Source organism: Microcoleus sp. PH2017_35_SFW_U_B, from assembly GCF_020737865.1.
GTDB lineage: Bacteria > Cyanobacteriota > Cyanobacteriia > Cyanobacteriales > Microcoleaceae > Microcoleus.
Window position 1 is genome coordinate 1 of sequence record NZ_JAEQDE010000070.1, and the last position, 83,520, is coordinate 83,520.

The 83,520-nt window shown below is 45.6% G+C and carries 83 protein-coding genes and 1 tRNA gene; 35 read left to right on the forward strand and 49 right to left on the reverse strand.

Annotated features, from left to right (window positions below; all coding sequences use genetic code 11):
• Positions 1–370: 370 nt before the first annotated feature.
• From JGK36_RS19805 to JGK36_RS19815, 3 genes are all read left to right on the forward strand, one after another.
• A complete protein-coding gene (locus tag JGK36_RS19805; protein WP_293177549.1) occupies positions 371–3,292 on the forward strand; it encodes an AAA family ATPase in 2,922 nt (973 codons plus the stop codon).
• 81 nt (positions 3,293–3,373) lie between these two features.
• Complete coding sequence (locus JGK36_RS19810) at positions 3,374–3,604, forward strand: DUF433 domain-containing protein (protein ID WP_293177552.1); 231 nt, start codon at positions 3,374–3,376, stop codon at positions 3,602–3,604.
• Complete coding sequence (locus JGK36_RS19815) at positions 3,601–3,972, forward strand: DUF5615 family PIN-like protein (protein WP_293177555.1); 372 nt, start codon at positions 3,601–3,603, stop codon at positions 3,970–3,972. The genes JGK36_RS19810 and JGK36_RS19815 overlap by 4 nt, the downstream gene beginning before the upstream one ends.
• A gap of 51 nt (positions 3,973–4,023) precedes the next feature.
• Here the strand turns inward: JGK36_RS19815 and JGK36_RS19820 are convergent, their stop codons facing one another.
• The gene (locus JGK36_RS19820) at positions 4,024–4,251 is read right to left on the reverse strand and encodes a hypothetical protein (RefSeq protein ID WP_293177558.1); all 228 of its coding nucleotides are present in this window, start codon (positions 4,249–4,251) and stop codon (positions 4,024–4,026) included.
• A gap of 471 nt (positions 4,252–4,722) precedes the next feature.
• On the opposite strand from JGK36_RS19820, the gene treS reads away from it, so the two are divergent.
• Entirely contained in the window at positions 4,723–8,100 is a 3,378-nt protein-coding gene (treS, locus tag JGK36_RS19825; RefSeq protein ID WP_363319173.1) for a maltose alpha-D-glucosyltransferase, read from the forward strand.
• Between the two features lie 250 nt (positions 8,101–8,350).
• Here the strand turns inward: treS and JGK36_RS19830 are convergent, their stop codons facing one another.
• Entirely contained in the window at positions 8,351–8,671 is a 321-nt protein-coding gene (locus JGK36_RS19830) for a 2Fe-2S iron-sulfur cluster-binding protein (protein ID WP_293157012.1), read from the reverse strand.
• Between the two features lie 233 nt (positions 8,672–8,904).
• Complete coding sequence (locus JGK36_RS19835; RefSeq protein WP_293177564.1) at positions 8,905–9,552, reverse strand: sigma-70 family RNA polymerase sigma factor; 648 nt, start codon at positions 9,550–9,552, stop codon at positions 8,905–8,907.
• Between the two features lie 223 nt (positions 9,553–9,775).
• On the opposite strand from JGK36_RS19835, the gene JGK36_RS19840 reads away from it, so the two are divergent.
• The 3 genes from JGK36_RS19840 (at position 9,776) to JGK36_RS19850 (ending at position 12,160) form a co-directional block, all read left to right on the forward strand.
• Complete coding sequence (locus JGK36_RS19840) at positions 9,776–10,498, forward strand: DUF5131 family protein (protein WP_293177567.1); 723 nt, start codon at positions 9,776–9,778, stop codon at positions 10,496–10,498.
• 122 nt (positions 10,499–10,620) lie between these two features.
• Positions 10,621–11,565 carry a 30S ribosomal protein S8 gene (gene rpsH / locus JGK36_RS19845; RefSeq protein WP_293177570.1) on the forward strand — a complete coding sequence of 315 codons (945 nt, stop codon included), beginning with the start codon at positions 10,621–10,623 and terminating at the stop codon, positions 11,563–11,565.
• The gene (locus JGK36_RS19850; protein WP_293177573.1) at positions 11,549–12,160 is read left to right on the forward strand and encodes a HEAT repeat domain-containing protein; all 612 of its coding nucleotides are present in this window, start codon (positions 11,549–11,551) and stop codon (positions 12,158–12,160) included. Before rpsH ends, JGK36_RS19850 begins: the two co-directional genes overlap by 17 nt.
• A 155-nt stretch (positions 12,161–12,315) precedes the next feature.
• Here JGK36_RS19850 and JGK36_RS19855 read toward each other — a convergent pair whose 3' ends face one another.
• Together JGK36_RS19855 and JGK36_RS19860 are read right to left on the reverse strand one after the other, a co-directional pair.
• A complete protein-coding gene (locus JGK36_RS19855; RefSeq protein ID WP_293197579.1) occupies positions 12,316–16,263 on the reverse strand; it encodes a hydantoinase B/oxoprolinase family protein in 3,948 nt (1,315 codons plus the stop codon).
• 70 nt (positions 16,264–16,333) lie between these two features.
• Positions 16,334–17,194, reverse strand: a complete 861-nt coding sequence (locus tag JGK36_RS19860; RefSeq protein ID WP_293177576.1) for a M20/M25/M40 family metallo-hydrolase — start codon at positions 17,192–17,194, stop codon at positions 16,334–16,336.
• A gap of 47 nt (positions 17,195–17,241) precedes the next feature.
• Here JGK36_RS19860 and JGK36_RS19865 point away from each other — a divergent pair, with 47 nt between their 5' ends.
• The 3 genes from JGK36_RS19865 (at position 17,242) to JGK36_RS19875 (ending at position 19,196) form a co-directional block, all read left to right on the forward strand.
• Positions 17,242–18,408 carry an AAA family ATPase gene (locus JGK36_RS19865; protein ID WP_293190037.1) on the forward strand — a complete coding sequence of 389 codons (1,167 nt, stop codon included), beginning with the start codon at positions 17,242–17,244 and terminating at the stop codon, positions 18,406–18,408.
• 81 nt (positions 18,409–18,489) lie between these two features.
• Positions 18,490–18,780: a hypothetical protein gene (locus tag JGK36_RS19870; protein WP_293177582.1), complete on the forward strand. Its 291-nt coding sequence runs from the start codon at positions 18,490–18,492 to the stop codon at positions 18,778–18,780.
• Entirely contained in the window at positions 18,747–19,196 is a 450-nt protein-coding gene (locus tag JGK36_RS19875) for a PIN domain-containing protein (RefSeq protein WP_293201069.1), read from the forward strand. Before JGK36_RS19870 ends, JGK36_RS19875 begins: the two co-directional genes overlap by 34 nt.
• Here JGK36_RS19875 and JGK36_RS19880 read toward each other — a convergent pair.
• Together JGK36_RS19880 and JGK36_RS19885 are read right to left on the reverse strand one after the other, a co-directional pair.
• The gene (locus tag JGK36_RS19880; RefSeq protein WP_293190051.1) at positions 19,193–20,263 is read right to left on the reverse strand and encodes a DMT family transporter; all 1,071 of its coding nucleotides are present in this window, start codon (positions 20,261–20,263) and stop codon (positions 19,193–19,195) included. The genes JGK36_RS19875 and JGK36_RS19880 overlap by 4 nt on opposite strands.
• 91 nt (positions 20,264–20,354) lie before the next feature.
• Positions 20,355–20,717 (reverse strand): hypothetical protein, encoded by a 363-nt coding sequence (locus tag JGK36_RS19885; RefSeq protein ID WP_293197552.1) that lies wholly within the window; start codon positions 20,715–20,717, stop codon positions 20,355–20,357.
• Positions 20,718–20,860: 143 nt separating this feature from the next.
• On the opposite strand from JGK36_RS19885, the gene sppA (JGK36_RS19890) reads away from it, so the two are divergent.
• Positions 20,861–21,679: a signal peptide peptidase SppA gene (gene sppA, locus JGK36_RS19890; RefSeq protein WP_293177588.1), complete on the forward strand. Its 819-nt coding sequence runs from the start codon at positions 20,861–20,863 to the stop codon at positions 21,677–21,679.
• Positions 21,680–21,906: 227 nt separating this feature from the next.
• A complete protein-coding gene (gene aroH, locus JGK36_RS19895) occupies positions 21,907–22,314 on the forward strand; it encodes a chorismate mutase (RefSeq protein WP_293177591.1) in 408 nt (135 codons plus the stop codon).
• Positions 22,315–22,782: 468 nt separating this feature from the next.
• Here the strand turns inward: aroH and JGK36_RS19900 are convergent, their stop codons facing one another.
• Positions 22,783–23,358, reverse strand: coding sequence for a Uma2 family endonuclease (locus JGK36_RS19900; protein ID WP_293197554.1), 576 nt, complete (start codon positions 23,356–23,358; stop codon positions 22,783–22,785).
• A 133-nt stretch (positions 23,359–23,491) separates the two neighbouring features.
• Positions 23,492–24,382 carry a beta-carotene hydroxylase gene (gene crtR / locus JGK36_RS19905; protein ID WP_293177805.1) on the reverse strand — a complete coding sequence of 297 codons (891 nt, stop codon included), beginning with the start codon at positions 24,380–24,382 and terminating at the stop codon, positions 23,492–23,494.
• 428 nt (positions 24,383–24,810) lie between these two features.
• Here crtR and pyk point away from each other — a divergent pair, with 428 nt between their 5' ends.
• From pyk to JGK36_RS19920, 3 genes are all read left to right on the forward strand, one after another.
• The gene (pyk, locus tag JGK36_RS19910) at positions 24,811–26,598 is read left to right on the forward strand and encodes a pyruvate kinase (RefSeq protein WP_293177597.1); all 1,788 of its coding nucleotides are present in this window, start codon (positions 24,811–24,813) and stop codon (positions 26,596–26,598) included.
• Between the two features lie 92 nt (positions 26,599–26,690).
• Positions 26,691–26,762 (forward strand) — tRNA-Thr (locus JGK36_RS19915).
• Between the two features lie 101 nt (positions 26,763–26,863).
• On the forward strand, positions 26,864–27,016 hold the full coding sequence (locus JGK36_RS19920; RefSeq protein ID WP_293177600.1) for a hypothetical protein: 153 nt from the start codon (positions 26,864–26,866) through the stop codon (positions 27,014–27,016).
• Between the two features lie 259 nt (positions 27,017–27,275).
• Here JGK36_RS19920 and JGK36_RS19925 read toward each other — a convergent pair whose 3' ends face one another.
• From JGK36_RS19925 to JGK36_RS19955, 7 genes are all read right to left on the reverse strand, one after another.
• Positions 27,276–28,241, reverse strand: a complete 966-nt coding sequence (locus JGK36_RS19925) for a hypothetical protein (protein ID WP_293177603.1) — start codon at positions 28,239–28,241, stop codon at positions 27,276–27,278.
• Positions 28,242–28,334: 93 nt separating this feature from the next.
• Positions 28,335–28,475: a tyrosine-type recombinase/integrase gene (locus JGK36_RS19930; RefSeq protein WP_293177606.1), complete on the reverse strand. Its 141-nt coding sequence runs from the start codon at positions 28,473–28,475 to the stop codon at positions 28,335–28,337.
• Positions 28,476–28,588: 113 nt separating this feature from the next.
• Positions 28,589–29,122, reverse strand: a complete 534-nt coding sequence (locus tag JGK36_RS19935) for a hypothetical protein (RefSeq protein ID WP_293177609.1) — start codon at positions 29,120–29,122, stop codon at positions 28,589–28,591.
• A 43-nt stretch (positions 29,123–29,165) separates the two neighbouring features.
• Positions 29,166–31,670 (reverse strand): phage/plasmid primase, P4 family, encoded by a 2,505-nt coding sequence (locus tag JGK36_RS19940; protein WP_293177612.1) that lies wholly within the window; start codon positions 31,668–31,670, stop codon positions 29,166–29,168.
• A 39-nt stretch (positions 31,671–31,709) separates the two neighbouring features.
• Positions 31,710–32,393 carry a hypothetical protein gene (locus JGK36_RS19945; protein ID WP_293197556.1) on the reverse strand — a complete coding sequence of 228 codons (684 nt, stop codon included), beginning with the start codon at positions 32,391–32,393 and terminating at the stop codon, positions 31,710–31,712.
• A 375-nt stretch (positions 32,394–32,768) separates the two neighbouring features.
• Positions 32,769–33,185, reverse strand: a complete 417-nt coding sequence (locus tag JGK36_RS19950; RefSeq protein ID WP_293197558.1) for a hypothetical protein — start codon at positions 33,183–33,185, stop codon at positions 32,769–32,771.
• A 167-nt stretch (positions 33,186–33,352) separates the two neighbouring features.
• Positions 33,353–33,475: a hypothetical protein gene (locus tag JGK36_RS19955; RefSeq protein ID WP_293177620.1), complete on the reverse strand. Its 123-nt coding sequence runs from the start codon at positions 33,473–33,475 to the stop codon at positions 33,353–33,355.
• Positions 33,476–33,644: 169 nt separating this feature from the next.
• Between JGK36_RS19955 and JGK36_RS19960 the strand changes: the two genes are divergently transcribed.
• The 5 genes from JGK36_RS19960 (at position 33,645) to xerC (ending at position 37,438) form a co-directional block, all read left to right on the forward strand.
• Entirely contained in the window at positions 33,645–33,926 is a 282-nt protein-coding gene (locus tag JGK36_RS19960) for a helix-turn-helix transcriptional regulator (protein WP_293177626.1), read from the forward strand.
• 470 nt (positions 33,927–34,396) lie between these two features.
• Positions 34,397–34,615, forward strand: coding sequence for a hypothetical protein (locus tag JGK36_RS19965; RefSeq protein WP_293177629.1), 219 nt, complete (start codon positions 34,397–34,399; stop codon positions 34,613–34,615).
• Between the two features lie 29 nt (positions 34,616–34,644).
• Positions 34,645–35,418: a hypothetical protein gene (locus JGK36_RS19970; RefSeq protein WP_293197560.1), complete on the forward strand. Its 774-nt coding sequence runs from the start codon at positions 34,645–34,647 to the stop codon at positions 35,416–35,418.
• Positions 35,419–35,719: 301 nt separating this feature from the next.
• Positions 35,720–36,280 (forward strand): hypothetical protein, encoded by a 561-nt coding sequence (locus JGK36_RS19975; protein WP_293197562.1) that lies wholly within the window; start codon positions 35,720–35,722, stop codon positions 36,278–36,280.
• A gap of 15 nt (positions 36,281–36,295) precedes the next feature.
• Entirely contained in the window at positions 36,296–37,438 is a 1,143-nt protein-coding gene (xerC, locus tag JGK36_RS19980) for a tyrosine-type recombinase/integrase (protein ID WP_293197564.1), read from the forward strand.
• 194 nt (positions 37,439–37,632) lie between these two features.
• Here xerC and JGK36_RS19985 read toward each other — a convergent pair whose 3' ends face one another.
• Both JGK36_RS19985 and JGK36_RS19990 read right to left on the reverse strand, forming a co-directional pair.
• Complete coding sequence (locus tag JGK36_RS19985) at positions 37,633–38,064, reverse strand: hypothetical protein (protein WP_293177663.1); 432 nt, start codon at positions 38,062–38,064, stop codon at positions 37,633–37,635.
• A 12-nt stretch (positions 38,065–38,076) separates the two neighbouring features.
• On the reverse strand, positions 38,077–38,280 hold the full coding sequence (locus JGK36_RS19990; protein WP_293177808.1) for a helix-turn-helix transcriptional regulator: 204 nt from the start codon (positions 38,278–38,280) through the stop codon (positions 38,077–38,079).
• A 194-nt stretch (positions 38,281–38,474) separates the two neighbouring features.
• On the opposite strand from JGK36_RS19990, the gene JGK36_RS19995 reads away from it, so the two are divergent.
• Complete coding sequence (locus tag JGK36_RS19995; protein WP_293177666.1) at positions 38,475–38,606, forward strand: hypothetical protein; 132 nt, start codon at positions 38,475–38,477, stop codon at positions 38,604–38,606.
• A gap of 66 nt (positions 38,607–38,672) precedes the next feature.
• Here the strand turns inward: JGK36_RS19995 and JGK36_RS20000 are convergent, their stop codons facing one another.
• From JGK36_RS20000 to JGK36_RS20030, 7 genes are all read right to left on the reverse strand, one after another.
• Complete coding sequence (locus JGK36_RS20000) at positions 38,673–39,437, reverse strand: C39 family peptidase (RefSeq protein ID WP_293177669.1); 765 nt, start codon at positions 39,435–39,437, stop codon at positions 38,673–38,675.
• A 4-nt stretch (positions 39,438–39,441) separates the two neighbouring features.
• On the reverse strand, positions 39,442–39,792 hold the full coding sequence (locus tag JGK36_RS20005) for a Calx-beta domain-containing protein (RefSeq protein WP_293177672.1): 351 nt from the start codon (positions 39,790–39,792) through the stop codon (positions 39,442–39,444).
• A 169-nt stretch (positions 39,793–39,961) separates the two neighbouring features.
• Positions 39,962–40,240, reverse strand: coding sequence for a hypothetical protein (locus tag JGK36_RS20010; protein ID WP_293177675.1), 279 nt, complete (start codon positions 40,238–40,240; stop codon positions 39,962–39,964).
• Positions 40,241–40,286: 46 nt separating this feature from the next.
• Positions 40,287–40,613 carry a hypothetical protein gene (locus JGK36_RS20015; RefSeq protein WP_293177678.1) on the reverse strand — a complete coding sequence of 109 codons (327 nt, stop codon included), beginning with the start codon at positions 40,611–40,613 and terminating at the stop codon, positions 40,287–40,289.
• A 44-nt stretch (positions 40,614–40,657) separates the two neighbouring features.
• Positions 40,658–41,131 (reverse strand): hypothetical protein, encoded by a 474-nt coding sequence (locus JGK36_RS20020; protein WP_293177681.1) that lies wholly within the window; start codon positions 41,129–41,131, stop codon positions 40,658–40,660.
• Positions 41,132–41,139: 8 nt separating this feature from the next.
• Positions 41,140–41,484: a hypothetical protein gene (locus JGK36_RS20025; protein ID WP_293177684.1), complete on the reverse strand. Its 345-nt coding sequence runs from the start codon at positions 41,482–41,484 to the stop codon at positions 41,140–41,142.
• An 87-nt stretch (positions 41,485–41,571) separates the two neighbouring features.
• On the reverse strand, positions 41,572–42,216 hold the full coding sequence (locus tag JGK36_RS20030) for a hypothetical protein (RefSeq protein WP_293177687.1): 645 nt from the start codon (positions 42,214–42,216) through the stop codon (positions 41,572–41,574).
• Positions 42,217–42,571: 355 nt separating this feature from the next.
• Between JGK36_RS20030 and JGK36_RS20035 the strand changes: the two genes are divergently transcribed.
• On the forward strand, positions 42,572–43,279 hold the full coding sequence (locus JGK36_RS20035) for a tetratricopeptide repeat protein (RefSeq protein ID WP_293177690.1): 708 nt from the start codon (positions 42,572–42,574) through the stop codon (positions 43,277–43,279).
• Between the two features lie 245 nt (positions 43,280–43,524).
• Here JGK36_RS20035 and JGK36_RS20040 read toward each other — a convergent pair whose 3' ends face one another.
• From JGK36_RS20040 to JGK36_RS20065, 6 genes are read right to left on the reverse strand one after another with little or no spacing between them, the layout of a single operon-like run.
• The gene (locus tag JGK36_RS20040; RefSeq protein ID WP_293177693.1) at positions 43,525–44,757 is read right to left on the reverse strand and encodes a hypothetical protein; all 1,233 of its coding nucleotides are present in this window, start codon (positions 44,755–44,757) and stop codon (positions 43,525–43,527) included.
• The gene (locus JGK36_RS20045) at positions 44,758–45,129 is read right to left on the reverse strand and encodes a hypothetical protein (RefSeq protein WP_293177696.1); all 372 of its coding nucleotides are present in this window, start codon (positions 45,127–45,129) and stop codon (positions 44,758–44,760) included.
• 10 nt (positions 45,130–45,139) lie between these two features.
• The gene (locus tag JGK36_RS20050; protein ID WP_293177699.1) at positions 45,140–46,144 is read right to left on the reverse strand and encodes a hypothetical protein; all 1,005 of its coding nucleotides are present in this window, start codon (positions 46,142–46,144) and stop codon (positions 45,140–45,142) included.
• An 11-nt stretch (positions 46,145–46,155) separates the two neighbouring features.
• On the reverse strand, positions 46,156–47,760 hold the full coding sequence (locus JGK36_RS20055) for a hypothetical protein (RefSeq protein ID WP_293177702.1): 1,605 nt from the start codon (positions 47,758–47,760) through the stop codon (positions 46,156–46,158).
• Entirely contained in the window at positions 47,760–48,641 is an 882-nt protein-coding gene (locus JGK36_RS20060) for a hypothetical protein (RefSeq protein ID WP_293177705.1), read from the reverse strand. Before JGK36_RS20060 ends, JGK36_RS20055 begins: the two co-directional genes overlap by 1 nt.
• A complete protein-coding gene (locus JGK36_RS20065; RefSeq protein ID WP_293201071.1) occupies positions 48,641–49,222 on the reverse strand; it encodes a hypothetical protein in 582 nt (193 codons plus the stop codon). Before JGK36_RS20065 ends, JGK36_RS20060 begins: the two co-directional genes overlap by 1 nt.
• Before the next feature lie 417 nt (positions 49,223–49,639).
• Between JGK36_RS20065 and JGK36_RS20070 the strand changes: the two genes are divergently transcribed.
• On the forward strand, positions 49,640–50,104 hold the full coding sequence (locus tag JGK36_RS20070) for a hypothetical protein (RefSeq protein WP_293201073.1): 465 nt from the start codon (positions 49,640–49,642) through the stop codon (positions 50,102–50,104).
• A gap of 546 nt (positions 50,105–50,650) precedes the next feature.
• On the opposite strand, the gene JGK36_RS20075 is transcribed toward JGK36_RS20070, so the two are convergent.
• The 5 genes from JGK36_RS20075 to JGK36_RS20095 form a co-directional block, all read right to left on the reverse strand.
• Positions 50,651–53,452 (reverse strand): site-specific DNA-methyltransferase, encoded by a 2,802-nt coding sequence (locus JGK36_RS20075; protein WP_293197570.1) that lies wholly within the window; start codon positions 53,450–53,452, stop codon positions 50,651–50,653.
• Positions 53,445–53,852, reverse strand: coding sequence for a DUF5615 family PIN-like protein (locus JGK36_RS20080; RefSeq protein ID WP_293197572.1), 408 nt, complete (start codon positions 53,850–53,852; stop codon positions 53,445–53,447). The genes JGK36_RS20075 and JGK36_RS20080 overlap by 8 nt, the downstream gene beginning before the upstream one ends.
• Positions 53,836–57,120 carry a BPTD_3080 family restriction endonuclease gene (locus JGK36_RS20085; RefSeq protein WP_293197574.1) on the reverse strand — a complete coding sequence of 1,095 codons (3,285 nt, stop codon included), beginning with the start codon at positions 57,118–57,120 and terminating at the stop codon, positions 53,836–53,838. The genes JGK36_RS20080 and JGK36_RS20085 overlap by 17 nt, the downstream gene beginning before the upstream one ends.
• A gap of 450 nt (positions 57,121–57,570) precedes the next feature.
• Entirely contained in the window at positions 57,571–58,629 is a 1,059-nt protein-coding gene (locus JGK36_RS20090; protein ID WP_293190027.1) for a TrkA family potassium uptake protein, read from the reverse strand.
• A gap of 336 nt (positions 58,630–58,965) precedes the next feature.
• Positions 58,966–59,526, reverse strand: a complete 561-nt coding sequence (locus JGK36_RS20095) for a Uma2 family endonuclease (protein ID WP_293190025.1) — start codon at positions 59,524–59,526, stop codon at positions 58,966–58,968.
• Between the two features lie 309 nt (positions 59,527–59,835).
• Between JGK36_RS20095 and JGK36_RS20100 the strand changes: the two genes are divergently transcribed.
• On the forward strand, positions 59,836–60,936 hold the full coding sequence (locus tag JGK36_RS20100) for an iron-containing redox enzyme family protein (RefSeq protein WP_293190021.1): 1,101 nt from the start codon (positions 59,836–59,838) through the stop codon (positions 60,934–60,936).
• A gap of 123 nt (positions 60,937–61,059) precedes the next feature.
• Here the strand turns inward: JGK36_RS20100 and JGK36_RS20105 are convergent, their stop codons facing one another.
• Complete coding sequence (locus tag JGK36_RS20105) at positions 61,060–61,779, reverse strand: methyltransferase (RefSeq protein WP_293177730.1); 720 nt, start codon at positions 61,777–61,779, stop codon at positions 61,060–61,062.
• Positions 61,780–62,099: 320 nt separating this feature from the next.
• Here JGK36_RS20105 and JGK36_RS20110 point away from each other — a divergent pair, with 320 nt between their 5' ends.
• On the forward strand, positions 62,100–62,267 hold the full coding sequence (locus JGK36_RS20110) for a hypothetical protein (RefSeq protein WP_293190019.1): 168 nt from the start codon (positions 62,100–62,102) through the stop codon (positions 62,265–62,267).
• A 21-nt stretch (positions 62,268–62,288) separates the two neighbouring features.
• Here JGK36_RS20110 and JGK36_RS20115 read toward each other — a convergent pair whose 3' ends face one another.
• A complete protein-coding gene (locus JGK36_RS20115) occupies positions 62,289–62,531 on the reverse strand; it encodes a ChaB family protein (RefSeq protein ID WP_293190017.1) in 243 nt (80 codons plus the stop codon).
• Positions 62,532–62,729: 198 nt separating this feature from the next.
• Entirely contained in the window at positions 62,730–63,194 is a 465-nt protein-coding gene (locus JGK36_RS20120) for a YqhA family protein (protein WP_293177736.1), read from the reverse strand.
• 144 nt (positions 63,195–63,338) lie between these two features.
• Between JGK36_RS20120 and JGK36_RS20125 the strand changes: the two genes are divergently transcribed.
• A complete protein-coding gene (locus JGK36_RS20125; protein ID WP_293177739.1) occupies positions 63,339–63,641 on the forward strand; it encodes a hypothetical protein in 303 nt (100 codons plus the stop codon).
• Positions 63,642–63,719: 78 nt separating this feature from the next.
• Positions 63,720–64,136: a hypothetical protein gene (locus JGK36_RS20130; protein WP_293190015.1), complete on the forward strand. Its 417-nt coding sequence runs from the start codon at positions 63,720–63,722 to the stop codon at positions 64,134–64,136.
• 228 nt (positions 64,137–64,364) lie between these two features.
• Here the strand turns inward: JGK36_RS20130 and JGK36_RS20135 are convergent, their stop codons facing one another.
• Positions 64,365–64,733 (reverse strand): Lin0512 family protein, encoded by a 369-nt coding sequence (locus JGK36_RS20135; RefSeq protein ID WP_293177745.1) that lies wholly within the window; start codon positions 64,731–64,733, stop codon positions 64,365–64,367.
• 308 nt (positions 64,734–65,041) lie between these two features.
• Here JGK36_RS20135 and JGK36_RS20140 point away from each other — a divergent pair, with 308 nt between their 5' ends.
• Positions 65,042–65,956 carry a branched-chain amino acid transaminase gene (locus JGK36_RS20140; RefSeq protein ID WP_293190013.1) on the forward strand — a complete coding sequence of 305 codons (915 nt, stop codon included), beginning with the start codon at positions 65,042–65,044 and terminating at the stop codon, positions 65,954–65,956.
• A gap of 139 nt (positions 65,957–66,095) precedes the next feature.
• On the opposite strand, the gene fghA is transcribed toward JGK36_RS20140, so the two are convergent.
• Both fghA and JGK36_RS20150 read right to left on the reverse strand, forming a co-directional pair.
• The gene (gene fghA / locus JGK36_RS20145; protein WP_293190011.1) at positions 66,096–66,950 is read right to left on the reverse strand and encodes an S-formylglutathione hydrolase; all 855 of its coding nucleotides are present in this window, start codon (positions 66,948–66,950) and stop codon (positions 66,096–66,098) included.
• A gap of 90 nt (positions 66,951–67,040) precedes the next feature.
• The gene (locus tag JGK36_RS20150; protein WP_293190009.1) at positions 67,041–68,150 is read right to left on the reverse strand and encodes an S-(hydroxymethyl)glutathione dehydrogenase/class III alcohol dehydrogenase; all 1,110 of its coding nucleotides are present in this window, start codon (positions 68,148–68,150) and stop codon (positions 67,041–67,043) included.
• A gap of 78 nt (positions 68,151–68,228) precedes the next feature.
• On the opposite strand from JGK36_RS20150, the gene JGK36_RS20155 reads away from it, so the two are divergent.
• The 3 genes from JGK36_RS20155 (at position 68,229) to sppA (JGK36_RS20165) (ending at position 72,452) form a co-directional block, all read left to right on the forward strand.
• Complete coding sequence (locus JGK36_RS20155) at positions 68,229–68,912, forward strand: SDR family oxidoreductase (protein WP_293197575.1); 684 nt, start codon at positions 68,229–68,231, stop codon at positions 68,910–68,912.
• Positions 68,913–69,188: 276 nt separating this feature from the next.
• The gene (fni, locus tag JGK36_RS20160; protein WP_293190005.1) at positions 69,189–70,238 is read left to right on the forward strand and encodes a type 2 isopentenyl-diphosphate Delta-isomerase; all 1,050 of its coding nucleotides are present in this window, start codon (positions 69,189–69,191) and stop codon (positions 70,236–70,238) included.
• A 393-nt stretch (positions 70,239–70,631) separates the two neighbouring features.
• Entirely contained in the window at positions 70,632–72,452 is a 1,821-nt protein-coding gene (gene sppA / locus JGK36_RS20165) for a signal peptide peptidase SppA (RefSeq protein WP_293197577.1), read from the forward strand.
• A 300-nt stretch (positions 72,453–72,752) separates the two neighbouring features.
• Here the strand turns inward: sppA (JGK36_RS20165) and JGK36_RS20170 are convergent, their stop codons facing one another.
• A complete protein-coding gene (locus JGK36_RS20170; protein ID WP_293177765.1) occupies positions 72,753–73,022 on the reverse strand; it encodes a GlsB/YeaQ/YmgE family stress response membrane protein in 270 nt (89 codons plus the stop codon).
• A 462-nt stretch (positions 73,023–73,484) separates the two neighbouring features.
• Between JGK36_RS20170 and JGK36_RS20175 the strand changes: the two genes are divergently transcribed.
• On the forward strand, positions 73,485–74,672 hold the full coding sequence (locus JGK36_RS20175; RefSeq protein WP_293177768.1) for a glycosyltransferase family 2 protein: 1,188 nt from the start codon (positions 73,485–73,487) through the stop codon (positions 74,670–74,672).
• A 127-nt stretch (positions 74,673–74,799) separates the two neighbouring features.
• Here the strand turns inward: JGK36_RS20175 and JGK36_RS20180 are convergent, their stop codons facing one another.
• On the reverse strand, positions 74,800–75,513 hold the full coding sequence (locus JGK36_RS20180) for a carbonic anhydrase (RefSeq protein ID WP_293177771.1): 714 nt from the start codon (positions 75,511–75,513) through the stop codon (positions 74,800–74,802).
• A 215-nt stretch (positions 75,514–75,728) separates the two neighbouring features.
• Here JGK36_RS20180 and JGK36_RS20185 point away from each other — a divergent pair, with 215 nt between their 5' ends.
• Complete coding sequence (locus JGK36_RS20185; RefSeq protein ID WP_293177774.1) at positions 75,729–76,544, forward strand: MOSC N-terminal beta barrel domain-containing protein; 816 nt, start codon at positions 75,729–75,731, stop codon at positions 76,542–76,544.
• Between the two features lie 179 nt (positions 76,545–76,723).
• Here the strand turns inward: JGK36_RS20185 and JGK36_RS20190 are convergent, their stop codons facing one another.
• From JGK36_RS20190 to JGK36_RS20200, 3 genes are all read right to left on the reverse strand, one after another.
• Positions 76,724–78,337 carry an adenylate/guanylate cyclase domain-containing protein gene (locus JGK36_RS20190; RefSeq protein WP_293177777.1) on the reverse strand — a complete coding sequence of 538 codons (1,614 nt, stop codon included), beginning with the start codon at positions 78,335–78,337 and terminating at the stop codon, positions 76,724–76,726.
• A gap of 72 nt (positions 78,338–78,409) precedes the next feature.
• The gene (ylqF, locus tag JGK36_RS20195; RefSeq protein ID WP_293149305.1) at positions 78,410–79,267 is read right to left on the reverse strand and encodes a ribosome biogenesis GTPase YlqF; all 858 of its coding nucleotides are present in this window, start codon (positions 79,265–79,267) and stop codon (positions 78,410–78,412) included.
• Between the two features lie 376 nt (positions 79,268–79,643).
• A complete protein-coding gene (locus JGK36_RS20200; RefSeq protein WP_293177780.1) occupies positions 79,644–80,054 on the reverse strand; it encodes a universal stress protein in 411 nt (136 codons plus the stop codon).
• 185 nt (positions 80,055–80,239) lie between these two features.
• On the opposite strand from JGK36_RS20200, the gene pgk reads away from it, so the two are divergent.
• Positions 80,240–81,439: a phosphoglycerate kinase gene (gene pgk / locus JGK36_RS20205; protein ID WP_293177783.1), complete on the forward strand. Its 1,200-nt coding sequence runs from the start codon at positions 80,240–80,242 to the stop codon at positions 81,437–81,439.
• 165 nt (positions 81,440–81,604) lie between these two features.
• Entirely contained in the window at positions 81,605–82,330 is a 726-nt protein-coding gene (locus JGK36_RS20210; protein ID WP_293177786.1) for a pentapeptide repeat-containing protein, read from the forward strand.
• Between the two features lie 143 nt (positions 82,331–82,473).
• On the opposite strand, the gene JGK36_RS20215 is transcribed toward JGK36_RS20210, so the two are convergent.
• Positions 82,474–83,139 (reverse strand): response regulator, encoded by a 666-nt coding sequence (locus tag JGK36_RS20215; protein ID WP_293177811.1) that lies wholly within the window; start codon positions 83,137–83,139, stop codon positions 82,474–82,476.
• Between the two features lie 53 nt (positions 83,140–83,192).
• On the reverse strand, positions 83,193–83,520 hold a 328-nt coding region (locus JGK36_RS20220), incomplete at its 5' end, for a transposase (protein ID WP_293197227.1).

The window sequence follows — 83,520 nt, forward strand, 5'->3', positions numbered from 1 at the left end:
TAAAATTTTTAGTAGAGCAATAAAGAGGTTTGATCGTTCGGACTTTAGTCCGCAGAAATTGATGCGGACTAAAGTCCGAACGATCGAACCAAGACATAATTATGAGGCGGCAGTGCCGTGTCTGTACAGTATTGTAGGCAATGGAGAACCTGTATATTTTCATAAGTTCGATCGCCCGATCCGGTCGTACCACACAAATTTTTGCGGTGGATTGCGGACTGTAAGCTTGTACAAGCAGTCAATTGTGTTGCAACTTCGGCGCTCGTTAACCGCACTCATAGATTAACAATCGTGTTTCAAGATTAAGATAGTTGTGAGACCATGTATGAACGGATAACAACAGGAATCCCCTTGATTGCGAGGAACCAACGTGCAGCCAACAGACCCTAGCAAATTTACAGATCAAGCCTGGGAAGCCATAGTCAAATCCCAGGATGTAGCCCGCCGCTTTGCCAATCAGCAGCTAGAGGTTGAACATTTAGCGATCGCCATTCTAGAACAGCAAGCCCTAGCAAACAGCATTCTCAGCAAGGCCGGAGTCGATGTCCCCCGCTTGGCGCAACAGTTAGATGCTTTTGCCAAACGACAGCCGAGAGTTGCCAACGCTGACCAACTATACCTCGGCCGCGGCTTAGAAGTGATGTTAGATGCTGCTGAGTCTGCCAGACAGGCTTGGCAAGATAATTTTATCGCCGTTGAACATTTATTAATAGGCTTGCTAGAAGATGAACGAGTTGGTAGGCGATTGCTGACTAAGGGCGACGGGCCGCCGGGCCGCCCCGGATACGATCGCAAACCGGCCCCCGGTACGATCGATCGCGCGAAACTCGAAGAAGCAATCAAATCAATTCGTGCTACTACCAAAGTCAAAGATCAAAAGCAAACCCAAAGTCAAAGTCAAAGTCAAAACCAAAATTCTGACGCCAACTCCGACGCCCTCACTAAATACGGGCGCGATTTGACAGAAGCGGCAAAAGCAGGCAAACTCGACCCAGTAATCGGCCGCGACGAGGAAATCCGCCGCGTCGTGCAAGTTCTTTCCCGCCGTCAGAAAAACAATCCAGTGTTAATTGGCGATCCCGGAGTCGGAAAAACTGCGATCGCCGAAGGTTTAGCCCAGCGCATTGTCAACGGCGATGTACCGGAATCTTTGAAAAATCGCCAACTATTCAGCCTCGATATGGGCAGTTTAATTGCTGGGGCAAAATTCCGGGGCGAATTTGAAGAACGATTGCGTTCTGTGCTGCGAGAAGTTATCGATTCCGACGGGCAAATCGTCCTATTTATTGATGAATTGCACACGGTTGTTGGCACTGGCGGCGGCGGAAGTTCCGGTTCGGGAATGGATGCCGGAAATTTGTTGAAACCAATGTTAGCCAGAGGTGAATTGCGCTGTATCGGCGCTACAACTCTCGATGAATTCCGCAAAAATATTGAAAAAGATCCGGCACTGGAACGCCGCTTTCAACAAGTATTTGTCGGGGAACCGACTGTGGAAGATACTGTTTCAATTTTACGCGGATTGAAAGACCGTTACGAACGCCACCACGGGGTAAAAATTACCGATTCGGCGCTGGTTGCTGCTGCTACTCTGTCTTTTCGCTATATTTCCGATCGCTTTTTGCCGGATAAGGCGATCGACCTTGTAGACGAAGCGGCCGCCCATTTGAAAATGGAGATTACCTCCAAACCCGTGGAATTGGAAGGGATTGACCGCCGGGTGATGCAGTTGGAAATGGAAAAATTGTCGATCGAAGGTGAGGGTAAAGGCGCTCTATCCCCGGGAATCGGCCCCCGCATCGAACGCATCACATCGGAGATTGACATTTTAAAAGTCAAGCAGGAAAAACTGTCTTCTCAGTGGTTGGGCGAAAAGCAGTTGTTGGATGCAATCAATAAATTGAAAGCAGAAGAAGACCAGTTGCGAGTCCAAATCGAACAAGCAGAAAGAGCTTACGATTTGAATAAAGCGGCGCAGTTGAAGTACGGTAAATTGGAGACTGCGGTGCGCGATCGCGAAGCCAAGGAAGCCGAACTTTTGAAACAACAAGCTCAAGGTTCTTCCCTGCTGCGGGAAAAAGTTACTGAGGGCGATATTGCGGAAATTGTTGCTAAATGGACGGGAATTCCGGTCAATCGGTTGTTGGAATCGGAACGCCAAAAATTGCTGCAATTGGAAAGCCATTTGCACAAGAAAGTTATCGGTCAAGAGGAGGCTGTAACGGCGGTTGCTGCGGCGATTCGGCGGGCGCGGGCGGGGATGAAAGATCCCGGTAGACCGATCGGCTCTTTCTTGTTCATGGGCCCCACAGGCGTCGGTAAAACCGAGTTAGCGCGGGCGTTGGCGGAGTTTTTGTTTGACAGCGATGATGCGATTATCCGCATCGATATGTCGGAATATATGGAGAAGCAAAATGTCTCCCGGTTGGTAGGAGCTCCCCCCGGATACGTCGGTTACGATGAAGGGGGACAACTTTCGGAAGCAGTGCGGAGACGCCCTTATTCGGTGGTGCTATTTGACGAAGTGGAAAAGGCGCACCCTGATATTTTTAACATTTTGCTGCAAGTGTTGGATGACGGCAGAATTACCGATTCTCAAGGTCGAGTGGTTGACTTTAAGAATACCGTCATTGTGATGACAAGCAATATCGGCAGCGACCACATTTTAGAAGTGTTTGCTAAGAAGGGAAAAACTACCAAAAAACCTGCTGCTAGGAAGCAGGAACCGAAGGAGGTGTCAATTCCCAAGACTGATTATAAAGTTGCTGATGATGGCACTGTCGAGGTATCTGCCCAGCGAGTCGATATCTCAGACAAGAGTGAAAAAGACAATAGTGAAAGTGAAGATTTACCGACTCAAGAACGGGAGACAGACCAAGAGTACGAACAAATGTTAAAACGGGTGATGACTGCTTTGCGATCGCACTTCCGGCCGGAGTTTCTTCAGCGGGTGGACGAGACAATTTTGTTCCACACTTTGAGCAAGACGGAACTGCGGCAAATCGTCACCATTCAAGTCAAGCGGATCGAGCGGCTGTTGGCGGAACAGAAAATCACCTTGGAACTGTCCGATGCTGCAAAAAACCATATCACAGATGTCGGTTACGACCCAGTTTATGGCGCTCGTCCCCTGAAACGCGCTATCCAGCGGGAGTTGGAAAACCCGCTAGCTAACAAGATTCTCGAAAATGCGTTTGTTGAAGGCGATACAATTGCGATCGACTGCGTAAATAACCATTTGCAGTTTCGTAAAAAAGACTCTCTCCCCGCGTTGGTAGGTAACAGTTTGTAGTTGTGTTAGGAACAGGCTTTCCGGCCTGTTCCACAAAAAAGAAATCTTCTTGTTTCCCAGAAAGCCTGGTAGTTTAAAATCATGAAACAACTAACTAGAATCACTCTGAATCCAGAAGTAATGGGAGGAAAACCCTGCATTCGCGGCTTGCGAGTCACTGTTGGCACGATAGTCGGACTGATGGCATCGGGACACTCACCGTCAGGCATTTTGCAGGCTTATCCCTACCTGGAAGAAGCAGATATATATGAAGCGCTTGCCTATGCAGCGTGGCGAGTTGAAGAAGTAGAAATTCCTCTCAAAATAGCGTGAAAATTTTGATTGATATGAACCTGTCACCTGAGTGGACTGTCGTATTTACTAAATACGGAATAGAGTCTCTTCATTGGTCTACAGTCGGCGATCCTCGTGCCACAGATCGCGTTATTATGGAATGGGCGCGAGTAAATGACTATGCCGTATTCACTCATGATTTAGATTTTGGCGCACTGCTGGCCGCAACCCAAGCTGATGCTCCCAGTGTCATTCAAGTGCGTATTCAAGACGTGCTGCCTGCTAATATAGAGAGTTTGATTGTGGAAGTGTTACATCAATTTGAGCCACAAATTGAGTCGGGGGCGTTCATTTCTGTGGATGAAACGCGCTCTAGGGTGAGAATTTTGCCGATTACACTTCGATAATTATTTATGGCCTGTTCTATTCAAAATAGTCAAGCCTGCTGCTTAATATTACTAATTAGCCATCGTGCGACTGGTGTAAGCATCCATGCTGTAGGCGGGAACGCGAACAGTGTAATCAATTTCTGTTCCAGTCATCGATTTTGCCAGTTGTTCAAAAGATTCATTGCTCCAATTGCGATCGTGAATGGGCTTGGACTGTTCGCCCAGGAAATATGCTTGAGTGCCAATTAAAGATGCTGCGACCCAACCGACGACCAAAAGAGCGATTACAATAGTCATTTTTGCTATTTCCTTAAACTTTTGTTGCTTTATGTAAACAAATGTAACAAAAATTTACAAACAGCGTCAAGGCAGTGTAGTGTCGTGCAAACCGTCCGGTAGGTAGTAAAAACCGTCACTCCGACGGCCGCCGGAGAGGGTTCGAGGGGGAGAGGGGACACGGGGAAAGGATTTATATATAAGTATGTAGGGCGTGCACCGCCAAGCACGGGTCTGTAATACGGCGATCGAGATCCGAATCATGAACTGTATCCGCAATAACAAATAAGATTGTTTAATTTTTTTAGTTAAGAACTTATAAGTTTTGCGTTCATAAATTACGATTAAAACTCTACCACTGGCATGACGAATCGCGATAGAATTATGCGTTATGATTTATCAGTTTGGATTTTTCACTAACAAATCCAAATTACCAAATCCAAATTACCAAATCCAAATTACCATTCTCCCATAAAAATTATGCCAAACTCAATGTTAAATAACGATCCCTTGTGGTTCAAAGACGCCATCATTTACGAAGTACCAATTCGCGCTTTTGCAGACAGCAATGCAGACGGCATCGGCGACTTTCGGGGACTCACAGAAAAACTAGATTACCTGCAAAACTTGGGAGTAACAGCAATTTGGGTACTGCCATTTTTTCCCTCGCCACTCCGAGACGACGGCTACGATACATCTCACTATACCACCGTCAACCCGATTTACGGCACGTTAGACGACTTTAAAGAGCTTTTAGAAGCAGCGCACCAGCGCGGAATTCGAGTTATTATTGAGTTAATTGTCAACCACACTTCCGACCAGCACGCATGGTTTCAGCGAGCGCGGCGCGCCCCGAAAGGCAGTAACGAAAGAGATTTTTATGTGTGGAGCGATACGCCGGAAAAATATCAAGATGCTCGGATTATTTTTCAAGATTTTGAAACTTCTAATTGGGCTTGGGATGCGGTAGCAAAAGCTTATTACTGGCACCGTTTTTATTCTCACCAACCAGATTTAAATTACGACAATCCCGCCGTCCGCCAAGCCATCTTAGATGTGGTAGACTTTTGGTTGGAACTGGGAGTAGATGGACTGCGAATGGATGCCGTGCCTTATCTGTACGAGCGGGAAGGTACTAACTGCGAAAACCTGCCAGAAACTCACGTATTTCTCAAGCATTTGCGGCAGCACGTAGATGAGAAATTCCCGAACCGGATGCTGCTTGCTGAGGCGAATCAGTGGCCGGAGGATGCGGTTGAATATTACTCGGGTGGCGATGAATGTCACATGAATTTTCATTTCCCGCTGATGCCGCGTTTATTTATGGCTTTGCACATGGAAGATAGCTTCCCAATTAGCGATATTCTCCAGCAAACTCCGCAGATTCCTAATAATTGTCAGTGGGCATTGTTTTTGCGGAATCATGATGAATTGACGCTGGAAATGGTGAGCGATGAAGACCGAGATTATATGTATCGGGTTTACGCTCAAGATACTCAGGCGAGAATTAATTTGGGTATCCGCCGCCGCTTGGCTCCGCTGATGGGAAATAACCGCCGCCGCATTGAGTTGATGAATGCTTTGCTGCTGTCTCTTCCTGGTACGCCGGTGCTTTACTACGGCGATGAGATTGGGATGGGTGATAATATCTATTTGGGCGATCGCAACGGGGTGAGAACTCCGATGCAGTGGAGTAGCGATCGCAATGCCGGTTTCAGCCGCGCTAACCCGCAGCGGCTGTACGCGCCACCAATCGTTGACCCTGAATATCACTACGAATCTGTGAACGTGGAAGCGCAGCGGGCGAATCCAAGTTCACTCTGGTGGTGGATGAAACGCTTGATTGCTGTGCGCCAGCGCTTCCAAGCATTCGGCCGCGGCACTTGCGAGTTTCTGTACCCAGAAAACCGCAAAGTTTTAGCTTTTGTTCGCACTTATCAAGACGAACACATCCTCGTAGTCGCTAATTTGTCGCGCTTCGTGCAGACGGCAGAATTAGACCTTTCTCCGTTTAAAGGTGCTGTGCCGGTGGAGATTTTCGGTCGCGCTGAGTTTCCACCTGTTGGCGAATCACCTTACTTTTTGAGTTTGAGTCCTCACACATTTTACTGGTTTACTCTTACTCCTAAACCCGAAGAATTTTCGCTGCACGGTTTTAAGACAAACTTGCCTAGTTTGGCGGTAATCGGCAATTGGAAAACCGCTTTTGTAACAAGTCAATTAAGCGAGATGCTACTCTCTCTTTTGCCAAACTATTTACGCAGCAATCGCTGGTTCATCGGTGCAGATAGGACGATTCAATCGTTGGAAATTAGTGAAATTATTCCTGTAGAATGTCACAATGGTGCGGGAGAAGAATCTACAGTTTACATTCTGTTTGTGCTGTTGAATTATACAGAAGGTATGCCGGAAACTTACGTTTTGCCCGTAGGTTGGGAAGAGATGAAAGGCGATGCGGACGATCGCGCGATCGCACGCCTGCACTTCCCTGAAAGCAACGAAGCCGGGGTGCTATTTGATGCTGCTGGGGACAAAGGCCTGCTGAGCGCGCTGCTGGGGGCGATCGGCAATTCTCGCAGTTACAAAGGTACAGCAGGTCAACTGGTGGGAATTGCCGACATTGCATTCAACTCAGACCAAGATTTATCGCAGCTCGAACCTCACCTGTTCAAAAAAGAACAAAGCAATACATCCGCAGCTTACGGCGATCGCTACGTCCTAAAAATATTGCGAAAAGTCGAAGAAGGAATCAACCCCGAATTAGAAATCGGGCGGTTTTTAACCGATCGCAACCCGATCCAACACTACGCTCCAATTGCCGGAGCCTTGGAATATCACACAGCCGAAAAACAAGTAATTACAGTCGGAATACTGCAAAAACTAATCCCCGACAGCAGGGACGCTTGGTCTTATACATTAGACACGCTGCGCGACTATTTCGAGCAAGTAATGACAGTAGAAGCCAAGCATTTAGGCGATAATTTATCGACAGATCCCGAAAACTATTTACCCAGCGCTTTGACCGCACAAATGCGGCAACCAAACTCTCTAGTAGCCGATTTATCCCTAGAAATTCCGGCCTTAGCTCGCGAACTAATCGGCTCTTACTTAGCATCAGCCGAACTTTTAGGTCAGCGGACAGCGGAACTTCACCTCGCTTTAGCTTCAGACACCGAAAATCCCGCTTTTGCTCCAGAAAACTTCACCTCATTTTACCAGCGTTCCATCTACCAACACATGAGAAATATGGCAGGAAGAACTTTGCTGCTGCTGAAAAAGCGGCTGTCAAAACTGCCGCCAGAAGCGCATAAACTAGCACAAAATCTCCTAAACCGGGAAGAGTTGCTGATGGAACGTTTCAAGTCTATTTTGAACTTGAGAATCACGGCGGATCGAATTCGCTGTCACGGGGACTTCCATTTCGGACAAGTTCTTTATACAGGTAAAGACTTCGTAATTATTGATTTCGGAGGAGAACGGAATCGACCGTTAAGCGAGCGGCGGATGAAAAGATCGCCCCTGCGAGATGTGGCGGGAATGCTACAATCTTTCAATTATGCTGTTACTTTGGCACTGCGAAATGAAGTTGAAAGCGGTATGATCCGCCCTGAAAATCTTCCGGAGATGCAGCAGTGGGCGAATGTTTGGCACCGCTGGGTCAGCCTCACTTTTCTTAACAGCTATTTGGTAACAGCAGCCGATGCCAGTTTCTTGCCAAAATCTATACCAGAACTACAAGTTTTGCTGGATGCTTACATTTTGGAAAAAGGGGTTGCTGAGCTGGCCTACGAACTCAATTACCGCTTGGATTGGGCGGAAATTCCGCTGAAGCGGATTCTGGAATTGTTGAAATTTAATGGCAAGCCGTAGTTAATTTTTAAGTAGTGAGTAGGGTGCTTGTGGCGCACCTGGCATTAACTCGTTTCTGCTGGTATACGAATAATAATTCTCTGAATTTAGTGCTGTCTCGCTCGCGAGCTGTCATCGCGAGCGAGACAGCACTATAATATAATTACGATGTCACGGAATTTGACAGCTCGCGATCGGGACAGCACTATAATATGCACACCTTTGTGGAATCGCTAGCGAGACTCTGACAATATATAATACGCATCTGGCATTACTTAAAATAGAGAGCTGCTTCATATAAAACTTTTTCTTGATGAGTTAACAAAGTGCAGTCAGAAAGCGGGTAAGCGACACAGGTAACAGCGTAGCCAGCTTGCAATTCTGAGGGCTTCAAAAACTTTTGTTCGCTTTGGTCGATTTCACCGCTAAGCAGTTTGGCAACGCAAGCAGAACACTCTCCTTGCTTGCATCCATTCGGCAAGCGGATGCCGGCATCTTCTGCCATATCTAGGATATACTGGTCGTCCGGTACTGCGATCGTGCGATCGAGCGATCGCTCCTCATTCACCAGCCGAACTTGATAAACTGCCATTTTCACCTCTGATATTATTTCCGACTATTAGTGCGGTTGAAACCGATTTTTGTCAAATACAATCGAGACTCGGCGGTTGAAACCGCGTCTACACAAACGAAGTCCGCCTCCGCGGACTAAAGAATAATTGATGTTAGCTTCTTGATATCGGCGATTGAAACCTCTTCTTGTCAAACAAAGTCCGCAGCAGAGGGGGACTGAAGAATAATTGATATTAGCGGAATTCTCGGCTGCTAGACAAGTGCTTGTTGATAATCGAGATTTTCATCCAGATAAATAGCGCGAATATCCTGCGGCAAATTTGACTCTAAAGTTTGATATCCTTTTTGCAGCAAAGCCCTAACTTGAGCGGGCGAAATAGCTTCACCTTCTGCTTGCAAATAAGCTGCAATTCGAGTTTCGCTCCAGCGGAAAGTCTGGGCCATCAACACGACTAAACGTGGCAGTGGCGCCAACAATTCTAAGGCTTGTCTGACGTAACACCACAGGGGAGGCGAAGCGGATTGCAAAGAGTAGTGAATAGACTCAACTGGGGGTAATTCGGCTTGATTGATGCAGACAGCGGTGACATTAATCAGCCAGTTTTGGAGACTGAGATTGTCGCCATCAGGATCTTGGGTTTCGCGGCGCAAATCGAGGCCTCGGAGCTCGTGATAGATGTGCTGCCAGGTGTGGGCGAAGAGGTAATCGCCTTGTACGGGCGATCGCACGGAATGGCGGATCAGGGAGTGTACAATTTGAGCGTAGCGGCAAAAAATCGCCGTGAAGAAGCGGCCCTGATCGGGATGGTTTTGAAACAGGGTCAATAATTCCTGATCGCTGTGATGGAACAGGGATTTGACCACAGGGTGGTTGAGTTCGGAAAAAACTGGTGCTTGCACAATTGTTCTGTAAAGGTTTTGGGTATCAATGCTGTTGCAGCCCGATTCTACACTACGATCTACATTTAATGCAACTGCTTAAAAAGTGTTGATACTTAAGTCAATTTTAATTATATAATGGAGTTGTAGGTGATGCTGCATTAATCTAAATTGATACATATAAATTCTATGTATCCAGCGCATCTAAAAAGATAATTAGTTGTTTCAAGGGTCAAGTGTTTGTATGTCTAGCATTAATACTGGTATCGAGTGGTGCGATCGCACATGGAATCCAACAACTGGCTGCGATAAAGTCAGTCCCGGCTGCACCCATTGTTATGCAGAAGCATTAACAAAAAGGTTTCACACTAATTTTCCTAACGGCTTTGATTTAACACTCCATAGGAATCGCTTGGAAGAACCAAAACGCTGGCGAAAACCGAGCCGTATTTTCGTGAACTCGATGAGCGATTTATTTCATGAAGAAGTGCCAATAGATTTTCTCAAAGAAGTTTTTGAGGTAATGCGTGAAACTCCCTGGCATATATATCAAATTCTGACCAAAAGACACGAACGCCTTCGAGAAATAGCTGACAAATTAGACTGGCATGATAATATTTGGATGGGAGTTTCTGTTGAAAATCAAAACTACGTTAACAGGATTGACTGTTTGCGACAAGTACCCGCTAAAGTCAGATTTCTATCATGCGAACCACTTTTAGGTAATTTAGAACTAGATTTAACAGGCATTAATTGGGTGATTGTTGGCGGAGAATCTGGGGTAAAACACCGTCCCATCCAAGCAGAGTGGGTTGAGAATATTAAGCAGCAGTGCGAGGATGCTGAAGTCGCATTTTTCTTCAAGCAATGGGGAGGTAGAACACCTAAGGCTTCTGGGAGACTTCTGCATGAGAAAATTTGGGACGAGATGCCGGAAGGATGGGATAAACATCAATCTAGTGCATAAATAACAACAGATTCGATTTGTGATATAATAGGAGAGCTTACATACAGATTAATGATTTATCAACTTATTTGTTAGTTCATCGTGTGAAATTAGCACTATTAATTAATATTTAGTAAGTTACTTTGAAGGTTAAAAGTATGCTGATAAGTAATGCAGTGCGAGGCAAAGCGAATACTCCAGTTAGCTCTAGAACGATATATTCTAAGTTGACGACCATATATATTACCAAGAAAATAGTCAAATTTGGAGATGTTGTATATCAATTTTGTAACGTTAGTGGATTTAAAATAACTGGAGTTGATATTATAAATCCCTTAGTAACTACCGGGATATTTGTTTTGTTTTTTATCGGCTTGGTTTTGGCTTTTACAGATATAAAAGGTCTGGGATTTTTATTGATGGTCACAGCATTATACGCAATGCCAAATATTTGGCTCAAAAAATATGGACTGGAAGTATCTATGAATTCTGGTGAAAAAGCTGTCTTTACTACAAATGATATAAAGGGTCTCAAAGAAGTAATTGCAGAATTATCCAAATTCATCGAGAGTGACAATGAAACAGAAAATTGTGTCATAGATATTAACGATCGAAATATCTCATTGGCAAGATATATCGAAAATCAGGAAATAACCTGCGGAAATTTTGGTAGCTATACATCATTCAATCCGCCAAGCACAACATACGAGACAAGCGCAAATTATGAAGATGCGATCGCCCAGACAATCGCCTGCATTCGGGAAGCTAACCTAGCAGGGAATTTAACCGTCGTAGTTCCAGCAACAGAGGCAACTATCCACCTCGTACAAATAATAAAGAGTCAAGGATTAATCGCTAACTTCGAGTTAGTAGCCGACGCAAAGAACAAACATTTACTCCTGCACCTCAATTCTAAAGGGAACAACAGCAGCAACAACAAAATTACCGATCGTCAATTCGACTGGCTCAACCAGGAATTTCCAAAAGAGATAGTTCCCTTACTGCAAGATTTGGAAAGTCAAGATCCTGCTGTTCGTGCTAAAGCTGTATTGTCATTGGGAGAATTCTACAGTGAGCGAACAAAATGAGTTCACCGAGTCAAAAACCAGGACAATTGAGTTGATATGTCATATTTTGCAAAACGATCCGTCTTCTCTTGTTCGCATTAACGCTGCTGAAGCTTTGGCTAAAATGGGTGCTGACAGCAAAGAGGCGATCGCTACTCTATATCAAGCTGCATTGGAAGATAGCGATCCAAGTGTTCGGGCTAGTGCTGTTGCCGCCCTTGGAGAGATTTACAGAAATGCTATAATTTTTAATGTACTAAATCAAGCCATTAACACTATGTCAGAGCGCAAAGTACAAATGAACTTTAACGCCCCCGTCACAGGTGCTGCGGGGAATGTTGAAGGTGACTTCATCAATAATCCACCTCAGAATTTAGTTGATGCAGCAGCAGAAATTCAGCAATTGTTGAATCAAATAGCTCAGACTAATCCAACTATGACTGAATCCGCTGTAGCTGTAGCTATTCAGCATGAAATAAAGGAAAATTCCACTCTTAAACAGCGGTTGCGAAGTGCTTTAAAAGCAGGTGGCATTGAAGCATTGAAAGCAATCTTCAATCATCCGCTAGTCAGCGTTCCTATTGAAACAATTAAGGGTTGGATAGAAGCTGAATAATATTAAGATATCGCACTTTTTGTATACCGTTCGCAGGAGTTAAGCTGTTCGACATTCAAACTGCACTATTTGTGTGCCAGACCCCATACTGTAAGGCGTTGAGGCAATAAATTTAAATGACTAACAGCTTATCACCCTCGATCCGATGAAGGCTATTAACCGCGATAGCTAGGAAAACCATAACCTCCGCCGCCAGGAGTTTCAATTACAAACACATCCCCCGATCGCATTTCGACACTCGCCGTACTCCCCAATTCCTCCACATTTCCATCAAATCTTTCAACATAATTTCGCCCAACTTTCCCCGCTTCACCTCCATGCAAACCGCAGGGAGAAATCACCCGCCGCCCGGAGAGAATTCCCGCAGTCATCGCTTCCAGAAATCGCACTCGCCGCACCACTCCATTACCGCCGCGATGATTTCCATTTCCCCCGCTATTAGCCCGGATTGCAAAACTTTCCAACAACACCGGAAACCGCCATTCCAACACCTCTGGATCGGTTAAACGCGAATTAGTCATGTGAGTTTGCACCGCATCTGTGCCGTCGAAATTTGCACCAGCACCCGAACCGCCGCAAATTGTTTCATAATATTGATAGCGTCGATCGCCAAATGTGAAATTATTCATGGTGCCCTGAGAAGATGCGATCGCACCCAGCGCACAATACAAAGCATCCGTAATATTCTGCGAAGTTTCCACATTTCCCGCCACCACCGCCGCCGGATAACGCGGATTCAGCATACAGCCAGCGGGATTGATGATTTCGAGAGGCTTCAAACAGCCAGCATTCAGAGGGATATCGTCATCTACCAAGGTGCGGAAAACGTACAACACAGCCGCTTTACACACCGCAGCGGGAGCATTAAAATTGTTGAATTGTTGGGAAGAAGTGCCAGTAAAATCTATTTTTGCACTGCGCGCAGACTTGTTAATTGTAATAGCTACTTTAATTTGTCCGCCGCTATCCATCGGATAAGTAAACTCGCCATCAGTCAAAACCTCAATTACTCGGCGCACAGATTCTTCAGCATTATCTTGCACAAAACCCATATAAGCTTGTACTGTTTCCAAGCCGTAATGTTCTACCATCTTGACAAGTTCTGCTAAACCGCGATTGTTGGCGGCAATTTGGGCTTGCAAATCGGCGATATTTTGTGCGACATTGCGAACCGGAAAATCCCCGGCTGTCAGAATTTGTAGTAATTCTGTTTCTCGGAATTTACCCTCGCTGACTAGCTGAAAATTGTCAAACAATACGCCTTCTTCAGTGACTATTTTACTATTGGGAGGCATGGAACCGGGAGTGATGCCGCCGATGTCGGCGTGGTGTCCCCGCGAAGCAACATAAAACAAAGGAAGCGAGGAATCACGATTAAATACTGGAGTAATTAGGGTGATATCTGGTAAGTGCGTGCCGCCATTGTAGGGATTGTTAGAAACATAAACATCGCCCGGTTTAATAGTATGACTTTGTGCTAGGATTAAAGCTGAAACACTTTCGCTCATGGAACCGAGATGCACGGGAATGTGCGGCGCGTTGGCAACTAATTGCCCGTTTGCATCGAAGATTGCACAGGAAAAGTCGAGGCGCTCTTTGATGTTGACTGAGGAACTTGTATTTTGTAAAGTCACGCCCATTTGTTCGGCGATCGCGCGAAACAAGTTATTAAAAATTTCTAGCAAAACTGGATCTGATTTAACCGCCGATGAATGGGTTTTAACTGCATTCATCTGTGTGGATCTGCGGTTCAAAATTAAGTCATTGTTTTCGGTGATTTCGCCTTCCCAACCCGGTTCTATGATATTAGTTCCAGTTGCTTCGACAATCATCGCCGGGCCCGTAAAGCAATCGCCCGATCGCAAATCGTCTCTCTGATAAACAGGCGTTTCCCGCCATTCAGCAGCAACATACATTTGTACAGGCAAGATGCCTGTGCCACAAGATGGGGAAGTTGTTGATGCTTCAGCCACAGGCAAGATGCCTGTGCCACAAGATGGGGGATTTGTTGATGCTTCAGCCACAGGCAAGATGCCTGTGCCACAAGATGGGGAAGTTGTATAATTATCAGCCACAGGCAAGATGCCTGTGCCACAAGATGGGGGATTTGTATAATTATCAGCCACAGGCAAGATGCCTGTGCCACAAGATGGGGAAGTTGTATAATTATCAGCCACAGGCAAGATGCCTGTGCCACAAGATGGGGAAGTTGTAGAATTATCCAGTACATCCATTGTTTCTACAACTTCTACAGAAACTGCTTCTACAATTAGCGATTTTTCCGGCATAATAAAACTGTAACGCTGTCGGTGTGCTGCTTCAAAATCAGCCTGCATCTCCTCAACACTCCCAGCAAAATTCACCATCAAAACCGAATCGCTTCCCTGATATTTAAGATGCAGCTTCCTCACAACCAAAACCTCTTTCTCTCCCTCTGCGCCCTCTGCGCCTCTGCGGTTCAATTCCCCTTTTCCCTCCGCCTCCAATTGCGCTAAAATATCATGCAAATCCGCAATTAATTCAGCAGTTAATAATTGCTCGATCGCCCTTTCGCGCATAGCCCGCACATCAGCCAAACCCATACCGTAGGCGGATAATACCCCCGCGTAGGGATGAATAAACACCCGTTTCATGCCCAAACTATCGGCGATCGCACAAGCGTGTTGGCCGCCCGCACCGCCAAAACAGCACAAGGTATACTCGGAAACGTCGTAACCGCGCTGAAGCGAGATTTTTTTGACCGCATTAGCCATCTTTTCCACCGCGATCGCCAAAAACCCCTCCGCCACCTGTTCCGGTGTCCTCTCGCCCCCAATTTCCCCCGCTAACTGCACGAATTTTTGCTTAACTACGTCAGAGGCGATCGGCAAATCTCCCGTCAATCCAAACACTTTCGGGAAAAAATCAGGCTGAATTTTCCCCAACATCACATTACAATCAGTCACCGTCAAAGGGCCGCCCTTCCGATAGCAAGCAGGGCCTGGATTTGCGCCCGCAGACTCCGGCCCGACACGGTAGCGCGCGCCGTCAAAAAACACGATCGAACCGCCACCGGCTGCTACAGTGTGAATTGCCATCACGGGCGATCGCAATCTCACCCCTGCAATTTCAGTCTCAAATTCGCGTTCGTATTCGCCGTTAAAATGGGCAACATCTGTCGAAGTTCCGCCCATATCAAAGGTGATGATTTTGTCAAAACCAGCCTTTTTACTCGTTTGAACTGCACCGACAATTCCCCCAGCCGGGCCTGATAAAATACTGTTTTTTCCTTGAAATTGGGCGGCATCAACTAAGCCGCCGTTTGATTGCATAAACATTAATTGGGGGAATTGGGCATTGGGAATTGGGCATTGGGAATTGGGCATTAATAATCCCTCATTCCGAGAACCTACCTCAATTAACTCACTGGTTATTTGTTCGACATATCGGCGTAAAATCGGAGATAAATAAGCATCGACAACCGCAGTATCTCCCCGCGAAACTAATTTCATTAAAGGGCTGACTTCGTGAGATACTGATATTTGACTAAAACCAATTTCTCTGGCTATTTGAGCAACTTGTTTTTCGTGTTCCGAATAGCGGTAGCCGTGCATAAAGACGATCGCACAACTGCGAATTCCGTCATCGTAGGCTTGCTGCAAAGCCGGGATAAACTCAGGATTGACAGCAATTAACTCTTCACCTCGGGCGCTGTAACGTTCTGCAACCTCAATAACGCGATCGTACAACATCTCGGGCAGCACAATGTGGCGGGCGAAAATATTCGGGCGATTTTGATAGCCAATTCTCAGCGCATCGCCGAAACCTTTGGTAATTAACAGAATAGTGCGATCGCCCTTACGTTCCAGTAAAGCATTTGTCGCCACCGTCGTCCCCATTTTAATCGCTGCAATCTTGTTCGCCGGTATCGATTCCCCCGCCTCAATCCCCAAAATATCGCGAATTCCTTGCACTGCTGCATCGGTGTAGCGATCGGGATTTTCCGACAGCAGCTTGTGAATAACTAACCTACCATCAGGACTTTGGGCGACAATATCGGTAAAAGTACCACCGCGATCGATCCAAAATTGCCAGCAAGTGCGATCGGGAAAATCAACATTCATATCTTTTTCTATCATCTTCTTTCTTTATTCCTTCGCGTTTTTCGCGTCTTCGCAGTTCATTAAAATAAAATTATAGATATCGAATAGCCTCAACCAAGCCCCCACAAACACCAGCCAAAAAATCCAAATCCAAAGTCTCAATCTTATCACTCGGTTGATGATAGTGCGGATTCCGCATATTAGCCGTATCCGTCACCATAATCGCCGGATAACCATTATCCCAAAAAGGAACATGATCGCTGCGGCGAGTATCCGGCACAATCAAACCTCGATTCGGCACCGGCAACCACTCGCAATCCTGACCGACTTTGCGGATATTTCTGCTCAAAGTAATCATATCGCGCACAGTCCGCAAGTTCCCAATTAAAGCAATAAAGTTGCCAATATTCGGATAAAAATATTTTAGTCCAGCCGGATAGCTTTGGGAGTTCGGAGTGCGATCGCAATAACCCAACATTTCCAAAGCAATCATCAACCGAATTGACTGTTGCTGTTGCTTGCATTTAGCTGCATAATGCCTGCTTCCCCAACAACCAGATTCTTCCATATCGAACGCAACTAACTGTACTGGATATTTTAGCGGTTGAAGTGCGATCGCCCTTGCGAGTTCCAGCAACACAGCAACACCCGTAGCATTATCATCAGCCCCAGGCGTCCCCGGCACAGTATCGTAATGAGCGCCTATAATAATCGGCAAATTTTCTTGCTTCCCCCCCTTAGCAAGGGGGGGATTGAGGGGGGGTAAATCCAAGATAAAATTGTGATGAATTCGCCCGCGCACCGCAAAATCGTCGGTTTCTACAGCGCCCCACTGTCCCAACTGTTCGCGAATGTATTGCTGCACATAGAAGTGCCCTGCGGATGCCAAGTAAGGATTGCGATCGCGTACAATTTGAATTAGGTGGCTGTGCAGGCGTTCTTTTAGATCCATGACATCCGAGATACAATGAGTACATTCAGATTATAGGGGATTTAATTATGATTAAAGAAGTCAGAATCAAAAATTACAAGTCTATTCAAAAGCTGAAGCTGGAATTAGGACGAGTCACCGTACTGATTGGCGAAAATGGCTGCGGTAAGAGCAATATTTTGGAAGCCATCGCCCTGGCTTCGGCGGCTGCTAATGATAAACTGGATAACGAGTTTCTTGCTGCACGGGGGATTCGGGTGACAGAACCTCGATTTATGCGATCGGCTTTTGAAAAAGATAATCTTACTAAAGATATCAGCATTGAATTAAGACAGAATGATAAAGAACAATTTAGTTGTATTTTACAAAATGATAATTCTCCCTATTCTCAGTGGATTAGTAAAAAATTTTTTGGTAATTCTGAAATATCTACAGAGAATGCTCTTAAACTTTTTGTTGAGCAATACGGGGGACAAGACAAACTTTTATCAATTTTAAAAGGAGCAACTCAACTAACGGAACAAGAATTATCAATATTCAACAAGGATGTAGACTCATTTATTGAATTATATTATCTAAATAAGTTTATTGTTTACTCCCCTGAAAACCCAGCTTTACGAACCTTTGAAAAAGAAGGGCAAATTCAACCATTAGGCATTAATGGTCAAGGTTTGTTTAAACTTATAAATATCTTGAATGCAGATAACCCAGATAAACTTAATCAAATCAAAGACAAGCTGCAATTGATAGATTGGTTTAAAGATTTTGAAATTCCTCACAATCTATCAGCGATGCAAACTTCTCTCCAAATTACAGATAGATACTTAGATACAGATTTAAGTTATTTCGACCAAAGAAGCTCGAATGAAGGCTTTTTGTTTTTACTGTTTTACTTTACCTTGTTCATAAGCGATATCACACCTAAATTTTTTGCAATTGACAACATTGACGCTTCTCTAAATCCTCGATTATGCCGCCGGTTAATCGAAGAATTAGTCGAACTAGCAAAAAATAACGATAAACAAGTCATCTTGACAACTCATAACCCCGCTGTTTTGGACGGCTTAGATTTAGATGATGATGAACAGCGGTTGTTTGTGATTTCCCGCAACCAATTAGGTTATACTAAAGCTAGACGTATTCTCAACCCGGAACCTTTGGATGGACAAGAACCTGTAGATTTATCAGAGGCATTTTTGAGGGGCTATATCGGCGGACTTCCTGAAAATTTTTAATATGATTAAGTTTGGATTGATTACAAAGGGACTTACCGAATTTTTATGTCCTATAATAGAGACAAAGCTTAGGAGATTAGTATGCAAGCATACAAACTTAGAGGTAAAATAGATGAGGCTGGGAATTTGGTAGTTTTGGAATCCCTGGATATGCCAGCCGGAGATGTGGAAATCATCGTTTGGCCGGTGGCTGATGCGGTTGTCAGTTCCCCACAGCTAGTAATCCAGTCAGAAGAAGCTAACCTTAAAAGAAAAGTGAAAACTAAAATCAAGGCTTTGCAAGCCTGGTTTGAGAATACTCAGCCTGTCCCGCCTGACTTCGATGCAGAGGAAGCTAGATGGGAAGCTTTGAAGGAGAAACACAAGCTATGAAAATCTTGCTAGATACCAATATCATCTTAGATATCGCCCTTGAACGACAGCAATTTTTTGGTGAAAGCGAACAAGTTTTGTCCTTTGTTGAACAGGCACAAGTAGAAGGTTATATTTCAGCCTCTACTTTTGGCGATATTTACTACATCATACGCAAAGTTAAAGGTCGAGATTCAACGCTTGAGTTTTTGAAATATATAGCCACATTTTGTCAAGTGGCGACTGTGGATAGCTCTGCTATTTCAATGGCATTAATTTCCAACTTCAAGGATTTTGAAGATGCGATTCAGTATAGCACTGCCGTAGTCAATCAAATTGATGCCATTGTCACCCGCAACCCGCGAGATTTTCCGGTGACAACTCCTCGAATTGTCACTCCCAATCAGTTAATTGAAGAGTTAACCAATTCTGTCTAAACCTCCGGCTCCAATTCTGTAGCCCGCACTTGCACGGGAAATTCAACTGCATTCAACTCCGACGACTCTAATAACTGCACTTCCTCCTCAGAATTCGCTGCACCATTCCGGCCTTTCCCCAATTTCTCAGCCAAAGTATCCCGCTGATTAATCAAATAAATACTTACCAAAGTCAGCCCGACTCCCATCGATTGCAGCGGATTCAATACTTCGCCCAACAACAAATTGCCGAACAGCAAAGCAAAAATCGGAGTCAGAAAAGTCAGAGAACTTAAACTCGTCAAACTGCCGCTTGAAGCAAAGTAAAAGAATAAACCGTAGGCGATCGCACTTCCGAACACAGTAGAATACCCTAAAGCCATCCAACCCGACAAATCGATATTCACAAACTGCCCCGACTCAGTAGCCGCCGAAATCGCCAACAACGGCAAACCGCCTAAAATCATGTGCCAGCCCGTCGCCACCACCGGGTCAACATAGCGGCACACCCACCGCACCAAAACCGTACCTACAGCCATCGACAAAGCCGCCAACAGCATCAACCATTCCCCGCCCTGAAACACACTTTCGATACCCGCAGAAACCTGCACATTTTCAGGATGAAACAGCCCCAAAATAAAGCCATCCGGCAATCCAATCAAACTGATGCCGATAACGCCAATTACTAAGCCCAACCAGCCCCAAAAACCTATTTTTTCTTGAAACAGCCACAAACACAAAATCGCCACGGCTAGCGGTTGAGAATCAATCATCACTGAACCCAAACCCGCACCGGTTCTCGCCAAACCTTCGGCTAAAAATCCTTGAAACAAAGTGCCGTCAACTAATGCAAACAGCGAAATCCACAGCCAAGCTTTCCAACCCTGCGGCTGCTTTTTTCCCATCAAAGCCGCCGCCAGCAACACCAACACGCCCGCAGGTAATAAACGCACGACAGCCACAAACAGCGGTGTCGTGTGTGGCATCACCCCTTTCATCGCTACCATCGCGGTTCCCCACAGGAAAAACGGCGCAATGAGTAACAGCGGGGCAAAGGGCAGTTTAGAATCGGTAAGTTTTAGCTGCATGGCGGAGGCTCCAAATAATTGATGAGAGTGGCGCTCTCGGGAATGATGTAGATTTGTTAAGCAATTTTTACAATTATATATCGAAGGTGGGTTAAGTGCGATCGAACGGGCAAGATGCCCGTTCCACAATTTGTGAAATTGGTTGTAGAACAGGCATCTTGCCTGTTGCAGTTCCACAATTTCTGCAATGGTTGTGGAACAGGCATCTTGCCTGTTGCGGTTCGACAATTTGTGAAATTGGTTGTAGAACAGGCATCTTGCCTGTTGCAGTTCCACAATTTCTGCAATGGTTGTGGAACAGGCATTTTGCCTGTTGCAGTTCCAAAATCAGTGAAATGTGTTGTGGAACAGGCATCTTGCCTGTTGCAGTTCCAAAATCAGTGAAATGTGTTGTGGAACAGGCATCTTGCCTGTTGCATTCCAAAATCAGTGAAATTGTTTGTGGAACAGGCATCTTGCCTGTTGCAGTTCCAAAATCAGTGAAATTGGTTGTGGAACAGGCATCTTGCCTGTTGCGAACACAAGCACAACATCTAACCCAATGAATAAGGCACACTAGAAGTGAGATACAAAATTTCACATTGCCCGAAACTGCCCATGATTTGGCCATTCAAGCCCCGCTACCGCAAACAAATCGCCCGCATCGAAGTCACCGGAGCGATCGCCGGAGAAACCCGCAAACGAGTTCTAGAAGCGCTCAAAACCGTTGAAGAGCGCAAATTTCCCGCCTTGCTGCTGCGGATAGACAGCCCCGGGGGCACTGTCGGCGATTCCCAAGAAATTTACAGCGCCCTCAAGCGTTTGGGCGAAAAAATCAAAATTGTCGCTAGTTTTGGCAATATTTCAGCTTCTGGCGGAGTTTACATCGGCATGGGAGCTCAACATATCGTTGCTAATCCCGGTACAATTACCGGCAGCATCGGCGTGATTATCCGGGGTAACAATCTAGAAGGGCTGCTAGAAAAAGTCGGCGTTTCTTTTCAAGTGATTAAATCCGGGCCCTATAAAGATATCTTGGCATTCGATCGACAATTGACCGAGCCCGAACAGCAAATTCTGCAAGACTTGATCGACAGCAGCTACCAGCAATTCGTGGAAACCGTCGCCGAAGCCCGGAAACTCCCCGTTGAAAACGTCAAAACTTTTGCCGACGGTCGCGTTTTTACCGGCCAGCAAGCCTTAGAATTGGGTTTGGTCGATCGACTCGGAACCGAAGAGGACGCTCGCCGCTGGACTGCCGAACTCGCAGGCCTCGACCCGGAAAAAACCGAATGCTGCACGCTAGAAAAACAAAAACCTTTCCTAAATCGCGTTTTGGGGAGTAGTCTGGATACATCCGGGCTTTGGGCTTACAAGAATTTGCTGGAATTCGAGCTGTCTACTAGCGGTTTGCCGCTGTGGCTGTATCGCCCGTGATTAAATAAATTAGTCATTGGTTATTGGTTATTGGTTATTGGTTATTGGTTATTGGTTGTTGGTTGTTGGTTGTTGGTTGTTGGTTGTTGGTTATTGACAAACCAACAAATAACAAGTAACCCTTCGACTCCGCTCATGGCAACGCAAATAACAAATAACAAGTAACAAATAACAAGTAACAAATAACCAATAACCATTGACAACTAGCAACTGACAACTGATAAAAAATGGAGAATATTTGCGTGGATTGGCAAGTGCGGGCGATTCGCGGGGCAACAACTGCCAGCGATAATTCGGTAGAAGCAATTCGAGAAGCGGTGAGAGAACTGTTAGATGAATTAGAAACAAGAAATAATTTAGATCCGGAATTAATAATTAGTGTTACGTTTTCTGTTACCCGCGATTTGGATGCTGTCTTTCCGGCTGCGATCGCCCGCGAACGCCCTCGGTGGTGCAATGTTCCTTTGTTGGACGTGCAGCAAATGTACGTTAAGGGTTCATTAGAACGCTGCATCCGCTTTTTAATTCACGTCAATTGGCCCGCACACACCGAAATTTATCATCCTTATTTGCGCGGAGCTCAAAATTTGCGGCCCGATTGGAATTTAGCCGTCGCGGTTGCTGCGGAAAAATAAGAAAATCACTTTTTGATTGATTCAAGAGTAAACCCACCAGCCATGGTGGGTTGATTTTTAACTGAGGAATGAAAAGATGTAATAACAAAATGAGTGATTACAAAGGATGGGGAGCATCTCAGTTTTGCATTTAATAGTGCTGTCCCCGCTCGCGTATTATACGATACGCGAGCGGGGACGCTCGCACTATAAGAAAAAAATGCTTTTACAAAAATGAGATGCTCCCAAAGGATGTAACTACTGCCAACATTTTAGAGCAGACGGAACTTGTCCGGCTTTCGATCCAGGTCTAATTCCCTTAATAATTGTTGACGCGCAAATTAAACACACTAAGCCTTTGAAAAATCAGAAAAACACAATTGTTTACGAGCCAACTGAAAAACACATAATGTACAGGTATAGTCCTGATTAAGTATTGATGAAGTTGAGCTATTAGCTGCAATTGTTATGGATTGCAACAGTCTGTTGTTAATCCCAGATTTGCCGTAAATTCAAGGTAAATCCCGGCAACACATCTACCGGAACAGTTTGAGGTTCTTGCAATACCTCAACTTCTCGATCGGGGCGATAAATTTCCATTTGTTGCTTTTTGCGGTTAATTAACAAACCCAGACGACAGCCATTGTCGATATACTCTTGCATTTTGTCTTGAGTTTTTTTCAGGCTATCGCTTGGTGAAAGAATTTCAATCACAAAATCGGGACACAGCGGGATGAATTTTTCTCTTTGTTGTGCAGTCAAAGCCTCCCAGCGAGATTTTTCGACCCAAGAGACATCGGGAGATCGATCGGCTTTGTTTGGTAGAGTAAACCCTGTCGATGAGTCGAAGACTTCGCCGAGTTGAGTTTGCTCGTTCCAGATTGCCAGTTGTACAATCAGTTTGACGTTACGTTTTCCGGTTTCTCCTCCTGTCGGCGGCATCACGATTAATTCTCCATTAGGGTTCCTTTCTAGTTTTAAATCTGGGTTTTCTTGACAGAGTAAATAAAACTGTTCTTCGGTAAGTTTGATAATTGGGTTGAGGTCGAGAGTAATTTGGGTCATGGCAGTTGCGATCTGCTGAATTGAAATAGGCTTCTCCAGCAGATAAATTTATTTTAGCTTACCTTTTTCGGTTGGGATTGGCTTAGATAAAAAACATAAAAAAACCGGCTTCTCGAAGAAACCGGATTTTTTGTCAATCAGTGGCTTTCTTGTGATGCAGCCTAATCCCTAAAAAGATGTCATATATAAAACTCCAAAAGTCCTTTTTACCTTCCAATATTCCCAGACTTTGAGGAGAACCCTTTTCATCTAACAGCGGCTTCACAGCTTCATAAGCTGGCTTGTAATTGTACCAAGGAATTGAAGGCCACAAGTGATGGATCAAATGATAGTTCTGTCCCAAAATTAAAATATTCAGAATTGGACTAGGATATACTCTGGCATTTTTCCAGCGATCGCGCTCGTGAAACGGACGGTGTGGCAAATAATCAAAAAATAAGCCCAAGGCTAACCCCACTACCAAAGCAGGAGAAAACCAAAAGTTCAGCACATAGCCTAAATGGTCGTATTGAATTGAGAGATAAACCACTCCGATCACAAACAAACGGCTGAAAAACCATTCCCAAAGTTCGTATTTCCGCCACAGTTTGCGCTTAAAGAAGAAAATCTCGTGGTAAAAAAACCTCGCAGCAATTAGCCACAGAGGCCCACCCGTAGAAACATAATGGTCTGGATCGTTATCTGGGTCGTTAACGTGGGCGTGATGCTGCATATGTACCCGCGTAAATACCGGGAAAGCAAAGCCCAACATCAGCGCGCTACCGTGTCCCAAAATAGCGTTAATTGTACGATCGCGGTGCGCCGCGTTGTGAGACGCATCGTGAATCACCGTTCCAGCCATGTGCAACGCCAGCACGTTCAGCGAAAAACAACACCAATCCGGCCAGTCCCCGTACCAGTAACCCACAAAGGAAATCGCGATAATCGCTAATGCACTCAAAAACAACAGCAGCGTCGGATTCAAGTCACCCGGAGGACTCAGAAACTCTTTCGGCACTGTCAGCGGCCGTCCTGCCTCCGACATTTTTGTTAACACTCCTTAATATTTCACACTTGCGTAGTATAAGATACAAGTCTGCCAATAGTAAAGTTTCGTGAAAAAACAGAGTCCGATCGCCAGACAGTTGCCTCTGCACAAGAAGCCAAGTATTGCTGCGGTGAAACGATCCCAATCCTCGATTAGCCGCATAGCAGAGCAGCTCAAGTCTAATAAATGGGTATATCTGTATTTATGTCAACCCTGGGAGCGGAAATATTTTCTAAAAAAGCCGATCGCCAAGAAAAGATTACCGATCGGTAAAAAGTCAGATATTCTATATATTGGTCAATGCCTGCTGTTTTGACGACTATCAAAATTTTTAAGACTTGAGACTAGCGTCATTGCTTGTACTGAAAGATGAAAAGTTAGCCGAAATTTAAACTAGAAATCCTCCAGCCACCCCATCTCAATTCATGCAACTGCCAAAAGCCCTACGCCGAACTAAAATTGTAGCCACCATTGGCCCAGCAACATCCGACCCAGAAGTGCTCCGCAACCTCATAGAAGCTGGCGCCACAACTTTGCGACTCAACTTTTCCCACGGAACAGAAGATGACCACCAGCGCAGCATTCGCTTAATCAGACAAACGTCCTTTGAACTCAACCAGCCGGTCGCCATCCTCCAAGACCTTCAAGGCCCAAAAATTCGTTTGGGGCGCTTTGAAACAGGCTCTATAGTTGTCAAAAACGGCGATCCTTTCATTTTGACCAGCCGCCCGGTAGCCGGCACAGAGCTGATTTCCTCCGTCACCTACGAACCCCTAGCTTCGGAAGTCCCAGAGGGAGCCGTAATTCTGCTCGACGACGGAAAAGTGGAAATGCGTGTGGAAAAAGTAGACCGCGGCGCGGGAGAATTGTACTGTCGCGTCGTTGTCGGCGGCCCGCTTTCCAACAACAAAGGCGTGAATTTTCCGGGCGTATACCTGTCAATTAAAGCGCTCACGGATAAAGACCGCAAAGATTTAATGTTTGGCCTCGACCAAGGTGTCGATTGGGTAGCCCTCAGCTTCGTGCGGAATCCCCAGGATATGCTCGAAATTAAAGAACTGATTGCCAGTGCGGGCAAGCAAGTACCGGTAATTGCTAAGATCGAAAAGCACGAGGCGATCGAACAAATGGAAGAAATTCTCGCCCTTTGCAACGGCGTGATGGTCGCCCGGGGCGATTTGGGCGTAGAACTCCCCGCCGAAGATGTGCCGATTTTGCAAAAGCGCTTGATTGCAACTTCCAACCGCATGGGGATTCCGGTGATTACCGCTACCCAGATGCTCGACAGCATGGTCAACAATCCCCGTCCTACCCGCGCCGAGATTTCCGACGTAGCCAACGCGATTCTGGACGGAACCGATGCGGTAATGCTCTCCAATGAAACAGCAGTCGGCAGTTTCCCCGTCGAAGCGGTGGCGACGATGGCGAGAATTGCAGTGCGGATGGAGAGGGAAGGAATTAGGGGCAATATTAGAAATGTAGAAGATGTTGGTCGATCGATCACCAACGGCATCAGCCAAGCAGTCAGCCAAATCTCCGAACAGTTAAACGCAGCGGCCATCATGACGCTGACCAAAACCGGCGCTACAGCCCGCAACGTCTCGAAATTCCGACCCAAAACACCGATTTTGGCCGTTACTCCCCACGTAGACGTAGCCCGACAACTGCAATTAGTATGGGGAGTCAAACCATTACTGGTGCTGGATTTGCCCTCAACAGGCCAAACATTTCAATCTGCCATTAATGTCGCCCAAGAAAAAGAGTTCCTGTGCGACGGAGATTTAGTAGTGATGACAGCCGGTACTCAGCAAGGGGTTGCCGGCTCGACGGATTTGATCAAAATTGAGGTAGTCACAGCCGTTTTAGGCAAAGGCACCGGTGTCGGTTTAGGATCTGTGAGCGGCATGGCCAGAGTTGCTCGCACTGCTGCGGATGTAGCCAATTTCCACGCAGGAGACATTTTAGTAGTAGAACGCACCAGCGCCGAGTTTGTGGAGATGATTCGCAAAGCCGCTGGTGTGGTAACGGAGGAGGAAAGTTTGACTTCTCACGCCGCGATTATCGGTTTGCGTTTGGGCGTGCCGGTGATGGTGGGTGTGGAGAATGCCATGCGGGTAATTCGGGACGGCACGATGCTGACGCTGGATATGCAGCGTGGCTTGGTTTATTCCGGTGCCCGCGGCGGCTCAACAGACGGAGAACTTGCGGTTTAACAAGTTATGAGTTTTGGGTTGTGGAGTTTTTCATGAAATTCTACAGCTCATTGCTTTTTTGTTGAATTTGTGCTATTATGCATAATCGTCTTGCCGATGTAGCTCAGTGGTAGAGTAATCGATTCGTAATCGATCGGTCGCGGGTTCAAATCCCGCCATCGGCTTTGGGTTTCAGCTATTTCGAGACAGGCAAAGCCACAACTTGGCTCAAATCTGGACTCAAAATAAGCTAAAAACACCCTCAAAAGCACCACAGAGGTCGGCAATGACAGGCATCAATTTGTCTTCATTGCCGGCCTCTCTGTTTTTCCGGCGGTGGTTGACGAATGTGGTGGATTACAGCGATTGTGGTGGCACTGTGGTGGCTGGAACTATTGATGGTGGTGGATGTGGTGGATGTGGTGGGTTTTTAAATTAAAAGTAAATATTTTTTAGATTTTAGATTTTAGATTTTAGATTTTAGATTTTATAAATTTATATTTTTAAATTTCATGGCATTTGCGCGCCACATCCACCACAAATCCCGGAAATGCGTTGATTGTGCCACCACAAATGCAAAAGCAGCCCATAGCTTATGGACTGCTCGTTGCCCCTTTATCAAGGGGGCAAATTTATACTGTGCATCCAGGAGATACTACAGCCACCTTGTCAAGCGGTGGCTGTAAAGTTTTGTCGCTTCAGCCTTCCAAAATCTCTAAAACAAAGTCTAAGTCTGCCAAGTCCGCCTTCGGCTCCTTCCGCTTAGTTTCCGACTTTTTCCACTTAGCTTTCAACTGGTTAAGCAAGTCGGCTGCATCTGGTAAATCTTTGCTGGCAGTGGCTGAATTTTGTTTCAAGTCGGTGAGTTGTGTCTCGACTTCTTCTCGATCGGCGCGCTCGGTCGCAACTTGCGACCGTAATTCTGTGATTTGTTTTTCGCGATCGGCTTTTATGTGGCTACTGGATTCTAGAAGTTTGACGTAGTCCGCCTTAGCACCCTCTAAATCTTGCTTTAATTTCCACTCACAATCCGCGCCATCTCGGACCAAAAGAGCTTGTGTCGCGATAGTTTCCCGCGCTGCTGCCAACTCCTCATTTAGAGATTGATTTTCCAATTCTAATCTCAAAAGAGTTACCTGTAAGTTACCTATAGCAGTCTGTAACTCATTATCTGTAGCCGTAGGCAATTCTTCAAAATTACCCGACTCGAACTTTCTCGGCAGTCCACTCCTCAAAGCTTCAGATTCTTGCAGCGCTTTCACCTGTAATTCTAAAGCCGTCAATCTGTCAGCGTCGCGGTTGTCTGTAACCGTATATGCAACTCCCTGGTTAGATGTATCTGTAACTTTGTCTGTAACCCGTGGTTGTGGGAAAGTATTCAGCGCCTCTGCAACCTCTTCAAGCTTTGCTGTGCTTAGCTCAGAGGTTTTGCCGATGTACTTTTTATGTAACTTGCCCGACATCTTTCTGTAACCATACCAATAGTCGCCCCCTTTGTTCGATTCCTTGCGGACTGTGTAGGGCTTGTTTGCCCCGACTGGCTCAAATCTGAAAGAGCCGATCGACTCCAACCATGTAGAACCTTTTGGAGAATCTAGCTCAATTACCTTGCCGTCCTCTGTCTTGATCGTCCCCTGCCCCTGCACTACCGATGGAATTGCCATAAGTTACCTAACCGTTACCTACAAGACTATGTAACTAATATAAGTAACTTTTAGGTAACTGTCAAGGATTACAGAAAAGTATTTTTAATCCTCTCAGAACCCTTGAAAACGCTGCGGTGCTAGCTGGGTGTAGCGGACTGTGTGGCTAATATTAGCGTGTCCCAGATAATCTTGAATCGCCCCGGTGTCTATCCCCTTGGCCGCCAAATAGTACCCGCAGCCGTGCCTCAACATATTAGTAGTTGATACTGAGTGCTAACAAGGTAGTCGTCTGGCGGTTAACTTTTTGTCACATCGTACCGTGGTGCTCATCGTCCCCTTAATAAGGGTGGTAAGTTTGTGCTGTGCTACCTACGTTTTAGTTTTTTGCGCCATTCTTTTTGTATGTCCACAATATACTGGTTTAGCCTTTCCTCAATTTGATGCCATCCAATAAGCTGAGCGTCGGGGTGTTCGCCGTGCTCATCCTCAAAAGCTTCTCGCAAATTCCTTATTAGCGGCTGGTCGAGCATATCTTCATCCCGCGTCCGCCCGCTGGCAGCTTTTCTAATTTGGCTCCTGATAACATCTGTGAATTCAGCAAGCATTTTTCCTATCCGCCGATCGCCCAGGCAAATTTGGATTTCTTCTGTTGTGAGAAATCCGGCCGGAAACAATAGCGTTGTTTTTTTAAAAAGTCTGCCTGGGCTGAATTTGGACTGGCCTGGGATAAATTTTGATTCTGACTGGATGAAAGAAGCTATCCCCATGCTTCTCCATCCCAGCCTGTCTTCTACAAGGTCGAATTCATCCACAAGATCGCCTACTCTGCACTGAAGATAATAAGTTTCCCCCATCAGATTTTCCCACTGACCAAGAATTTCGTCTCGTGTTTTTGTCATTATGTTTACTCCTTTATGTTGGTCATTAGTCGTTAGTCAACACCTATTGACCAAGATCTAGCTCTTGTTGTTTGGTTTCCATGATTGCCATAAATTTCCGTGCCTGCTCGGCGGTGAATAGATTTTTCGATACCCAGCTAACCTCTCCCCACGTCCAACGGCTTTGCAAGGGCACAAAATCCTTGTGGCAGTTTGCGATCGCCATTGCCTTCAATAATTGATTGCGACAGGCAAGCGCTTTGTTTTTTCGGGTTTCACGTGAATCGGTTGTGGCGCTGGGAAATTTCCCCCAGTCTGGATCTGCTGGTGGTGTAGGAAGTGGTGTAGACACCGGTGTTTCAGGTGTAGACACCGGTGTTTCAGGTGTAGACACCGGTATTTCTCCGCTAATTAATCCACCACATTCGTCAAATTCCGATCGCAGTTTTAAATTTTCAAAGAACGCACACACCCTATCTTTGGCGTGGCGGACATTGAGTTTTAACTGATTTACAAATAAGTCGTTTGCCAGCATTATAAAGCGTTTGAGACTCAATAAATGTGTACCTGTGGTAGCGCAAAATTCTGCATAAGAAGCATACATCCATGAGGAGATATTAAGGTAGGAATTACTACTGCCACCGTTGTTTTTCTGGGCAACGCCAACCTGCAAGCGTGTCCCTTGTTCGTAAATCAAGTGTTGGTCTGCCCAGTCGGCAATCGGATTTGTCGCCACGATCGCTTGCATAGCAATCCTCCTGTATCCAGTAACCATTTTTTCCGTCTTCTTAAGATACTTTTCTGCCGTTTCTTTTCCAGTATTTAATACCCAATTTAGTAATCCTGGTAGGTAACTTACGAACTCTCCTACCATTTCCCCATTGACTTCTTCTATCAAGCTACGTTGATTTTCGACGCTAACCTTGTTATCGAAGGGTACGGTAATTCGACGCCGTTCAAGCGCAATATAATCTTGAGCTTGGATTGGTTCGTTGCAGGCGATGATTACCTTACATTCGGGATGAAATCCCTCTTTAGATTGTAAGAATTTTTCTTCGTAGGGTATAGAATCGCCACCAGTTAAGGCTTTTAGGGTTTCTACTGTGCCACCGTACCTGTCTGAGTCTGTTATTAGTACCAGCCGCTTATCCATTAAAGATGCAGTCTCGAAATTGCCTTCTAATTTTTTAAGTTTAGTGATGTGTGTGTTTCTGTCCCCTACGATTGCTGTTGCCAATTTCATGAAGGTAGACTTACCGGAACCGCTGGGACCGAGTATTTCGAGGTAACGGTGAATGTCGGTGCGACCGTGAACGATTGAATACAGGAAGCTTCTCAGTAATTCCAGTAAGGAATTATTTCCTTTCGTGACTTCCAGTAGCCAGTCAGTAATCGGTTTGCAATCGGCTTTAGGCTCGTAATTATAGGGAAGTTGCCAAGTTAGTTTGTAGTCCGGTGAGTGTGGTGACAATTTTAGGGTTGTTAGGTCTATCACTCCGTTTTTGGCAGGCAATAAATTTCTAGTTGAATCCCACTTCTTTACGGCTAAAAAAGCCTTCATTAGCTTAAGGATTCCTGCTAAGTATGAGGCACTGTGTTCAAGACCTCTAGCGCTTAATTCCATGCTGATTAAGCGGCTGATAAAATCTTCCTCTTCATTGCTCCAGCAGCCATCTATTTCGGCTCCGTACCGGTACCACCTCTTGTAAGTGGGTCGCCATGCCAGTTTATTTTGGTAGGCTTCAGCGATCGCCTTTGCGATGATGCTCTGCTTGGGCATCTTCTTTTCTTTGACTTCTGGCTCGTCGGTTTCGCCGGAATTTGCGATCGCCTCTTTGACTTTCTTGGTCGGCTTCAGCCACTCGTCAAAGTCCACCACCGCGGACTGCCGATCAAACTTCTCAACTCCTATGTTTACAATCGCATCATCAATCCCTTTCCCCCATTCCAGGGGCCAAAGCCTTATCTTGACCGTGCAGCCGACTTTCTTCAGCGATTTGCCAAATGCGATCGCCGCAGCCCTGACATTTTTATTTTCAATGATGTCGGAATCGTAAGCTATTTCGATAATTCGCCCCTCTCTGCCAACTGCTGCCATCGTAGGGGTTAGCTGTCCGCTGCGGCCGTAAGTCGCCATATCCACGCCGCTCAGTGCAATTGTGGGCATGGTGGTATGAAGCATAGAAGATGTTGATTTTTTGCCGCCTTCGGCAACCCTCACTGGTATGGAGATATCGTTAACTACTTCCTGCCAATCAATCCCCGGCACAGGCAAGCAGGAAGCATCGTATTTGCCCTTGCCGTCCGCCCCTTTTTGGCTCAGGTATTTAGCTTTGCTCCCATCAGGAAAAGTGATGCCACCGTCGGGCTTGAATTGGCCAATGCCTGTTGATTTGCCTGTGACTGGATCTATCCCTTCGTAGAGCCATCCGGGCGGCCCTTGATAAGCTAGCCACCCCAAAAATGCGGCGATTTCTTTGGGGTCGGAAACTGAGCGAAAAATAGACTCGGCTATTTCTTTAGAAATGCCAGATTTTGCGAATTCTTGTAGATGTTTATCTGTTAGCATGATACAATGTAGTTACTTTTTTTTGAAAATTTAAGACCTTTAAAGCAATCGCTCTCCGATTGCTTTTTTTTTGCCACCTAAAACTGCGCCAGTTTGTAGCCACTTCTTGGTCTCAGGATCTAACTCCTTAGCATCAGAGGCAATTTGTCTCTTTAGGGCCTCTAGTCGTTGCTGTGCTTGGCGCAGGGCATCTGTACGCTCTGCAACTTCCGCCTCCCAGAATTTGACTTTAGTTTCGAGATTAGGTTGCGATTCAAGCCATTCAGTTATAGGCTCCCAAAGCTTTTTAGCCCATTTTTGAGGCAAAAAGGTGCAGTGCAAAAGTTCTGCACTGGTGCCAGAAAAATCAAATAGGATGGCTCTTCTCGCTGTTTCTATTTCTTCGACTGTACGAGCCTCAAAAATTATATTTCCGTTCTCGTCCTCGCACATTCGCTTTTTTGATCTATCCCATTTGACGAAGGTTTTTTTCAAGAAAAAGCGCCTATCGATTTCCTGGAAAATAAGATATAAGCCGGGTTCCAATTCCTCGCTTTCCGAGATAAACGTACCGACTAAAGAGTAGCCAGTAGATACTGATTTGTCTATCTCCTTGATGGATTTGATCCACTGCTTGCCGACTGATTCGTTGTCCTCTAACTTTTCTACTGCTTCAAGAAGCCGATAAAGTATTTCATTGAGTTTCATTTTCTTGGTTGCTTGCTGCTGTTTGACAAAAGCCAAATATTCGTGTTGCTAGTGTGCCGCACTTTCCCCTCAGTCTCAAGTAGCTTGAGCCAGCCCCAGACTGTTCTGATTCCGATCGATTCGGGTTTGAAATGGTGAATTATTTGTGAGATTGTTGCACTCTTGTTTATCTCAAGAAAATTCATAATCTTGGCTCTACGAATGCCATCGCGCAAAATCTTCGCTTCAGTAGCCGCGACCGCGCAGGCACTGCGGGAACTTGTTCGGGTCGGGTCTGGGCTTCATAGTTTTGGCTAATCAAGGGCTAATTCTTCTCTTTCGTATCTATTAGGAATGAAAATTAAATAACTTACATTTTTGATTGTTCTTGTGGGACGCCCATCCCACAAATATGTGTAAATTATTTAATTTCTATTCCTTAGCTCTCTCCAAGCAGTTAATACAGGTCGGCACTACATCTGCTTCCGCCTGGACGATTTTTTGGAGCGTATCCATCTCGTAATTGGGCAAATTCACCGGCATCAGATCGTGCATTGTCTTCCTGTCGCAATTGGGGCAGAAGTAATAGCCGCCTGTCCCTTCTGGATTTGAAGCCGTATCAAGGCCCAGATCGAAATCGTCGGAAATAATGTCGGTTGCAAGCTCGCACAGGGTCTGAGGGGATAAATGTCGCAGCATGGCGATCGCCATGTTTAACTGAGGGGGGTGAACTCCGTGCCTGGGTAGCACGATGCAGAGTTGGGTGTGAGATCTGTCAATCGCCACCACCGCATTCAGAGCCAATGCCATCTTTTCGTGGTGGTTTAGGCTCGCGATGAAAGGCTCCATCTGAGCGAAAATCTCTGCGTCCTGGGCTGCGATGATTTTCATCTGTTCGTCGAAGTCGTCGTCGTCGAAGTTTGGGAGATCCATTTTTTGGTGGTGAGGTAAGTAAGCGGCGGAGGCGCCGCAGAGAAAGATATGCGTTACGGAGAGTCTGTTTGTTGCGCGTTGGATTACATTCGTACCTCCTGCTGCTGGAACTGCCGACCCCCACCCCTTTCTGGTGGCCGATCGGGCGACGGGTAAAATCCGCTACCAATAGCCAGCCAGATAATTAGCGGTAAGAGAGTTTTCATGTCGATCGAGATACCGGGGATTGTGGGGTTGGCTCAGGATTTGGCGCTAGGCGGAATCGCTGAGAGAATAGGGGTGGCGAAAGGGCTGAGGTTCCAGTTCAAGCCTGATCGCTGGTTGTTTATAGGTTAAGTCAAGTTGGCTAGCCAATTTGGCTTGTAATTTGATATTATGGCAGAAAAGGAGAAAAGTAAACCTTCACCCAGGAAAATTACTGTGTTGCGACAATTGCGAGAGCGCGCAGGGTTAAGCAGGGAGCAGTTAGTAGCTAGGCTACACAATCGAATTTCATTGAGAACCTTGCAGCGCTGGGAAAATCTAGGCAATGAGCCGGCTATGACTCGTGTAGATTGGCTGAACCTCTGTGAGGCCCTGAATGTTCGGTGGGAGGATCTACCTGTATCGTTGTCAGGCTTTGTGGAAGCTGAGCAGTCTAGTTTAATTGCTGTATAGCTATGTCGGGATGCCTCTGTGGTGTCCCGATTATTTTTGCCTTCATATAAAGCCAAAATGACCAGCCATTTTGTCCTATTAATGCTACAATCAGCTTACAAGCCAAAACGAGCACCGCCCAAACCCCTGAGAGATAGCAGCCTCAGATACCTGAAAGATCTGCTACGACGGTGCTTACAAGGCTTTAATCAAACCCTGATTGGGTGACACTCGGAAAGGAACAAGGGCTAGCTTACTGATTGACTGCCTGAATAATTGCCCTAAAAAGTAAGACTTGCTGGTTCGATGCCAGTTTGGTGGGCTGGTGACAGCCGGAAAGACGGCGACCTCTTTTCACTCTTACAAATTTACTAGCGTTGATCTAACAATACTTCGGACAGTTTTTCTATGGCCCAATGACTTATCCTCTATGACTTTGAGCCACTGTGGATAATTAAATCAAAGTCATGTCCACCCCTGACTTGAAAATCATGTTTAGAAATAGAAAAGTTCACGTAGATCAATCGCAATCCACGATCGGAGTTGACCGTATTACCAATATCAACACAGTCAGGATTGCTGGGAAAGTAGTTAATCACGGCCCTACCAGCGAAATTACAGAAGGTGTAGACCTTTCTGAAGAATCGATCGAATCGATCGGGATTGGCTTCAGCAAAAATGTATGGGTAAACGGTAAGCGTGTCTGTTAACTAACTAACTAATACTGGTGACACCTACCATGTTAAAACTTACTGACAAAAGTGGCGTAACAGCCCGGAGAGACGGGCCTACAATTCCCCTTAGCAAATCAATGCAAGTCACTCTCGAATACAAAACAGCCGTATCAGTAAAGGTAGAAATGTTCAAGCTCAATTTCCCCGACCTCAGACTACCCACTGAAAACGCCGAATCCCTGATCGACGAGCTAATTTCTCGATCGATTTGCGAACTCAAGCACATGGTAGATTTCCTCGCCAAATCCTTCACCACCTCCCTGTCAGCCCCGAAAAGAAATTCCAAAGTTTCCTTATCTCGTTGGGTGGCTAAAGTTCTTTCCGAAGCAGTTGAGATTGAGCCTGTCGCCGAAGAAATACCGCTTGAATCTGTTCAGCCAGAAATTGTTGAACCCGAGATTTATGATATTTGCCTTTTGAGCGATAAATCGGCCTCTAAGTATCGCACCACTCAAATTCCTCCCTGCTTGATCGACGGCGGTAACCTGTATCACAAGAGCTTGTTGTCCTCCCATCCCGGAAGAATCATCTACTATCAAGTACCCTCCGAGCACCTTTCTAATATTCAGTGCGTCGGCTGTGATACTACCGAAATTGAATTGCTTTGCGAAGCTTTATCCGTTTCCAGGCACACTATTTGCGGTATCCCACCTAGATATCTAATCACCAAAGAGGGAGGGGTTTATGAGCGAATGCAGCGTGAGTTAATTTCTCGAAATTCTGTTGTTAGATACTTCCAAGTTTTGTCTGAGTATCTGTCGAATATTGCTGTCGTCTAGTCGGTTTCACGCACAAATCTTTCGATCATCCGCATATCCACAAGTCTAAGCAATGCTTGGGCGAGATTTCTGCGGGCAAAATTCACCACCGAACATTGAAAAAGGAATAGAAAAAGGAATAGAAAAAGGAAAAAGTGCAAACCGGAACTTAAAACCATCTGGCACGTACAACTCACTCTTGATTTGCCCCAATTTAGTATTGAATCCAAAATGAAGGGACGCAAATTCGCGGATGGCAAGGCAAAACTTGCCGAGCTGACCTTGAAATTTGGTAGCAACTTTTAGTAAGAAATATAGGCTTGTGGAAATGAATCCCGATCGCACGTTCATAATTTCAGTCCGCCCAAAATGGGCGGAACTTTTCTTTGATTCCAGTAACAGGAAGAGTGTCGAGCTCAGAAAGGCTGGGTTTAGTCGCCTTCTTCTCCCCGGCGACACAATTGTAATTTATGCCACGCTACCAGTTGGGGAAGCAATTGGGGTAGTGGTTATCAGTAAATGTGAATGCAAGACGCCACAAATTTTGTGGCAATCGACGAATCAAGGGCACTTAGCCAAAGTTACGCCAAGTGAATTTGACGCTTATTACCAGGATGCGAAAGCCGCAATGGCAATTTGGGTAGAAAAACCCAAATTATTTGAACAGCCGGTTCCGCTCGCTAAACTTCGTCAAAACTGGGGATCTAACTGGCAACCACCGCAACGGATTCAGAAGTTGAGCCCTAAGCAAGTAGCAGATCTATCTGAGATTGAGTACCCACCGCTAACTGTATGCCCAAGGTGCGAAGGATGCGGGTGTGATTACTGCGACTTTGATGGATTTTACGACCCTAATGACAAAGACCCCGACGGCACAAACTAGCATCAAGGACGGTTAATGAGGACTTCTAAAAATTCAATTAGAGTTTGCGTTCGGGGGCAAACTCTTTCTTTGGTATTGCCTCGGATTTATTGCAGAAGTGTCAAGAGAATTGCTTTAGGCATTTCCGATAACCCAGAAAATCGAAAATTTGCCGAGTTAAAAGCCAAGCAAATTGAAATTGACTTCTTAAGTGGCTCGTTCGATATCACTCTAGAAAAATATAGGCAAAAAGAGCCGACGCCTGCTGCCCAGGCTAAGAGTTTGACGCTGCCAGAGATTTACGAAAAATACGTTGACTCTCGCAAAAAAAATGTATCTCCGACCACGTGGAAAGGGTATCAAGGTCATTTAAAGCAACTCATTTCTTGCCCTTATCAGCTTCCCGAAGAAGCCTTAAAAATTAGGGATTGGGCGGTGGAAAACAAGCCCACGGACACCGCGAGGCGACTGCTGGTGCAGGCTAATGCTGCTTGCGAATGGGCAGTCGAGCGAAATATTCTGAGAGTAAATCCATTTTATGGAAAGTGCAAAATAAAGAGCAAAAAGTCTAAGCTCAAAATCAACCCATTTATTCTGGCGGAAAAAGACGCAATACTCCAAGCTTTTGCAGGATCTAGTAAGTTCAGTTATTTGGCGCCACTTATCAAATTTTTCTTCCTGACCGGATGTCGTACCAGTGAAGCGATCGCGCTTCAGTGGAAGCATATAAAATCAGATTGCAGTTCAATCAGCTTCGAGGAGGCGATCGTGTTCGGTGTCGGCGGCGCCATAAGGAAAAAAGGGACAAAGCAATCGGAAGGACGCGAATTTCCCTGCAATTCCCAGCTCAGAGCTTTGCTGTTGGCCATCAAGCCCGAAAATGCGATTGCTAATACCTCTGTCTTTCTTCGTCCAGGTGGCTCACCGATCAGCCGCCAAGACCTGCGTACCGCCTGGTACGGCAAGGGAAAAGATGAGGGAGTGGTCAAACTACTTGTCCGAGATGGTGTACTGGAGACCTATAGACCCCAGTACAACACGAGGCACACTTTCATATCGCAATGTCTCGAAGCGGGAATCGCACCTACCCAAGTAGCTAAGTGGGTGGGAAATTCAGCCGAGATCATTTTCCGCAATTATGCGGGGATAATTAATAAAAAATCAGTTCCGGAATTCTAAAAAAGGCAGCCGACATGAACAAAACAACGTTTGACAAAATCCGTGAAAATTCTGCTACGCTTCACAAAATTTACGGTAATGGTAAGTACGAAAATTATGAACTTTTTGACGAACCATTTAAGTTAGCAATCGAAGTCCTGTATCTATTGCTATATAAGAAGTCGTGCAGTCAGGCTTCTGTTTTTACCTTCTCTTCATCTGGAAGCGCCGCCACCGCATCCGAGAATAATACAAGCTTCCCGGGCTGAGGATTTGCGCCACAATTGCCGAATACCCTTCCGCCTTGATTCCATATACGCTTCCCGGGTTTTCCGCCTCCTACTACGGTGTGCATCAATCCAGAGCGGACTGACTCGAACTATTGCGCCCCACTCTCCTTGCGGTGACTGCTTGCACAGTATCAAACTGTTGACAAACGCTTCATTACCTTGATCCTTTAAGGTTTTAGCCGCTTTGTGAATTGCTACTAAATCTTGAACATCAAGATAAGTGGCATCTACCAAAATTCCATCAAAAGGATCGGCGGGCCAGAATTCCTTCTTGAAATTAGCTGTTGCTTCATTGGCGTACAGTGCCTCAATTCTGCGCTGGTATGCGAGTGTTTTGTCGTCAGATGAATTGGTCATTGTTCCTCTTTTTTAACTATCAACAGAGGCTTTACTCTCAAACGCTTCAATTAAATCGTCAAGAGAACAATCATAAATTTGCATCATTTTTTTAATTAAAGATGGTGCCATACGAGGTGTTCTTCCCGTTTCCCAACTACTTAGCGTAGCCGGGCGAATACCAAGCGCCCTTGCAGCCTGTTCTTGAGTCATGTTCAGTCTTTTTCTTAGATACACGGCGGTTAATCGTTCTTGTTTTTCGGTATTGCCATAGTATAGTAAAATATTCGCAACACGCAAGACGTGTAACGAATATTCCCGGTAGACGACTTAGCGACAGGCCTGGAATCCAAGTTAGGTCTGCCGCCTTCCTTCAAATATCGCCCGTAGTCGCCGCAAAAACTAGATAATTTACCTAAGGTAGAAGTCACATGGTTGGCCAGCCCCAATCAAAGTCGATCGCCCTCACACAAGCAATTGCTCAAATGGCCGCAGATTGGGCGCTCACGCCGTGTGTCGGTGCAAAATTTTTGGAACGGCTGGCAGAAAGAGCCGTTAGATAGGAGAGAGCATAGGCAGCGCAAAGATGCTCAAAAAAGAGCTAGAAAAAGCAGCGATCGAAGACTAGCCTAGGCGGAAATGTGGTGTACCCAAAACTGCCCATCCGGCATACAAGTGCGGCGAATCAGATCGTAAGAATAATGCAAGTACGCGCCGCTGACAGTTGTGTCGTAGCCCGTGGGGAACCATTCGCCATAGGGGTCATGGACGAGAAATCCGTTTTTGTCGTAGCCAGCGGCAACTAAAATGTGACCGAAAGATGTGAAGTAACCGTGAAAGACACACGGATTCCCACTGGCCAAATGCTTCTGACAGCCTTCTATCGTCGCCCACTCAGTAAATCTATCCTGAGATCCGTAATCTCTAACGATCCTCGCTAAATCTTGGGGGCTGTGGCGGCTATAACCGTGGTCAATCGCATATTGGTAGAGCTCATCTTCATATTGCCCCGTCTTTTTGCGCCGGGGAACCTTCAAAAAGTCCAGGCACATCGCGATGGAAGTAACGTTACAGGAACCTGTAGGGTTGTAAAAGTTGTCTAGTTGCGATCGATAAAAAACGTTCAGTCTGACGGACTCCGGTAAATTATTTTTTGTATAGCGGGCGTCAGAGGTATTCTGCACTTTGCAGTGTCCTTCGTATACGAAAAAGATTCCCGGTCTGTTCGCGGACTGGGGGAACAGAAGCCGCCAGTGATTTCGGTCTCGATCGCACGAAATTAGCTCATATTCCGTTCCTGGATTAAGCGGAATCTTCTCGCTGACATCTAAATTCTCAGATTGAAGCGGGCGGGATTTTAAAAGTGTGGGGTGCGTGATAGTTATTTTTATCATTTAATTAGGTATCCATATCAAAAATCTTGACCACCGCCACATTCGGATATTCTAATTGCCCTGCGTATCCATAATGGGTTTGAGGAATTCTCACCAATTGAATGGTGAACTCTTTTTGAAAATCAGGCTGATTGTTGCGGTGGGTTTGAATGTCAAAATTTACCTGTCGCTCTCCCGGCAAAAATTTTATTTCTTTTTCCAAGCGGTCGTAATCTACACCTGCTTTTGCGGTTTTATTAGAAGTAGAAATCATCACGGTTTCGGCAAGGGAAGCATCCCCCTTTCGGAGTACGGCGCCACGAACCTTGCTTCCTTCAGCTACCAAGAATTCCTTGCTGCTTAGCATAAAAGCCATATTTTTTTACCTCTGAAAAGGGGACGGCACGCATAGGCTGACGAACGAAGCCATAGAGCCCAGCGACAACGACAGCAATGATGTTGGTGTTTCTTTTTGGGCAAGCGCAAGGAATACTAGCGTGATGCTACTAAAAATAAAAATAAATCCAACCGCCCCAGCGGCAATCTTACCTGTCATCGATCCTATTGCACCCCTGAAAAAAAACGCTGCGGTATTCTCCGGATATTTGTAGCCTTTGATATCCGGGTACGTTATTTTCTATAAAGCAAATTAAGTGATTTTGCTCAATCACTACTCTGTCAATTTCGTGATAAAACTCTCGCCGCAAATTCCATTCAATTTGTTTTTTATAGTAGCTGAAAAACCACCAAAGTCCAGCACTTACTGGAGTTGCCAGCCCAAGGGACAATCCTATTATTTCTGTGGTAATAGTTATTGTTGCCATATGTATTAAAAATTAATAATCAAGGGGGTGCGAACCCCCAATAAATCTAGACTACCGGAGGCTGATTGAATGGGCTATCCGCCATACTCCGAAGGCCTGGAGCAAAGTCCGGCAACGCATCAATAACGTTTTGAAATTGCGCCAAATCCGCAGATGCAGACTCTTGTGCTGTAGCAATTTTATCGGCAATTGCTTGGAATTTTTGCGAGGTTGGATCGTCGCCGACAGCTTGTTCAAGTTGGCTCGTGACTTCTACAAGCGCCGCAATTAATTCGTAAGCATATGCAACTCTTTCTGCCGAGCGTTTGCATACATTGTAGATTTCGATCTGACCATCCGCTAGTCTGTTCGTTACTTCAGTTAAGTTGCTCATTTTTGTAATTTAGAAGATTGTTTTTTTGCTACGATTTCCACAATTTATGGTACAGGAATATTAGGCAAACTGTCAAGCTTATTGATAATCTTTTGAAAATCAATTTCGCTCAATTTCAAGTCGATTTCTGCCTCAGAAATTGGCGTTCCCGGAGGTGGTACAAAAGCTTCTAGCGAAACATAAAAAATTGGTTCGGCGTAGTTACCTTTTCGGTATCTACGCTCTAACTTGCACTCATACCCCGCTGGAACTAACCCCGCATATTCCAGTGGATCGGGAATTGGCAGGTAGAAGATGATTGAGTGAATTTGGGGGTATATTCGGTGGGCAATCTCAACTTGCTTTTCGCGAAGAACCCCAAATTCCCATACCCGACGAAACCACAAAATGCTAAATATGTTTTCGGGGTTTCCAGTAGAAACAAATTGAAATCGAAATACACTGGCGCTGCCAGCATCGCTTGGGAATGGCAGCCATAAATCAAATTGAGGTGTTACTTCCCCTAGCGAAGCCCACATTTCATCACCTAAGAATTAATAGGCATTTCAGTGTCAGTTGGTGCTGGCGGTAGTTTGCGCCAAACATTGTAATTACCTAAAGTATTGCCTTCCTTATCCCTGTATTTTTGGTTGGAGACAATAATTTTGTGAGAAGCGGCTTTGCCCATCGGATCGGGCCAGCCAGCATCGTCGCGCCAGATGATCAAATCCTCTAGGTTTACTTCTAGTCCAAAAGCATTCATCACATAATCTTTAGCTTCCTGCTTTTTGGCATCACAAAATGCCTTGAAAATTGGTGTAGCCTCAATCCCTGCCTGAGTTGGCAGGGCTGGCTCACCTGTTTTGGTGTCCGTTGCTTTTAGTATGTCCATTGTGGTTTCCCTTTACTGTTGTCAAAATTTTTGCCTAATTTTTACCTGGAGATTTGAGGGTCGGAATCTCCAGGTCGTTAGCCTTACTTAAGGGGTTAGCGGATCGCCTGGGAATTTCAGCCGCGGCCGAATGATTTTCCACCCAGCCGGTAAATTGTCTTCCTGGGCCTGGCCGCAATAGGTTGTCAAAATATCCGCTCCACCGCCCAAGGGGCCGGTGGTTTTCTTAAATTGCACCTTAGCCGGTCTCGGGAGAGAGGCCCCCCACACAAGAGTGTCGATGTCAGCCGCTGTTGCGACTTGGATACCGAGAGCTGTCATCGTGGCATCAGTAATCGACGCCCGGGTCTCGCTCGGCATATTCCAAGCAAATTTAATTCCACGAACAAGTACGTAAACGGTCACAGCGCGGGCAGTTGCCCCAGTAATAATTCCCCGCTTTTTCGGCGTTCCACCAACCTGCCAACCCGCTGTTTTTAATGCTGGAATTACAGTTGTCGGCGTCTCAGCGCAAAATGAAGAATTCCAGCCATCGGCGGTTAGTCGCTTCGCCCTACGCGGCTTAGGGCTATTCCCACCTTTAAAGGCCAGGGCCGGCACTGTAGCGCCAATAACGGTATGCCCTAGAGCGACTCTCTCGTTTGTGTCAACATTGGTCTCAAATACGTAGACCAACCCGTTGGTCATGGCAACGGAAACCTCATCCTTATTTTGATATTTATTGTTAGGCATTTAAGAATATTCCTCCTACTTCTCACCCTAGCGGTCGCCATAAATGCTGTCAATGGCTGTATCGCTTGTTGTCACGTGGTTTTGGGGGTTGCAGGTTGTATAGGATTATTTAAATGTTCCGAAATCGTAATTACCCTTTGTAAGAGCAATTGTAAATTTTTGTTAAGTATTGGAGAAGTGGGGGGTTTGGCGTCCCGATCGGTGTTGGGTGCCGAGCAAAATTGCTTAAAAAACAAAATTATCTCCAGCACGGAGCTAGCCCGTGGGTGCTGAATAAATTTATTTAGCGCGATCGCCCTTGCAAGCATCCAAATTCTGGGAAGATTTTCATAGCCAAACTGTTAGGATTTTTAGTATGCAGCCTGTCAAACGAGCAATATTAGCGATCGCACTTTTATGTGGTGGCTGCACCCTAGTTCAGGTACCAATACCCATCCCAATCCCGATCGACACAAGCCCCACAGAGTCCGCAGCACCCTCATTACCTCCCGATCGAGATGAAGCCAAGCTTAATGAAAAATACAAAAATACCTGCTACGCTGACGGCCTCACTGAAATTGAGGGACGGGCAATTACTGGCAATTCCGGTGCGCTGGAGGCTCTGGGGGACAAGTTGGCAACAGCAGGGAAGCATCAAGAAGCTATCAGAAAATACAATGAGGCGGGTGCATCTTTACTGAATGAGTCTGTCAGGGATGGGAGCGCCTTGGACGTGGAGGTTGACGCCCTTTTTCGCAGCAAAGAAGAAATTGAGGAGTTTCGCGAAAAGCACCGCCTGCTGATACAGCGATCGGCAGAATCTAACTTTAAAATTGGTAGGAGTTATGCGGCTCTGGGAAAATATGAAAATGCGATCGACTGTTTTGACAGTGCCTTGAAAATTGGCATTCTGCCTCCCAATGACGCCACCACCTATCTCAATCGCGGCGACGCCTACGAAAAAATTGGCAACAAAGCTAAAGCTAAAGCAGACTTCCAGCAGGCAGCTATTCTCTTCAAGAACCACAAACAGTTCACCTACGAGAAGACAGCCAAGCAGATGTTACAGACAATAGGTAAGTAGTTTAGAATATTTCAAATTGATTTTTGTAGGCTGTATCATCAACGTTATGTTTCGCGAGGCAAAGCGCCTCGTCATCATCAATATTGCACTTAGCAAGGTGCAGCGCATCTTTTGGTGTTTGGGCACCCACCGCAAAATCCGGACACCAGCACAGACCACGGTGGTAATTCTTCGCGTAAAAAACCCTGATAATCATCCAACTTAGAAGTTTGAATTAATTTAATTGTGTATTCTTTGTAAAGCATTTATTTTAATCTTTCATCGACTTTTGTCCTTGTTTCGCGGGAAACCAGTATAAAGGTTTCTTTAGTCATGGGCAGGACTAATTTTGCCCAGCGAAAAGTAACGATGCCTGTTTGCCTCTGATTTGGTAAAGATTTGTCCTCGCCAACCACCTTCTTTTTCGGTTGCGATATTGGGTATTTCTTGGCTGGATTTCTGCTAGCCCCCACACCCATGTAGATTTCGTCAAATGTATGGTTTTGAATCCTCAAAATATCTTTAAAAATCCGCTCCGCTTCCGAGGCGGAATTACCCAGCAACCATAGTTTGTACCCAAGCGGCCAATTATTGTAGGTGTAGCTACCCCGCCCCCGCTGAATTTGATATGGCTTGTCGGGGGTAGCGTTGAAAATGCGCTCTATGGAATTCTTGAACCGCTTGATATCCGCAATAGAAATCACAGATTTGTTAGGAATTAGCCCCTCATATTCAATCATGTCCATCAGCCTGAAGCTGATTTCGCTTTCTAATTGAGTGCCGCCCCTACCCCCAGCAGAAGCTGGTAGCTCCCGGAAATAAAGACTGATATAAGGGTGCTTGCTCAGTTGGGAAATATCAGATGTCAGCCGGGAGGTGACACCGCCGCTAACGCCACCCTCTTTCTGATTCCAATAGATAGCAATTTGCTGGGCTATTTCCCTGTAGGAACCCGGAAACAATTTCCATTCCGATTTGTCATTCCTATTCGGGAAAAATTGAATTAATTTGAAATCAATATCCCCCAGAGCTTCACTAGGCTTTAATTCCCTGATCAAAGGTCTATCTTCCCGATTTACACCGGGCCAGACTTCCCTGTTTTTACCACCCCGCATTTTTTTTAACTCGGGGCTCTCAAAACCCTCAAACCCAATCTCGAATCTTTTAGCCCATTCCCAAAAATTGAAAGACCCCAGCCCCCTAAATTCAAGCATCTGATCTATGGCTCGCAATAAGGAAGCTTGCAGGGCAATCTGGGCATCATTTCCTGCAATCATCAGGGGAGGCTCTCCATCTAGCCTACCAAAATCAAGTTCATAGACATCGAAAAAAGAGCGCTCCTCTATATTGATCGGGATTGAATTCCCTTCTACAAATGTAGGAGCTTCTCTTTTATTTATTTCTTCGGTTATTTTCCTCTCAAATCTTCCGAAATCTGTTGGATCGTCGGGTGATTTAGGAGAAGATTTAGGAGAAGATTTAGAAGAAGATTTAGCCATTTATTTAATGGGGGCGCGATAACCTATCTTGTATTCTTGAGAGATTTTCCTCAACCTCGGGCGGTTGTTCCACGGTTGCCCAAAAGCCCGATCGCCCTTTTTAGCTTTTTGCCCAGAAGTAGATAACTGGGAGGTTGCTGCAAACGCATTGTTGAATTCTTTAGTAAAAGTTTCCATGTCGCCAATTCCAGTTGCTAGCCTCACCTGACGGCGAGTATTTACATCCAAAAATGCAGTCATTCTTAGTTCATCTTGAAATTCATTTTCCACCCAATTATCAATATTTTTAGAAATCTCCTGATTGCTCAGGAGCTTCCCTTTTTCTGTGAGCCTTGGGCGACGCATTATTCCTCTGGATCTGGGTTGTGCCATGTTATTTCCTCTAGGCTATTGGCTGTCTTACTAAATCGGGCAAGAATTCTTGAATTCCCTCTCCAAAACTTTCGGCAGCAGATTCAAGAAAAACACCAATATTTTTAATAAACGGATCTGAGCTTGCTTGAAGTTTTTCTAGGGATTTTTGGACGTACAGCGCCATGCTCCAGGGTTCTCCCCCTGAACCCCATTTCTTAAAAGTTTCCGCGCCTCCTGGAATGGCTCTTATAAGTGGATGATTTGGAGCTTTTTGCGCCAGTTGCTTCAGCATCTTCCTAGTGTCTCGGTAAAAAATTTTAACCAACATTCTTAACCCATTAAAAAAAGCATTTCTACTAATTCCTTTGACCTGAGAAATTAGCTGAACTCTGGCTTCTTCGTTTAGCGATCGATAAAGAATCGTTACCCTTGTCATATTAATTTGAATACGAGGTATCCGAAAAACCCCCCCACTGAGAAAGCTTGCTAGTCCAGTACCGAAAGCATCACCAGCCATCGAATATAGCGATGTCATTTGCCCCGTTAGCTGTTGCTCAATTTGCTCATCAGTTTCTTTCAGGTTTAAGGTGTATCCAATTTGGTAAAGCCGCAACATCGCTGTCACGACTTCGGGCCCTGCGCCTAGCAATACTCCTCCTCCTATTACGGCAGCGGATATTGCTCCAAAAATAGCTAATCCTTTTCCCTCGGAGGTGTTTAGCTGCCCCATAATTTTGCCTTTGACAGTCATCACTGCCTCAATTTGCTTTTTCGCAAAATCTCTCCCTCTGTTGATCATATTTTTTATATGCTCTGCAAAAAATCCACCTATATCTTTTAAGATTTCTCCCCTCAAACCCTTCAGCACTAATTCCTTAATATCGTTTGCTATTTTCCCCGGATCTATTTGTGGGATTTTCACCCAATCAAAAGTGCCTTTAATTTTGGAGAGCCAGCTATTATCAGCATCTCCATAGTTGGTCGCAGCACTGCTCGTCTGTTTTTCGTCAACTTTGATAACTTTATCGGGCATTAGCTTGCTCCTTATTTAGAATTTAATTTTTCAAGGTGTAGCAATATTAATGATAATTTATCATTGATATCTTTATCCCCAGAATATCTCTCGATCAGGACTTCATTGTCCCTACACTTAAGAAATTCTGGGAGCAATTTTTCAACAGCTAACTCAGTGTTAGCATCCACACTTTTGTCTATTTCTTTTCCTTTCTTTCCAAAGCCTTGACCTCTGGTACTTTTTTCTTTCACCCCTGCTGCATTGTTAAAGGGCAGGGGAAATTTGGCGGTGTCTACCTCTGTTTCGATACCCAGCCCCTCACAGAGCGCATGAACTTTTGCGCTTAACTTCAGTGTCATTTCTGAATTCTGGATACCCATCCAAGCCAATCTATACAGAAAATTGGTACGGGTGTCTCCATCTGCGTTGTCGTCCCACACCTGCTTCATCATCGCCTCGAAGGCGGATGTGGCACTTGGGTACTGAATATCTACAGTCTGGTCGCCCTCTACAGCATTATTATTATCCTGGATGTAGAGTTTGGGGGGATGTATCCCTAAATGATCTATTTCCTGGGCTAACGCTCGCAAGAAATTGGCATAATCTTTGATAACTTCCTCCCCTTGTCCGCCCGGCATTCTTAAGCGCCAAGGGAAAGTACATTTCCCTCGGAGCATTTCTCGTGCAGCGAGAACCTGGTGAACTTCACTTAGCATTGCACAGCAGGCTTTATCCATTTTTGTAGGTGGTGGGTTGGGTGGAGGTATGACAATTTTGAGAGATTCGGGGACGCACAATGAATCAATCGAGTAATTCGTTTCTATGGAAAGTTGCCACCCCCCATCGGACTTTTTCCAAAATTCTTTCACATTATGTATTTGTATTATTTTGCCAAAACGATTAGGACGATAGGAGTAAACTGGTGAAGTTATAATCATTACTTGTAGACCATCCCACAATGCTTGTGTCTCTTGGAGCCACATGCCAAAATAATCGCTAAAACCTGAGTTACCAACACCGGGATTCAGGTATAAGCGATAAAAATAGTTTGGCGCCAGAAAGTCATGGTAAGGAGGTTCCGAATAAGTAAAATAATTGTCTGAAGATACTGTTTCATCGTAGTTTTGCCAGTCGATTCCATCGGGGATCGGGATTTCAAATGTTGTATTTGATCCGCTACCAGTGTTAGACCCATATCTAATAATCGTTTTTTGCCACACCTTACACCCTACTGCAAATTTAGGAGGAGAGGGATTATTTGGCAACAGATCTGATGGGAGATTTGGCGAAATTTGGACTGGTGTTGGTGTTGGTGTTGGTGTTGGTGTTGGTGGCAGCTCACATCTTGGGTCTGTCCACGTTTCCGACTCGGTAACGCCAACTCCTACAATCCACGATTCCCTGGTGATCGTGCATCCGGTCTGGTTGGTTTTTTGTTTGGCAACACCAAAATCCCATTCTAGGGATTCAAACCCCGAGGCCGAGCCCGTGCCAACGCCCACGCTTACGGGCCCAAGACCAAGCTTGCCACCAATACTGTCGGCTCCGATAGAAATGCCGGCCTTGCCTATTCCGGCAACCTCGAATCCAATCCCAGCCCTTCCTCTCTGTGGATCAATTGTAGGTAAAACCATTAAAAATACTCCGTACCGCTAATTGTGGCAGATGCGCCTTCTGCGATCGCCCACAGGGGAAATCCCAAGGTATTTTTAAGCGAGATAATATCGCCCCGGCCGCCATCAAAGGCAAGGCGCCCATTTTCATAGGAGAGGGCGCCTCCTGGAGAAAGGAAGGCGCAAGCCCGGGCTGGAGCAACACCAGCGGAACTGTTCGCAAACGAGAACCAAATCTTTCCAGTGGAGGTGAGATACAGAAGCGATCGCGAATTTCGCGCGGGTAAAATCTGAACAGGAGAGGTAGTGCCTACATTTACAGAAAATCCCTGGGCGCTGCCGAAGGGTTTGGCACCTAAATCCGGCACAAGTGTCGGGATTATTCGGTAAGAGCCGTGGACTCTTACATAATCATTCGCACCCAATCCACCGCTAACTGGAACTCCTGCGGGAACAATCTGCGCTCCTACTTTTTGATTCGCTCCCCAAAAGCCAGAGGCATCAGAAAGATAAGGCATCTTAAGTTCCTTGAAGCCCTCTTGCCCTACGTTCTGGATCCATATTTCGGATCTATTTTGCCATATTCCATCCCCTAGATCCACAAATAATTTAATTGCCTTGCAGGGAGCAAGCCGATAATTCTCCTGCATCTTGTTCCTGGTAATTTCGTCGGCTTCATACAATGTTATATCCGGCACCGGAGCCCGCCTAATACTAGGAAGATTGTAAATCGCCTGCATAAATCTAATCTCAGAGGCTCGCCCCGCAATCGTCCACCCAACAGGCGGCATATAGGCAGCCCAAATTGCAGCCCAATCAATTATGGGCTTAATTGTGGTATCAATTTGGGCGAAATTGGTCTGAAAAATACCAGTAATTTCTGGTCTCGATTCCTGAAACATTATATTAAATTGCCCATTGGAGATGTCGCCGAAATTGTAGGAAATCCACCACTGTTAACGAACATCAGAGGGAGTTCCAAATTGGCACTCCCCACTGCATTTAAGACGCTGTTGGTGCCCGCTCCTTCCATGTTCCAGCTAGCCACTAAGTTCAATCCTAATGGATTCTTTGCCGGCTGGATCTGGAGCCGATGCAGAAGTAAAATGGCATCCCATAAATGCTGACACCAATTGGCAGCAGCAAGGGCAAAGGTTGGCGTCCCGCCGCTGCCGGGAAGAAATCCCGATCCAGTTAGATAATCACTTAAGCCGACGGTCGATCGCCCTGAGTAGGGAAGCGCCACAGTAGCAATGGGCAGCCCGGATACCACAATTACCATTCGCCCAGCGTTTGCGATTGGATAAGACTCATATACAAATTCGGGCTCGATAGTAGCACTCACGTAGTCAACCTGGTTGGGATTTTTTATTGAGTCTTTTTCTGCGCCTATCCCAAAATTCCAGGCTAGCTGGAAGATCATCCCCTCTAGCGTAGTAGCGGTCACTGTCCCGGGCGTTGTCGGGAGTACGATATTAGTCATATGTATCGTATAAATTGTGTATACTAGACTTACTATCTATCGTATACAAAGAATGCCGTTTAGTAATCTAAATCCACAAACTCAATCAAGCATCAATATTGCTGAAGACACTCGCAACGCCAAAGTGTGTAACACCATAGCCATACCCGCTGGTCCTACGCCCCCTACCACTCCGCTGATAGCGGCAAACGCTAACCGAGCTACATTTTCTATATATAATTTAGGCCCGAACCCAGTCTTAATAAGAGAGGGCCCGACAGTTACCGCAGCTCTCTATGAAGCAGTTATTCCCGTCGGATTTTACTGGTATCCCGATCCAGGCGAGCCACGATACCTGGGAGCCATCAGCCTTATGGGGAATGGTGGTGTATCTAACTGTCAATTTTGCGAAGCGACGTTAATAACCTAATCAGTATAATGCCATTAGTAAACTTACAGCCCTCCGGGGCTCTGCCTCCAGAGTTGGCCTGGGATTCTGAAGTAGCCCAGGCAATCGCAAACCACGAAGCCAAAACAGATCCTCACCCGACTTATTTAACGCAGGCAGAAGGAGACGGACGGTATCGGCAAAGCGGTACAGCTTTGACTGACGCGGACATTCCCTCTGCGATCGCCCGCGACACAGAGACCACGGCGGCAATTACCGCGCATGAGGCAAAAACAGACCCTCACCCTAGTCTGTGGCAGAGAATAGTGGCTGGATTCCTCAGTCTGGCTGGAGGGCAGCGGATTTTAAAGAATAATCCGCCAATCACTTACACAAGCTTTTTTGGAGGTAGTAACCACTTCTTGCCTTTCACAAAGGCGGGTTATCAGCCGTATCCCTTTACCACGCTGGCTATGGAAACGATTTACTTCGGCTTCAGAGTGCTGACGGCTTAAACGTCTCCCTAATCCATGACGGAAATATTGGAACGAAGACTGCTGGCAATGCAAATGGTTTGATGCTTGACGGCGGGGTGGCAACAATAAAAACAAGGCTGATTGAGGGTACTACCGCAGCCGAGCAAGGACTAGGCGTAAACATCGCCCATGGACTCGACCCTGCCAAAATTGTATCCGTGCTATCACTAATGTTGCGGATCAGTCGGCGAGTCTCGTATCCCGGCCATTTTCTGCACTGATCACTTACCGACAGTAACAGTCATGAAAGGGTTCCGAACGTTTAAAATATTTCGCGCCACCAGCAATTCTCAGGTGGGGAAGTTCACAGAATCTCGAATAATTTTTGTCGATCGCCCGAACACGCAAATTCATTTGCCAAAAAATGGGCACTTGAGTTAGTTGAATATGGATCTGAGGAGATTGTTACGCCCTGCCGAAGCATCTCCACGATTTCCGCAGACTTAGCCCCGGCCGATTCGTAATCGATCGGTCGCGGGTTCAAATCCCGCCATCGGCTTTAGGTTTTGTGAAGTGTCAAAAGTTCTAAAGACTTTCATACACTTTTAACACTTCATCCCCGTAGTGGTTAATCACCTTAACCGCAATCTTTCCCGATTTACCATTCTTGCCTTTGGGAGAATCAAAAGGACGGCTAGTAGTAGAATACATCTGACTCCAAGCATCTTCATCAATTTCTGCTTTCAGCGCCCGCTTTAATTTTTCATAAGGTTGGTTAGCACCTGTAAAATAGGCATGACGCACAAAAAAGCTTTCCTCATTGTAGTCAGTGTCAATAAACCAACAAGCAATATCATCAGGCGAACTGCTGCGAATTTCTCCTGTAGTCGGATCGTAAATATCTAAGCCTTTTAAGGTGACTACTAGCTGACCATTTTGGCGTTTTAACTCAATATCTGGTTCGCCAAATACCATAAATAAATTACCAGCCCCTGTTTTCTTGAGCAGTTCATCACCCAGTAACAAATCAGGATTCATGCGAGTGATTAAAACTTGCAATTTGCCATAACGTTTTGCTTCTTCATTAACATTAGGTTCAAAGGCAAAACCGCAGACAATTAATACATCATTCCCCAAGCCTTTAACAGCTTCTTTGGCAGCTTCTTTGATATCATCAACGCTGACAGTGCCGTATTCTGGCCCGATGTGGACTGCTACCCGCTTGATGGTTTCATCGCTTTCTGCGTACTCGCCTACAGCATGAATGTAAGTACCCGCATGAGATTCTAAATACTCTAAATTTTCAAACTTGAGGCGTTGATTTTTTAAAGTATTTTGGATTCCTGCCCTTTTCAGGTTGTCAATGATTCTGACTTCAAATTGATCTGATGCTTGGGTAACGCCTTCCTGTTCTGAGGCTGGGTATGCTTCATCAGTAGAAAGAATGCGGTGAGGTGAAAGACTTTCGACAGTAAACGGGCCAGTTATCCGAATGCGTTTATTGTTTTCATAAGGTTGGTCATAGAGTAGTTCGGTATCGGCATTACGCGCAATAGATTCATCGATTTCTTTCTGCCGTTGTTGCCTGAGTTGCCACCATTTAGCTATTAATTCTTTAGCTTCATCTGACCATTTGGCATCGGATTCTCTGGGAATTTCCCATTCTTCCCAGGATTTTTTGAGCAACTGGTTTAATTGAGTGCGAACTGGTTCTAGTTGTAACTGCCATTTGGCATGGATAGTATCAATTTCTGGATTATTGGCGATTGATCCCAATGTAACATGAGGAACGCGCTTATAAACAAAGCCTTTTTTGATTGCGTTGTCTGTCTTAGGTTGTGTTGATGGCAGTTGTTTAGTGATTTCGGCTTCTTTTTGGATGCCTTCAGGGGAGTCTGTTAGTAGGTAGTAGGGATATTTAGCAGACATGAGGCGAGTTCTAGCTAGTGCTAAGGCAACACGGCTTGTGTCGATGGTAATCCAACGTCTTCCCCATTGTTCGGCAACATACGCTGTGGTTCCAGATCCGCAGGTTGGATCTAATACTAAATCACCGGGATCTGTAGTCATTAAAAGACAGTTTTCAATTATTTTGGGATTTGTTTGAACTACATAAACTTTGCTTTCCGAGAAACCACCAGCCGTTTTTGCCCAAACATTTGTAATTTGGCTAACAGGGTAATCATCAAAAAAAGATTTATATCTAAGATATCCACCTAGTTTAATTATTCGGTTAGCTAATTTTAATCTTTGTATTCCTGGCAAATGCGTTTTCCAGCTTTTGCCCCTTAATGGATAAAATTTTTCGCCTTGATAATCAATAGGAAAATTTGTACTAGCTCCCCAACCAGTCGCAAGTAAATCGATGCGTTGAAAAATTTTTAAGTTATCGCTAATATGACTTTTTTCCTGCTTGTCTTCAGTTGTTAATCTCTGATGATTACCATCAATATCCTGTGCTAGAGTAAATTCAGAATTGCTTACTAAATCTTTTTCTTCATAGAGCTGTCTATATTTAACACTTTCTTTGTTTTTGGAGTACCAAATAATATAATCTTGAACCCCAGCGATGTATTTACTTCCTAGAGAAACTTTAGTAGTAGCAGAAATTTGAGTAATAAAGTTTTCGCTCCCAAAAACCTCATCCATCAAACACCGAACCAAATGCACATTGTCATCGCCAATCTGCACAAAGATACTACCAGTTTCCGTCAATAACTCTCTTGCTACAACCAACCGATCGCGTAAATAACTCAAATAAGAATGAATCCCTAACTCCCAAGTATCCCGAAAAGCTTTCACCTGTTCCGGTTGCCTTGTTACTTCTTCAGCCTTCCCATCTTTAACATCGCGCTTCCGAGTCGAAACCTGCCAATTAGAACCAAACTTAATCCCATAGGGCGGGTCAAGATAAATCATCTGCACTTTACCCTTTAAACCCTCCTTCTCCGCCAATGAATTCATCACCAACAGCGAATCACCCAGAATCATCCGGTTAGCCCACTTCACCCCATCCTTATGCTGATAAAAGTCAATTAATTGGTCAAACTCTAACCCATTGAAATCACTAAATAAACTTAATTGTTCCGCTGGCTGTTCTTTCTTAACCTGCTTCTTAAAATCCTCAATAATTGCGTGGGGGTGTATTTTTTCCTGAATATAAATCGGCACAGCAGGCACTTCTAAATCCTGACTGTCCTGTTCATCTTTCCCCTGCCACACCAACTGCGGATCTAAAGATGGATCGCGGGGATAGAGAACTTTTTGAGGTTTTTTCTCGTCGTCAGCCATAAAATCACGCAACTCTTCAGTAGGAATATTAGCCCGTTTATCCTGATGTTTCACACTATCAATAGGTGTAGATTTGTCATTCTTTTTCCTAGGCATTAGTTATTTCCTTATAGATAAATGTTTGAATTTTACAGCCTTTGACATTCTGCTTTTGTACTCGAAACAATCGAGACTTCAATTCACTGAAATCTAAAATCAATTCATGAATTTTTAAGGCTTGTTGTTCATAATCAAAATCTCCTTGACATTCTTTACACAGGATAATTCCACTGTGTTCTTTGACAAGCTTGTGTAGTTCAATAAAATCCTGCCTATTGAGCGTAATCACAGCCCGCTCTTGTTGATGGGCAAACTTGAGAACATCATCATCGGGAATTCCTTGATTAGCCTGTTTTGCGTCATAGGATGTCAACACATCATGTCCGAGATAACGAAGTTTGTTGACGATATCTAGGGGTAAATTTTCGTTAGAGTAAAGCCTAGCTATCTTCATCATCGTCATCCTGGGCAGCAATTACTCGATCGATTTCAGTTTGATGCTGTTCGTAGTATGACGAAGCTAATCTTAAATCTGCGGGAGTTAACCCCGGATAATTCCTCAGTATTTCCTCATCAGATGCCCCCAGTTTGTAAAAAGAAATAATTGTCCAGACAGGAATGCGTGTATTGCGTATCCTAGCATTACCTCCACAGACACCAGGGGTTTTTTGAATGGTACTAATATTCGTGTCCGTTTGTGCTGTCTGCTGAGACAAATACATCCGAATAGATTTTTCGGCATTCCAAGGATCGGATATTTCTAAGAAATCCCAACGCCCTAATCCCCCGTGATTTTTTACTGCTGGTATCCAAAGAGTTCTAGCAGTCGCCACCTTAGCGGCTTTGTCCTTTCTCGCTTCCCCCGATACTTCCAAAATTAAATTCAGTAGTTCTTTTTGCCCATCATTAATTCGCACAATAAAATCAGGCAAATAATTTCTCTGTTCCCCATTGAGAGTATAGGGAATAGTAAAGCCTAAATTGTGATTTTTTACATAGGAGATAACCTCATTCATTTGTTCTAAGGATTGCACCATCTTTGATTCCCAATTACTATCGAGTACCACATGAGAAACATGACATTTATGAGGGTTAGTCGTATAAACCGCACGGGCGGTGTCAAAGTCTACATAGCGAGTCGAACCAAAAGTATCATAGGGGCGGAGAATTGGCTTTAAAGATTTTCGCAACTCTCCTTCCACAATGGCATGATAAATCTTGTCTGTCGCATCGTGGGCAAATTCAGTCAGCATTAACAACTGAGGATAGGTATTGTCTTTGTAACGGACACATTCTTTGAGCCACTGTTTAGTTATTTGCAAAACTTGGGGAAACAACCAAGCTTGTACATCTGCATCAAAAAAATGTATTGTAGTTTTTTCTGGTTTCTGATTCCCATCCCATCGAAAATACTTTTCTAAAGTTAGTTTTGCCAACAAAAAAGCGACTTCCTGTTCTCTGTGGGATTTCAATTGATCCAATGTATGAATACTGGATTGACCAACAATGGGAGCATTGACTGTAAGAGTAGGCAAATCAGCCGTAGAGATAACATATTGACAAACATCTGTAAAATTAGCTGTTAATTTGCCCCTACTAATGTCGTAGCGATAACCCGTCAATCGAGGGAAAGTAATTTCAGATTCATTTCGTTCTGCTAAAGCTCGAACACGGGTAGGGAGTGTTCCCCGCTTGGGTGTTTTATTAGAACCTGCACAGGGGATAAAAGCAAAGGGAATACCGTAAACTTCGGCATATTCGGGTTCATACATTCCCTCTTTATTCACTGCATAGTTAATCCGTCGCAGTCCCCGTCCAACAACTTGTTCGCACAACAACTGAGTGCCAAAAGCTCTTAACCCTAAAATGTGGGTGACGGTACTAGCATCCCATCCTTCAGTCAACATAGAAACAGAGACTACACAGCGAATGTGTTCCCCCAGTTTTCCGGGTTTACCAACGGTATTTAATACTTCGCGCAGTAACTCTTCTGGTGTGATTTTTTCGGGATCTTTACCTGGATATCTTTGTCGATATTCGGCTTTAAATTCTTCAATCTCCTGTGCTGTAATTTTTTTGAATTCAGCACTCATCGCCTCGCCTGATTCTAGTTGTTCGCTGTCTACCAGAATCGTGTTAGGTCTAGCTGTCCAGTTTTCGTTTTGGACGTTACTAAATAATGGTAGTTTACCGGGAGCTAAAACAGGTCTACCATCAGGATATTTTTTGCCAGTATCCCAGCCAGCAATATAGTCATAAACTAATTTAGAGACATTGGTATTATTACAAACAACGATAAATACAGGCGGTGTTTGTCCTCTGTCAGTAGCTTCTGTGTCCTGTTCCCATAATTCAAAAGCTTTTTTGTAGTTACTATAGAGACTTTCTAAGGCTCCCTCTAACTCTTTAGGAAGTTTTGGTTCGGGTGATGATTTACTTTCATCTTGGGTACTGCGTCCTTTCTTGGGGAGTTGATCGCGAATTAATGGCCAAATACTGCGATAAGCAGGCAATTCGCCTTTCATGTTGTCGTCAGATACGGGAACGCGGGGAATTTTGACAATGCCTGATTCGATCGCATCAATCAAGGAAAAGTCAGAAACTACCCAAGGAAATAGATTGCCTTCTTGATAGCCAGAACCTTTTAAAAAGAACGGTGTAGCTGACAAGTCATAAACTACTTTGACCCCAATTTTTGACTTTATAGCTTCAATGCCAGAAATCCAAAGTTGTGCCTGATCGTTGCGTTTTTCTGCTTCTTTGCGGTCATCACCTTTGAGCTTGGCATCGTCATCACCAACGCGACGACGGTAACAGTGGTGAGCTTCATCATTAATCACGATAATGTTTTTCTTGTTTCCTAAACCTTTGCAAACTCGCCTTACCATTTGGTCTGGGGTTTCAGTGAAAGCACTTTTTTGTCCTTGGGCGAGAATATCTTTAGTTAACCGAGCTGCTGAATTAAGTTCTCGCAGTTTAAAGGCATGATAGTTAGTAATAACAATTTTAGCTTTTTCTAATTCTGGGATTAAATCTGGTGGTACTAGGTCAAGTTTTTTGTAGTAATTTTCAGCATCATTAGGTTGGAGTACCCGCAGGCGATCGCGCACGGTAATTCCTGGTGCTACTACTAAGAAAGCATCGCTAAATTTATTGTTCTGAGGGTTGGCGGCTTTATTAAGAGTATGCCACGCCATCAGCATTGACATGACTACTGTTTTACCGCTTCCTGTCGCCATTTTACAGGCCATGCGGAACAGCAGCGGGTTCGCATCTTCATTGAATTGTCGGAGTTGATTCTCAATCCAGTTATCGCCGCACTTTTTTGCAACTTCGGTGATATAGATAACTGTCTCTAAAGCTTCTATTTGGCAAAAATATAATTTACGTTCGCGATCGGGGTTAGTCCAATATGCCAACAATTTTTTAGTGGTAGGGGTAACGTAGAGATAGCCGCCACGTCTCCACAGGCTAACGCGATCGCGAATTTGGTTAATAAACTTGTTTTCTGCTACTCTGTCTTGTGTCCATTCACCTAGATTTAGCTCTAGTTGTTGAAACTGCTTGCTTTTTTTCTTCGGTTGGGCGATCGGGATAAAATAATGGCTGATGCGACGCTCTTCGAGAATTTCATCGGTAATACCATCATCGTCAAAGCGAAAGTGGTACTTGGGTTCCAAGAAGGCAGAGTTAATAATAGGATTTTCAATGACAACTTGATTCATCTATTTCCTGATACTTGTTATATGGACATAGCGATCGCCAATGATAGAGAATTCCTTATTCCCTAACCAATTGTCCCAAGGTCAGAGCAAATTCCCTCCAAATAGACTACCATCATAAATCATCCTTTTATCTATATTTTAACTGAAAATAAGTTACTTATATTTATATATCTACATAAAATATTATCTAAAATGATGGACTTCTGGAAATTGCTCATCTGCCCAAACCTCATAAAACAGTGCTGACACCAGCCATGCACCCACAAAGCAGAAATCTTAAACCTGGGCCCACAATTGGGACATTCCCAACCTGCGTAGGTGAAATCTGCCAAAGCGATCGCACCTCCCAACCCCACCAACTTCCCCAAGGATCGTCGGCGTTAACTCCTTCGCCCGCCGAAACCGCCCCAAAAGAGGACTGGCATTCCTCACGAGAAACCCCACATTGTATTAGTTCGGAGGGCGGGGGATGCGAAAACTTAGGGGGCTGAGGATTTGATTGAGGGCGCGCAATTGTTCGGCAGTACCCAAACAAATCAGCATATCTCCTCCTTCGATCGCAGTTTCTCCAGTTGGCCCGACAATCAAAGTGCCGCCAGCCCGTCGAATTGCTAACACTAATGCCCCGGATTGCGATCGCAATTTGGCATTTCTCAAAGTTTCTCCGACGTAGACACAACTATTCGGATCTACCAGAAATTCTTCCATATAAAAAGAACTATCCGTACCCGTCAATACGCCGTCTAAAAAATCCATCACCTGAGGGCGCAAAGCAGCCGCTGCCATCCGTTTGCCGCCCGTAATGTAGGGGGATACAACCGCATCGGCGCCGCCCCGCTGCAACTTCTTTACGGCTTCTTCTGTGGTGGCGCGGGCGATCGCCCGTACCTTCGGATTCAGAGTTTTCGCCGACAGCACAGTGTACAAATTCTCAGCATCCGACGGCAAAGCTGCTACTATGCAAATTGCGCGATCGATCCCCACATTCAACAAAGTTTCATCGAGTGTCGCGTCTCCCTGCACCGCCGTGTACCCCAACGCCAAAGCAGCCTGCACCGACTGTAGCGCCGAATCTACCACCACAAAAGGAATATTTTCTGCCTCAAATTCCAAGGCAATCTGTCGCCCCGTGCGCCCGAAACCGCAAAGAATGTAATGTTCGATCAAAGAATCCACCAAACGCCGCTGCTGCCTAATTCTTGCTCCTTCTTGAAAATATCCTTGAATCAGCGCTTCTGTAAAGCGGTTGACGATATAACCAATCACCATCACGCCCATCAAAATCAGGCACATGGTAAACATTCGCCCGCGTCTTCCGAGGGGGTGAATTTCACCGTAGCCGACAGTTGCTAAAGTAAATACAGTCATGTAAGCGGCATCGAGCAAAGGCCATTTTTCCACCAGCCAATACCAAAGAGTACCCGTGCAGAAAATGCCGCCAAGGGCGATGATGCCGCCCGTTAACTGTTTTTGCAGGCGCTGGTACTTTTGCTCTAGAGTTGAATACACCGATCGCCCTGACCTATTATTTATTACCTGCTACCAAATTTAAGCATATCAAGACTTAGGCAGAAACCCGGTTCCTCGGAGTAAATCTACAATCTACAATCTCAAATCGCCCGATCGACTTTCAATCCCGTCGCAGAGGTGGCGGTTGCTGGAATTGGCGAGCGGCAATTATTGCAGTGCGATCTGCAATTTGTATGAGGAGTATTTTCGCGCTCGCCTAGAATGCAAATAATCCTGAATTCAAAAAATAATGCAACTGCAAGCAAACTTAAAACCCATATCCACTAAGTCATTCCCAAATCTCAAATCTCAAATCTAAAATGGTATAATCCTGATTTAGCCGATCGCCAAATCCACACTAACTACAAATTCGGGAAAAGCCAGCGGCGACACTCGATCGCCCCGCCAAAACCTCAGCATTAAACTGTAACCGTTAACAGTCGGCTGGCGGTAAACTTCCAAGCAGTTTTCCTGTAAATTGACTATCCAGACTTCCTGAATTTGCGATCGGGCATAAATAGGAAGTTTCACATCTCTGTCATAGTCTATGGAAGTGTCAGCTACTTCTATTAATAGTAAAACTTCCGATGGGAGGGGGTGGGCGGTTGAATAGTAATCGGCGCGAGGTTGCAGCAATACTATATCAGGTTGCGGCTCAGTGCGATCGCTCAACTGAACGGGGTTCTGCACGTCAAAAGTAGCCAAATTTTCGGGAATTTGGCTGCACAGTCTGGCTAAGCGCCTCACAGAGGAAGCATGACGAGTTCCAATAGCGGCCATTTCAACAAGTTCTCCTTCTATCAATTCTAGGCGATCGCCCTCCGAAAGAATCCCAGCTTTACCCATCAGATGGTATTCTTCTACTGTGAAAAGTCTTTTGAGCAACTGCACAGCCATAACTTACCGTTCCTCTAATTAGTTCTTAGATTATAGTCGATCGAAACATAGCTATATTAACAGGGGTTATAAAAAATTATAACTTTGGTGGGATTTGTTTTTGACGAACCGCGAAGGCGCGAAGGACACGAAAGAAGAGGAAAGAAGAGGAGAGAAGAAGGGAAACTCACAAATATCTATCAATAGAAAGGTGTGTCCGGCTGAATGATTCGGTATCTTGAAAATAAGCAGCCAGAATCCTCAGCAATCTGCAACGGTTGGCTGTTTTGGCAGGCAGCACAATAATCTGAGTTAACATAACTTGATTCCATGCAAAATACCGCAGATTTACTCCCCAAAATTGACTCGCCGAGTCTTCCTAAAAAGCAACCCGCACTTCCAAATTACGAAGCAGCCGATCGCCAATTTGTCAATTTGCTGCTAGTGGATGATTTAGACAAGACGGTGGCTGCAAAACCGTTACTTGTTAGCGATTTTGAAAGCGCGATCGCCGTGGCGCTGCGATCGGCATATCAGCAACCGGAGGGCGATGAGGCCGCGCACCGTTTCTTGCAGCGCGTACTGTACCGCATCAACCGCCTCAACTTGTTTTGGTACGACGATTTGCGCCGCTACAACAACGAACGATCGCACTATTTGCGAGGAGTGCGCGATCGCATCGAAGAACCTTGGCAGCAGTGGGAAATCGCCCAAATCGACGTTGCAGCCGTGCAAAACATCGAGAATGTCAAGCAAGCCCTGCGCGATCGTGCAGCCGTCGATGTCGATCCTCCGCTGTCTGAGATCGATCGCTACCTGCGAGAAGAGATGACAGCAGCGGGATACAGACACCTGCTGGCGATCGCCTCCTTCGACGGTTTAGTGGAAGCCAGCCGTCTTTCCCGCATCCTCGGCGGGGCAGGCAACGAAATTCAGTCAACCCTGACGCGGGTGCTGATCGAAGAATACGGCGGCGGTCGCTTACCCCGCAAGCACTCGACCTATTTTGCCCAAATGATGGCAGAATTCGGGATGAGCACAGAACCGGAGGCGTATTTCGATTTAGTACCTTGGGAAGTGCTCTCCAGCATCAACCACAACTTCCTGCTTACCGAACGCAAGCGCCACTTTCTGCGCTACAACGGCGGACTCACTTATTTTGAGGTGGCTGGGCCCGTCGCTTACCGCAATTATCTAGGCGCCGCGCAGCGCCTGGGGTTGTCCCAGGCTGCGATGGGTTATTGGGAACTCCACATCCGAGAAGATGAGCGTCACGGGCGCTGGATGCTTGATGAGGTGGCGATCCCGCTGGTTGACAAATACCCGCAGGATGGGTGGGAATTGGTGTTGGGCTACGATCAGGAGAAGTCGATCGGCGATCGGGCTGCGTTGGCTGTAGTGCGATCGATCCAAGCAGCAGAACACAATTGACACGTAGATGGGGATTTGCCGTTGGGTGGGGGCGGGTTCACAGACAATAATTGCCACTCAACCCACAATCTAATCAACCCGCCCCCACCGATAAAACAACGAACGATCGATCCGTGCTGTATTTTACAAGGCTGTCATTAACTGAATTAGCTCGATCGACAAATCTCTGGGCGACTTTTGCTGCTTCTGAAACAAAACTCCCGCCAGCAGATAGATATTTTCCGAATAAAAAGCCATGCCCTGTTTTTGCAGATTGGCGATCGCGCTTTTCACCTTCGGTTCCGAACTGTAATAGCCAAAAGTTAGAGGTGCAATCTCAAAATTCGCCACCGAGTAGCCTCGATCCAAGGCATCATCGATCAAACCCACAGGATTAGAATAGCTCGAAACCATCAGCAAAACTTTGTCGCAGCCCAAAGATAAAAGTTTTTTAGCAATTGTAGAACCATCAGTCCCGCCGTGCAACAGCGGCTGATAGAGCTTGTCATCCGCCGCCGGCAAGTAAGGCGGATTTGAAATTATACAATTCGCCGACTGATATAAAGGCGAATCAAAAAAAGAGCAATTTTGGACAGTGTATTGTTCGCTCAGTTGATATTGCTTAATTTGAGACTCAGCAATTTTCGACGCAACCTTATTTAACTCAAATCCTTGTATTTTTCCGTCAAAATTAGTTCTGACCAAAGACTTAATAACTGGACTTCCCTCTCCGGAACCAAATTCTACTATAAGTCGAGAATTGTCAGCGGTATCTAACACTAAACTTTCCAAGCAGTGCGAGTAAAAATCAGATTCTTCAGGGCAATGAAATACCTGTTTTAGAGGATGGGATGAAGTGAGCATAAATTCTGTAACAAAGTTTACTTTTTTAAAGTTATCTAATAAATAATTGTGAAGCCATCTGTCGCAAGAGCTATTTATAAACTTTTTAAATCTCTCTCTTGCTATTTTATCTGCTGCGATCGTCAATGCTTATTATAGCGGTTCTCAGAAAGATGAGGTACGTTGTTGGGCTTCAGCCCTCTTGGTTTCAGTGGTTATATAACCTGTCAGTCATACCTCACCTTTTTGAGAAAGGCTATAACTTATCAATACACTGCTTGGTTGGTAGTGAGGAATTCATTACTCGGAAAATGCGGACTTAATTCCTCGGAAAATGCGGAATGAATTCCCAACGATCGAACCTCAATCATATTGGTTCGATCGTTGGGAATTCATTCCTCATCAGACGAGAGATGACTCAAGTCCCAACGCTCAAACCCGATCGAGGTTATTTTAGCGGACACGATAGAACTGATAACGTTCGCGAGCGGGGACGCTCGCACTTCTGAGTCATGACTGATGACTAATGACTAATTACCACCAGACTGTACAGATTTGCGAGTTTGGTTAGTATCGTCGCCCTTGTGATGCCACGTGCCACCGTCACCTTGAACATACTCTGATTTTACGCTGTTCCAAGCAACGCGAGTAGCAGCATCTTGGCTCATTCCATCTTCGCTAGCGCTCTTAAAAGCCGCTTTAAAAATATTCTGCGCCCCTTGGGGTAGTTCTTGTGCTTCTGAAGGTAATGTGTCAAATTGTTGTTCTGGCATAATGGTCTCCTTTTTTTTAACATAAATGCTATTTTATATAGAATAAACAACTACCTTCCTCTCTCTAAAAGCAAATTTAAGACAGCATTTATCTCAGTCCGAAGACCGATGTAATCTTAAATTTATTAGTTTCAGAAAAAGGAACTTGCTTGCCGTTGCTGGTGGCACGGAATTTGGGTAATTTACCCGATCGCACAGCTATAAATCTGACTTCGGCTTTTTCACCTGCGAACTTAGAAAATACGTCAGCGAAGCGATTACTAAACCGATACTCCCTCCCAAGGGAAGGATGTTCGGATCGCCCTTCCACCTAACTACCTCAGCGAGAAACAATACGCTCAATACAACGACGATCACGCTGGTGAGCTTGGTTTTGAGATCCTCGATGCTGTGAATTTCCAGCCAGTGGGGTACTTTTATGCGCTCGTCAATGAACAGCTCGTAAAGTCCGAGGGCAGTAATGTAAAATACTGTGGCTAACAGAAACAAATCTACAACTTCGATCAAGGACAGAATCAGTTGTTTGGAGTTTTCGCTGGAAACCGCTCCTGTAGTTAGAATGTGGCCGATGGTAGCGACTGTTTCCAGCGCGCCGTAGACCAAAGGTAATAGCTTAGAAACTATTGAGTCTGTGGGGTAAGTTTCAATTGGAAAAACAATCAAGGGAACGGGACTAAATTTGCTCTCTTACCTTCATTATCCCGTAGCGAATATGAAAAGAGTTGTACGTTCCGTTGTCAATTTGACCATAAGGTTTTGCAATCAAAAGCGATCGCAGGACTCTACAAGGCAAAAGCAAGCATAACCATGAAATCTTCTAAATTGTTGAAAGTTGTTTTAGCAGGGGCTTGTACTTTAGGTTTAGCAACGGTTTCCTTAGCAGTGCCTGCTTCTGCCCAGTCGGGAGGCGGTGCAGGCACGGGTACTAGCGGTACGACAGGTACAACCGGTACCAGCGGTACAACTTCGGCGCCGACTGAGACTAATTCTGGAGTTTTGAGCGATCGGCGCGATCGCCCCAACAATCTGGGCTGGCTGGGTGCCTTGGGCGCGTTAGGTTTGCTCAACTTGTTTCGCAAAAAAGACGATGCAGCGTCGGTTCGTCGGTAGTTTCGGGCGATTCACGCTCGGGATAGATTCGCACGCGCGTACTATTGAAAACTTGAAAACATAGAGGCTTAGAAATTCATGACTTCACCAAATCGCCAAAATTTGTTCGTAAAATTGGTTACTGTTGCCGGAATTGCCGGCGTTAGTTCCTTGCTCGCCGTGCCCGGATTCGCAGAATTGAACCGCCAGACTAACGACTCGAACAATTCTAATTCTGCGGGCTTGATTGCGATCGATCCCAACAACAATACCAATCCCGGCGGCCGTCCTTTTGACTCGACTAATCCGAACTACACTAACGATTTGGGGGGCAGTCCTTCGGACTCTACAAATAGCCCCAGCAACAATAACAATCCCGATCGTTCTTCGGAAGATCCTGTGAGCGATCCGAACAACAATACCAATCCGGGCGGCCGTCCTTTCGACTCTACTGTCCCCAGCAACAATAACGATGCCGGCGGCCCTAGCAACACTCGCAATAGCCCCAGCAACTAGAATAGACCTCTTGCAAAAATCCTTTTAACCAAATTTTGGGACGGGCTAGAAGCCCATCCCACAAGAAAAAAGATTTTTGTGGGATGGGCTTCTAGCCCGCCGATCGCACTTTCACGCGATCGGACTCTATTTTTGCTGCTGTTAAACTTAGGCTAAATTAATAATTTTCTCACCGACGGGCGATCGCACTTGCGCGCCCGCCGATTTATTCAAACAACACACTATTAGTTACTGCTGATTGTCCACAAAAACAGTCACAGCCGCCACAGCGATTAACATTTCATCATTTTTATCATTCAGAGAGGCGATCGCCCTTCCTGGCACAATCATGCCCCCTTGCTCCACAATCAGAGTTTTGCTACCAAAAGGCAGCACCGCCAACACATCATCCGGCCGCACTTGTTCCGGGTAAGGAACAGCCACCTTTACCTCAACAATCATCTGATTGGGGTCAGTCAAACCCGCCACTTCCCAGACGCCTAGCAGAGCATTATTGGCGATCGCATTTCGTACAGCCCTAGCCGCCGCCACAGTAGGTTCCTGCCCGTGCTGGTCGATACCCATCCCCATTTCAATGATGAAACATTTACGTGCCACAGTTGCCCCTTCCTTGATTTTTGTGAATAGTCGTTAGCGAAGCTTACAGAAAAGAATCGCACTCTTTACCAAAACAATTATCAACCAAACCGACCGCAATTTTTATTATTTTATAAATCGTTATAACAACACAAGAATCATCTTAGTTCAAAAAAAACAATCAAACAACCGACAATCTCATAACCATAGTTAATCAGTCATTGTCAATCTAAAATCCCAAATCCCAAATCTAAAATCGCATAACTTATGGTAATATAACCAAAATCACCATTCCTCGCGGACTGCCAAACTCATCGCCAGCTTGAATCATGGATAGTTTTCTCCCCATAGCCTACTTTCAAAACCAATTTCTCCCCTTTACCGACGCCAAAATTTCCATAGCCACCCACGCCCTGCACTACGGAACCGGAGTTTTAGGCGGGTTGCGAGGAATTCCCGACCCCCAAAATGGCGATCGCATCTTACTATTTAGATTAGACCGCCACTGTCAAAGATTAAGTCAAAGTGCCAGCTTCCTCCACTGCGATATTCCCCCGGACAAAATCCAACAAGTAATCACTGATTTTGTTAAAAAAAATCAGCCAACAAAATCATTTTACATCCGTCCATTTATCTACACATCAAGTTTAGGAATAGCCCCCAGACTGCACAACGTAGACACAGACTTCTTTGTTTACGGATTAGAACTTTCCGACTACTTACCCAAAGAAGGAGTCAACTGTAGAATTAGCTCTTGGTACCGTCAAGAAGACCGCAGCTTACCCTTAAGAGGAAAAATTAGCGGCGCCTACATCACCTCAGCCCTAGCTAAAACAGAAGCAGTAGAATCCGGCTTCGACGAAGCGATTATGATGAACACCCAAGGAAAAGTCAGCGAAGCCTCTGGGATGAACATATTTGTCGCCAGAAACGGCAAATTAGTTACTCCCGGTTTCGAGCAAGATATTCTCGAAGGAATCACCAGAGACAGCGTAATCACCATCGCCAGAGACTTGGGGATTGAAGTCACAGAAAGACCAGTTGACAAATCAGAACTGTTGATTGCAGACGAGATTTTTCTGTGCGGAACCGCCGCCAAAATTACGCCAATTAACCGAGTAGAAAACTATCAATTGCCTAAAAACAGACCCATCACCGAAAAGATTTTGGACAAACTGACGGGGATTATCGAAAATCGCGATAGCAAGTACAAAGAGTGGGTATTTGCGATTAGTCTGAATTAACGCGATACTCAAGGATCCATGAAGTAAATTAACCGGATTTGGTTAAATACCAAATCCGGTTAAATACCCCCTCGATCTCTTAGTCTGCGGAGGCAGACTTCGTGTGTGTAGTCGCGGTTTCAACCGCCGAGTCACTTTTTTACTCGCACAAGGCAGCCGCATGATGGCGAATGTGATCCTCCATAAAACTCGCCACAAAATAATAGCTGTGATCGTAACCTTCCTGCATCCTTAAAGTCAGCATCTGTCCCACTTTTGCACAAGCAACCGCAAACGCATCCGGCAACAATTGCCCGTCAGCTAGATACGAATCATCCGTACCGCAGTCAATCAAAATCGGGCGCTTGTATTGCTGTTCCAAAACTAATTCGCTAGCATCCCAAGCCTTCCAATTCTCCCGATCGCCACCGAGGTAGTGTCCAAATATTTTTTGTCCCCAAGGGCTGCGGACAGGGGCGCAAATAGGCGCAAAAGCCGAAACAGAAAGATAGCGATCGCCATTTTTTAACGCGCAAATTAAAGCCCCGTGTCCGCCCATCGAATGCCCGAAAATTCCCTGTTTTTCACGTATCACCGGAAAGTTTGACGCGATTAAATTCGGCAACTCATCAACCACATAACTGTACATTCGATAGTGAGAATTCCAAGGTGCGGCTGTCGCATCCACATAAAAACCCGCGCCGCTTCCCAAATCCCAATTGTCCGCTTCCCCAGGAATGCCAGTATTGCGCGGGCTAGTGTCGGGCGCCACCAGCATTAACCCATATTTGGCTGCCCATTGTTGCGCCCCCGCTTTTGCCATAAAATTCTCTTCCGTGCAGGTTAATCCTGACAAGTAATAGAGGATTGGTACGGGTTGTGATTCGGCTTGTGGTGGCTGGTAGACAGTGAATTTCATCTCGCTGTTGCAGGCGGATGATTGATGGCTGTAAAAGCCGAGTTTGCCACCCAAACTTTTATATTGTTTTTCCAGTTTTAGGGATTTTGAGATCATGTTAATTTTATTTCATTTGTGAATTAGATTTTTTTTACCGCAGAGAGCGCAGAGGGCGCAGAGGAAGAGAGAAGAGAGAAATATTTTTGTTCAAAATGTTAAAACTGTGCGTATTACTTTTCCTTGGTGCATCAAATCAAAGGCGTCATTAATTTGCTCGATCGGCATAATCTGGGTAATCAAACTATCAATATCAATTTTACCATCCATGTACCAATCAACAATTTTCGGAACATCGGTTCTGCCCTTGGCGCCACCAAAAGCCGTGCCTTTCCACACCCTACCAGTTACTAATTGAAACGGGCGGGTGCTAATTTCTTGCCCGGCTCCCGCTACTCCGACAATCACGCTCACACCCCAACCTTTGTGACAGCATTCCAAAGCTTGGCGCATCACATTAACGTTGCCGATACATTCAAAAGTGTAATCAGCTCCGCCTTTGGTTAAATCTACCAAATAAGGCACTAAATCGCCCTCAACTTCGCGGGGATTTACAAAGTGAGTCATGCCGAATTTTTTCGCCATTGCTCGTTTGTCGGGATTCATATCTACGCCGACAATCATGTTGGCTCCCACCAGGCGCGCTGCTTGGATTACATTCAAACCCACGCCGCCTAAACCAAAAACTATGACATTAGAACCTGGTTCTACTTTGGCAGTATTGATGACAGCGCCGATGCCAGTTGTAACGCCGCAGCCAATCAAACAAACTTTGTCAAAGGGAGCGTCATCGCGAATTTTCGCTACCGCAATTTCTGGCAATACTGTATAATTAGCAAAGGTAGAAGTTCCCATGTAATGGAAAATTTTCTCGCCATTAATTGAAAATCTGCTCGTGCCATCGGGCATTACGCCTTGCCCTTGAGTGAGGCGAATTGCTTGACAGAGATTCGTTTTGCCGCTCAAACAATACGCGCAGTTGCGACATTCGGGAGTGTAAAGTGGAATTACCCGATCGCCCTTTTTGACACTTGTCACTCCCGCCCCAACTTCCGCAACAATCCCGGCTCCCTCGTGGCCGAGAATTGCCGGAAACAAACCCTCGGGATCGGCGCCGGAAAGAGTATAAGCATCGGTGTGACAAACACCCGTCGCTTTAATTTCTACCAGCACCTCACCATCTCGCGGCCCATCTAGATCGACCGTTTCAATGGTCAAAGGTTGGCCGGCACTGCGAGCAACTGCTGCTTTTACTTTCATGCTTTCCCCCTGGGATGATTTGTTAAATGCTCCGTCAATATGTATTCTATTACTTAATCTAAAAATTGCACCAATTCTATGACAAAATTAATTGTAATTACCGGAGTCAGTCGCGGTCTCGGTCTCGCGATGACCGAAAAGTTTATTGAATTGGGACACACAGTTTTAGGATGCGCCCGCTCTTCGGAAGCAGTGGAAAAACTAAAACAAAAATATCGCGCGCCCCATCATTTTACTTGTTTGGATGTCGCTAGCGACGAGCTAGTCAAAGCTTGGGCTACAGAAATTTTGGCAAAGCAGCAACTGCCAGATTTGCTGATTAACAATGCAGCTATAACTAATTATTCCGCGCCTCTGTGGAATATCAGTAATGAAGAGTTTTCTGAGGTAATTGATGTTAATATTAAAGGTACAGCTAATGTGATTCGCCACTTTGTCCCGGCAATGATTGCTCGAAAAAGTGGCATAATTGTCAACTTTAGTTCGGGTTGGGGAAGGTCAACTTCGCCGGAAGTCGCGCCCTATTGCGCTTCTAAGTGGGCGATCGAAGGATTGACGCGATCGCTCGCCCAAGAACTCCCGCGAGGCATGGCAGCGATTCCTTTGAATCCGGGCATAATTCACACCGATATGCTGGAAATTTCTTTCGGAGAACACGCGGCAAGTTATACGCCTGTCAAAGCATGGGTGCAAAAAGCAGTGCCTTTTTTACTGAAATTGAAACCTTCAGATAATGGCGTGCCGATGACCGTTCCGGGATAATATAGCAACAGAAAGCAGAATTTGCGAACATCTCTCTTTTCTACTCCTCTGCGCCCTCTGCGCTCTCTGCGGTTAAATAAAAAAAGGGAGCATCCCAATTGTGCAAACATATCCGCAAGGGCGAAGCATTCGCGCCTGTATCCTATCGACTATATAAGAGATTTTCAGCGCGAATGCTTCGCCCCTACAAAAAACGGGATGCTCTCTAAAAAAATCTCAGAAATCAAATAAAATTACTGTATTTCCCAATCAAAACTCTCTCCCCCAACAGCCACTGTGAACTTGCCATTAACCTCGCCCTCGCAAACCGAAACCCGCAAAGCAGACCACCTCAGGATCTGTCTCGAAGAAGACGTACAATTTCGCGAAACTACCAGCGGACTGGAACACTACCGTTTTGCTCACTGCTGTTTGCCAGAAATCGATCGCACCCAAATCGATCTCACATCCACATTTCTCGGCAAAAAACTAGGCGCTCCGCTGCTAATTTCCTCAATGACAGGCGGTACAGAACTAGCCCAGACCATTAATTATCGCCTCGCCGATGTCGCTCAGGAATACAAACTCGCAATGGGAGTCGGTTCCCAGCGATGCGCTGTCGAAAACCCTCAACTTGCTCCTACATTTGCCGTGCGCCGTCGCGCTCCCGATATTCTGCTATTTGCTAATATCGGAGCGGTTCAATTAAACTACAATTACGGTTTGGAAGAGTGTCAAAAAATTATCGATATTCTGGAAGCAGATGCCCTAATTTTACACCTCAATCCGCTGCAAGAGTGCGTTCAAACTGAAGGCGATACTAATTTTAAAGGACTGCTCGAAAAAATTGCTAAATTGTGCGATAAATTACCAGTACCGGTGATTGCGAAAGAAGTAGGCAACGGTATTTCTGGAAAAATGGCACAGAAATTGCGATCGGCTGGGGTAAGCGCGATCGACATTGCCGGAGCCGGAGGCACTTCTTGGGCCAAAATAGAAGGAGAGCGAGCCAAAGACGGCAAGCAGCGGAGGTTGGGCGCCACCTTTGCCGACTGGGGAATCCCGACAGCCGAGTGCGTTGTCAGCACCCGCGCCGTAGCGCCAGATGTTCCCCTGATTGCCTCTGGGGGCTTGCAAAACGGCTTGGATGCAGCCAAGGCGATCGCCCTCGGCGCGGATGTGGCGGGGCTGGCGCGGCCGTTTCTGGAAGCAGCCGCAGCATCGGAATCAGCAGCAGGTGTTCTAGCTGAGGTTTTAATTGCAGAAATCGCTACTGTGATGTTTTGTACGGGCTGCGCTAACTTAGATGAGTTAAAACATTCTGGGGTTTTGGAAAGGTTAAGATAAAAGTATGTCAGTTGGCAGTTGGCAGTAGACAGTTGGCAGTTGGCAGTTGGCAGTTGGCAGTTGGCAGTTGGCAGTGGGAGCATCTCAGTTTTGCATTTATAGAGCGTCTCCGCTCGCGAGCGGTATAATACTCGCGAGCGGGGACGCTCGCACTATATATAAAAAATGCTTTTTTCAAAAATGAGATGCTCCCGTTGGCAGTTGGCAGTAGTCAGTAGTCAGTAGTTACTGATTATTGGGAGAGATTCAAAAATAACAAATAACAACTGCTAATTACCAACTGCTAATTACCAATTACCAACTGTAACTGTTAACCATCAACTGTCAACTATCAACTATCAACTATCAACTGTCAACTGTCAACTGTCAACTGTCAACTGACTAATTATCTAAATGAAAGATTTCCTAAAATATACTTGTGCAAGTTTGCTGGGAACCTTCCTGGGATTGTTGCTGCTGGGCGGCATCGGATTGGGAGGACTGGTACTGCTAATTGCTCTGGCGGCATCGTCGTCTAAAGATTCAGGCCCGCAAGTTAAAGATAAGTCTGTATTGGTATTAGACCTTTCTCTAAATATCACCGATAGCAAACCGAGCCGCAGCACGAGCGCGGCGATTCAAGAAGCACTTTCGGATGAATCCGGCGATGCTGTGACGCTGCGGACTGTTTTAGATGCGATCGAATCTGCGAAAAAAGACCCGAAAATCGTGGGGATGTATCTCGAAGGCAGTTCGGATTCCAGCAGCAGCGGGTTTGCTAATCTCAAAGAAGTTCGATCGGCATTACAGCGTTTCCGAGATGCCAAAAAACCCATTTTTGCTTACGAAATGGACTGGAATGAGCGAGATTATTACCTCGGTTCCGTTGCAAATACAATTGCTATCAATCCTTACGGCTCTCTAGAACTCAACGGTTTTAGCAGTCAAGCCATGTTTTGGACTGGTGCTTTGGAAAAATACGGCGTGGGAGTTCAAGTCACTCGCGTCGGTAAATATAAGTCAGCCGTCGAACCGTTTTTGCTCAAAAAAATGAGCCCGGAAAATCGCCAGCAAACTCAAAAATTGCTGGGAGATATTTGGGGCGAATACTTAAAAACTGTCGGGCCGAGCCGCAAATTGAGCGTTCCCCAACTGCAAGCAGTTGCAGATAATGGCGGAACTTTGATGGCTAACGAAGCTCTCAAAGGCAAGTTAGTTGATAAAGTTGTCTACTTTGATGAAATTGCAACAGAACTGAAAAAACTAACAGGAACCGATGCAGAAGATAAATCTTTCAAGCAAATAAGTTTGAAAAACTACGCAAGAGTTGCTGAGAGTAAAAACTCTACTCGCGCTCACAAGAAAAACCAAATTGCTGTCCTTTACGCTGAAGGTGAGATTGTAGACGGCGAAGGCGGCCCGACTCAAGTAGGGGGCGATCGCATCGCTGAAGAAATGCGTAAAATCCGAGAAGATGACGACATAAAAGCAGTAGTTCTGCGCGTCAACAGCCCTGGAGGCAGCGCGACGGCTGCGGAAGTCATCGGGCGCGAAGTCGCGCTGACAGGCAAAAAAAAGCCAGTTATCGTATCGATGGGCAATTTAGCAGCTTCCGGCGGCTATTGGATTTCGATGGGTTCTAGCAAAATCTTTGCCGAAGCCAGTACGATTACTGGTTCCATCGGCGTTTTTGGGATGCTATTCAATGCCGAAAAGTTGGCTGCTAACAACGGCATAACTTGGGACGTGGTAAAAACCGCCCGTTTTGCGGATACTAACACGGTTTCCCGCCCCAAAAATCCTCAAGAATTGGCGAATATTCAGAGAATAGTCGATCGCATTTACGATCTATTTATCACCAAAGTCGCCGACTCCCGCAAACTGCCAAAAAACAAGGTGCAAGAAATTGCTCAAGGCAGAGTTTGGTCTGGTACGGCTGCGAAACAGTTGGGCTTAGTCGATGAAATTGGCGGCCTAGAAGATGCCGTTAGAGAAGCAGCTAAGCAAGCTAAGCTAGGCGACGATTGGCAGTTAGAAGAATATCCAAAACGCCGCAGTTTGGAAGAGCAAATTTTGGAAAGAATATCCGGCGTTCGCGTTGTGAAACCAGCCACCAAACTCGATCCGCTGAGTGCAGAAGTTAAGAAAATGCAGGATGAATTGGCTGTTATCAAGTCGATGAATGACCCGCAAGGGATTTACGTTCGCTTACCTTTCGACTTGCGGATTAATTAACTTTACTCTTCAACCCGCGTCGGCGGGTTTTGTCTGTGTAGAAGCGGTTTCAACCGCCGAGTTTCAACCGCCGAGTTTGTCTTTACTCTTCAACCCGCGCAACCGCCGAGTTTCAACCGCCGAGTTTGTCTTTACTCTTCAACCCGCGTCGGCGGGTTTTGTCTGTGTAGTAGCGGTTTCAACCGCCGAGTTTCAACCGCCGAGTTTCAACCGCCGACTCCGATATTGAAAAACCCGGTTTCCTCAAGAAACCGGGTTTATGAATACCCTATACGATCGACTGGGAATTGGCAATATTTATTATGCAGCACGCTGAGTCAACAATCCCCAGATGAAAAGTACCACGATCGCGCCGATGACTGCAAAAGCTATGCTGGGTACAGTTAATGCTCCGAAGGATGCTCCCGCGCTAGTCCCCACAAAGACTTGGCCTAAATAACCTCCCACCAGCGCGCCGATAATTCCTAAAACTGTTGTTGCGACAAAACCGCCACCTTGAGTTCCCGGATAAATGGCTTTGGCGATCGCACCAGCAATCAGTCCTAAAACGATCCAAGCAATAATTCCCATTTCTTTTTCTCCTGAGTGTTTAACTTTCGTCTGCCTTGTCTTATGTTCTAAGAATAACAACTGATATCCCGTCCTTTCCTCTACCGTAGGGATGAACCGATAGAGGTAGAATTTCTCATGAATCGTCCTAATTTAAGGCTTTTTAATATGTCAAAAGAGTTATTGAAGAACGCACAACTAAGAATGCATAACGTAGAGCGCACAACTAAGAACGAAGCCTTTAATTATCTAGGATAGAAGGCTTTATTTATTTAGGACAGAAGCAATCGACTACTCATATAAAGTGCAATTTCAGAACGTCCCAACCGTTGGGTGCGGTTGGTACAACCAAATTTTTCTAAGGAAGAAAGGTACCTATGCTCAAAGCCGAAGGGCAATAGGAAAAATTTTTCTGGGACTTTTTGTGTTTTACTGGTAAAAAAAATTACAATAATTCAGTCAAATTAGGAAAGTTGGCCCCCGATGAATCTGACACTGTGCACGATCGTGAAAAATGAAGAAGCAACACTGTCGCGGACTTTGGACAGCGTGAAGGGTGTTGTTGACGAAATTGTGGTGGTAGATACCGGTTCGCGCGATCGCACTCGTGAAATAGCCCGAGAATCCGGGGCGAGGGTTTATGACTTTGAATGGTGCGACGACTTCGCAGCGGCGCGCAACGAGTCTCTGAAGCACGCCCAGGGCGACTGGATTTTGGTGTTGGATGCCGATGAGGTGCTGGTACCGGAGATTGTACCTCAGATCCAGCAGGCAATTAAGAGCGATCGACTGTTGCTAATCAATCTCATCCGCCAAGAAATCGGTGCATCTCAATCACCCTATTCCCTAGTGTCGCGTTTGTTTCGCAATCGCCCCGGCATCCGCTTTTCTCGCCCTTACCACGCCATGGTAGACGACAGCGTGGCTGAGATTTTGCAGCGCGAACCAGAGTGGAAAATAGCTTCTCTCCCCGATGTGGCGATTTGGCACTCTGGTTATCACAAAGATGCGATCGCAGCAAAAAGCAAATTCCAAAAAGCTCAAACAGCAATGGAACGCTATATAGCTTATTATCCAAACGATGCTTATGCGTGCAGCAAATTAGGCGCGCTGTACGTAGAAAGCGGGCAAATCGCGCGGGGCATTAATTTATTAACTAGGGGATTGACTGCGGCGACAATTGATGAATCTATTGTTTACGAACTTAACTATCATTTAGGCATTGCTTACCGCCAGCAACAGCAATTTGCCAAAGCCAAAGAACACTATCAACTCGCAATTAATACAGATGTTTTCCCGGCGCTCAAATTAGGTGCTTACAATAATTTGGGCAATTTGCTCAAAGATGAAGGAGATTTGCCAGCAGCAGAAAAAGCTTACAAAGCAGCTTTAAAAATAGATCCCAATTTTGCACCAGGTCACTACAATTTAGGACTCACACTGAAAGCAACCGGAAATTTGGTAGATGCGATCGCCTATTACCGACAAGCCATTAAAATCGATCCCGAACACGCCGAAGCCCATCAAAACTTGGCAGTAGCGCTGCTGAAAATTGGCAAAATGCCCGAAAGTTTAGCAGAATTCAAAAGAGCGATCGCCCTTCACGAACAGCGCCGCCCCTTTGAAGCAGAACGCCTGCGCCGCGGACTGCAAGAAATGGGTTTAATCTAAACCTGCATATCTACTTTCTCGTTAAGTAGGTCATTTGTAGGGGCAATCGTCGGTAGTTTCCCATCGATCCCAGAGGGGTAAGCACTCTTGGCATTAACCCTACAAATTGCGAAAAATACCAACAAAATCAAGCAATTATCTCTACTTTGCCGCTGTCCAAATCGTAGCGCGCCCCAACAACTTTAAGCTTTCCCGCTTTCACTGCTTCAGCCAAAATAGGCGACGCAGATTTTAACTTTTTTACATTCATTTTTACATTAGCTCTGACTGCGTTATCCCAAGCATCGCCCAATTGATTTTTTGTAGCATCAACGGCTGGTTTAATCGCCGCCACCAAAGTGCTAATGTGACCCGGCACAGCTTTACCATCCAAAGCCGCTTTCACAGCACCGCAGCGTTCGTGACCCAGAATTACTAATAGCGGAACGCCTAATTCTAATGCGGCATATTCCATATTTCCGAGAACCCCGTCGTCGAGAAAATTTCCAGCTACTCGGATATCAAATAAATCCCCCAATCCTTGGTCGAAAATAATTTCGGGTGTTACCCGCGAATCAGAACAAGCAAGGATGGTTGCAAACGGATGTTGACCCTTTGCTACTTCGGTAATTCGCGATCGGCTTTGGTCGGGAAATGTCCGTTTTTGGTGAATATACCGCTGATTCCCGTTCATCAATTTCTTGAGTGCGGCCTCAGGAGTGATGTTTGAGACTACTCCTTCTGCATAGGCCGGTTCAGTTTTGAACAGCCCTGGGGCCATGGTTGCCACCAGCGCCCCTGCACTTGACATCCAGATCGCACTCCGCCTCGACATCTTGCCTATTTTTTTTGAGTCGGTCATTGCTTGCAACTCGGTTAATTGTTTTATATTTATTAGTATAATATTTGCCATCAGCCCAGCAAAAATTCTTTACTTTTTCTTTACAAGTAGCTGCCAAATATAAACTAATAAAAAATCGCCCCTTGTAATTTCATGGAATTAACTGCGGTCATCATTCTGCCTGCGGAGGATGCTATAGTGTATCTAAAACAACAATTATTTATCAATGAATCACAATGTCTTACGTCGCCAGCATTCATATCTATCCGGTCAAGTCCCTTGACGGCATAGCTGTCAGTCAAGCTAATATTCTTGCCAGCGGAGCTCTAGCAGGCGATCGCTCTTTTGCCATCTGCGATCTTTCCGGAGCATTTGTTAACGCTAAGCGCAACAGCGGAGTCCATTTTCTGCGCCTATCATTTGACATAAAAAAGAGAATCGCCGGTCTGAAAATTCAAGACACCGAACAAGAAATATTTTTTCATGTAGATAGAGAACGCCCCGCAATAGAATCTTGGTTGAGCAACTACTTCGGTTTCCCGGTCAAATTAATTGAAAACTTGCTCGCAGGCTTTCCCGATGATACCGCAGCACCCGGGCCAAGCATTATCAGTACCGCAACAATAGCCGAAGTAGCATCTTGGTTTCCGAGAGTTTGCGTTAACGAAATGCGCCATCGCTTGCGAGCTAATATTGAAATAGGAGATGTCCCGGCTTTTTGGGAAGATCGACTTTTCGGAGCAGCCGATGAAGTTGTCAGGTTTAAAATAGGGCCAGTAATATTTGAAGGTATTAATCCCGGTCAGCCCTGTCTGCAATCCAACCGAAATTCTGCTGCTCAAGAAGCTTATCCAAACTTGAAAACTATGCTAACAGCCAAGCAAAATGAAATCATGCCTGAATTGCAAAAAAAAGGGCATTTCAATCACTTTAGTCGGCTGCTCGTTAACACGCGAGTGCCACTTCAATCAGCCGGAAAAATAGTACACATAGGAGATGAAGTTCAAATCCTCAGCGTTAGCAAATCCGTAGTTAATACCATTTCTGATTAATTTAAAAAAATTAGGAGGACTTGCATCCCTCACTAATAACTCAATCCTTTTGACTTAAACGTCCCCATTACCAATCACCAATCACCAATCACCAATCACCAATCACCAATTACCAATTACCAATTACCAATTACCAATTACCAATTACCAATTACCAATTACCAATTACCAATTACCAATTACCTTAAATTTCTGTTGGTACTATAAACCACGATCGGTCTGTCAATTCCTTTAAAGCGGAAATCTCCCATCGGCTCAAAACTTTGGGGCGATCGCAGCAACGTGTAAGTAGCTTCGCTCACCACGCATTCCCCAGGCTGACAAATTCCCTCCATCCGAGCAGCCAGATTAATAGTCGAACCCAACACAGTATAATCAACTCTTTTAGAACTGCCGACATCACCAATTATTGCCTTGCCGCTGTTAATAGAAATCCGCAATTGCAGCGGTTCGCCCAAACTCTTATTTGCATTGAGTTCGTCAAGACGGTTGAGCATTCCCAAAGCAGCAGCCACCGCGCGATCGGCATGATCCGGTTGAGGTTCCGGCGCTCCAAAAAATGCCATAATACAATCTCCAATAAACTTATCTAAAGTTCCTCCTTCCCCAAAAACTTCTTGCAGCATTTCCTCAAAGAAATTGTTCAGCAACCGGGCAATTTCAGGGGGCCTCAAGCGTTCAGACATCGCAGTAAAGCCCACAATATCTGCAAACAAAATGCTGATTTCGCGTTCCACAGGCGGCAGGCGGTGGTCAATTAAAGTCCCCGTATTCATTAAATGCTGCACCACAGCCGGAGAGTGATAGCGTTCCAATCTTTGCCGCATAGTTTCTTGGGTGCGGAGTTTTTGTGTCAGCAGCCACCGCTGCACGCTAGAAGCAGCGATATTTCCTAAAGCTGAAAAAAAGCTCAAGTCTTCATCTCCGCCCAGATACCACTCTCTAGAAGTCAGTTGAGCGTCGCCGTAAAGCACTCCAAAAACTGTATTTTCATCCCAGAGAGGAACAGCTATCGCCGTGCGAATTCCTTTATCGATCATGCTTATATTGTCGTCAAACTGTTCGTCAAACTGAGCGTCGGCAGTTTTGAGAGCAACTTGTTCGTCTAATACTTTGCGGCAAATAGTCCGGCCGATCCAACTGCCGTCAGCGGGGATATATTTATTTTTGGCAGTGGGTCTGGCGGCAGTTTTAACTACTTCCAGTTCGCCGTTATTTTGGAAGTCTATTAATAGTGCCAAACGTTCAATATTTTTGATATCGCGGAACACGATTTGCTGGACTTGATCGAAAATTGCTTCGATGGATTCAGCGGTGTTCAAATACTTCGCAATATCGACTAAGTATTTTAAACGCGAGATAGCTTGTTCGTAATTTTTTTCAAGTTTTGTGTCTGGTTCTATCCACTGTTTTTGCAGTTCTTTAGCTTTGCCGAGGATAGTCACTCCTTCGGGCATGGTGCCGATTTCAGGAAGTTGGGGGTCAGAGCGATCGGGCAAAACGACAATCAAATTAATCCGGTGTCCCAGATAAATCACATCGCCCTGATTGACTAAGTGAGGTTGGTTGAGGGGACTGTTGTTTAGTAGCGTCCCGTTGGTACTGCCCATATCCTCAACTAGCCACTCCCCTGAAGCTATTTTAAACAAGCGGGTGTGGTGCCGGGAAATGTCAGAAAAAGGCAGTTGCAAATCGCATTCTAGCAACCTACCGATAATAAATTGCTCGCCTTCGACAGGCACGGTTTTTTCGATGATTCCATTAATTTGAAGTTCCAGATTCAGTTCATTCATAGACAGCACCGCTGTTGAATTTTCAAGGCTTTGATAAGACTTGAATTCATCAGATCAAATCTCCTACAAGTCTTATAAAGCTGGCGGCAACTCCAAAGTAAGCTGACCCAACACACCAGTTCTAAAATCGTTTAACATCTGCCGCGCCGTTCGTTCGACATCTCCTTTATACCTGTCTTTTGCTACTTCGTGCAAATAATCTTCACCATTGCTAGATCCTATATCTAATTTATACCGAGATTTGAAACCAGATACTGATATCAATGTGTCATCAGCCGCCTCCAGCCCGAGGAGCAAATCAACCATAGCTGCTGCTACTACCTGATTGTCGTAAGCTGCTTCGCCAATATCTTCGCAAATAGCTAATTTTATGGCATTTTCTTGATTGTTAATCCGGGTGGGGATTACTCCGGGGGCGTCTAGTAACTCAATTTCGTCAGAAATGCGAATCCATCGGAGCGATTTAGTTACTCCAGCTCTGCGGGCACTGTCTACTACTCTGCGCCCTAAAAGGCGATTAATTAAAGCAGATTTGCCGACATTGGGAAAGCCCATCACCACGGCGCGGACTGGACGGGGTAGCATTCCTCGATCGAATCTGCGTTTATTTAGCTGCACCCCAGCCTCCTGGACAGCATCGGAAACATCGTGTACTCCTTGACCGTGCTCGGCGTTAGTAAAATAAGCAGTTTCGCCCTGAGATTCAAACCAGGTTTCCCACGCATCGAGGGTTCTAGGCGTAATCATGTCCATGCGGTTGATGACCAACACTCGCGCCTTACCGCCCACCCAGGTAGGCATTTGGGGGTGGTAAGTCGCTAGTGGAATGCGGGCATCTCGGACTTCGAGCACCACATCTACCCGCTTTAGCTGTTCTTTTAATGCCCGTTCAGCTTTGGCAATGTGACCGGGATACCAGTGAATTTTCATTAGTTATTAGTTATTAGTTAGTTGTTAGTTGTTAGTGGTCAGTTATCAGTTGTTCGTTGTTCGTTGTCAGTTGTTCGGGGAGCATCTCAATTTTTGCAAAAAGCATTTTTTTGTTGTAGTGCGAGCTTAAGAGCTCGCTTGGTTTTAACAGCAAGCGAGCTCTTAAGCTCGCACTACAAAATCAAAACTGAGATGCTCTCGTTGTTCGTTGTCAGTTGTTAGTTGTCAACTGCTTTCGGAGTCAACTAAGAGGGCGAGCAAGGCGGGGCACCGCCCCAACTGTCAACTGCTTTCGGAGTCAACTGCCAACTGTCAACTGTCAACTGCCAACTGTCAACTGCCAACTGTCAACTGTCAACTGTCAACTGTCAACTGACTAAGGCACAATCAAAACTGCACAAGGAGACAGATTGATCACCCGACTGGTAACGCTGTCAGACGCACCATCATCAGTTAAACCCATCCCACGACAGCCCATCACAATCAAATCAGCCCCAACTTCGTCAGCCACATCACAAATCGTGAAAGCAGGTTTGCCTTCTCGTTCGATGATTTCAGCTTCAATTCCCTGCTGGGAAAACATCGACTGGGCTTCAGACAGCAGTTTGGCGACTGCTTCGGGGGAACTCATCACCTCTCGCGGTGCCTCACCCTCCTCGGCTGGGGGTTCGACTACCGACAGAATAACTAAACGAGAAGCGTAGGTTTTCACAATATTGACAACCTTTTCCGCCGCTTCGCGGGCTTCTCGGCTTTGATCTACAGGAAATAAGACAGTCTTGAACATAGTTCGCATTTCCCGGACACGGACTCCGATAAAATGTTTACGTTGAGCCAAATCAGTGCCGTTTGTTTCATCTTCCGTTTTTTGTACGGGCGCGGTTGAATGCGCCCGAGGCCCCAAGTGCAAGTGACGAGTGCCGCCATTTCAACGGAATTAGACAAAAACACAAATATTAGGAGGTTAATCCTGTGACAAAAAAAACTGTAGCAAATTTATCGGCATCGGACTTATCGGGCAAACGGGTATTGGTGCGCGCGGACTTTAACGTGCCGCTCGACAACGGCAATATCACCGATGATACTCGCATCCGGGCTGCTCTGCCGACTATTCAGGATTTAGCGTCGAAGGGCGCTAAGGTCATTTTGTGCAGTCACTTCGGGCGTCCCAAGGGTGTGACGGAGAAGTTGCGCTTGACTCCGGTTGCTAAGCGGCTGTCGGAATTGTTGGGGAAGGAAGTCAAAAAGACTAACGACTGTATTGGTGATGAAGTGGCTGCTACTGTGGCGGCGATGGCTGATGGCGATGTGATTTTGCTGGAAAATGTCCGCTTCTACCCTGAAGAGGAAGCAAATGACCCAGAATTTGCCAAGAAGTTAGCTTCTGTTGCTGATTTGTATGTCAATGATGCTTTTGGTACGGCTCACCGGGCTCACGCTTCGACTGAGGGTGTGACTAAGTATCTGAGTCCTTCGGTGGCTGGGTTTTTGATGGAGAAGGAGTTGCAATATCTCGGTAGTGCGATCGACAATCCGCAACGTCCCTTAGCTGCTATCATCGGTGGTTCTAAGGTTTCCAGCAAGATTGGAGTCATCGAAAAACTGCTCGAAAAGTGCGACAAATTGCTGCTGGGTGGCGGCATGGTGTTCACGTTCTACAAAGCTCGCGGTTTGAACGTTGGCAAGTCTTTGGTGGAAGATGACAAGCTCGAACTGGCTAAGTCTTTGGAAGCGAAGGCAAAGGAACGGGGAGTTACTTTCCTGTTACCTACTGATGTGGTAGTTGCTGACAAGTTTGCTGCTGACGCCAACACTCAAACTGTCTCCGTTGAGAGCATTCCCGACGGTTGGATGGGTTTGGACATCGGCCCGGATTCTGTGAAAACTTTCCAAGATGCTTTGGCTGATTGCAAAACGGTAATCTGGAACGGGCCGATGGGCGTGTTTGAGATGGAAAAGTTTGCTGCGGGAACTGAAGGAATTGCTCATTCTTTGGCTGGAATTACTAAGACTGGTACTACCACGATTATCGGTGGCGGTGACTCGGTGGCGGCTGTGGAACAGTTGAATCTGGGGCCAGAAATGAGCCACATTTCTACTGGTGGCGGCGCTAGTTTGGAACTGCTAGAAGGTAAGGAATTGCCTGGTGTTGCGGCTTTAGATGAGGCTTAATTAAGTTGACTGGGGCGGGCTTTGTTGCCCGCCTTGCGGCGAATGCTATTCTTTTTACCACAGAGAGCGCAGAGAACGCAGAGAGGGAGAAAAGAGTGAGGGAAATGGGTTGAAATTTTACTGTTTGCGAGTACGATCGATCTGAAGTGGCAGTGAGGTTTGTTTGTGAAATTTAAAATCTTGGCAAGTGTAACGGCAACTGTAGCAGTTTTAGCGCCGTTTTTGCTGGCACCCCCCGTGAAAGCTCAAAATCCCGATCACGTCCAACAGTTGCTAGAAACTAAGGAGTGTGAGGGCTGCGATTTGAGAAATGCTGATTTGTTTAAGGCGAGTTTGTACAGAGCTAATTTAAGAGGATCTGATTTAAGCGGAGCTAATCTCTACGAAGCTAATTTGCTAGAAGCAGATTTAAGTGGTGCTAATTTGGCAAATACTAACTTGGTTAATGCTGAAATGTATGGTGCCGACTTGGACAGCGCTAATCTGCGAAATGCGGATTTGTCTAATGCTTTTTTGGGGCGGGCAAATCTGACGAGAGCTGATTTGCGCGGTGCTAAGCTTTTTAATACTAATTTGGGCGAAGCTTATTTGCTGCAAGCTAATTTGTCGAATGCAGATTTGCGACGTTCGCTGCTGTTTAGAGTGAATTTGAATCGCGCTAATTTAAGCGGGGCTGATTTGTCTTTTGCTGACGTGCGCGATACTAATTTGCAGAATGCTATTCTGTCAAATACCAGGCTTCCTAGAGCTCAATTGACCGGGACAAATATCGATGCGGCGAGGGACGTGCGGCAGGCTGATTTGGAACGTGCAAATTTGCGGGGTACAAATTTGGGGCCGATGGTTTGCGTGACGACGAGTTTTCCTTATTGTGTTTTGAATTTGGAATAATATCAGGTTCTCTCGAACGACGACAATCAGATGGGTTTGTAGTGAGGACTTTAGTCCTCAGATTATGAGGACTAAAGTCCTCACTACAAACCGTTTTTATTGCGGGTAATTAAGGGCTGGTACACCGTAAGTTGAGACCGGAGCTAAGTTTGAGGTGGTTTGTATCCCCTTTCTAGGGCAAATCTCACAAGCTGGGCGCGATTTTCTAACTGTAGTTTGCTGAATATGCTGCCTAAATGAGCTTGGACGGTGCGGGGGCTAATAAACAGTCGATCGCTAATTTGTTTGTTAGTATAACCCTGGATCACCTCCCAAAAAACTCTTTCCTCGGCTGGTGTTAGAGGCAAAGGTGCTAGTGGTGGCAATACTGCGACAACTTTGGGCTCCACCGCCAGGGCGGTAGAAGTTTGCAGCAGTCGGACAATCTCGGCGTGAATGCGGTGGGAGCGCTCTAACTGAGCTTTCACCTTAGCCAAGATTTCTTCAGACTGAAAAGGTTTTACCAGATAATCGTCAGCGCCGATCGCATGACCTTCAACTTTTGCCTCAATTTCGCCTTGACCAGACAAAAATATAAACGGCACCAACTGTCCCAAACGTGTAGTACGCAAGCGCCGGCAAAACTCAAACCCGTCCATTTCCGGCATCATCACATCTGAAATCACCAAATCTGGGGGGGCATTTTCAAAAATTGAGAGCGCCTCAACTCCTGAATTAGCGCATTCAACCCGGTATCCTTGGCTTTCGAGATACATTGCCAAGACTGTTTGACAGTCTGCTTCGTCGTCAACTACTAATATTCTTTCCATGAGGGCCTTGCACCAATTCCAGTTGACAGTTCTTGAAACTGCGGCTGATTCTTTTACGCTGAACATTTCTCTACATAGCTGTGCAATGCTGGAGATGTAACGATCGCAATTCCGTCATGGCTGACAGAACAGGTCGAATCCGACAAAGCACGTAACAAGATATTACGTGCGCCGTTCAAATCTCTCCCAATTACCGTTTGGCAATTCGGACACTTGAACACTTTAGAGCCGCCAAGTTTTCGATGAATATGCCCACAATTTCCACAAGTCTTAGACGTATAAGCTTCTGACACATCAACAACAATCGAACCATTTTTGTCAGCTTGATGTTTGATGATTTGCTTGAAGCGATAATGCGCCCATGTCAACATTTGACGTGCC

Excerpts from the sequence above, each read along its gene's own strand:
- JGK36_RS19930 (WP_293177606.1), bottom strand. The coding sequence starts at position 28,475 with ATGTTGAGGCACGGCTGCGGGTACTATTTGGCGGCCAAGGGGATAGAC.
- JGK36_RS20105 (WP_293177730.1), bottom strand. The coding sequence starts at position 61,779 with ATGCTCACTTCATCCCATCCTCTAAAACAGGTATTTCATTGCCCTGAA.
- JGK36_RS19955 (WP_293177620.1), bottom strand. The coding sequence starts at position 33,475 with ATGAAAACTCTCTTACCGCTAATTATCTGGCTGGCTATTGGTAGCGGA.
- JGK36_RS20015 (WP_293177678.1), bottom strand. The coding sequence starts at position 40,613 with ATGAGCAACTTAACTGAAGTAACGAACAGACTAGCGGATGGTCAGATC.
- JGK36_RS20030 (WP_293177687.1), bottom strand. The coding sequence starts at position 42,216 with ATGCCTAACAATAAATATCAAAATAAGGATGAGGTTTCCGTTGCCATG.
- JGK36_RS20180 (WP_293177771.1), bottom strand. The coding sequence starts at position 75,513 with ATGACCGACTCAAAAAAAATAGGCAAGATGTCGAGGCGGAGTGCGATC.
- JGK36_RS19855 (WP_293197579.1), bottom strand. The coding sequence starts at position 16,263 with ATGAATGTTGATTTTCCCGATCGCACTTGCTGGCAATTTTGGATCGAT.
- aroH (WP_293177591.1), top strand. The coding sequence starts at position 21,907 with ATGGAGAATATTTGCGTGGATTGGCAAGTGCGGGCGATTCGCGGGGCA.
- sppA (WP_293197577.1), top strand. The coding sequence starts at position 70,632 with ATGAAAGATTTCCTAAAATATACTTGTGCAAGTTTGCTGGGAACCTTC.
- JGK36_RS20115 (WP_293190017.1), bottom strand. The coding sequence starts at position 62,531 with ATGCCAGAACAACAATTTGACACATTACCTTCAGAAGCACAAGAACTA.
- JGK36_RS20020 (WP_293177681.1), bottom strand. The coding sequence starts at position 41,131 with ATGTGGGCTTCGCTAGGGGAAGTAACACCTCAATTTGATTTATGGCTG.
- fghA (WP_293190011.1), bottom strand. The coding sequence starts at position 66,950 with ATGATCTCAAAATCCCTAAAACTGGAAAAACAATATAAAAGTTTGGGT.
- JGK36_RS20035 (WP_293177690.1), top strand. The coding sequence starts at position 42,572 with ATGCAGCCTGTCAAACGAGCAATATTAGCGATCGCACTTTTATGTGGT.
- JGK36_RS19875 (WP_293201069.1), top strand. The coding sequence starts at position 18,747 with ATGGGAAGCTTTGAAGGAGAAACACAAGCTATGAAAATCTTGCTAGAT.
- crtR (WP_293177805.1), bottom strand. The coding sequence starts at position 24,382 with ATGTCGGAGGCAGGACGGCCGCTGACAGTGCCGAAAGAGTTTCTGAGT.
- JGK36_RS20080 (WP_293197572.1), bottom strand. The coding sequence starts at position 53,852 with ATGATGAAGATAGCTAGGCTTTACTCTAACGAAAATTTACCCCTAGAT.
- JGK36_RS20110 (WP_293190019.1), top strand. The coding sequence starts at position 62,100 with ATGAATTCCCAACGATCGAACCTCAATCATATTGGTTCGATCGTTGGG.
- JGK36_RS19820 (WP_293177558.1), bottom strand. The coding sequence starts at position 4,251 with ATGACTATTGTAATCGCTCTTTTGGTCGTCGGTTGGGTCGCAGCATCT.
- JGK36_RS19840 (WP_293177567.1), top strand. The coding sequence starts at position 9,776 with ATGTCTAGCATTAATACTGGTATCGAGTGGTGCGATCGCACATGGAAT.
- JGK36_RS19960 (WP_293177626.1), top strand. The coding sequence starts at position 33,645 with ATGGCAGAAAAGGAGAAAAGTAAACCTTCACCCAGGAAAATTACTGTG.
- JGK36_RS19810 (WP_293177552.1), top strand. The coding sequence starts at position 3,374 with ATGAAACAACTAACTAGAATCACTCTGAATCCAGAAGTAATGGGAGGA.
- JGK36_RS20005 (WP_293177672.1), bottom strand. The coding sequence starts at position 39,792 with ATGGCTTTTATGCTAAGCAGCAAGGAATTCTTGGTAGCTGAAGGAAGC.
- xerC (WP_293197564.1), top strand. The coding sequence starts at position 36,296 with ATGAGGACTTCTAAAAATTCAATTAGAGTTTGCGTTCGGGGGCAAACT.
- JGK36_RS20010 (WP_293177675.1), bottom strand. The coding sequence starts at position 40,240 with ATGGCAACAATAACTATTACCACAGAAATAATAGGATTGTCCCTTGGG.
- JGK36_RS20150 (WP_293190009.1), bottom strand. The coding sequence starts at position 68,150 with ATGAAAGTAAAAGCAGCAGTTGCTCGCAGTGCCGGCCAACCTTTGACC.
- JGK36_RS20060 (WP_293177705.1), bottom strand. The coding sequence starts at position 48,641 with ATGTTTCAGGAATCGAGACCAGAAATTACTGGTATTTTTCAGACCAAT.
- JGK36_RS20050 (WP_293177699.1), bottom strand. The coding sequence starts at position 46,144 with ATGCCCGATAAAGTTATCAAAGTTGACGAAAAACAGACGAGCAGTGCT.
- JGK36_RS20140 (WP_293190013.1), top strand. The coding sequence starts at position 65,042 with ATGGATAGTTTTCTCCCCATAGCCTACTTTCAAAACCAATTTCTCCCC.
- JGK36_RS19965 (WP_293177629.1), top strand. The coding sequence starts at position 34,397 with ATGTTTAGAAATAGAAAAGTTCACGTAGATCAATCGCAATCCACGATC.
- JGK36_RS19885 (WP_293197552.1), bottom strand. The coding sequence starts at position 20,717 with ATGCCTGTTCCACAAACAATTTCACTGATTTTGGAATGCAACAGGCAA.
- JGK36_RS19830 (WP_293157012.1), bottom strand. The coding sequence starts at position 8,671 with ATGGCAGTTTATCAAGTTCGGCTGGTGAATGAGGAGCGATCGCTCGAT.
- JGK36_RS19985 (WP_293177663.1), bottom strand. The coding sequence starts at position 38,064 with ATGACCAATTCATCTGACGACAAAACACTCGCATACCAGCGCAGAATT.
- JGK36_RS20175 (WP_293177768.1), top strand. The coding sequence starts at position 73,485 with ATGAATCTGACACTGTGCACGATCGTGAAAAATGAAGAAGCAACACTG.
- JGK36_RS19870 (WP_293177582.1), top strand. The coding sequence starts at position 18,490 with ATGCAAGCATACAAACTTAGAGGTAAAATAGATGAGGCTGGGAATTTG.
- sppA (WP_293177588.1), top strand. The coding sequence starts at position 20,861 with ATGATTTGGCCATTCAAGCCCCGCTACCGCAAACAAATCGCCCGCATC.
- JGK36_RS20085 (WP_293197574.1), bottom strand. The coding sequence starts at position 57,120 with ATGAATCAAGTTGTCATTGAAAATCCTATTATTAACTCTGCCTTCTTG.
- JGK36_RS19950 (WP_293197558.1), bottom strand. The coding sequence starts at position 33,185 with ATGGAGCCTTTCATCGCGAGCCTAAACCACCACGAAAAGATGGCATTG.
- JGK36_RS19970 (WP_293197560.1), top strand. The coding sequence starts at position 34,645 with ATGTTAAAACTTACTGACAAAAGTGGCGTAACAGCCCGGAGAGACGGG.
- JGK36_RS20075 (WP_293197570.1), bottom strand. The coding sequence starts at position 53,452 with ATGCCTAGGAAAAAGAATGACAAATCTACACCTATTGATAGTGTGAAA.
- JGK36_RS20045 (WP_293177696.1), bottom strand. The coding sequence starts at position 45,129 with ATGGCACAACCCAGATCCAGAGGAATAATGCGTCGCCCAAGGCTCACA.
- JGK36_RS19880 (WP_293190051.1), bottom strand. The coding sequence starts at position 20,263 with ATGCAGCTAAAACTTACCGATTCTAAACTGCCCTTTGCCCCGCTGTTA.
- treS (WP_363319173.1), top strand. The coding sequence starts at position 4,723 with ATGTTAAATAACGATCCCTTGTGGTTCAAAGACGCCATCATTTACGAA.
- JGK36_RS20095 (WP_293190025.1), bottom strand. The coding sequence starts at position 59,526 with ATGGCTGTGCAGTTGCTCAAAAGACTTTTCACAGTAGAAGAATACCAT.
- JGK36_RS20070 (WP_293201073.1), top strand. The coding sequence starts at position 49,640 with ATGCCATTAGTAAACTTACAGCCCTCCGGGGCTCTGCCTCCAGAGTTG.
- JGK36_RS20200 (WP_293177780.1), bottom strand. The coding sequence starts at position 80,054 with ATGTTCAAGACTGTCTTATTTCCTGTAGATCAAAGCCGAGAAGCCCGC.
- JGK36_RS20025 (WP_293177684.1), bottom strand. The coding sequence starts at position 41,484 with ATGGACATACTAAAAGCAACGGACACCAAAACAGGTGAGCCAGCCCTG.
- JGK36_RS19860 (WP_293177576.1), bottom strand. The coding sequence starts at position 17,194 with ATGGATCTAAAAGAACGCCTGCACAGCCACCTAATTCAAATTGTACGC.
- JGK36_RS20170 (WP_293177765.1), bottom strand. The coding sequence starts at position 73,022 with ATGGGAATTATTGCTTGGATCGTTTTAGGACTGATTGCTGGTGCGATC.
- JGK36_RS20100 (WP_293190021.1), top strand. The coding sequence starts at position 59,836 with ATGCAAAATACCGCAGATTTACTCCCCAAAATTGACTCGCCGAGTCTT.
- JGK36_RS20055 (WP_293177702.1), bottom strand. The coding sequence starts at position 47,760 with ATGGTTTTACCTACAATTGATCCACAGAGAGGAAGGGCTGGGATTGGA.
- JGK36_RS19935 (WP_293177609.1), bottom strand. The coding sequence starts at position 29,122 with ATGACAAAAACACGAGACGAAATTCTTGGTCAGTGGGAAAATCTGATG.
- pyk (WP_293177597.1), top strand. The coding sequence starts at position 24,811 with ATGCAACTGCCAAAAGCCCTACGCCGAACTAAAATTGTAGCCACCATT.
- JGK36_RS20040 (WP_293177693.1), bottom strand. The coding sequence starts at position 44,757 with ATGGCTAAATCTTCTTCTAAATCTTCTCCTAAATCTTCTCCTAAATCA.
- JGK36_RS20155 (WP_293197575.1), top strand. The coding sequence starts at position 68,229 with ATGACAAAATTAATTGTAATTACCGGAGTCAGTCGCGGTCTCGGTCTC.
- JGK36_RS19995 (WP_293177666.1), top strand. The coding sequence starts at position 38,475 with ATGGTTGGCCAGCCCCAATCAAAGTCGATCGCCCTCACACAAGCAATT.
- JGK36_RS20000 (WP_293177669.1), bottom strand. The coding sequence starts at position 39,437 with ATGATAAAAATAACTATCACGCACCCCACACTTTTAAAATCCCGCCCG.
- JGK36_RS20215 (WP_293177811.1), bottom strand. The coding sequence starts at position 83,139 with ATGGAAAGAATATTAGTAGTTGACGACGAAGCAGACTGTCAAACAGTC.
- ylqF (WP_293149305.1), bottom strand. The coding sequence starts at position 79,267 with ATGAAAATTCACTGGTATCCCGGTCACATTGCCAAAGCTGAACGGGCA.
- JGK36_RS20130 (WP_293190015.1), top strand. The coding sequence starts at position 63,720 with ATGACTTCACCAAATCGCCAAAATTTGTTCGTAAAATTGGTTACTGTT.
- JGK36_RS19940 (WP_293177612.1), bottom strand. The coding sequence starts at position 31,670 with ATGCTAACAGATAAACATCTACAAGAATTCGCAAAATCTGGCATTTCT.
- JGK36_RS19920 (WP_293177600.1), top strand. The coding sequence starts at position 26,864 with ATGACAGGCATCAATTTGTCTTCATTGCCGGCCTCTCTGTTTTTCCGG.
- JGK36_RS20125 (WP_293177739.1), top strand. The coding sequence starts at position 63,339 with ATGAAATCTTCTAAATTGTTGAAAGTTGTTTTAGCAGGGGCTTGTACT.
- JGK36_RS19865 (WP_293190037.1), top strand. The coding sequence starts at position 17,242 with ATGATTAAAGAAGTCAGAATCAAAAATTACAAGTCTATTCAAAAGCTG.
- JGK36_RS19925 (WP_293177603.1), bottom strand. The coding sequence starts at position 28,241 with ATGGCAATTCCATCGGTAGTGCAGGGGCAGGGGACGATCAAGACAGAG.
- JGK36_RS20185 (WP_293177774.1), top strand. The coding sequence starts at position 75,729 with ATGTCTTACGTCGCCAGCATTCATATCTATCCGGTCAAGTCCCTTGAC.
- JGK36_RS20065 (WP_293201071.1), bottom strand. The coding sequence starts at position 49,222 with ATGACTAATATCGTACTCCCGACAACGCCCGGGACAGTGACCGCTACT.
- JGK36_RS19900 (WP_293197554.1), bottom strand. The coding sequence starts at position 23,358 with ATGACCCAAATTACTCTCGACCTCAACCCAATTATCAAACTTACCGAA.
- JGK36_RS20190 (WP_293177777.1), bottom strand. The coding sequence starts at position 78,337 with ATGAATGAACTGAATCTGGAACTTCAAATTAATGGAATCATCGAAAAA.